The organism is Streptomyces sp. SDr-06 (assembly GCF_003324565.1).
Lineage (GTDB): Bacteria > Actinomycetota > Actinomycetes > Streptomycetales > Streptomycetaceae > Streptomyces.
This window is the reverse complement of sequence record NZ_QOLA01000003.1, coordinates 339,458-454,800: the sequence shown is the minus strand read 5'-3', so window position 1 is coordinate 454,800 and position 115,343 is coordinate 339,458. Positions and strand designations below refer to the sequence as shown.

The 115,343-nt window shown below is 71.7% G+C and carries 90 protein-coding genes (1 of these 90 cut by a window edge); 50 read left to right on the top strand and 40 right to left on the bottom strand.

The annotated features are described in order from the left end of the window. Positions 1–234: 234 nt before the first annotated feature. Both DT019_RS10410 and DT019_RS10405 read right to left on the bottom strand, forming a co-directional pair. Complete coding sequence (locus tag DT019_RS10410; RefSeq protein ID WP_114036421.1) at positions 235–2,367, bottom strand: tetratricopeptide repeat protein; 2,133 nt, start codon at positions 2,365–2,367, stop codon at positions 235–237. A 123-nt stretch (positions 2,368–2,490) separates the two neighbouring features. After that, positions 2,491–3,258, bottom strand: a complete 768-nt coding sequence (locus DT019_RS10405; protein ID WP_114036420.1) for a hypothetical protein — start codon at positions 3,256–3,258, stop codon at positions 2,491–2,493. Positions 3,259–3,521: 263 nt separating this feature from the next. On the opposite strand from DT019_RS10405, the gene DT019_RS10400 reads away from it, so the two are divergent. Continuing rightward, on the top strand, positions 3,522–4,187 hold the full coding sequence (locus tag DT019_RS10400) for a helix-turn-helix domain-containing protein (RefSeq protein WP_189389395.1): 666 nt from the start codon (positions 3,522–3,524) through the stop codon (positions 4,185–4,187). A 57-nt stretch (positions 4,188–4,244) separates the two neighbouring features. Here the strand turns inward: DT019_RS10400 and DT019_RS40720 are convergent, their stop codons facing one another. Next, positions 4,245–4,376, bottom strand: coding sequence for a hypothetical protein (locus tag DT019_RS40720; RefSeq protein ID WP_262985320.1), 132 nt, complete (start codon positions 4,374–4,376; stop codon positions 4,245–4,247). Between the two features lie 39 nt (positions 4,377–4,415). On the opposite strand from DT019_RS40720, the gene DT019_RS10395 reads away from it, so the two are divergent. The 6 genes from DT019_RS10395 to DT019_RS10370 all read left to right on the top strand — a co-directional run bounded on the left by DT019_RS10395 (position 4,416) and on the right by DT019_RS10370 (position 11,128). Continuing rightward, positions 4,416–4,946, top strand: a complete 531-nt coding sequence (locus DT019_RS10395; RefSeq protein WP_114036419.1) for a toxin-antitoxin system, toxin component — start codon at positions 4,416–4,418, stop codon at positions 4,944–4,946. A 3-nt stretch (positions 4,947–4,949) separates the two neighbouring features. Next, positions 4,950–6,137 carry an MAB_1171c family putative transporter gene (locus DT019_RS10390; protein WP_114036418.1) on the top strand — a complete coding sequence of 396 codons (1,188 nt, stop codon included), beginning with the start codon at positions 4,950–4,952 and terminating at the stop codon, positions 6,135–6,137. Then, the gene (locus DT019_RS10385) at positions 6,134–7,558 is read left to right on the top strand and encodes an FAD-dependent oxidoreductase (protein ID WP_223279389.1); all 1,425 of its coding nucleotides are present in this window, start codon (positions 6,134–6,136) and stop codon (positions 7,556–7,558) included. The genes DT019_RS10390 and DT019_RS10385 overlap by 4 nt, the downstream gene beginning before the upstream one ends. A gap of 94 nt (positions 7,559–7,652) precedes the next feature. Continuing rightward, a complete protein-coding gene (locus DT019_RS10380; protein WP_114036416.1) occupies positions 7,653–8,945 on the top strand; it encodes a VWA domain-containing protein in 1,293 nt (430 codons plus the stop codon). A gap of 35 nt (positions 8,946–8,980) precedes the next feature. Continuing rightward, positions 8,981–9,751 carry a hypothetical protein gene (locus DT019_RS10375; protein WP_114036415.1) on the top strand — a complete coding sequence of 257 codons (771 nt, stop codon included), beginning with the start codon at positions 8,981–8,983 and terminating at the stop codon, positions 9,749–9,751. Positions 9,752–10,246: 495 nt separating this feature from the next. After that, entirely contained in the window at positions 10,247–11,128 is an 882-nt protein-coding gene (locus DT019_RS10370) for an NAD(P)-dependent oxidoreductase (protein WP_223279388.1), read from the top strand. A gap of 19 nt (positions 11,129–11,147) precedes the next feature. Here the strand turns inward: DT019_RS10370 and DT019_RS10365 are convergent, their stop codons facing one another. Further along, the gene (locus tag DT019_RS10365; RefSeq protein ID WP_114036414.1) at positions 11,148–13,400 is read right to left on the bottom strand and encodes a WD40/YVTN/BNR-like repeat-containing protein; all 2,253 of its coding nucleotides are present in this window, start codon (positions 13,398–13,400) and stop codon (positions 11,148–11,150) included. A 525-nt stretch (positions 13,401–13,925) separates the two neighbouring features. On the opposite strand from DT019_RS10365, the gene DT019_RS10360 reads away from it, so the two are divergent. Then, positions 13,926–14,690 (top strand): VOC family protein, encoded by a 765-nt coding sequence (locus tag DT019_RS10360; RefSeq protein ID WP_114036413.1) that lies wholly within the window; start codon positions 13,926–13,928, stop codon positions 14,688–14,690. A gap of 281 nt (positions 14,691–14,971) precedes the next feature. Then, the gene (metG, locus tag DT019_RS10355) at positions 14,972–16,696 is read left to right on the top strand and encodes a methionine--tRNA ligase (RefSeq protein ID WP_114036412.1); all 1,725 of its coding nucleotides are present in this window, start codon (positions 14,972–14,974) and stop codon (positions 16,694–16,696) included. Between the two features lie 75 nt (positions 16,697–16,771). On the opposite strand, the gene DT019_RS10350 is transcribed toward metG, so the two are convergent. The 3 genes from DT019_RS10350 to DT019_RS10340 all read right to left on the bottom strand — a co-directional run bounded on the left by DT019_RS10350 (position 16,772) and on the right by DT019_RS10340 (position 21,558). Beyond that, on the bottom strand, positions 16,772–18,835 hold the full coding sequence (locus DT019_RS10350; RefSeq protein ID WP_114036411.1) for a phosphocholine-specific phospholipase C: 2,064 nt from the start codon (positions 18,833–18,835) through the stop codon (positions 16,772–16,774). Between the two features lie 175 nt (positions 18,836–19,010). Beyond that, positions 19,011–19,682, bottom strand: coding sequence for a DUF6445 family protein (locus DT019_RS10345; protein ID WP_223279387.1), 672 nt, complete (start codon positions 19,680–19,682; stop codon positions 19,011–19,013). A 232-nt stretch (positions 19,683–19,914) separates the two neighbouring features. Beyond that, positions 19,915–21,558: a cytochrome b gene (locus tag DT019_RS10340; protein WP_114036409.1), complete on the bottom strand. Its 1,644-nt coding sequence runs from the start codon at positions 21,556–21,558 to the stop codon at positions 19,915–19,917. Positions 21,559–21,835: 277 nt separating this feature from the next. Here DT019_RS10340 and DT019_RS10335 point away from each other — a divergent pair, with 277 nt between their 5' ends. The 6 genes from DT019_RS10335 to DT019_RS10310 all read left to right on the top strand — a co-directional run bounded on the left by DT019_RS10335 (position 21,836) and on the right by DT019_RS10310 (position 30,850). Continuing rightward, entirely contained in the window at positions 21,836–22,951 is a 1,116-nt protein-coding gene (locus DT019_RS10335) for a polyprenyl synthetase family protein (RefSeq protein WP_114036408.1), read from the top strand. Between the two features lie 199 nt (positions 22,952–23,150). Further along, positions 23,151–24,491 (top strand): sugar phosphate nucleotidyltransferase, encoded by a 1,341-nt coding sequence (locus DT019_RS10330; RefSeq protein WP_114036407.1) that lies wholly within the window; start codon positions 23,151–23,153, stop codon positions 24,489–24,491. A gap of 62 nt (positions 24,492–24,553) precedes the next feature. After that, positions 24,554–25,288: an SDR family oxidoreductase gene (locus DT019_RS10325; RefSeq protein WP_114036406.1), complete on the top strand. Its 735-nt coding sequence runs from the start codon at positions 24,554–24,556 to the stop codon at positions 25,286–25,288. 41 nt (positions 25,289–25,329) lie between these two features. Then, entirely contained in the window at positions 25,330–27,435 is a 2,106-nt protein-coding gene (gene glgX / locus DT019_RS10320; protein WP_114036405.1) for a glycogen debranching protein GlgX, read from the top strand. Beyond that, positions 27,432–29,591: an AGE family epimerase/isomerase gene (locus DT019_RS10315; protein ID WP_114036404.1), complete on the top strand. Its 2,160-nt coding sequence runs from the start codon at positions 27,432–27,434 to the stop codon at positions 29,589–29,591. Before glgX ends, DT019_RS10315 begins: the two co-directional genes overlap by 4 nt. 59 nt (positions 29,592–29,650) lie before the next feature. Then, positions 29,651–30,850, top strand: a complete 1,200-nt coding sequence (locus DT019_RS10310; RefSeq protein ID WP_223279386.1) for an IS701 family transposase — start codon at positions 29,651–29,653, stop codon at positions 30,848–30,850. A gap of 66 nt (positions 30,851–30,916) precedes the next feature. Here the strand turns inward: DT019_RS10310 and DT019_RS10305 are convergent, their stop codons facing one another. Continuing rightward, the gene (locus DT019_RS10305; protein WP_223279385.1) at positions 30,917–32,617 is read right to left on the bottom strand and encodes an ABC transporter family substrate-binding protein; all 1,701 of its coding nucleotides are present in this window, start codon (positions 32,615–32,617) and stop codon (positions 30,917–30,919) included. Between the two features lie 128 nt (positions 32,618–32,745). Here DT019_RS10305 and DT019_RS10300 point away from each other — a divergent pair, with 128 nt between their 5' ends. From DT019_RS10300 to DT019_RS10290, 3 genes are read left to right on the top strand one after another with little or no spacing between them, the layout of a single operon-like run. Further along, positions 32,746–33,726: an ABC transporter permease gene (locus tag DT019_RS10300; protein WP_114036550.1), complete on the top strand. Its 981-nt coding sequence runs from the start codon at positions 32,746–32,748 to the stop codon at positions 33,724–33,726. Further along, positions 33,726–34,607, top strand: coding sequence for an ABC transporter permease (locus DT019_RS10295; protein ID WP_114036402.1), 882 nt, complete (start codon positions 33,726–33,728; stop codon positions 34,605–34,607). The genes DT019_RS10300 and DT019_RS10295 overlap by 1 nt, the downstream gene beginning before the upstream one ends. After that, the gene (locus DT019_RS10290) at positions 34,604–36,703 is read left to right on the top strand and encodes an ABC transporter ATP-binding protein (RefSeq protein WP_114036401.1); all 2,100 of its coding nucleotides are present in this window, start codon (positions 34,604–34,606) and stop codon (positions 36,701–36,703) included. Before DT019_RS10295 ends, DT019_RS10290 begins: the two co-directional genes overlap by 4 nt. A 4-nt stretch (positions 36,704–36,707) precedes the next feature. On the opposite strand, the gene glgA is transcribed toward DT019_RS10290, so the two are convergent. Then, on the bottom strand, positions 36,708–37,904 hold the full coding sequence (glgA, locus tag DT019_RS10285; protein WP_114036400.1) for a glycogen synthase: 1,197 nt from the start codon (positions 37,902–37,904) through the stop codon (positions 36,708–36,710). A gap of 499 nt (positions 37,905–38,403) precedes the next feature. Here glgA and DT019_RS10280 point away from each other — a divergent pair, with 499 nt between their 5' ends. Continuing rightward, positions 38,404–39,759 (top strand): helix-turn-helix domain-containing protein, encoded by a 1,356-nt coding sequence (locus tag DT019_RS10280; RefSeq protein WP_114036399.1) that lies wholly within the window; start codon positions 38,404–38,406, stop codon positions 39,757–39,759. Here DT019_RS10280 and manB read toward each other — a convergent pair. From manB to DT019_RS10245, 7 genes are read right to left on the bottom strand one after another with little or no spacing between them, the layout of a single operon-like run. After that, positions 39,737–41,095: a phosphomannomutase/phosphoglucomutase gene (manB, locus tag DT019_RS10275; RefSeq protein WP_114036398.1), complete on the bottom strand. Its 1,359-nt coding sequence runs from the start codon at positions 41,093–41,095 to the stop codon at positions 39,737–39,739. The genes DT019_RS10280 and manB overlap by 23 nt on opposite strands. Further along, positions 41,088–43,319 (bottom strand): 1,4-alpha-glucan branching protein GlgB, encoded by a 2,232-nt coding sequence (gene glgB, locus DT019_RS10270; RefSeq protein ID WP_411292696.1) that lies wholly within the window; start codon positions 43,317–43,319, stop codon positions 41,088–41,090. Before glgB ends, manB begins: the two co-directional genes overlap by 8 nt. A 15-nt stretch (positions 43,320–43,334) precedes the next feature. After that, the gene (locus tag DT019_RS10265) at positions 43,335–44,771 is read right to left on the bottom strand and encodes a maltokinase N-terminal cap-like domain-containing protein (protein WP_114036396.1); all 1,437 of its coding nucleotides are present in this window, start codon (positions 44,769–44,771) and stop codon (positions 43,335–43,337) included. Next, complete coding sequence (locus DT019_RS10260; RefSeq protein ID WP_114036395.1) at positions 44,768–46,801, bottom strand: alpha-1,4-glucan--maltose-1-phosphate maltosyltransferase; 2,034 nt, start codon at positions 46,799–46,801, stop codon at positions 44,768–44,770. Before DT019_RS10260 ends, DT019_RS10265 begins: the two co-directional genes overlap by 4 nt. Further along, complete coding sequence (locus DT019_RS10255; protein WP_114036394.1) at positions 46,798–47,406, bottom strand: DJ-1/PfpI family protein; 609 nt, start codon at positions 47,404–47,406, stop codon at positions 46,798–46,800. The genes DT019_RS10260 and DT019_RS10255 overlap by 4 nt, the downstream gene beginning before the upstream one ends. 2 nt (positions 47,407–47,408) lie before the next feature. Beyond that, complete coding sequence (locus DT019_RS10250; RefSeq protein WP_114036393.1) at positions 47,409–49,085, bottom strand: thiamine pyrophosphate-binding protein; 1,677 nt, start codon at positions 49,083–49,085, stop codon at positions 47,409–47,411. Positions 49,086–49,132: 47 nt separating this feature from the next. Then, a complete protein-coding gene (locus DT019_RS10245) occupies positions 49,133–49,969 on the bottom strand; it encodes a type 1 glutamine amidotransferase domain-containing protein (RefSeq protein ID WP_114036392.1) in 837 nt (278 codons plus the stop codon). Between the two features lie 356 nt (positions 49,970–50,325). On the opposite strand from DT019_RS10245, the gene DT019_RS10240 reads away from it, so the two are divergent. The 6 genes from DT019_RS10240 (at position 50,326) to DT019_RS10215 (ending at position 54,966) form a co-directional block, all read left to right on the top strand. Beyond that, positions 50,326–50,739 carry a nuclear transport factor 2 family protein gene (locus DT019_RS10240; protein ID WP_114036391.1) on the top strand — a complete coding sequence of 138 codons (414 nt, stop codon included), beginning with the start codon at positions 50,326–50,328 and terminating at the stop codon, positions 50,737–50,739. Positions 50,740–50,768: 29 nt separating this feature from the next. After that, on the top strand, positions 50,769–52,397 hold the full coding sequence (locus tag DT019_RS10235; protein ID WP_114036390.1) for a GMC family oxidoreductase: 1,629 nt from the start codon (positions 50,769–50,771) through the stop codon (positions 52,395–52,397). Next, the gene (locus DT019_RS10230; RefSeq protein ID WP_114036389.1) at positions 52,384–53,184 is read left to right on the top strand and encodes an ester cyclase; all 801 of its coding nucleotides are present in this window, start codon (positions 52,384–52,386) and stop codon (positions 53,182–53,184) included. The genes DT019_RS10235 and DT019_RS10230 overlap by 14 nt, the downstream gene beginning before the upstream one ends. Before the next feature lie 28 nt (positions 53,185–53,212). Next, entirely contained in the window at positions 53,213–53,593 is a 381-nt protein-coding gene (locus tag DT019_RS10225; RefSeq protein ID WP_114036388.1) for a nuclear transport factor 2 family protein, read from the top strand. 5 nt (positions 53,594–53,598) lie between these two features. Continuing rightward, positions 53,599–54,048, top strand: coding sequence for a VOC family protein (locus DT019_RS10220; protein WP_114036387.1), 450 nt, complete (start codon positions 53,599–53,601; stop codon positions 54,046–54,048). An 87-nt stretch (positions 54,049–54,135) separates the two neighbouring features. Further along, entirely contained in the window at positions 54,136–54,966 is an 831-nt protein-coding gene (locus DT019_RS10215; RefSeq protein WP_114036386.1) for an SDR family NAD(P)-dependent oxidoreductase, read from the top strand. An 80-nt stretch (positions 54,967–55,046) separates the two neighbouring features. On the opposite strand, the gene DT019_RS10210 is transcribed toward DT019_RS10215, so the two are convergent. From DT019_RS10210 to DT019_RS10195, 4 genes are all read right to left on the bottom strand, one after another. Continuing rightward, complete coding sequence (locus tag DT019_RS10210) at positions 55,047–56,657, bottom strand: FAD-dependent oxidoreductase (RefSeq protein WP_114036385.1); 1,611 nt, start codon at positions 56,655–56,657, stop codon at positions 55,047–55,049. Between the two features lie 136 nt (positions 56,658–56,793). Continuing rightward, positions 56,794–57,168, bottom strand: coding sequence for a nuclear transport factor 2 family protein (locus DT019_RS10205; protein WP_114036384.1), 375 nt, complete (start codon positions 57,166–57,168; stop codon positions 56,794–56,796). Between the two features lie 51 nt (positions 57,169–57,219). Next, positions 57,220–58,407, bottom strand: coding sequence for an MFS transporter (locus tag DT019_RS10200; RefSeq protein ID WP_114036383.1), 1,188 nt, complete (start codon positions 58,405–58,407; stop codon positions 57,220–57,222). A gap of 120 nt (positions 58,408–58,527) precedes the next feature. Beyond that, complete coding sequence (locus tag DT019_RS10195; protein WP_114036382.1) at positions 58,528–59,691, bottom strand: low temperature requirement protein A; 1,164 nt, start codon at positions 59,689–59,691, stop codon at positions 58,528–58,530. Positions 59,692–60,014: 323 nt separating this feature from the next. On the opposite strand from DT019_RS10195, the gene DT019_RS10190 reads away from it, so the two are divergent. The 3 genes from DT019_RS10190 to DT019_RS10180 are packed head-to-tail and all read left to right on the top strand — an operon-like array spanning position 60,015 to position 60,921. Next, on the top strand, positions 60,015–60,209 hold the full coding sequence (locus DT019_RS10190; RefSeq protein WP_114036381.1) for a type II toxin-antitoxin system Phd/YefM family antitoxin: 195 nt from the start codon (positions 60,015–60,017) through the stop codon (positions 60,207–60,209). Positions 60,210–60,244: 35 nt separating this feature from the next. Further along, entirely contained in the window at positions 60,245–60,601 is a 357-nt protein-coding gene (locus DT019_RS10185; RefSeq protein WP_114036380.1) for a hypothetical protein, read from the top strand. After that, a complete protein-coding gene (locus tag DT019_RS10180) occupies positions 60,598–60,921 on the top strand; it encodes a hypothetical protein (protein WP_223279384.1) in 324 nt (107 codons plus the stop codon). The genes DT019_RS10185 and DT019_RS10180 overlap by 4 nt, the downstream gene beginning before the upstream one ends. Positions 60,922–60,991: 70 nt before the next feature. On the opposite strand, the gene DT019_RS10175 is transcribed toward DT019_RS10180, so the two are convergent. Genes DT019_RS10175 through DT019_RS10160 form a run of 4 tightly spaced genes read right to left on the bottom strand, consistent with a single transcriptional unit; the run spans position 60,992 to position 66,455 of the window. Continuing rightward, complete coding sequence (locus DT019_RS10175; protein WP_114036379.1) at positions 60,992–61,897, bottom strand: ribokinase; 906 nt, start codon at positions 61,895–61,897, stop codon at positions 60,992–60,994. Positions 61,898–61,946: 49 nt separating this feature from the next. Continuing rightward, positions 61,947–63,893, bottom strand: a complete 1,947-nt coding sequence (locus DT019_RS10170) for a substrate-binding domain-containing protein (RefSeq protein WP_114036378.1) — start codon at positions 63,891–63,893, stop codon at positions 61,947–61,949. Then, complete coding sequence (locus tag DT019_RS10165) at positions 63,883–65,442, bottom strand: sugar ABC transporter ATP-binding protein (protein WP_114036377.1); 1,560 nt, start codon at positions 65,440–65,442, stop codon at positions 63,883–63,885. The genes DT019_RS10170 and DT019_RS10165 overlap by 11 nt, the downstream gene beginning before the upstream one ends. After that, positions 65,439–66,455 carry a LacI family DNA-binding transcriptional regulator gene (locus DT019_RS10160; RefSeq protein ID WP_114036376.1) on the bottom strand — a complete coding sequence of 339 codons (1,017 nt, stop codon included), beginning with the start codon at positions 66,453–66,455 and terminating at the stop codon, positions 65,439–65,441. The genes DT019_RS10165 and DT019_RS10160 overlap by 4 nt, the downstream gene beginning before the upstream one ends. Before the next feature lie 229 nt (positions 66,456–66,684). On the opposite strand from DT019_RS10160, the gene argG reads away from it, so the two are divergent. Then, a complete protein-coding gene (gene argG / locus DT019_RS10155; RefSeq protein ID WP_114036375.1) occupies positions 66,685–68,133 on the top strand; it encodes an argininosuccinate synthase in 1,449 nt (482 codons plus the stop codon). A gap of 224 nt (positions 68,134–68,357) precedes the next feature. Here argG and DT019_RS10145 read toward each other — a convergent pair whose 3' ends face one another. Continuing rightward, on the bottom strand, positions 68,358–68,648 hold the full coding sequence (locus DT019_RS10145) for a winged helix-turn-helix transcriptional regulator (protein WP_114036548.1): 291 nt from the start codon (positions 68,646–68,648) through the stop codon (positions 68,358–68,360). A 139-nt stretch (positions 68,649–68,787) separates the two neighbouring features. Between DT019_RS10145 and DT019_RS10140 the strand changes: the two genes are divergently transcribed. Continuing rightward, complete coding sequence (locus tag DT019_RS10140) at positions 68,788–69,345, top strand: carboxymuconolactone decarboxylase family protein (protein WP_114036373.1); 558 nt, start codon at positions 68,788–68,790, stop codon at positions 69,343–69,345. Positions 69,346–69,595: 250 nt separating this feature from the next. Continuing rightward, a complete protein-coding gene (locus tag DT019_RS10135) occupies positions 69,596–70,816 on the top strand; it encodes a GNAT family N-acetyltransferase (protein ID WP_114036372.1) in 1,221 nt (406 codons plus the stop codon). Between the two features lie 12 nt (positions 70,817–70,828). On the opposite strand, the gene DT019_RS10130 is transcribed toward DT019_RS10135, so the two are convergent. Further along, entirely contained in the window at positions 70,829–72,094 is a 1,266-nt protein-coding gene (locus tag DT019_RS10130) for a serine hydrolase domain-containing protein (protein WP_114036371.1), read from the bottom strand. A 306-nt stretch (positions 72,095–72,400) separates the two neighbouring features. Between DT019_RS10130 and DT019_RS10125 the strand changes: the two genes are divergently transcribed. Beyond that, positions 72,401–72,829 (top strand): protein-tyrosine phosphatase family protein, encoded by a 429-nt coding sequence (locus DT019_RS10125; RefSeq protein ID WP_114036370.1) that lies wholly within the window; start codon positions 72,401–72,403, stop codon positions 72,827–72,829. 27 nt (positions 72,830–72,856) lie between these two features. Here the strand turns inward: DT019_RS10125 and uppS are convergent, their stop codons facing one another. Then, the gene (gene uppS / locus DT019_RS10120) at positions 72,857–73,633 is read right to left on the bottom strand and encodes a polyprenyl diphosphate synthase (protein WP_114036369.1); all 777 of its coding nucleotides are present in this window, start codon (positions 73,631–73,633) and stop codon (positions 72,857–72,859) included. A gap of 162 nt (positions 73,634–73,795) precedes the next feature. On the opposite strand from uppS, the gene DT019_RS10115 reads away from it, so the two are divergent. Then, positions 73,796–74,845, top strand: coding sequence for a methyltransferase domain-containing protein (locus DT019_RS10115; RefSeq protein ID WP_114036368.1), 1,050 nt, complete (start codon positions 73,796–73,798; stop codon positions 74,843–74,845). 61 nt (positions 74,846–74,906) lie between these two features. Here DT019_RS10115 and DT019_RS10110 read toward each other — a convergent pair whose 3' ends face one another. Together DT019_RS10110 and DT019_RS10105 are read right to left on the bottom strand one after the other, a co-directional pair. Then, positions 74,907–76,772: a gamma-glutamyltransferase family protein gene (locus tag DT019_RS10110; protein WP_114036547.1), complete on the bottom strand. Its 1,866-nt coding sequence runs from the start codon at positions 76,770–76,772 to the stop codon at positions 74,907–74,909. A gap of 134 nt (positions 76,773–76,906) precedes the next feature. Next, positions 76,907–78,535 carry a phospholipase D-like domain-containing protein gene (locus DT019_RS10105; protein ID WP_114036367.1) on the bottom strand — a complete coding sequence of 543 codons (1,629 nt, stop codon included), beginning with the start codon at positions 78,533–78,535 and terminating at the stop codon, positions 76,907–76,909. Positions 78,536–78,968: 433 nt separating this feature from the next. Between DT019_RS10105 and DT019_RS10100 the strand changes: the two genes are divergently transcribed. Further along, entirely contained in the window at positions 78,969–80,138 is a 1,170-nt protein-coding gene (locus DT019_RS10100) for a copper resistance D family protein (RefSeq protein WP_114036366.1), read from the top strand. A gap of 117 nt (positions 80,139–80,255) precedes the next feature. Here DT019_RS10100 and DT019_RS10095 read toward each other — a convergent pair whose 3' ends face one another. The 4 genes from DT019_RS10095 to DT019_RS10080 all read right to left on the bottom strand — a co-directional run bounded on the left by DT019_RS10095 (position 80,256) and on the right by DT019_RS10080 (position 83,593). Continuing rightward, positions 80,256–80,729 carry an RICIN domain-containing protein gene (locus DT019_RS10095; protein WP_114036365.1) on the bottom strand — a complete coding sequence of 158 codons (474 nt, stop codon included), beginning with the start codon at positions 80,727–80,729 and terminating at the stop codon, positions 80,256–80,258. Positions 80,730–80,977: 248 nt separating this feature from the next. After that, positions 80,978–81,748 (bottom strand): MBL fold metallo-hydrolase, encoded by a 771-nt coding sequence (locus DT019_RS10090; RefSeq protein ID WP_114036364.1) that lies wholly within the window; start codon positions 81,746–81,748, stop codon positions 80,978–80,980. A gap of 87 nt (positions 81,749–81,835) precedes the next feature. Further along, positions 81,836–82,540 (bottom strand): rhomboid family intramembrane serine protease, encoded by a 705-nt coding sequence (locus DT019_RS10085; RefSeq protein ID WP_114036363.1) that lies wholly within the window; start codon positions 82,538–82,540, stop codon positions 81,836–81,838. 213 nt (positions 82,541–82,753) lie between these two features. Beyond that, positions 82,754–83,593 carry a hypothetical protein gene (locus DT019_RS10080; RefSeq protein WP_114036362.1) on the bottom strand — a complete coding sequence of 280 codons (840 nt, stop codon included), beginning with the start codon at positions 83,591–83,593 and terminating at the stop codon, positions 82,754–82,756. Between the two features lie 111 nt (positions 83,594–83,704). Between DT019_RS10080 and DT019_RS10075 the strand changes: the two genes are divergently transcribed. Beyond that, on the top strand, positions 83,705–84,517 hold the full coding sequence (locus DT019_RS10075; RefSeq protein WP_114036361.1) for a MerR family transcriptional regulator: 813 nt from the start codon (positions 83,705–83,707) through the stop codon (positions 84,515–84,517). Between the two features lie 51 nt (positions 84,518–84,568). On the opposite strand, the gene DT019_RS10070 is transcribed toward DT019_RS10075, so the two are convergent. After that, positions 84,569–84,973 carry a VOC family protein gene (locus tag DT019_RS10070; RefSeq protein WP_114036360.1) on the bottom strand — a complete coding sequence of 135 codons (405 nt, stop codon included), beginning with the start codon at positions 84,971–84,973 and terminating at the stop codon, positions 84,569–84,571. Positions 84,974–85,089: 116 nt separating this feature from the next. On the opposite strand from DT019_RS10070, the gene DT019_RS10065 reads away from it, so the two are divergent. The 4 genes from DT019_RS10065 to DT019_RS10050 all read left to right on the top strand — a co-directional run bounded on the left by DT019_RS10065 (position 85,090) and on the right by DT019_RS10050 (position 88,066). Then, entirely contained in the window at positions 85,090–86,094 is a 1,005-nt protein-coding gene (locus DT019_RS10065; RefSeq protein ID WP_114036359.1) for a helix-turn-helix transcriptional regulator, read from the top strand. A gap of 154 nt (positions 86,095–86,248) precedes the next feature. Then, positions 86,249–86,605 carry a hypothetical protein gene (locus DT019_RS10060; protein ID WP_147267292.1) on the top strand — a complete coding sequence of 119 codons (357 nt, stop codon included), beginning with the start codon at positions 86,249–86,251 and terminating at the stop codon, positions 86,603–86,605. Positions 86,606–86,720: 115 nt separating this feature from the next. After that, a complete protein-coding gene (locus DT019_RS10055; RefSeq protein WP_114036357.1) occupies positions 86,721–87,245 on the top strand; it encodes a putative immunity protein in 525 nt (174 codons plus the stop codon). Positions 87,246–87,328: 83 nt separating this feature from the next. Next, positions 87,329–88,066 carry an SAM-dependent methyltransferase gene (locus DT019_RS10050; RefSeq protein WP_114036356.1) on the top strand — a complete coding sequence of 246 codons (738 nt, stop codon included), beginning with the start codon at positions 87,329–87,331 and terminating at the stop codon, positions 88,064–88,066. On the opposite strand, the gene DT019_RS10045 is transcribed toward DT019_RS10050, so the two are convergent. The 3 genes from DT019_RS10045 to DT019_RS10035 all read right to left on the bottom strand — a co-directional run bounded on the left by DT019_RS10045 (position 88,053) and on the right by DT019_RS10035 (position 91,564). Continuing rightward, positions 88,053–88,553: an NUDIX hydrolase gene (locus DT019_RS10045; RefSeq protein ID WP_189389393.1), complete on the bottom strand. Its 501-nt coding sequence runs from the start codon at positions 88,551–88,553 to the stop codon at positions 88,053–88,055. The two genes, DT019_RS10050 and DT019_RS10045, sit on opposite strands and share 14 nt — an antisense overlap. Positions 88,554–88,752: 199 nt before the next feature. After that, complete coding sequence (locus tag DT019_RS10040) at positions 88,753–90,267, bottom strand: alpha/beta hydrolase family esterase (RefSeq protein ID WP_114036355.1); 1,515 nt, start codon at positions 90,265–90,267, stop codon at positions 88,753–88,755. A gap of 352 nt (positions 90,268–90,619) precedes the next feature. Next, positions 90,620–91,564 carry a zinc-binding alcohol dehydrogenase family protein gene (locus DT019_RS10035; RefSeq protein WP_114036354.1) on the bottom strand — a complete coding sequence of 315 codons (945 nt, stop codon included), beginning with the start codon at positions 91,562–91,564 and terminating at the stop codon, positions 90,620–90,622. 230 nt (positions 91,565–91,794) lie between these two features. Here DT019_RS10035 and DT019_RS10030 point away from each other — a divergent pair, with 230 nt between their 5' ends. Further along, the gene (locus DT019_RS10030) at positions 91,795–92,421 is read left to right on the top strand and encodes a glyoxalase (RefSeq protein ID WP_114036545.1); all 627 of its coding nucleotides are present in this window, start codon (positions 91,795–91,797) and stop codon (positions 92,419–92,421) included. A gap of 923 nt (positions 92,422–93,344) precedes the next feature. Continuing rightward, positions 93,345–95,885 carry a collagenase gene (locus tag DT019_RS10025; RefSeq protein ID WP_223279382.1) on the top strand — a complete coding sequence of 847 codons (2,541 nt, stop codon included), beginning with the start codon at positions 93,345–93,347 and terminating at the stop codon, positions 95,883–95,885. Between the two features lie 89 nt (positions 95,886–95,974). Here the strand turns inward: DT019_RS10025 and phsA are convergent, their stop codons facing one another. Beyond that, positions 95,975–97,864 carry an O-aminophenol oxidase PhsA gene (gene phsA / locus DT019_RS10020; protein ID WP_114036352.1) on the bottom strand — a complete coding sequence of 630 codons (1,890 nt, stop codon included), beginning with the start codon at positions 97,862–97,864 and terminating at the stop codon, positions 95,975–95,977. A gap of 326 nt (positions 97,865–98,190) precedes the next feature. Between phsA and DT019_RS10015 the strand changes: the two genes are divergently transcribed. The 5 genes from DT019_RS10015 (at position 98,191) to DT019_RS09995 (ending at position 107,287) form a co-directional block, all read left to right on the top strand. Beyond that, entirely contained in the window at positions 98,191–98,673 is a 483-nt protein-coding gene (locus DT019_RS10015; protein WP_114036351.1) for a flavodoxin family protein, read from the top strand. Between the two features lie 146 nt (positions 98,674–98,819). Then, positions 98,820–100,367 (top strand): TIGR02677 family protein, encoded by a 1,548-nt coding sequence (locus DT019_RS10010; protein WP_114036350.1) that lies wholly within the window; start codon positions 98,820–98,822, stop codon positions 100,365–100,367. 94 nt (positions 100,368–100,461) lie between these two features. Then, entirely contained in the window at positions 100,462–101,760 is a 1,299-nt protein-coding gene (locus DT019_RS10005; RefSeq protein ID WP_114036349.1) for a TIGR02678 family protein, read from the top strand. Continuing rightward, the gene (locus DT019_RS10000; protein ID WP_114036348.1) at positions 101,757–105,863 is read left to right on the top strand and encodes a TIGR02680 family protein; all 4,107 of its coding nucleotides are present in this window, start codon (positions 101,757–101,759) and stop codon (positions 105,861–105,863) included. Before DT019_RS10005 ends, DT019_RS10000 begins: the two co-directional genes overlap by 4 nt. After that, a complete protein-coding gene (locus tag DT019_RS09995) occupies positions 105,860–107,287 on the top strand; it encodes a TIGR02679 family protein (RefSeq protein ID WP_223279381.1) in 1,428 nt (475 codons plus the stop codon). Before DT019_RS10000 ends, DT019_RS09995 begins: the two co-directional genes overlap by 4 nt. Before the next feature lie 18 nt (positions 107,288–107,305). Here DT019_RS09995 and DT019_RS09990 read toward each other — a convergent pair whose 3' ends face one another. Together DT019_RS09990 and DT019_RS09985 are read right to left on the bottom strand one after the other, a co-directional pair. After that, the gene (locus tag DT019_RS09990; RefSeq protein WP_114036347.1) at positions 107,306–108,985 is read right to left on the bottom strand and encodes an SWIM zinc finger domain-containing protein; all 1,680 of its coding nucleotides are present in this window, start codon (positions 108,983–108,985) and stop codon (positions 107,306–107,308) included. A gap of 85 nt (positions 108,986–109,070) precedes the next feature. Next, positions 109,071–110,783 carry an AAA family ATPase gene (locus tag DT019_RS09985; protein WP_223279380.1) on the bottom strand — a complete coding sequence of 571 codons (1,713 nt, stop codon included), beginning with the start codon at positions 110,781–110,783 and terminating at the stop codon, positions 109,071–109,073. A gap of 456 nt (positions 110,784–111,239) precedes the next feature. On the opposite strand from DT019_RS09985, the gene DT019_RS09980 reads away from it, so the two are divergent. The 4 genes from DT019_RS09980 to DT019_RS09965 form a co-directional block, all read left to right on the top strand. Beyond that, positions 111,240–111,908 carry a DUF6585 family protein gene (locus DT019_RS09980; RefSeq protein ID WP_114036346.1) on the top strand — a complete coding sequence of 223 codons (669 nt, stop codon included), beginning with the start codon at positions 111,240–111,242 and terminating at the stop codon, positions 111,906–111,908. A gap of 724 nt (positions 111,909–112,632) precedes the next feature. Next, positions 112,633–113,007 carry a VOC family protein gene (locus tag DT019_RS09975; RefSeq protein WP_114036542.1) on the top strand — a complete coding sequence of 125 codons (375 nt, stop codon included), beginning with the start codon at positions 112,633–112,635 and terminating at the stop codon, positions 113,005–113,007. 157 nt (positions 113,008–113,164) lie between these two features. Further along, on the top strand, positions 113,165–114,109 hold the full coding sequence (locus DT019_RS09970; protein WP_114036345.1) for an RNA polymerase sigma-70 factor: 945 nt from the start codon (positions 113,165–113,167) through the stop codon (positions 114,107–114,109). 113 nt (positions 114,110–114,222) lie between these two features. Beyond that, positions 114,223–115,343, top strand: partial view of an NAD(P)/FAD-dependent oxidoreductase gene (locus tag DT019_RS09965; RefSeq protein ID WP_114036344.1) — the 5' portion only. Its footprint extends 82 nt past the window's final position; the window shows 1,121 of its 1,203 coding nt (coding positions 1–1,121); it begins with the start codon at positions 114,223–114,225; its stop codon lies off the right edge, out of view.

Here is a 115,343-nt window from a genome sequence, read left to right as displayed (position 1 = left end):
GCAACCGCAGGCTCGGGACCGGGGCCAGCACCAGCACCGGCACCGGCACCGGCACCGGCACCAAGCTGAGGGGCCGCCTCAGCCGCCAGCACCGACCCCCCGCACCGGGACGGAAGGATCGCGGCAACCGCTGCCTTGGACCGGAGCTGGGCCCGCTTCACTCTGCGAACGATGCCGGAGTCGTACCCGCGTCCAGAGAGTTGAACGCGCTCTCCCGCCCGGCGCAGCCGGACCTCACTCGCCCGGGCCCTCCCCCGCGCATCGCTCACGGAGCGCTCTCAGGTGGATCAGGTGGTAATGGGCCTGCTCGTTCGCCAGCGCCGCTATCGCCTCGTCAATCAGGGGCAGCGCGTCCGAGACGCGGCCGCCGGCCTCGAAGGTCTCGGCGAGGTCCGTGAGCGCACGGGCCGTGTTGTACGGCTCGTGAGTGCCGCGGAAGAACGCGAGAGCGCTCTCAAGGCGGGCTTCGGCCTCCGCCCAGCGCCCGAGGCCACGCAGGGCCCGGCCGCGGTGACGCTCCAGGAGAGCGCGGGCGCGCGGCAGATCACCGGCGCCCTCCCCGTCCGCGGTCACGCCGTCGAGAATGCGGTCCGCCGCCTCGAAGCAGTCGTACGCCTCCTGGTGGCGCCACTCGCGCAGCCGCAGCAGACCGAGGGACTCGACGGCGGTGGCATGGCCCCGGGTATGACCGACGGCTTCTTCTATGCGGGCGGCCTCCGTGAAAGCGCTCTCAGCCTCGGCCCATTGGCGAAGCTCCGTGAGGTTGAGGCCGAGCAGCGTGTGCATGCGGGCGGCCTCGCGGGAGCCGGGGTTCTGGGCGAGTGTGGCCCGGACGCCCGCGCGCAGTGCGGGCAGGAGTTCGTCGTGGCAGCCCATCTTCAGCTGCACGGGCCACAGCGCCTGATTGAGCCGGAACACCGAGTCCGCGTCCCTCAACTCCTCGGCTGCGCCGATGGCTTGGAGGAGGTTGCCGAGTTCGTCGTGCAGCACGGTCAGCGCCTCGCCTGCGTCCGTGTAGCGCACGCCGGCCGACGTGGGCTGCTCCGGGTCGCCCAGGCGCCAGCCCTGGCGGAGGGCGGCCCTGCTCGCGGGTTCGGCGAAGGAGACACACCAGTTCACCGCGCGCCGCACGGCCTCCTCGGCCGCCGCGAGGCCGTCCTCGCGCAGTGCCTCCGTCACGGCGTACTCCCGGATCAGTGGTCTGATCCAGTACCTGCCGTTGGTCGCGCTCTCCATGAGGCGGCTCTCGGCGAGTTCGCCGAGGAGGCGTTCGGCGGCCGTCTCGTCGAGGCCGAGGGTGGCCGCCGCCATCGGTGCGCCGATGGCGGGCCAGTCGCGCTGGGCGAGCAGCCGCAGACCGCGCGCCGCCCCCGGTTCGAGGGCGCGCAGGCCGTCCGCGACCGCGGTGCGGGCCGCGTCGCCTCCCGCGCTTCCTTCATCGCGCCACTGGCGTGCGGCGAGGCGCGCGGCGGCGGCGCGCAGCGCGAAGGGGGAACCGGCGCAGCGGGCGAGGACGGCGGGCAGGGCGGCCCGGTCCAGCGCCACGTTCTGGGCCTTGGCGACGTCGGTGAGCAGGCGCCGCGCGTCCTTGTCGGAGAGCGGTCCCACCGGGATGCCGACCGCGTCGAGGCCCGGCAGGGGGTGACGGGCCGCCACGATCACGAACACGCCAGGCGCGGAGGTGAGGACGGGGAGGACCTGCGCGGCGGACCGGGCGTGATCGAGGACGATCAGCAGCCGCCGGTCCGCGGTGCAGGCGCGCAGCAGGGACTGGCGGTCGTCGGGGCCGGGCGGGATCTCCGCCGCCGGGATGCCGAACTGCCGTAGCAGCAGGCGCAGTACGGCCGACGGATCGGCCCCCGCGGCGGCACCGGTGCCGGTTCCGCGCAGGTCGGCGTACAGCTGTCCGTCGGGGAAGCGGCGCAGTTCGGTGCAGCCCCAGTGGAGGGCGAGCGCGCTGGTGCCGATGCCCTGCGGGCCGTGCAGGACGGCCACCCGGGGCCGGCCGTCCGCGGCGCGGGAGGCCTCGCGGGTCAGGGCTTTGCGCTCGCCGTCGCGGTCGGTGAAGAAGCGGGTGGAGGCGTGCAGGGCGGGCACCTGGTGGGGATGACCGGGGCGCGGTGCGCTGCGGGCGAACGCGGTCCAGGCGCGGGCGAGGGCGGGGTCCCCGCGTAAGGCGTCGTGCACCTGGCGGGCGACGCCGTCGAGTTCGTCGGCTCCTCGCGGGGCGCGGACCTCGCGGCCGACGATGCGGCGGACCAGGCCGCCGGCGCTCTCCCAGGCCGCCTTGCCCGCTTCGTTGGCGAGTCCCGAGCCGACCGCGCCGAGCACGGCGGCGACGGCTGCCGTCGATGTGGGATCCAGCATGTCCCGCCCCCGATTCCGCTACCCGCCCCGGCCTGCCGCGGCCACGCTAGCAACATCCTTTCCGGCAGGCCGACTTCGCCCGGGTTTGGCCGAAACCATGCGGTGCGCGGGGGCTCGGGGCGGCTAGCGGGTCGGCACCACGCTGAGGTGGGCGCGGCCTCGGCGCGGCGCGGTCGGCTCGGCCTCGCGCAGCACCAGGGTCAGCCTGCGCAGCCCGAACTCCCGCAGGGTGCGCGGGGATTCGCTGATCAGGCGGCAGCTGGTACGGCCGCGGGCCGGGTCGGGGTGGCGCACGTGGCGTTCCGCGCCGTCGTGGTGCACCGCCGCGTCGCCGACGGCTTCGACCCAGTGCGGCAGCCCCAGGCGGAACGCCGCGTCCATGATCGGGTCGTCGGCGATCTCACGGCGGATGTCCCACAGCCCGGGAGCGCTCTCATCGTCGGCGAACGCCTCGGCGAACTGGGCCAGCATCGGCAGGCACCAGGCCGTCTCGTGTTCGGCGAGCACGCTGGCCGCGTCCGGGTGGAACAGGACGAAGCGCAGGAAGTTGTGGCCGGGCATGGCGGTGGGGTGTGGTCCCACTCCGCCGAAGAGCGCGTCGTACGCCGCGTTGGCGTGTGCCACGCCCCAGCCCGGGTCGAGGACCACGGAGGGGAAGGGAAGCGCGTCCGTCATCGCGAAGTAGTCGTGGACGTAGGCCGCGAACTCGGGGTCGTCCGGGAGCCCGGTGGCGTCCGTTCTCCCGGACGCCGTGTCGTCGGCGGCACGCTCCCCCGCGGCCGCCTGCTGTCCGGGCCGCTCCTGGACCAGGGCGAACGGGCGCCCCACCACCGGGACGTGCGCCACCGGAACCTTGGTCACCGAATCCTTCGCCACCGATTCTTCCGCCATCGAGTACGCGACTCCTCTTGCTGGCCCGCGGGTGCGGCGGCCGGCCTTCGGGCCCGCCCGGGGCTCGGAGGGCGATCTTCACACCGCGTGGCGATCCTGATACCGCCAACACAATGATGTCAAGCATCGTGGCATTCCGGCCCCCCGAAGCGTTGATTGCGCCACAACTGTGGCAAGTTCTGGTTGTTGTTGCCGGGACCCGCTAACCTCCGGAGCATCCACTGTTGTGCCCACCAACCTCGCATGATCTAGGAGAACTACTGGTGACGGACGGCTTCTTGGTACCGGGACCGGCGGCCACGGGCCCCCTCGCGGCCGTCGTCGCCCGTGTGGCCGAGCTCGCCGACAAGCTCGGCATGAGCCAGGCGGACGTGTTCGACGTCCACCGGCTCTCCGAGGCATCGGGTGTTCCGGCCGACGTCGTGGGCGCGCTGCTCGACGGGCAGCCGGCCGGCGAACCCGATCTGCAGGCGCGCTTCCTGCAGCGGTTCAGCCTGCTGCGCAGAACCCGCCGCAAGCCCAACGGCCGCCCGCACACCCAGCAGGAGATCGCCGACGGCGCGGGCATGTCGCGCCAGCAGGCGGGCGCGCTGATCAACGGCGACCGGCGGCCGACGATGGAGCACTGTGACGCGATCCAGCGGTTCTTCGGCGTCCACGCGGGCTTCCTGACCGCCGACGACACCGACGCGCTGGGCGGCGCCCTGCTGCGCACCGAGCAGGAACTGCTCCAGCAACTGGCGGGCCGCGAGCGCGAGGTGACGCTCACCGGGGCGCCGGGCGGCGACGCCCTGGAACGCCTGCTCCAGGACCACGGGGTCCGCGGCATCGCCTGGCGGGCCGCCCAGCTCCCCACCGACAAGCACCGCGACAAGGTCACGGAGTGGCTCGACATGCTCCTGGAGAGCGTCAAGCGGTCGGAGTCCTGACATGACCCGCACCTCGCGGCGGCATGGCCCCGCCGCACCCACCAGCCTGCCCGGACGTCACCGTCCGTTCATTTCCGGCCGTCGAATGATGCCGAGTTCAACGAACTCCGGCTCAATGATGACTGGATCAATCGCGTACGGCTCGGCAGGCTGCACAGTGACGGGCTGCTCGACGAAGTGCTGCTCCATGAACGGCTGGCGGGGAGAACGGTGGGCATAGGCAAGGAGATGCGCCGGCTGTGCGGCGAGCTGGTCGCGGGTATCACGATCCCCGCCCCGGCGGAGCCGACCGCTCTGTACGCCGCCCTGTGCGAGGGCATGAGCAAGCGCCGGGGCCGCCCCGTCGAGTTCCGCATGGCGGCCTTCCCGCCCGGCACCGCGAGCGGACTCTGGCTCGACATGGCGGACCGCGATCTGGTGGTGGTGGAGGAGCGGACCGCGCCGGACCACCAACTGGTCATCCTGGGCCATGAGTTGTGGCACATGAACGCGGGACACGGGAGTCACCACGTCGAGGGCGCGGCCGTCGCGGCCCGGCTGCTCTCGCCCGACGCCGATGTAAGCGACACCGTACGCAAGGTGGCCGCCCGCACCCGCTCGCACCTCGCCGAGGAGACCGACGCCGAAAGCTTCGGCGTGCTGCTCGGCAGCAAATGCCGCCCCTGGCTCAGCGGCTCGGGCATGCGGGGACCGGTGCGTCGCGACATGCTGGCCGGCCGCATCGAGGCCTCGCTGGGGTACCGCGGGCCGCAGGGCTGAGGCGTGCAGGGTCCCTCCTACTACGTACCGGCCGCCGCGATGGCGGCCGCTCTCGCTTTCAAGGTGCCCTCACTGGTGCGTGCCTGGCGCGACCCGCTGATGCGCGCCGTGTGCGCCCTGCTCGCCATGGCCGGTCTGGTGTTCTTCTTCGCGGCCCCGCCCACCATCGCGAAGGTCAACGAGCTCACCGGCATCACCAACTTCTCCGCCCCGCTGGTGTACGCGCTGCTCAGCGGGTTCAGCGCGTCCTGTCTCGTACTGATCGTCAACTGGCGCGGCGGGCCCGCCGAGCAGACCCGGCGCGTCTCCCGCCGCTGGATCGCCGGGTACAGCGTGCACATGGTCCTGCTCGTGGCGCTCTTCCTGCTCGGAGATGCCCCGGTCGAACGGTTGCGGGACCTGGACACGTACTACGCCAAGACGCCGTACATCCGCGAGATGATCGTGCTCTACCTCATGGGTGTCACCGTCGCGGGTGTCACCATGAACTACCTGTGCTGGCGGTGGGCGCTCCAGGTCCATGGATGGCTGCGCATCGGGCTGCTGATCATCATGCTCGGCTACACGTTCAACACGCTCTACGCGGGGGCGAAGTTCGCAGCCGTCTTCGCCCGGTGGGCCGGCGGTGACTGGGACTGGCTGAGCACCGACCTCGCGCCGATCCTCGCTTCCGTGGGCGCCCAGGTCAGCGCGGTGGGGTTCTGTCTGCCCCTGGTCTGCCAGCGGCTCGCGGACAGCTGGCACAGCTGGGGCGTCTACCGCCAACTCGGCCCCCTGTGGCGCGAGCTGAACACGGTGGCCCCCGGTCACGCCCGTTCGGCCCGCCTCCTGTGGTGGTCCTCCGCCGAGCTCTCCCTGACCCGCCGGGAGTCCGACATCCACGACGGCCTGCTCGCCCTGCATCCGTATTTCGACCGTGCGGAGCATGCCCGTGCTCATGCCGCGGCCGTCGCGAAGGGCTCCGATCCGGAACGGGCCCAGGCCGTGGCGGACGCGGCGATGCTGACGGCGGCGGTCCGGGCCCGCATCGCCGACCCCGAAGGCAAGATCCTAGACTCGTTCGGGACCGCTGAACCCACCACCGCCGAAGGCCCTCGTGATCTGGTGCGGATCTCCGCCGTCCTGCGTGAGGCATCCGTCGCCGCAGCGGCCCCCGGGCACGCGGCCCTGCCAGAGAGCGAAGTCCATTGAGCGAGAGCGACCGTTCCTTCAGAGCCCCCACCCGCCGTCGCGCCCTCGTCATCGGCGGCGGAACGGCGGGCATGCTGGCCGCCGCAGCACTGCGCGAGCACGCCGACGAGATCACCGTGATCGAGCGCGACAGCCTGCCCTCGGGGCCGGTCCCGCGCAAGGGTCTGCCCCAGGCCGCCCATGCCCACTTGCTGTGGTCCGGCGGAGCGCGCGCCATGGAGCACCTGCTGCCCGGGCTCAACGACCGCTGGATCGCCGCCGGCGCCCGGCGCATCTCCCTGCCCACCGGACTGGTGTCCATGCAGTCCCAGGGCTGGCTGCGGCGCTGGCCCGAGATGCAGTTCGTGATCGCCTGCAGCCGGGACCTGCTGGACTGGGTGGTACGCGAGCAGGTCACCGCGGACCCGCGGATCGAAGTCCTCACCCGTACCGAACTCCTCGCCCTGGAGGGCAGCGCGGCCCGGGTGACCGGGATACGGGTGCGCACCCAGGACGGCGATGAGCGCGCTCTCCAGGCCGACCTGGTCGTGGATGCGTCGGGGCGCGGCTCACGGGCCCCGCACTGGCTCGGCGCGCTCGGCGTCGCTCGGCCCCGCCACGAGGAAGTCGACTCGGGCCTCGCCTACGCCAGCCGGATCTTCCGCGCCCCGGAGGGGACGGAGCGGTTCCCGCTGATCAATGTGCAGTCGGACGCGCGCCAACCGGTTCCCGGCCGCACCACGACCATCGTGCCCGTCGAGGGCGGGCGCTGGCTCGTGACGCTGTCGGGAACCCGCGGCGGCCAACCCACCGGTTCCGCCGACGAGTTCGAGGCGTTCGCCCGGTCGGTGCGGCATCCCGTGGTCGGTGAGTTCATCAGCCACCTGGAACCCCTGACGGACGTGGTGGTCACCCGCAGCACCGTCAACCGGCGGAACTACTTCGAGAAGGTGAAGAACTGGCCCGAGGGCTTCGTGGTCCTGGGTGACGCGGTCGCCACCTACAACCCGGTCTACGGGCACGGGCTCTCGGTGGCCGCGCAGGGCGCCGAGGCGCTGCGGGACCACCTGGCCGACCGCGGCCTCACCGCCCCGGGCCTGGCCGCGCGGGTCCAGCGCGCGGTGGCCCGCCCGGTCTCGCTCGCCTGGGAACTCGCCGTCGGGCAGGACATCCTCTACCCCGGCGCGATCGGCACCCAGCCCGGCCCGGGTTCCAAGCTGTTGCGCCGGTATGTCGACCGGCTGCTGCTCACCGCGACCGGCCATCCCGCCGTCACCAGGGCGCTCTTCGACGTGATGACACTGTCGGCGCCGCGCTCCGCCCTCGTCCGGCCGCGGATCGTGCTGGCCGTACTGCGCGGCCCCTCCCTGCCGAGGCTGACGGCCCCTCCGCTGACGGAGCGTGAGCTCACGGTGGCCCAGCGCCCGCAGACGACTCCGTAGCGGAGGCCATCAACCCGCCATCGGATCAGGGGATTTGAGCGCATCGGCCACAGCCGATTTGGGGTGCGTATCGATGCTTCCATAGGATCCGGCGATGATCACCAGAAAACGGCTGGCGGCCGGAGTGTGCGCGCTGGTCGCCACTTTCGCCACCGGCATCCTCCCGGCCGTGGACACGGCCGCCTCCGCGGCGCCCCGGCCCGACGGGCAGCCCGCCCAGCAGGGCGCGCCCAAGGTCGACCTGGTCCTCGACGTCTCCGGTTCCATGCGGACCACGGACATCGACGGCAAGTCCCGGATGTCCGCCGCCAAGCAGGCGTTCAACGAGGTCCTCGACTCGGTCCCGCAGGAGGTCCAGCTCGGGATACGCACCCTGGGGGCCAACTACCCCGGCGAGGACCGCAAGGTGGGCTGCAAGGACACCCGCGCGCTCTACCCGGTCGGCCCGCTGAACCGTACGGAGGCGAAGACCGCCGTCGCCACCCTCGCGCCCACCGGCTGGACGCCCATCGGTCCGGCTCTCCAGGGCGCGGCCGAGGACCTCAAGGGCGGTGACGCGACCCGCCGGATCGTGCTCATCACCGACGGCGAGGACACCTGCCAGCCCCTCGACCCGTGCGAGGTGGCCCGCGACATCGCCGCCCAGGGCATCCACCTCACCATCGACACGCTCGGCCTCATCCCGGACGCCAAGACCCGCGAGCAGCTCACCTGCATCGCGGAGGCCACCGGCGGCACCTACACCTCCGTGCAGCACACCGACCAGCTCTCCGGCAAGGTGAAGCAGTTGGTGGACCGCGCGGCCGACCCGGTCGCCGTGCCCGTCGCGACCAACGGCACCGCGAGCTGTGAGAGCGCTCCCCAGCTCAAGCCCGGCCTGTACACGGACCGCGAGAAGTTCGCCGAGCACCGCACGTACAAGGTCGACGTGCTGCCCGGCCAGGAGCTGCGCGCCTCGGCCAGCGTCGGCGTGGACCGGCAGACCAATCCGGACTACGGCGTCCTGCTGCGGGCGATGACCACGCACGGCCGCGAGATCGTGCGCGGCTCGGAGGCGGGCGACGGGCGTACGGACCTCATCTCGACCGGTCTGCGCTACCCGAAGGCGGCCGCCGACGACTCGGCCGACAAGTCGACCCCGGAGACCGTCTGCCTCCAGGTCTCCAACTCCTTCTCCGCGCCGCCCGGCGTCAAGACCGACCCGGGTCTGCCGGTCGAGCTCGCCATCGACGTGGTGGACGGCCCCCACCCCGCCTCCGACGTGGCCTCCTTCGGCCTCGGCCGGGGCTGGTGGCTGCTCGGCGCCCTCGCGCTGACCGGTCTGGTCGCCGGTCTGGTGTGGGGCTGGATCTCGCGCTGGCGCATCGCGGTCTGGCGGACCAACTGATGCCGAACTCCACATCTCACCCGGGGAGCCAACTCATGCGTACCGTACGGACGTTGGCGGCCGCCGCACTGACCGGAGCGGCCCTGCTCGGCGGGGCTGCGCCCGCGCTGGCGGACTCGCCCTCGCCCAGCCCCTCCGCCTCGAAGAGCGGCGCCGCGCCCACGGAGGCCGGTACCGCTTTCCGTACCGCGGTCGCCGTGCAGCAGGGACAGAAGGCCACCGCGTCGGCGTCGACCGGCGACTACCTGTACTGGATGTTCCCCGCCGACGCCGGGCAGCGCCCCACCGTCACCGCCAAGGTCACGCTCCCCGACGCCGCCGCGCGGCACGGCGCCTCGACCTGGCGCATCGACGTGTACGACGGGCTGCGGCGCCGCCAGCCCTGCATGTACGGCACGCAGTCCCGGTCCGCCGCACAGGACGCGGCCACGGTCGAACTGTCCTGCACCCTGCGACCGACCGTCGCCTGGGCCGACACGTGGTCCAACGACCCGCTGCCGGGCAGCTACTACATCCGTCTGACGGCGGTCTCGCTGCCCGACACCGACCGGGGCCTGCCGTTCAAAACGGAGGTCGAGCCGACCGTCCTGGACACGGGCGGCGCTCACGCCGTGGACGGCAAGCTGTCCACGCCGCTCGGCGCGAAGTCCTCGGTCGAGCCGGACGGCGGCTGGGCGTCCGGCTGGTGGACCGACCGCTGGCTGTGGACCGGCGTCGGCGGCCTGCTCGCCGCGCTCGCCGGCGTCGCCGGCTACACCCTGACCCGCGGCCGGGGCCGTCCCTCGCGGGTGCCGCGAGGGGTCTGAGAGCGGCCGGACCCGCGCGACGGGTCACCCCGGGTGCAGGTGTCCGTGCCCGCGGGAGCGCTCTCGCTCCCGCGGGCGCCCGCTCGACTCGTCGGAGTTCGTGCCTGTGAGAGCGCTCTCGCGCACGCGCGCATCCTCTCGGCCAGTTGGAGCATGGGGCCGTGAGAGCGCTTCCCGCTCCCGCGAGCGTCGTCCCGCCCCGTCGGAGGGCGCGTCAGCGAGAGCGCTCTCACTCTCACGGGCGCCGCCCCGCCCCGTCCGACCACGGACCCATGAGAGCGCTCTCGCCCCCTCGCCCCCCTCGCCCCCCGGCCGATTGATCGCCTCCCCGAGGCAGGCCGTTCGCGAGAGCGCTCCGTTCGCAAGGGGTGCCGTCCGCCCCCGGGCGAGGGCAGCCGCGTCCGTCGTGCGGCGGCGCCATGCGCCCCGAGTGGCCCCATCCGTATAACACTCGGGGGTACGCGACCGAGCACCACCACCGCGAAGGAGTTCATCGTGTCCGAAGCTTCGAGCACGCCCAGTGTCGCCGTACTCGGCACCGGCATCATGGGGGCCGGTATGGCCCGCAGTCTGTTGCGGGCCGGTCTGCCCGTACGGGTCTGGAACAGGACCCGCACCAAGGCCGAGGCACTCGTTGAGGACGGGGCCACGGTGTACGCGGGCGCCGACGAGGCGGTGCGCGGCGCCGATGTCGTCCTGACCGCGCTGAACGACGGGCCGTCTGTGTCGGCCACCCTCGACGCCGCCGCCCCGGGCCTGCGCCCCGGCCAGCTGTGGCTCCAGACCTCCACCGTGGGACCGGACGCGACGCTGGAACTGGCCGCGCGGGCGGCCGGGTTGGGGGTGGTGTACTGCGACTCCCCCGTGCTGGGCACCCGTAAGCCCGCCGAGGAGGGCAAGCTGACCGTCTTCGTCTCGGGGCCGCCTGCGGCGCGCGAGACGCTCGCGCCGGTCCTGGACGCGATCGGGCAGCGGACGGTCTGGGTGAGCCACGAGCCGGGCGGGGCCTCGCGGCTGAAGTTGGTCGCCAATACCTGGGTGATCAACCTGGTCGGCGCCGTCGCCGAGTGCCTCGGCCTGGCCGAAGGCCTCCAGGTGGACCCGCGGCTCTTCCTGGACGCGATCGCCGGCGGCCCGCTGGACACCGCGTACCTGCACACCAAGTCCGCCGCTCTGCTCACCGGCGACCTCACACCGAGTTTCGCCGTCTCGACCGCCCTCAAGGACACCCGCTTGATCCTGGGAGCGGCCGAACAGGCAGGCGTACGGCTCGACTTGACGCAGGCTTCGGCCGAGCGGTTCGCCCGGGCGGAGGCGGCCGGTCACGGCGCCGAGGACATGGTGGCGACCTACTTCGCGGGCCGCGCCAAGGAGTGACCGGCTGCCCCGGCCGGGGTCAGAGCGTGCGGAAGGTGTAGAAGCCGCGACCGAAGGTCGCCGCCACCAGACGGTGGTTGGCATGGTCGTAGGCGAGGTCGCTGACCGGGACCAGCGGCAGCCCGCCGCCGAGGCGGAGCCAGCGGGCCCGGCCGTCGGCTCCGCCCGCCCCGTACGCCGTGCCGATGAAGACGCCCTGGTCGGTGGCGACGTAGAGCGCTCCCCCGGCGCCGAGGACGACGTCGTTCACCGGTGCCTGCGGCAGGTTGCCCGACAGGTCGGTCCAGCTCGCGCCCGCGTTCGTGGTGCGCAGCAGGTGGGGCTGGGCGGAGCCCGCGCGATAGCCGGAGAGGGCGGCGTATGCCGTCGCCGGGTCGGCGGGGTCGACCGCGACACGGGTCACCCAGGGCTGGCCGGTGAGGACTTGGGTCCAGTGCGCGCCGAGGTCGCGTGTGGTCCATACCCGGCCGTCGTCGGTGCCGACCCACACGGTGTGGCCGTCGTGGGCGGCGGAGACGGTGGTGATGGTTCCGTACGGGTAGTCGTCGCGTCCCGGTCCGCCGGTGAGGTCGGGGCTGATGGGTGTCCAGGTGGCGCCGCCGTCGGTCGAGCGGTTGAGCCGGTTTCCGCCGTAGTAGAGGATGTCGGGGTTCACCGGGTCGAACTGGACGGGCGTCAGCCAGTTGCGGCGGTCGGCCGTGGTGGCGTCCGTGTACTCGGTCAGGGTGTTGCCGCCGTCGGTGGAGCGGAAGCAGTTGCCGTACTGGTAGCAGGCGTACGCCTTGTTCTTGTCGGTCGGGTCGATCAGGTTCTGGAGCCCGTCGCCGCCGAGGTACTCGTTGAACCGGGGGCCGCCCCAGGAGCGGATGGAGCCGTTGTCCTGGGCTCCGCCGGAGATGCGGCCGGTGTCCTGGGGGGTGGCGGCCACGGTGTAGAGCTGGGTCCACGGCTCGTACTCGGCTTTGGTCCAGCCTCCGTCGCCGCGCGCGTCGGAGCGGTAGACCCCGCCGTCGTTGCCGAGGTAGAGGCGGCCGGGGTGGCGGGGGTCCCAGATCATGGCGTGCTGGTCGGAGTGGACGGCGTTCTCCTCGGCCGTCCAGGTCGTGCCGCCGTCCTTGGTGGTCATCAGGGCGACTCCGGCCACGTGGACGTGGCGGGCGTCGGCGGGGTCGACCCAGACCTTTCCGAACCACCAGGAGTAGCTGGACTGCGAGTTGGCCAGGGCGGGGTTGTCGGGCAGCCGGGACCAGGTGTCGCCGCCGTCGGCGGAGGTGAGGAAGCCGCCGAAGGTGCCGTTGGTGGCGCCGACCATCGCGTAGAGGCGGCCGGGTTCGGAGCGGGCGATGCCGAGGCCGATCCGGCCGGAGTCTGCGGTGGGCAGGCCGCCGCCGAGGCGCCGCCAGTGGGCGCCGCCGTCGTCGGAGCGGTAGACGCCGGAGCCGGTTCCGCCGTACGTCCGCTTGTCCGGTTCGCGCCGGTGGTCCCACAGGACGGCGTAGACGCGCTCGGGGTTCGCGGGGTCGCGTTGCACGTCGACGGCGCCGGTGTACGCGTTGGGTACGTCGAGGACGCGGCGCCAGGAGGTGCCGGCGTCGTCCGAGAGGTAGACGCCCCGGTCGCCGCCCGCGGTGTAGAGGGAGCCGGTGGCGGCGACGAGGACGCGGCGGGGGTGGCGGGGGTCCACGTCGACGGCGCCGACCGCGCCGGAGTCGCGCAGCCCGGCGGGCTGCCAGTTCCGGCCGTGGTCGGTCGAGCGGTAGAGGCCGGTGCCTTCGTAGGTGACGCTGCCGCCGCCGGGGTTGGGCTCCCCGGTGCCCGCGTAGAGGGTGCCGTCCGGTGCGGCGGCGACCGCGCCCATGGCCTGGGTCTGCTGGGCGGGCCAGAGGGGTTCGAAGTTCTTTCCGGCGTCGGCCGAGCGCCACAGTCCGCCGCTGGCGGCCGCCGCGTACAGGGTGTCGGGGCGGGTGGGGTCGAGGGCGAGCGAGACGACGCGGCCACCGATGTTGGTGGGGCCCGCCGGCTGCCAGGTGCCGGGCGTGGCGTGCAGGGTGGCGGCCTGCGCGGCGGCCGTGTCGTAGGCGTGCCGGGGCAGCTGCTGCCCGGGGATCGCCTTCTGTACGTAGCTGTAGTCGGCGGGCGCCGCGGGCCCGCCGTCCTCGTCGTCCTCCTGGAGCCCGGCGCCGGCCGCGTGGGCCCCCGGGACGAGGAATGCGGCGATCGCGAGGGCGGCGAGGGCGGTGACCCGCGCCCGGCCCGGTCTCCCAGCACGCATGGGCTGCTCCTTCCGCGTCCGGCGGGGCCGGAGCGCGTCGAGTGGAAGAGCTTTCCGACGGCTTTCGATGGGCTGCCGCTCGCGGCCTGTTCGCCGCGCTGCGGGCGCACCGGCGAGAAAGTGTTCATCAACCGCCGCACGAGCACCAGTAGTTGGCGACCCTATGGTTGTGTTCACGCCAAGTCCGGGGCGGGGGTTCGGCCTGATCCCTGGTTCCACGCCGGGCTCCGGGCTCCTGGTCGGGCTCCGATCTCCTGGTCCGGATACGGGGTCCTGACCCGGCCCCGGCCCCCAGGCCCGGCTCCGGGCCTGACGCCGGGTTCCTGTCCTGATCCGGCTCCCGGAGCCACCGGTCAGGTCCGGGTCCCGGTCCCCTCCCCCGCCGCCGGAACCCACCGCCGGAACCCGCCCCGGGCCCGTCCCTGAGCTCGCCCCCGCGGGCTTCCCCGACATGCCGTCCGGCCCCGCCCGCTCTACCGTGCTCGGGAGACGGCCGTCCGTCGGGGGCGGTCCTAGGAGGCGGACATGAAGTTCTCCCGGCCGGTCGACGGCGGTCCCTGCTGGGTCGAGCTGTCCACCCCGGACGTGGCGGGTGCGGAGGCGTTCTACTCGGCGCTCTTCGGCTGGCGGACCGAGACCGACCCCCGTCCGGAGGCGGGCGGGTACACGGTCGCCCACCTCGGTGACGCCCCGGTGGCCGCGCTCACCCCGCCGTACCAGCCGGGGCAGCCGCCCGCCTGGACGGTCTCGTTCCTGACCCGGGACACCGACGCGACGGTGGCCGCGGCGGCGCGGGCGGGCGGCTCGCTGCTCGCCGGACCCCTCGACGTCTTCGACCAGGGCCGCTTCGCGGTGCTCGCCGACCCGTGCGGCGCGGTGTTCTCGCTCTGGCAGGCGAGGGCGTTCGGCGGGGCGCGGCTGCTCAACGAGCCGGGCGCGCTCGGCTGGGTGGAGCTGACGACCCGGGACCGGGCCGGGGCGCTCGACTTCTATCCGGCGGTGTTCGGCTGGACCGTCACCCCGTCCGGCCATTACCCGCAGTGGGGCATCGACGGTCAGGACTTCGGGGGCCTGATGGCCATGGACGACAAGTACCCGCCCGAGGTGCCGTCCCACTGGCTGCCGTACTTCGCGGTGCGTGACGCCGACCGGGCGGCGGCCGATGCGAGCGCCGCGGGCGGCCGGACGCTGATGCCGCCGACGCCGGTGGGCGACCGGCGCCGCATCGCGGTCCTGCGCGATCCGCAGGGCGCGACGTTCGGCGTCCACGGTCCGGGCGACGGGGCCTGAGCCCGGGGCGGTACGCGCGCCGGCGGGTCCGGTGCGGGCGGCCCGGCCCTCTCGTGCCGGGTGCCTGGGCGGCCGTGCGGAAGACCTGGGGGAAGAGCGGGGGCCGAGCGCCGTCGGGGGCCGTGAAACTCCGGCGAGAAGCGGCCGGGCGGTTCGATAGCATGGCTCTGCCCATCGGGCGGGGGTGTCACGTGGTGTGAGCCCCCGGGTGGGCCTCCCTACCTGGGTTCGCCGCGGCCTCGCCGCGGTGCCGCACGCACGAACATAAGGAGCATCCGAGGATGTCTCGACACCTGATCACCAGCGCGCTGCCGTACATCAACGGAATCAAGCACCTGGGCAACATGGTCGGGTCGATGCTCCCCGCGGACGTGTACTCCCGCTACCTGCGCCAGCGCGGCCACGACGTGCTGTACATCTGCGCGACCGACGAGCACGGCACCCCGGCCGAGCTGGCCGCCAAGGAGGCCGGGCTGTCGGTCGCCGAGTTCTGCGCGCAGTCGCACGACACCCAGAAGGCGATCTACGACGGCTTCCACCTGGCCTTCGACTACTTCGGCCGCAGCTCCTCGCAGCAGAACGTGGAGATCACGCAGCACTTCGCGCGGAAGCTGAAGGAGAACGGGTTCATCGAGGAGCGGGCGATCCGCCAGGTCTTCTCGATCGCCGACGACCGCTTCCTGCCGGACCGCTACATCGTCGGCACGTGCCCGCACTGCGGCTACGACAAGGCGCGCGGCGACCAGTGCGAGAACTGCACCCGCGTCCTGGACCCGACCGACCTGCTCGACGCCCGTTCCGCGATCAGCGGCAGCAGCGAGCTGGAGGTCCGCGAGACGCGGCACCTCTTCCTGCTCCAGTCCAAGCTGCAGGGCGAGGTCGAGGAGTGGATCGACCGGGTGGGCGGCGAGTGGCCGCAGCTGGCGTCGTCGATCGCCCGCAAGTGGCTGACCGAGGGGCTGCACGACCGCTCGATCACCCGTGACCTGGAGTGGGGCGTGCCGGTCCCGGCCGACACGTGGCCGGAGCTGGCCGCCGAGGGCAAGGTCTTCTACGTCTGGTTCGACGCTCCGATCGAGTACATCGGCGCGACGAAGGAGTGGGCCGACCTCGACCCGGCGAACCGTGACTGGAAGTCGTGGTGGTACGAGCCGGAGGGCGCGGCGGACGTGCGCTACACCGAGTTCATGGGCAAGGACAACGTCCCGTTCCACACGGTGATGTTCCCGGCGACGGAGCTGGGTGTGCGCGAGCCGTGGAAGAAGGTCGACTACGTCAAGGCCTTCAACTGGCTCAACTACTACGGCGGCAAGTTCTCCACCTCGCAGCGCCGTGGTGTCTTCACGCACGACGCGCTGGAGATCCTGCCCGCCGACTACTGGCGCTATTTCATGATGGCGAACGCCCCGGAGTCCGACGACACGTCGTTCACCTGGGAGCACTTCACCGCCACGGTCAACAAGGACCTCGCGGACACCCTGGGCAACTTCGTGAACCGCGTCCTGTCGTTCTCGCGCAAGCGGTTCGGTGACGACGTGCCGGCGGGTGCGGGGGCCGGGGCGGCGGAGGCGAAGCTGGGCGAGGAGATCGCCGGGCTGCTCGCGGAGTACGAGGGCCACATGGAGGCGCTCCAGTTCCGCAAGGCGGCCGCTTCGCTGCGGGCGCTGTGGTCGGCCGGAAACTCCTACCTGGAGGAGAAGGCGCCGTGGCTGGAGATCAAGACGGATCCTGAGGCCGCCGCGCTGACGCTGCGTACGGCGATGAACCTGATCCACCTCTACTCGGTGGTGTCCGAGCCGTTCATCCCCGCTTCGGCGAAGGCGATGCGTTCCGCGTTCGCGCTCGCCGGTGACACGGCCACCTGGGTCACCGCGGAGCAGGCGCGGGCGCTGGACGCCGTGCCCGCGGGTACGGCCTTCACGGTGCCGCCCGTCCTGTTCGCGAAGATCACGGACGAGGACCTGGAGTCCTACCGCGAGCGGTTCGGCGGCGCCGACGAGGCGTGATGCGAGCCTGAGGGCCCCTGCTCGATCGGTGATCGGGCAGGGGCCCTCGGTCGTGTCGCTCCCCCGCTGCCGGGGTCAGGCGGTGAGCAGTGCCGGGTCACTCACGCCCGTCGCGCCGGTCTCGACGTGTCCGGCGAAGCGGCGCAGGAACGTGGTGTCCGCGTCGGAGGTCACCGACACGTCGTACCAGCTCTTGCTGCCCCGCAGGTCGACGGTGAACCTGACGGTGGCGCCCGGCGCGACGGTGAAGGTGTGGGTGGCCCCTCCGTAGGCGCTGGCGTTGGCGGCCTTGAGGTGGACGGTGGTGCGGCCCGCGTTGGTCATGGTCAGATCGAGGTTGCCGGTGGACGCGTTGTGGCGGGCGGTGACCTCGGGGCCCGCGGTCTTGCCGGGGTTCTGGAAGGTGCGCAGGAAGCCGTTGGGCCCGAACACGCTGAGTTTGGTGACGCCGCTCGAATAGGTGGTGTTCCAGGTGTCGGTGAGGGTCTTGCCGGCCTCGGTGGTGTAGGTCCAGGGGCCGTCCGTGCGGTTCGCGGAGGTGACCAGGAACTGTGCGCCGGCCGAGGCGCCGCCGCCGAAGGTGAGGGCGAACTTGCCCGTGGTCGCGTTGGCGGCCCCGTCGACGAACGGCGCGTACCGCAGCGGGCGGGTGGGCCGGAAGCCCCTTTCCTGTTTGGGGAGGGTGCCGGTGGCGGGCGGGACCGGCACGTAGTCGGGGTGCCTGTTGTGGTCCGGCGGGATGTACGCCGTCGTCGAAGGCAGCGCGGGCGCCGAGGAGTTGGTGCGGCTGAAGTCGAACGCCGAGGTCAGGTCGCCGCAGATCGCGCGCCGCCAGGGCGAGATGTTCGGCTCGTGCACGCCGAAGCGGCGCTCCATGAACCGGATGATCGAGGTGTGGTCGAAGGTCTCGGAGCAGGTGTAGCCGCCGGTGCTCCAGGGGGAGACGACGAGCATCGGCACGCGCTGGCCGAGACCGTAGGGTCCGGCCGCGTAGCTGATGTTGCCCGGGAAGTAGTCGGGGCCGGTCGCCACGGTGGACAGGCCCTGGTTGGCTCCGGAGGGAACGAAGGGCGGCACCACGTGGTCGAAGAACCCGTCGTTCTCGTCGTACGTGATGAACAGCGCGGTCTTGGCCCACACCGCCGGGTTGGAGGTGAGCGCGTCCAGGACCTGCGAGATGTACCAGGCGCCGTAGTTCGCGGGCCAGTTGGGGTGCTCGGTGAAGGCCTCGGGGGCGGCGATCCAGGAGACCTTGGGCAGGGTGCCCGCCTTGACGTCGGCCTTGAGGATGTCGAAGAAGCCGTCGCCGTTCTTGGCGTTGGTGCCGGTGCGCGCCTTGTCGTACAGGGGGTCGCCGGGCTTGGCGTTGCGGTAGTTGTTGAAGTAGAGCAGCGAGTTGTCGCCGTAGTTGCCCCGGTAGGCGTCGCTGATCCAGCCCCAGCCGCCGGCCGCGTCCAGGCCGTCACCAATGTCCTGGTAGATCTTCCAGGAGATGCCCGCCTGCTCAAGACGCTCGGGGTAGGTGGTCCAGCCGTACCCCTTCTCGTCGTTGCCCAGGACGGGTCCGCCGCCGGTGTTGTCGTTGCCCGTGTAGCCGGTCCACATGTAGTAGCGGTTGGGGTCGGTGGAGCCGATGAACGAGCAGTGGTAGGCGTCGCAGATCGTGAACGTGTCGGCGAGCGCGTAGTGGAAGGGGATGTCCTCGCGGGTGAGGTAGGCCATCGTCGTGGACGTCTTGGCGGGGATCCACTGGTCGTACTTGCCGTTGTTGAACGCCTTGTGGCTGCCGGTCCAGTCGTGGTTGAGGTCCTGGATGAACTGGAGGCCGAGCTTGTCCGCCTGGGGCCGGAACGGCAGCACTTCCCTGCCGCCGCCGACCTGGTGGAACACCGACTTGCCGCTGGGGAGGGTGACGGGCCGCGGGTCGCCGAAACCGCGGACGCCCTTCAGGGAACCGAAGTAGTGGTCGAACGAACGGTTCTCCTGCATCAGGACGACTATGTGCTCGACGTCCTGGATGGTGCCGGTGCTGCCCGCGGCCGGGATGGCGGCGGCCCGCGCGATGCTCTGCGACAGCGCGGCGAAGGCGGCGGTGCCGCCCGCGAGCTGCATGAACCGGCGCCGGTTGAGTTCAGCCATGAGTGGAGGCCTCTGCATGCGTGAGGGGACAGGGGGGCGAGAGGGGTGTACCAAGAACACCCAGGGTCGCGGAAGCCCCCATGTCGTCACTGTGACGTTTCCGGGTACGGCGAACGAACAGAAACCCCCCGGGGCTGCCGGGCCCCCAGGGGTGTGGAGTTCTTGTGCGCGGCGCTTATGCCATCCAGAAGAAGACGGCGGTCATGCGTTTGTCGTCGATGGTGCTGCCGCAGTATCCGGTGGCGCTGTGCATGGTGTTGGCGGTGTAGAGCAGCAGCCGGTTGTAGCGGTGGGCTACGCGTACGTCCTCGGTGAAGGAGTCCGGCGGCACGAAGCGCGTGCCGAGTGCTTCCACGAGGTTGTTGTGCGGCGCGGTGACCATGTTGCCGCCCAGTACGCCGCCGGGCAGGCTCTGCCGGAAGAAGCTGGTTCCGCAGTCCTTGGGCGCCTTCGGGTTGAGGTAGAGCACCGCCGCGTAGCGGCACAGGGCCCGTGAATCGGTGTGCGGGCGCGGTTCGCTCTCACCGGCGCCGACGACCTGGATGCAGTTGTGGTTCAGGGTCGCCCCGCCGGGCGCGGTGGCCTGCCACAGTTCCTTGGCCCCGGTGTGCTGCTTGACCAGGCGCTCGACGCGGGCGAGTTCCGCGGGGGCGAGGCCCGGCATGGCGCGCAGGCCGGGCCAGGACTCGGGCTTGTGCGGGTAGCCCTCCACCCAGTCGTCCTTGGCCACGCAGCGGGCCCTCACCTCGTCGATGTTGGGCAGGACGTCGTCCAGCACCCAGTAGTCCCGGCCGGGTTTGGGCTTGCGATAGGGAAGGACCGGGAGCGCCGGACGGTTGGGGGGCATGCGGCCGACCATACTGGCGGGTCGCCGGGCCGCTCTCCATCGAACGGGTCAACCTTTCCTCAACACAGGGGAATTGGGGGCGCGCGGTGAATGCGGTACTGGCTGGCAAATGTCCGCCGACCGGTCGCGGCAGGGGAAAGGCCGGGGCAAGGAAGGGCCATGGGCCGGTCATGGATCGGCCCGCGTTGTGCCAGGGATCGCCGCCGCACCCTTGTGCGCGCGTACGGCCGCGTCAGTGGTGTCCGTCACCCCGGTGGAGTTCCAGGTACTCCTCGGCCGTCGGTTTGGGGATGTGACTGCCCGGGCCGTACATGGCCCTGGCCAGGCGGGCCCGCAGCCGGTCGGAGCGGCGGGGTCTGCGCGTGACGCCGTTGGCGTCGACGGTCGGGCCCAGTTCGTAGGGTGCGGGCTGTTCGTGGGCGGTGAGGGTGTACAACTCGCCCTGGGTGAGCGGTTCGTGGACCTCGACGTACTCGCCGTGCGGCAGCCGTTTGACGATGCCCGATTCGCGGCCGTGCAGGGCCTTGTCCCGGTCGCGGCGCTGGAGCCCCTGGCAGAAGCGGTGGGTGACGACGAAGGCGACGGCCGGGCCCACGAAGAACGCGACGCGCACGAACCAGGTGATGGCGTTGATGGACACATGGAAGTGGGTGGCCCACAGGTCGTTGCCGCCGCCGATGAGCAGCACCCCGTACAGCGTCAGCCAGGCGACGCCGAGGCCGGTGCGGACGGGGGCGTTGCGGGGCCGCTGGGCGATGTGGTGCTCCCGGCGGTCGCCGGTGATCCACGCCTCGATGAACGGGTAGACCGCGATCGCCGTCATGATCAGCGGGAAGAGCATGAAGGGGATGAACACGCCGAGTTGGAGGGTGTGGCCCCAGGCGTTGATCTCCCAGCCGGGCATCACCCGGATCAGCCCCTCGGAGAACCCGAGGTACCAGTCGGGCTGGGCGCCGGTGGACACCAGGTCGGGCCGGTAGGGGCCGATCGCCCACAGCGGGTTGATGGTGGCGACCGCGCCCATCACGGCGAGCACCCCGAACACCAGGAAGAAGAAGCCGCCCGCCTTGGCCAGGTAGACGGGCAGGAAGGGCGCTCCCACCACGTTCTTCTCGGTCCGGCCGGGCCCGGCGAACTGGGTGTGCTTGTGGTGGAAGACCAGGATCAGATGGGCCACGACCAGGCCGAGCATGATGCCGGGCAGCAGCAGGACGTGGACCGGGTAGAGCCGCGAGATGATGTCGTGCCCGGGGAACTCGCCGCCGAACAGGAAGAACGAGAGGTACGTTCCGATCACCGGGATGGACAGGATGGCGCCCTGGGCGAAGCGGATGCCGGTGCCGGAGAGCATGTCGTCGGGGAGCGAGTAGCCGGTGAGCCCGGTGACCAGGGCCAGCATGAGGATGGTCCAGCCGAACAGCCAGTTGGCCTCGCGGGGTTTGCGGAACGCGCCGGTGAAGAACACCCGCATCATGTGCACGAGGAGCCCGGCGACGAAGACGACCGCCGCCCAGTGGTGGATCTGCCGGATGAGCAGTCCGCCGCGCACGTCGAGGCTGATGTGCACGGCGGATTCGTAGGCGCGTGTCATGCGGACGCCGTTCAGGGGCACGTAGGAGCCGTGGTAGACGACCTCGACGCCGCTCGGTTCGAAGAACAGGGTCAGCCAGATGCCGGTCAGGATGAGGATGAGGAAGCTGTAGAGGCAGATCTCGCCGAACATGAACGACCAGTGGTCCGGGAAGATCTTGCGCATGTTGGCCCTGGCCAGCGCGTGGATGCCGAGTCGGCCGTCGGCCCAGTCGGCGAGCCGTTCGCCCTTGCCGCTCTCGGGCGGCCGTCCGCTGGGCCGGGTGCGCTCGATGCGTTCGCTCATGCGTCTCCCCCTCAGGCGGACACCAGGGTAGGCACGTGCGTCGGCCGGGGCCAACAGCGCCTGCGGTAAAGGAATGTGATCCTTCATCAGGTGATGGCGCGTTCGGGCGGTCTTCGGCACGTTCGCCGGGGGCGGTGCGTTCGGGTCGTGCGGCGGCGCCCCGCCCCCGGCCGCCGCGGGCGGTGACGGGCGGCCATGCGCGCTGATGTCGGTGGCCGCCGGCGACCGCCCCGTACCGCAGTCTTGAGGGGCTCGATCAACAGACGGGACTCGGCACATGACCGACATCGAGGCGCCCCGCACGGCGCCGGAAGCGTTCGCGGCGGGTTTCGGGCTGCGCGACCTGGTGGTCCGTGAGCTCGACGCACGCTGGCCGGACGGGACGGGTGGCCTCGACGAGGTGTGCCGGCACTCCCTGCTGCCCGCCGGGAAGCTGCTGCGGCCCTGTCTGCTCCTCGCGAGCGCGCAGGCGGTCGGCGGCGATCCGGAGAGCGTGCTTCCGGCGGCGGTTGCGGCGGAGTTCGGCCATGTCGGCAGCCTGATCCACGACGACATCATCGACGCGGACGCGGTGCGCCGGGGGCGCCCTGCGGCCCACCGCAAGTACGGGGCCAACGAGGCCATCGTCGCGGGCGACCTGCTGTTCTTCTCCCTCTTCGAGTGCCTCGCGGAGTGCCGTGACCGGGGTGTTCCGGCCGACCGGGTGGTGACCGCGGTCGCGGCGATCTCGCGGGCCGGAACCGATCTGTGCCGGGGCCAGAGCCTGGAGGCGCGGCTCACCGCGGGCCGGGTCTTCGAGGTGGGCCCGTATCTGGAGATGGTGCGCCTCAAGACGGCGGCGCTGTTCCGTGCGGCGTGCGAGGTCGGCGGGATCCTCGGCGGGGGCGGGCCCGGCGCGTTGGCCTCGCTCGTCTCGTACGCCGACGAGCTGGGCATCGCCTTCCAGGTCCACGACGATCTGCTGGCCTACACGAGCGATCCGGACAGCGCGGGCAAGACGCCGACGAGCGACATCAGGAACGGGCGGCCGGTGCTGCCGGTCGTCCTCGCGTACCGCGGCGCCGGCGCGGCCGCCCGGCGCGAGATCGAGACCTGCCTGTCGGGGCGTACGGATCCGGCCGAGGCGCTCGCCGCGCTCGCCGCGATCCTGCGCGCCTCGGGGGCCGTCGAGGAGTCGCTCGCGTGGGCGGGGCGGCACGCGCGGGCGGCCCTGCGCGCGCTGGACGCGCTGGAGCCGGGCGAAGGGCGTGATCTTCTGGCCGAGTTCGGTGCCCGGGCGCTCGCCGCGCTGCCGGGCGCGGAGGGCGGCCCGGAGCGGGACGCCGGGACGGGCGTCCCGAGCGGTGCCCAGGCGCCCGCGGCGGCGAGCACCGCCGGGAACCGGCCCGGCTGAGCCATCGGGGCCGAATCCGTTCGAGGGCTGTGACCACTGGTCACAGCCCTCACTCGTGTCCCCTCAGCCACAGTCTCCGGGGTCGGTAAGAGGCCGTCACACCGCCCCCAACCAGCCAGATTTACTTGTTACTTGACTCAAGATGACTGCCTATGTTGAATTTGTTGGGTCGCAGAGTCAGCCGAGGAGGCAGGACACGATGGGGGACGACAGCACCGCCGGAATCATCCTGGCGGGCGGCCGGGGGGAACGGGCGAAGCCCATCACCCTGCAGTCCGCCGACTACATCCGCAGCAAGGCGCTCATACCGTTCGCCGGCCGGCCGCTCATCGAGTGGATCGTCGAGGCCTGCCGCGAACAGGGCATCCGCCGCTTCTACGTGGTGGCCCAGGGCATGGAGAACCGGAGCCAGATCAAACTCGTTCTCGGTCACGGCGAGCGGTACGGCGTCGAGATCAACTACTCGCGGTCGCGGTTCGACCAGTACAACGTCGGTTCGGGCGCGGCCACCTTGCACAACCTGGAGCAGTGGGACCTGACCGGACCCGCGCTCGTCATGCCGGTCGACTCGCTGTTCGACTTCTCGCTCGACCGGCTGCTCGCCACCCACACCGCGACCGACGCGGTGGTCACGGTCGCGGCCGTCACCCGCACCCCGCAGGAGACCGCCAACAAGTACGGCGTCATGCGCACCACCGGGCAGGGCCTGGTCTCGGGCTTCGTCGAGAAGCCCCGGCTCCAGCTCATCGAGCAGCTCTTCCCCGAGGCGCTCGCCACCCCCGACGCCCGCACCATCGCCACCAGCGCGGGCATGTACCTGATCGACTGCGGCAGGCTCCGGCTGGCCGCCCGCAACCCGGAGCTGATCCGGCTCGCCCAGCAACGCCTGGACTGGGGAGGCGACCTGCTGCCGTGGCTGGTCGGCCACGACCTGCCGGTCGCGGTCGAGCCCATCGACCGGCTCGGCGACCTCGGCAGCATCGGGGACTACCTCGCCACCCTGGGCGAGGTGCTGACCGGCCAGTACCCGCAGATGAACCGGGCGATGGAGCGTCCGCTCAGCGTGGAGCCGCGGTACTGGATCCACGAGTCCAGCCTGCGCACCAAGGACAACGTCACCGGCACCACCCTGGCCCAGAAGATCGCCGACGGCAGTGTCGTCATCGGGCCGGGGGTGCGCATCGGCCGCCACGCCGAGATCGGCGCGGGCGTCCACCTGCGGTACACCGACATCGGCGACGGGGTCGACGTGCACGAGGGCGTCCACCTCAACCGCTCCGCGCTGGGCGACGCCGCGGTGGTCGGGGCGTACGCGCACATCAGCGACTCCTACATCGGGCCGATGGCCCAGGTGCACTCCGAGCGGCGCAGCCCGGTCCGCCTCGACGACCACTCCGCCCTCGGCGACGGCGCTCACCTGTGGCCCGGCACCCGGCTGTCGGGGGTCATGGTCTATCCGCGGCTGCGGGTCCCCGCGGTCTCGGGGCTGCCCGCCGGGACGCAGCTCACCAGCTCGGACGACATCCTGCAATGGGTCTGACCGGCACCGGCACCCAACCACCTGACCGATCAACGGATCTGACGCTCTTTCAGGAGATTTCCGTGAACAGTCCGATCGCAGTGATAGGCGGTACCGGCCGGGTCGGCCGGCTCGTGACGCAACGGCTCCTCGACCGCGGCGAGGCGGTGCGGGTCGTCGGCCGCAGCACCCAGCGCGGCCGGGAACTGCCCGAGCGGGCCCAGTTCTTCCTCGGGGACGTGCGGGAACCGGAGACCCTGCGCATTCCGCTGCGCGGCTGCTCCGCGATCGTCTACACCGTGGAGCCCGGCACCGACCCGGCCGGACCCGACAGCCCCGAGTCGACCCTGCACACCGGCGTCCGCAACGCGTTGGCCGCGGCCGGCGGCGGCGCCGTGCTCCCGCAGTTCGTGCTGGTCAGCCAGCGCTACGTGACCCACAGGGACCACCCGATGAACGCGTACGGCCGGATGCTCGACTGGCGGCTCGCCGGGGAGGACGCGGTCCGCAGATCGGGCCTGCCGTACACGGTGGTGCGGCCGAGCTGGCTGACCGACCTGGGGGGCGACTCCCGCATCACCCTGGAGCAGGGCGACCGCAGGGACGGCTACGTCTCGCGCCAGGACGTCGCCGAGGCCTGCGTCCAGGCGCTGTACTGCCCCTCCGCGCGCGGCGTCACCTTCGAGATGCGCAGCGAGCCGGGCAGCGGCCCCACCGACTGGGAGCCGCTCTTCGCCCGGCTGCGCTCGGACGAGCCGGTCCGGGAGGCCGACGCCCGCCAGTTACCCGCTCCGGTCGCCGACCGGGCCATTGCTTGACCATCCGCTTGACGTCGAGTCATCAGACCAGGGAGGCACCCGTGACCGAGGCGCCGCAGATCACCGCAGGACGGCCGCAGCCGCTGGGGACCACTGTCGACGCCGACGGGGTGAACTTCTCCGTCTACTCCGAGCACGCCACGCGCGTGGATCTTCTGTTGTTCGACCGCTGCGACGACCCGGAGCCCTCCCGGACCATCCAGCTCCACCCCGACCGCCACCGCAGCTTCCACTTCTGGCACTGCCATGTGCGGGGGCTCGGCGCCGGGCAGGTCTACGCGTACCGGATGGACGGGCCGCACGACACCAGCAGGTCGGGCGCCCGGTTCGACCACCGCAAGGTGCTCCTCGACCCGTACGCCCGCGCCAACATCAACAGCCGCTGGCAGCGCACCCGCGCCATCGGCCTGGACGACAACGTCGCGGAGTCCATGCGCAGCCTGGTCGTCGACCTCGACGACTACGACTGGGAGGGCGACGAGCCGCTGCGCACCCCCATGTCGGAGACGATCATCTACGAGCTGCATGTGCGGGGTGCGACCGCCTCACCGACCTCGCACGCCGCCAGCCCCGGCACGTTCTCGGCGCTCACCGAGAAGATCCCGCACCTGAAGGAGCTGGGGATCACGGCGGTGGAGCTGCTGCCCGTCTTCGACTTCGACGAGACGCAGGTGCTGCGGATCGGCCCCGACGGCAGTGAACTGCGCAACTACTGGGGCTACGACCCGTACGGCTTCTTCGCCCCGCACACCGGCTACTGTTCCGAGCCCCATCTCGCGGGCCACATCGCCGAGTTCCGCGACATGGTCAAGGCGTTCCACAGGGCGGGCATCGAGGTCATCCTCGACGTCGTCTTCAACCACACCAGCGAGGGCAACGAGTACGGCCCGACGATCAGTTTCCGCGGGCAGGCCAACGAGGCGTACTACCACCTGTGGCCGCAGGACCGCAGCCACTACATGGACTTCACGGGCTGCGGGAACGCGGTCAACGCCAACCATCCGATGGTCACCAAATTCATCCTGGAGTCCCTGGAGTACTGGGTCCGCGAGCACCACGTGGACGGCTTCCGCTTCGACCTCGCCTCCGAGCTGTCGCGTGGCGCGCTCGGGTACGAGATGGCGGTGCCGCCGGTGCTGTGGGCGATCGAGCTGTCCCAGGTGCTCGCCGAGACGAAGATCATCGCGGAGCCGTGGGACGGCGGCGGCCTCTACCAGGTGGGCCGGTTCCCCGGAAAGCGCTGGGCCCAGTGGAACGGCCCCTTCCGTGATGACGTACGCCGCTTCGTGCGCGGGGACGCCGGGCTCGTGGGGGACATCGCCGCACGGCTCAGCGGCTCCGAGGACCTGTTCGGACCGCAGCAGGAACTGCCCACCAACAGCATCAACTTCATCACCTGCCACGACGGCTTCACCCTCAACGACCTGGTCAGCTACAACGAGAAGCACAACTACGCCAACGGCGAGGCCGGGGCCGACGGCGCCGGCGAGAACTTCAGCTGGAACTGCGGCGTCGAGGGCCCCACCGACGACCCCGAGGTCGAGCGGCTGCGGGTGCGCCAGATGAAGAACCTGCTCTCCGTGCTCATGCTCAGCCGGGGCGTGCCGATGCTGCTGGCCGGTGACGAGTTCCGCAACAGCCAGGGAGGCAACAACAACGCCTACTGCCAGGACAACCCGACCTCATGGCTCGACTGGGACCAGGCCGAGAAGGAGCAGGAGACCTGGAACTTCACCCGACGGCTGATCGAACTGCGCAGGCGCTACCGCACCTTCCGTGAACCGCGCTTCTACAACGGACACCTCAACTCCCGTCTGCTGTCCGATGTCACCTGGCACGGCACCAAACTGGAGCAGCCCGGCTGGGAGGACACCCACGCACGGGTCCTGGCCTGCACGCTCGGCGGCTTCAACCAGGACCCCGACCTGCATCTGATCCTCAACATGTACCACCTGGGCCTGGACTTCGAGCTGCCCCGGATCCGCGGCCGTCGCTGGCACCGCGTTCTCGACACCGCGCGCCCCGGCCCGTACGACATCCTCCCCGCCGGACAAGAGGAGCTGATCGACGACCACACCTTCCACGCCCACGGCCGCAGCGTCGTGTTGCTGGCGGCCCTGCCTGACGAGAAGGGCACCTCTCGATGAGTGGATCTGCCGAACGCCGCACGTTCTCCGACACCCTGGCGGGCTACGTCACCTACTACAGCCCCACCCAGCACCGTTTCGGTCTGCGCACCTCGGACGACCGGGAATTCACCGTCCATCTGCCCCGCAATGTCTCCTCGCGCATCGTGCGCAACCTCGGCGACGACTACCGCGACACCACCGCCTGCACCCAGGACATGCTCGCCGAGGGCCGGTATCTGTTCGCGTACGGGATCACCTACCAGTGGAAGGGCGGTGAGCGGTTCGAGGCGAAGGAGATCACCTTCCCCGAGGAGAGCCGCGGATCCTACGTCTTCGAGCACCCGGCGTGGTGGGTCCAGCAGGCCGCCGCCGTCGCCGACTTCTACCTGCGCGGGCACTTCCCCGACGGCACGTACGACTGGCGCAACTTCCGCACCAACCTCACGCTCAGCGGCACCCACCTGCCCGACTTCGACGGCGCGGACGTGCGCCAGGAGACGGACACCATCTCGCGGCTGGTGTACGGCCTGTCCACCGCGTATCTGCTGACCGGTGAGGACCGCTTCCTGGAGGCGGCCGAGAGCGGTACGGAGTACCTGCGCGAGCACATGCGGGTCACCGACGAGCAGGACGGCATCATCTACTGGTACCACGGCATCGACGTGACGCGGACCGGGCAGCGCAAGGTGTTCGCCTCGGAGTTCGGCGACGACTTCGACGCCATTCCGATGTACGAGCAGATCTACGCGCTCGCCGGGCCCACCCAGACCTACCGCGTCACCGGCGACCCGCGGATCCTGAAGGACATCGACGGCACGGTGGCCCTGTTCGAGCGCTACTTCAGGGACCGCGACCTCGGCGGGTTCTTCTCGCACCTGGACCCGATCACGCTCGACCCCAACGCCGACTCGCTGGGCCGCAACCGGTCGCGCAAGAACTGGAACTCGGTCGGCGACCACGCCCCCGCCTATCTGATCAACGCCTACCTCGCCACCGGCCGCGAGGACTTCGCGGCGCTGCTGGAGGAGACCGCCGACACCATCGTCGAGCGCTTCCCCGACGAGGCCACCAGCCCGTTCGTCCAGGAGCGCTTCCACGCCGACTGGAGCCCCGACCGCACCTGGGGCTGGCAGCAGGACCGGGCCGTGGTCGGCCACAACCTCAAGATCGCCTGGAACCTGACGCGCATCAAGGCGCTGCACGACAAGGCGGAGTACGGCGTCACCGCCGACCGGATCGGCGAGATCATGCCGGCCGTCGGCAGCGACCAGCTGCGCGGCGGCTGGTACGACGTGGTGGAGCGCCGCCCCGACCCGGACAGCGGCATCCACCGCATGGTGTGGCACGACCGCAAGGCGTGGTGGCAGCAGGAGCAGGCGATCCTGGCCTATCTGATCCTGGCCGGCACCTCGGGCGACCCCGAGCAGCTGCGCCTGGCGCGCGAGGCCGCCTCGTTCTACAACGCCTTCTTCCTCGACTACGAGGACGGCGGGGTGTACTTCAACGTGCTGGCCAACGGCATCCCCTATCTGCTCGGCACCGAGCGGCTCAAGGGCAGCCACGCCATGGCCGGCTACCACGCGCTCGAACTCTGCTACTTGGCGGCCGTCTACACCGGCCTGCTGATCAGCAACGACCCGCTCACGCTGCACTTCCGGCCGCGCCCGTGCGACCTGCCGGAGCGCACCCTGCGCGTCGCGCCCGATCTGCTGCCGACCGGTTCGGTGGAGCTGACCCGGGTGTGGGTGGACGGGCAGCCGTACCACCGCTTCGACAACAAGGAACTCACCGTCCAACTGCCCGACGGGGACGCCCCGGTGCGGGTGCGCGTCGAGCTGGAGCCGGCGCAGATGCGGCTGCGGATGCGCACCGAGTTCGACGGCGACACCGCGCACATCCGCTGCGACGGGATCATCGACGCGGCGGAGCTGGAGAAGTTCCGCCGGATCCTGGGCGAGGTGATGGCGGCCGAGCCGCAGCGGGTGGAGTTCCACCTGTGCCAGGTCACCGAGATGTGCCGGCCCGCCATCAACGAGCTGCTCTTCCAGCGCACCAAGGCCGGCCTGGACGCCGACTTCGTGATCGTGGGCTGCACGCTGCCCGATGTCGCGGACGCGCTGCTGGCCACCGACGCCTTCCTCCTCGAGGGCGGTGACGAGTGCGCCCATGAATGACCTCTCTCGTCCGCTGGGCTCCAGCGCCACCGATCGATTCGGACACTCCCGGGGGCACCTTGTCTTCCATCCTCCAACTCTCCGAGGCCCGCAAGGCTCCTGCGACGGCGGACTTCTCCGCCTACTGCCAGGACCTGTTCGTCGCGTTGACGCGCTCCGACCAGCGGCGCTGGGGCGAGGTGTATCTGCGTGGGCTGCTCGACGTACCGGGCCGCAAGACGCCCACCAGGATCTCCGAGCACGTCCTGGGGCACCGGGCCGTGCAGCAGCTCCAGCAGTTCGTCCACCAGAGCCCGTGGGACTCGGGGCCGGTCCGCCGGCGGATCGCCGAGCGGACGGGCGCGGTGTTCCGCACCGAGGCCTGGGCCGTCGACGAGGTGGTCTTCGCCAAGAACGGTGACCGCTCGGTCGGCGTGGCCCGCCAGTACGCCCCGTCGCAGCAGCGCACCGTCAACTGCCAGCTGGCGTACGCCACTTCGCTGGTCGGCACGGGCGGCGGGCTCCCGGTGAACTGGCGGCTGCTGCTCCCCCAGCGGTGGGACCAGGACGAGCGGCTGCGCGGCCAGGCCCATCTGCCCGACGCGGAGCACTGCCGGCCGCGCTGGAGCTATGTCCTGGAGGCCCTCGACGAGATGACCGAGGAGTGGTTCCTGGAGCCGCAGCCGGTGCTCGCCGACTGGCGCTCGGAGAGCGATGTGGAACCGCTGCTGCGGGGTCTGGAGGCGCGCGGCCACGGCTACCTGATCGAGGTGTCGCCCAGCACCGGGGTCACCCTGCCGCGCCCGCACGCCGCGTCTCCCGCGACCCGGGGCACGGTGACCGAGCTCGCCGAGCACGTGGCGCGGCGCGACGAGCGCACCCCGATCGCGTGGCACGACCGGACCACGGAGCGGATGCGGCGCTCGCAGTTCCTGTCCGCTCCGGCCCTGCTGTGCTCGGACGGCCCGCAGCACGCGGTGCACCGGCAGCGGCCCCGGCACCTGGTGACGGACTGGCCCTACGGCCGGCCCGCGCCGCGTGCCTACTGGCTGACCAATCTGCCGGCCCGCCGCCTCGCCGAGGCGATTCCGCTGGCGCAGTTGCGCAGCCTGTCCGCCGACGGGCTGCGCAGGCTCCAGGAGGACTTCGGGCTCGGGGACTTCGAGGGCCGCTCGTTCCGCGGCTGGCACCACCACGTCACCCTCGCGTCGGCGGCGCTCGCCTTCGACGCGCTCAGCAGACACACCGAGGAGGAGTGGCTGAGCGGGCAGGGCGCCTGAGGACCTGAGAGCGCTTCCATCCGGCCGTCCGCCGGGCCCGCCCCGGGCCCGGCGGACGGCCGCGGGCTAGGGGGTCCAGCCCACCGCGGCGAAGTCGATGTCGCCGAGGCCCGGGATCCCGTAGTTGGCCAGCCCCTTGCGGACCGCCATCATCTGGGGCCGCTGATAGAGCTCGACGTCGTGGCCGAGCTTCCAGATCTCGGCGTCGGCCTGGTTGTACAGCTGGGCCGCGCGCTGCGGGTCGAGGGTGCCGGAGGCCTGCTTGAGGAGGCTGTCGAGCGTGGCGTCGGAGATCCGGCCGTAGTTCTGGAAGCTCTGGGCGCCGCGCGGCAGCCGGTAGACGGCCTGTGTCTGGCTGGGGTAGATGAGATCGGTGAAGCGGAAGATGGCCAGGTCGAAGTTGCCGACGTCCAGGTACTTCGGCCCGTAGTCGTCGGCCGGCACCTTCTGGATCTCCACCCCGATCCCCACCTGGCCGAGCATCTGCTGCAGCAGCTGGGCGAGGTCGAGACCGAGCCGGTTGGTGGACTCCGCGATCACGAACCGCAGCTTCAGGGCCCGGCCGTCCTTGACCCGTGGCCTGCCCGCGCCCGGTGACTTCCACCCGGCCCGGTCGAGGAGCTGCTCGGCGGCCTTGGGGTCGAACGTGCCCAGCTCGCCGGAGTTGTCGGCGTACCCGGGCTGGTTGGTCATGAAGATGTGGTTGCCGAGCAGCGGCACCCCGACGGGCAGCCCCTCGGCCGCGACGTTCGCCAACGCCTGCCGGTCGACGGCCCGTTGGACGGCGTGCCGTACGTCGATGTCCTGGAGCGGGCCGCCCGCGCCGTTGAGGCTGACGTGGACCTCGTCCCACGCGGAGCCCGTGCGGACCGTGCTGTCGGGCGCCGACTTGAGCTGCTGGTAGGCCTCGGCGGTGGCCGCGTTCACCGCGTCGATCTCGCCGTTGAGGAAGGCCTGGAGGGCCGCGGCCGGCAGCAGCGCGCGGAAGACCACCTTGTCGAGGCGAGGCTTCGCGCCCCACCAGGCGGGGTCGGGGACCGCGGTGACGGACTGGGTGGTGCGGTCCATCGAGGCGATCTTGAAGGGGCCCGCGGTGACCGGGATCCGCCCGGCCCAGCCGTTGTTGAACTGCTCGGGTGTGCCGGTCGCGGAGGCCGGGAAGAGCGGGTCGAACAGGCGCTGCCAGTCGGCGTAGGGGCTGCGGAAGACGACCTGCACCTCGCTCGGGTCGCTGCCCTGGCGCACCGCGGAGATCTGGTCGTAGCCGGAGGTGTCGGCCACCAGGTACCGCTCGTCGCCCTGGCCCAGCGCCTTCCACTGCGCCGCGAAGTCGGCCGCGCCGAGCGGCTTCCCGTCGGACCAGCGGGCGCGCGGGTTGAGCCGGTAGGTGACCGTCTGCGGTGCGGTCGCGGTGACGGAGGCGGAGCGCAGGTAGTCGGGGTCGGGGTGCGGGACGCCCTTCGCGTCGCGGCGGAACAGCTGCGGCTCGACCAGGCTGTCGATCTCCGCGGCCTCGCCGATCGTCCCGGCGGCCTGGTTCACGTTGTACTGCGTGACCCACTGGGAGGTGGCGAGGGTGAGGGTGCCGCCCTGGCGCAGGTTGCGCGCGGGCTGCCGGCCGATGTCCTCGGTCCCGTAGGCGGGGGCCCGCATCGCGCGTGGGGACGCGCTCTGGTGCGGCACCGCCGCGGAGGTGCATCCGGCGAGCGTCAGCGCCGCCGCCGTGCCCAGTACCGCCCATCTTCGCGCACCACGTAACCGAGCCACCCCAGCCTCCGCCCTGACAACGCGTCAAATAGCCGAACTGATCTGCGATTTATCGCTGGGACCTTAGCATTGCGGCATGTCAGGCCGATGAACCGCTCATGCCGTCCCGCCCCATCGAGGAGACACTCTTGGTCGGCCTCTTGTCCAAGCGCCTCGCCCACGGCGCGCTGCTGCTGCTCTTCTCGGTCTTCCTGTCGTACGTCATCTCCTCGGCCGCGCTCAGCCCGCGCGCCTACTTCGAGGACCGCGAGCCGCGTCCGGCGGCCGCGACGGTCGACCACGAGCTCGCGCTGCTCGGCACCGACGACCGGACGCCGGTGCTTGAACGGTTCGCGCACTGGTCGTGGCGGGCATCCCACGGCGACCTCGGGCGCACCGTCGACGGGGGCTCGGTGGGCGCGGAGTTCGGCCGCAGGATCGGGGTGTCCACGCGGCTGCTGCTCGTCGGCACGCTGGTCGGCACGGGCCTGGGGGTGCTGGCCGGGCTGTGGGCGGCGGTGCGCCGCCGCCGCCTGCCCGACCGGGCGCTGACGGTCCTCTCCTTCCTGGTCCTCTCGGTGCCCACGTTCGTGCTCGCCCTGCTCTTCAAGGAGGGCGCGCTCTGGTTCAACCAGAGCGCGGGGCACACGGTGATCCGCTACACCGGCGAGCGCACCCCCGGCCTCACCGGCTCCACCGCCACCCACCTCAGGGACCGGGCGGTCCATCTGGCGCTGCCCGCCGCGACCGTGGCACTGGGGGCGATCGCCTCGTACAGCCGCTACCAGCGCGCCGCCACCCTGGACGTGCTCGGCGCCGACCACCTGCGCACCGCCCAGGCCAAGGGGCTCACTCCGGGCCGGGCGCTGCTGCGGCACGGCCTGCGCACCTCGCTGATCCCGCTGACCACCTTCTTCTCGTTCGGCTTTCTGACCCTGTTCACCGGGGCCGTGTTCACCGAGCAGATCTTCGGCTGGCCCGGCATGGGCAGCTGGTTCATGGAGTCGGCGCAGAAGGGCGACATCAACTCGGTGGTCGCGGTCAACCTGTTCGCGGCGGTGACCGTGCTGCTCGCGGGCTTCGTCGCGGACGTGCTGCACGCGCTGCTCGACCCGAGGGTGCGCCGGTGATGGGCGGGGAGGCCGTCGCCCCGCGCGGGCGCGCCGCCACGGCGGTGCGGGCCCTGCTGCGCTCCCCCCGGGCACTGAGCGGACTCGCGCTGATCGCGGGCCTGTTCGTGCTCGCGTACGCCGGGCCGTACGTGACCGGGTGGAGCTACACCGACATCGACTACACGGCGCTGCGCGGCGCCCCGAGCGCCGCGCACTGGATGGGCACCAGCCGCATCGGCCAGGACGTGTTCGCGCAGACGGTCCGCGGGTTGCAGAAGTCGCTGCTGATCGGGGCGCTGGTCGCGCTGGTGAGTACGGCGCTCGGGGCGGCGTTCGGCGCCTGCGCCGGGTACTTCGGGGGGTGGGTGGACCGGGCGCTGATGTTCGTGGTCGACCTGATGCTGGTGATCCCGGGCTTCCTGCTCCTGGTGCTGCTCGCGCCGCGGCTGCGCGGGCTCGGCTGGCCCGCGTTCGCCGGGCTCCTCGCCGCGCTCGGCTGGATGATCACGGCACGGGCGGTGCGGATCATGACGCTCTCGCTGCGCGAGCGGCCGTTCGTGACGGCCGCGCACCACATGGGCGTGGGACCGTTCCGGATCATCGTGCGGCACATCGTGCCGCATCTGGCCTCGTTCCTGATCACCGACGCGACGGTGGCGGTGGCCGCCGCCGTGATCAGCGAGACCGGCCTGTCCTACTTCGGGTTCGGGGTGCAGCCCCCGGACGTGTCCCTGGGCACGCTCATCGCCTCCGGCACCGACGTGGCCCTCACCTGCCCGTGGATGTTCTTCTTCCCGGCCGGGCTGCTGCTGGTCTTCGTCCTGGCCGTGCACCTGGTGGGCGACGCGCTGCGGGACGTGCTCGACCTCGGGTCCGACCGGGCAGAGGCGCTGCGGTGACGGCCCCCGCGGTGCTGGAGGTCGAGGACCTGCGCGTGTCCTACCCGGGCGCGGCGCGCGGGCCGCTGCCGGTCGTGCGCGGGGTCGGATTCGCGCTGCGGCGCGGCGAAGTGCTCGGCCTGGTCGGCGAGTCCGGGGCCGGCAAGACCGCGACCGCGCTCGCCCTGCTCGGGCTGCTGCCGCCGGGCGCGCGGGTGACCGGCTCGGTACGGCTGCTCGGCCAGGAGCTGGTGGGCCTGCCGTCGGGCGAGCTCGCCCGGCTGCGCGGGCGGCGCATCGCGATGGTGTTCCAGGACCCGCTCGCCGCCTTCAACCCGGTCCAGCGCCTGGGCGACCAGATCGGCGAGGCCCTGCGCATCCACCAACGGCCGCGCCCCACCAGGGAGTCGGCGCGCGCCCGCGCGTGCGAGCTCCTGGAGGGTGCGGGTGTGCCGGACCCGGACCGCGTCGCGCACTCCTACCCCCATGAGCTCTCCGGCGGCCTGCGCCAGCGCGCCATGATCGCCATGGCGATCGCCAACGACCCCGACGTGATCGTGGCCGACGAGCCCACCAGCGCCCTGGACGCCACCGTCCAGGCGCAGGTCCTCGACGCCCTGGAGAGCGCCCGCCGGGCGACCGGCGCGGCCCTGCTCCTGGTCAGTCACGATCTGGGCGTGATCGCGGGCGCCGCCGACCGGGTGGCCGTGATGTACGCGGGGCGGGTCGTCGAGACGGCTCCGGTGCACGCCCTGTTCGCCCGGCCCCGCATGCCGTACACGCTGGGCCTGCTCGGCTCGGTGCCTCGCCTCGACGCCGCCGTGCCGCTCACCCCGATACCCGGCGTCCCACCCGCGCCGGGCGGCACGGGCCCCGGCTGCTCGTTCGCCCCGCGCTGCCCGGTCGCGGCGCGGGAGTGCCGCACCGGCGAGCCCGAACTGGCGGGCGCGGGCGGCCACTTGGCGGCCTGTGTACGGCCGGGGGCTCTGGCCGGGCGGACGGCGCCGGACCTCTTCCCCGCCTCGGCCCCGCCGCACCGCACTCCCCCGGACGGCGCCCCGCTGCTGCGGGTTGAGGGCCTCGCCACGTCGTATCCCCTGCCCGGCCGTTCGGGGCCGCGGCTGCGTGGGCGTCCCCGTGCGGTGCGCAGGGTGCTGGAGCGGGTGGACCTGGAGGTGCGCCGGGGTGAGACGGTGGCCCTGGTCGGCGAGTCGGGCTCAGGCAAGACCAGCACCCTGCGGGAGATCGTCGCGCTCGCCGCCCCCGAGTCCGGGACGATCGAACTCGCCGGACACGACACTCGCGCGTTGAGCCGCGCCGATGTCCGCCGGCTGCGCGGCTCGGTGCAGATCCTGGTGCAGGATCCGATGGCCAGCCTGGACCCGAGGATGCGGGTGGCCGACATCGTCGCCGAGCCGTTGCGCGCCCAGCGCGCCCCGCGGCAGACCATCGCCGCGCGGGTGCCCGACCTCCTGCGGCGGGTCGGTCTCGACGCCTCGGACGCACAACGCCGCCCGCACGAGTTCTCCGGCGGCCAGCGCCAGCGCATCGCGCTCGCCCGGGCGCTCGCCGTGCGGCCCGACCTGCTGCTCCTGGACGAGCCGGTCTCCGCGCTCGACGTGTCCGTGCAGGCGGGCATCCTCGATCTGCTGCGGCGGCTGCGCGCGGAGCTGGGCCCGGCCTGCCTGTTCGTCACGCACGACCTGGCCGTGGTGCGGCAGATCGCCGACCGGGTGGTGGTGATGTACGCGGGCCGGACCGTGGAGAGCGGTCCGGTCGCCGAGGTGTACGCCTCCCCGCGGCACCCCTATACGCGCGCCCTGCTGTCCGCCGTCGCGCTGCCCGATCCGGTGGCCGAGCGGGCCCGCGCGAGGGTCGTGCTGCCGGGTGAACCCCCGGCGGCCGGGGAGCGGTCGGCGGGCTGCCGCTTCCGCGGCCGCTGCGCGGTGTACGCCGCGCTGGGCCCGGAGCGACGGGTGTGCGAGCGGGAGACTCCGACGCCCGGTGAAGTGGGCCCGGCGGTACGGCACACCGCGGCCTGCCACTTCCCGTACGACGCGAAGGGGGTGCCCCCCCGGCTCCGTGCGGAGCCGGGGGAACACCCCCCGGTGCGCTGAGAGTTCACCCCCGATGCGCCGCCACCGCGTCGCGGTAGACGCCCAGGGTCCGCTCGGCCACCCTGTCCCACGAGAAGTGCTCCACCGCCCGGGCCCGGCCCGCGCTGCCGAGCGCGGCGGCCCGCACCGGGTCCTCGACGAGGTCGTTGACGGCGTCGGCGAGGCCCGCGGCGAACTTGTCGGGGTCGACCGGCTCGCCCGTGGCGTCGGCCAGGGCCTCGAACGCGACGAGCCGTCCGGTCACCCCGTCGTCGACGACCTCGGGGATGCCGCCGACCGCGGAGGCCACGACCGGGGTCCCGCAGGCCATGGCCTCCAGGTTCACGATGCCCATCGGCTCGTACACCGACGGGCACACGAACACCGTTGCGTGAGTGAGGAGTTGACGTACGGAGGTCTGGTCCAGCATCCCGTCGATGCGGAAGACCCCCTGGCGTACGGCGCGCAGTTCCTCGACGAGTTCCGCCACCTCGGCGGCGATCTCGGGGGTGTCGGGCTGTCCGCAGCACAGCACCAGCTGGGCGTCGGAGCGCAGTCCGAACGCCGCCCGCAGCAGGTGCGGCAGCCCCTTCTGGCGGGTGACCCGGCCCACGAACAGCACGATGGGCAGCTCCGGGTCGATGCCGAACCGCTCCAGCGCGTCGCGGCGCGGATCGGGCCGGTAGGCCTCCGGGTCGATGCCGTTGTGGATGACGCGCACCCGTTCGGGCGGCACGTCGGGGTAGACGCGCAGGATGTCGTCGCGCATCGCGGCCGACACGGCGATCAGGGCCGACGCGGACTCAACGGCGGTGCGTTCCATCCAGCACGACAGGGCGTAGCCGCCGCCCAGTTGCTCGGCCTTCCAGGGCCGCAGCGGCTCCAGACTGTGCAGGGTCATGATGTGCGGCACGTCATGCAGCAGGGCCGCGAGGTTCCCGGCCATGTTCGCGTACCAGGTGTGGCTGTGCACGACGTCCGCTCCGGCGCAGTCGGCGGCCATCGCCGCGTCCGCCCCGAGGAATCCCAGTGCGGCGTCCGCCCCGGCGAGCCGCGCCGGTGGCTCGTATGCGTCGACGCCTGGTTCCGTTCTGGCCGCCCCCGAGCAGCGCACACGGACTTCGGCGAGCCGGCGCAGCCCCCGGGTCAGCTCGGCCACGTGAACGCCGGCGCCCCCGTACACCTCCGGCGGATATTCACGGGTGAGCAGGTCGATGCGCATTCCCTCTCCTACCGTTGTCGGCCACGAGGCGGTTCAGCAGCACGTTCCGCCGTTCGCGGGCACCGCTTCTATGCGGGAGTGGTCGCTGCCCGGCGATATCGACGTGGGTCCCGCTTCGAATATGAGGATCCCGCTGAGGAATACACCCACCGAGAATGCCGCGATGATGATCAGCCAAATCTGCTTCGATCCCATTGAAATAGCCCCTCCCCGGACGACTCAATTTGACTCGATGAGTCAACCAGGCGTGACCATTCGAGTCAAGTATTGGTTGTGCAATGCGCGATCATGGTCGTTACGGAGGCAGGAATTCCGAATCGCGCGGTGCGAGAGGGGTCGAAAGGAGCCAACGCGCCCACAGTTCTGCCCAGAGTTCAGGGGCTAAGCGCTTGCGGGCACCTGACATGCGAGTAGCATCGGTTGTAATGATCTGAGTCAAGCTCACCCCGCTCAACTCACTGCTCAACCTGTTGCTCAACCTGTTGCTCAAGGAGTCGCCGTGGATCACTCTGAGCCCCACTCGTCCGTCGGCCTGGGACAGCGCATCCGGGAGCTGCGGGTCCGGCGGGGACTGAAGCAGCAGGACCTCGCGTCGGAGGAGATCTCGACCAGCTACGTGTCGCTGATCGAGGCCGGCAAGCGGGCGCCGTCCGACGCGGTCCTCGGATCGCTCGCCACCAAGCTGGACTGCTCCACCGAGTACCTGCGCACCGGGCGCGACCAGCACGAGATGGAGGAGGCCCGGCTCAAGCTGGCCTTCGGCGACATGGCGCTGCGCAACGGAGCCGACGGCGAGGCACTGCAGACCTTCAGCGAACTCCTGGGCGGCACGCTGCCGTTGGACGACGCCATGAAGCGGCGGGCCCGCATGGGCCAGGCCGCGGCCCTGGAGAAGCTCGGCCGGCTGGAGGCCGCCATCCCGCTGCTCGAGGAGCTCTTCGCCGACCCCGCCCTGGCGGCGGGCTCGGACGAGTGGTCCCGCACGGCCGTGGCGCTGTCGCGCTGCTACCGCAACATGGGGGACATCACCGTCAGCATCGAGATCGGCGAGCGGGCCATGAGCAGGCTCGACGCGCTGGGACTCGATGTGACGGTGGATCACATCCAGCTCGGCTCGACCCTCATGGGCTCCTACCGGCTGCGCGGCGACCACGCCCGGGCCCATCTGCTGGCCCAGCGCCTCATCCCCATCGCCGAGAAGCAGGGCGCCCGGGCCTCGCGGGGCGCGGTGTACTGGAACGCGGGTCTGGTCGCCCAGTCGCGCGGGCAGCTGGCCGAGGCGCTGGCCCTGACCGAGCGGGCGCTGGCGATGATGGCCGAGGACGACAACGTGCGCCATGTCGCGATGCTCAAGATGAACTACGGCTGGCTGCTGCTCCAGACCGAGACGGGCGACGCCGCCCGGGCCAAGGACCTCCTGGAGGAGGCCCAGCAGTCGCTGGCGGAGTCCGGCAACGCCGACGAGCTCGCCCGCTGCGAGCTCAACCTCGCCAAGGCCGACACCATGCTCGGCAACTGGGACGAGGCGTCCGCCCACGCCGAGCGCGCCCTCGGCCTGCTCGGGACCGAACCCCGGGTGCTCGCGGTCTCCGCCCGTGCCGCGCTCGCCCAACTGCACTTCCTGCGCCAGGAGACCGACCTCGGCAAGCAGGTGCTGGACGCCGCCACCCGCCAGCTGCGGCACTTCCCGCCGTCCTACGAGACGGCCGCGTACTGGCGGGTCATCGGCGACCTCTGGAAGGGCGAGGGCTACACCAAGCAGGCCCTGGTCGCCTACGACGCCGCGCTGTCCGCGACCGGTCTCCAGCCCACGCCCAACCCCCGCGACGCGCTCAGCGAGCAGAACGCGCGCTAGCCGCCGAAGCCGTCACCACCCCGAGGACCCGGTCGCGCAGCACCTCCATCGCGGCCGGGTCCTCGGCCTCCACATGGATGCGTACCAGCGGGGCGGTACGCGCCGCCCGCACGTTGAACCAGGAGCCGTCGCCGAACTCCCCCGTGACGCCGTCGAGATGATCGAGCGCGGCGGTGGCCGCGAAGTGCGCGGTGACGCGGTGCAGCGCCGCCACGGGGTCCTCGACGCGGACGCCGATCTCGCCGGAGCGGGGGTAGCGGTCGTGTCCGGCCGCCAGCTGCGACAGCGTGCGTCCCGACTGTCCGAGCTCCGCCACCAGGTGCAGGGCGGCGAGCATGGCGGAGTCGGCGCACCAGAAGTCGCGGAAGTAGTAGCGGCCCGCGTGGCCGCCGCCGAAGGCCGCGTCCTGTTCGGCCATCAGGGAACGGATGGCCGAGCGGCCGACCCGGCAGCGCAGCGGGATGCCGCCGGCCGCCTCGACCGCCTCCACGGCGGAGCGCGAGGTGATGAGGTCGTGGACCACCGCGGCACCCGGGCGCCGGGCGAGTTCCCGGGCCGCGACCAGGGCGATGACGGCGGCGGACGGGACGGGCGCGCCGTGCTCGTCCACGGCGCGGCAGCGGTCCGCGCCCGCGTCGAAGGCGAGCCCCAGGTCCGCGCCGGCGCGGCGCACCCACTGCGCGAGGTCCCCCGTCGTCTGTCCGCCGCGCGCGCCGGGCCGCTCGAAACGCACGGGCACGAGCTCGACGGCATGGTGGTGCAGCACCCGGGGCGCGGTGAGCGCGGCCATGCCGTGGCCCGCGTCGACCACCACCTTCAGGCGGCGGATGCCGGACAGATCGACCAGGGACCGCAGATGGCAGGCGTAGTCGTCGAGCACCGGAGCGGGGACCACGGAGCCCGGCAGCTCGGCCATCGGCGGTCGCGGGCCGGCCAGCCGCGCCCGGATCGCCTCCAGCCCGCTGCCCTCGGCGACCGGCACGGCGCCGGGGCCGCACAGCCGGATGCCGTGGGGCGCCCCGGGCCCCTGCCCGGCCGTGACCAGGGCGCCCGGCACCTCCAGGTACCCGCAGAGATAGGTCAGGCAGTCGGCGGGGCCGGGACCGGCGTCCAAGACGTCGGCGCCCTGGTCGAGGACGCCCTGGGCGAAGGCGTCCGCGAGGGCCGGTGAACAGCCCCGCGCGTCGTGTGCCACCGCGATCACCGGCACCCCGGTGAGCAGCGCGAACGCGGCGCCCGCCCGGTAGGAGCCGCCCTGGTCGAGTTCGTCGGGCACCCGGCCGCGGATGCCGTGCGCCCCCACGATCCGCTCGGCCGTGCCGCGTGTCTCACTCATCGTCGCCCTCCGCAACGTCGGGGACCGGCCGCAGCCAGAAGGTGCCCAGCGGCGGCAGGGTCAGGGCAGCGCTCCGCGCGCGGCCGTGCCAGGAGACCGGCTCGGGCACGATGACCCCGGGGTTCAGCACCCCGCTGCCGCCATAACGCTCCGCGTCGCTGTTGAGGACCTCCGTCCAGGCGGCGGCCTCCGGGAGCCCGATGCGGTAGCCGGTGCGGACCACCGGGGAGAAGTTGCAGACGACCACCAGGGGTCGCCCCTCGGCGTCGTACCGCACGAACGACAGCACGTTGTCCTCGGCGCGCGATCCGTCGATCCACGAGAAGCCCGCGGGGTCGCTGTCGAGCTGCCACAGGGCGGGGGTGACGCTGTAGACCTGGTTCAGATCGCTGATCAGGGAGCGGATGCCGCGGTGGTCGCGGTGGGCCGGCCACTTCTCGTCCAGGACCCACCACTGCGGGCCCCGGTCGTGGTCGAATTCCTCGCCCTGCCCGAACTCCTGTCCCATAAAGAGGAGTTGCTTTCCCGGGTGGGCCCACATGTACCCCAGGCAGGAGCGCAGATTCGCGCGCTGCTGCCACCAGTCCCCCGGCATCTTGGCGACCAGTGAGCGCTTGCCGTGGACGACCTCGTCGTGCGAGAGCGGCAGCAGATAGGCCTCGCTGTATGCGTACACCATCGAGAAGGTCAACTCGTCGTGGTGATAGGCGCGGTGGACCGGGTCGCGCGCGACATAGCCGAGCGAGTCGTGCATCCAGCCCATGTTCCACTTGAGGTCGAAGCCGAGCCCGCCGAATCCGTCCGCGCCGACTTCGTAGGTGGGCCGCGTCACACCGGGCCAGGACGTCGACTCCTCGGCGATGGTGAGGGCGCCCGGGGCCCGGCGGCGCACAGTATCGGTCATTTCCTGCAGGAAGGCGACGGCCGCCAGGTTTTCCCGTCCGCCGAGCTCATTGGGGCTCCAGCCGCCCTCCTGCCGGGAATAGTCGAGGTAGAGCATCGAGGCGACGGCGTCCACGCGCAGCGCGTCCACATGGAATTCGGTGCACCAGTAGACGGCGTTGGCGACCAGGAAGTTGCGTATCTCGCGGCGGCCGTAGTCGAATTCCAGGGTGCCCCAGTCCGGATGGTGGGCGCGCCGGGGGTCGGCGGGCTCGTAAAGGGGTTCGCCGTCGAATCGGGAAAGGGCGAACTCGTCCTTCGGGAAGTGCGCCGGCACCCAGTCCGCGATGACCCCGATCCCGGCGCCGTGCAGCGCGTCCACGAGGTAGCGGAAGTCGTCGGGGGTGCCCAGGCGCGCGGTGGGAGCGTAGTAGCCGGTCACCTGGTAGCCCCAGGAGCCGCCGAAGGGATGTTCCATCACCGGCATGAATTCCACATGTGTGAACCCGAGGTCGGCGACGTATTTCGGCAACTCCTCGGCGAGTTCGCGGTAGCCGAGGCCGGGCCGCCATGACGGGATGTGGACCTCGTAGACCGACATCGGACGCTGCCGGCAGTCCTCCCCGCCACGCCGCGCCATCCACTCGGCGTCGCCCCACACGTACGAGGACTCGTACACGACGGAGGCGGTCGCGGGCGGGCACTCGGTGGCGCGGGCCAGCGGGTCGGCCTTCTGGAGCATGCGGCCGTCACGCGTGTGGATCTCGTACTTGTAGACGGTGCCGGGTCCGGCGCCGGGCACGAACAGCTCCCACACGCCGCTGGAGCCGAGCGAGCGCATGGGGTGCGCGGTGCCGTTCCAGCCGTTGAAGTCGCCGATGACACGCACCCCCTGGGCGTTGGGGGCCCACACGGCGAAGCCGGTGCCCTGGACGCCGTCGAGGGTGCGGGGGCGGGCCCCGAGGGCCTGCCACAGCTCCCAGTGCCGGCCCTCGGAGATGAGGTGCAGATCGAGGTCGCCCAGGGTGGGCAGGAAGCGGTAGCCGTCCTCGTGGCTCTCCTCCCGCTCGCCGTAGGCGACGTGCAGTCGGTAGGCGGGCACCTCGGCCCCCGGCAGCAGCCCGGTGAACAGCCCGTCGCGCTGGTGGGCCAGCTCGATGCGGGCGCCGTCCGCGGTGACCGCCGCGACGGACCGGGCGAGCGGGCGGAGCACCCTGACCGCGACCCCGTCCGCCACCGGGTGTGCGCCGAGCACGGCGTGCGGGTCGTGGTGCGCACCCGCCAGCAGCCGGTCGAGTTCGGCCTCGGCCATACGGGTCGTCAAGTGCCGCGTCTGGAGCACGGGTTGGGGTTCCTCTCAGGGTCGGCGGGAGCCCGCAAGCCGGTGGACGGCGGCCAGCGGGACGGGCAGCAGGGCCGGGCGGTGCCGCGCCTCGTACACGGCCTCGTACACCGCCTTGTCGGCCTCGAAGGCGCGCAGCGGAACGGGCCGGCAGGAGGGGTCGGCGCCGCCCGCCGCCCGGTAGCCGTCGCAGAACGCGCGCCGGTTGCGGACGGCCCAGGCGTGGGCCCGGCGGGTGCGCCGCAGCCGCGGCCCCGGCCCCCCGTCGGGGGACCGCTCCTGCACGTCGGCGAGTGCGGTGCGGGCGGCGTAGTCGAAGGAGCGCAGCAGGGAGGCGACGTCGCGCAGCGCCGGCCGCGGCCGGGTCCGCTCGGCGGCCGGGGTGGCGGGCTGGCCCTCGAAGTCGATGATCCGCCAGCCGTCCGCGGTCCGCAGCGCCTGCCCCAGGTGCAGGTCGCCGTGGACGCGTTGGGCGGTCATGGGGCAGCCGCGGGCGGCGAGGGCCGCGTAGTCCTCGTACAGGGCGCACAGGGCGGTGCGGTAGCGGGCCAGCGCGGGCACCTCGGTGATCGCGTCGCTCAGTCGGCGCACCATGTCGGCCGCGTCGTCGGCCACCTCGCCCGGCCCGAGCAGGGTGCGCGGGAAGGCCTCGGCGAGCGCGGTGTGCACCTCGGCGACGGCCTGGCCGAGGGTGCGGGCGTGCGCGGTGAAGCCGCCGGTGGCCGGGACGGTGCGGCAGCTCCCCTCGATGCAGTCGGCGGCGTGCCGCACCGCGCTCTCCCACCCGTCGGCCTCGGCGGGCAGGAAGTCCTCCACGAGCCCGAGCACCAGGCCCTCGCCGCCCGGCGCGTCCGTGTGCAGCGCGCCGTGCGGGCGGGGGGTGCGGGCGCACCGCCGGTCGGCGAGTGCGCGCAGGGCCTCGATCTCGGCGTGCGGGCCCGGTTCCGGCCGGCGGTAGAGCTTGAGCAGCAGCCGGTCGCCGTACGCCACCGTGCTGTTGCTCTGCTCGGCGGTCAGCGCGCGCGGCACGAGACCGACGGGCAGCGGCAGCCCCGAGGTGCGCTCCAGGCGCAGCCCGCCGGTCCGGTCGCGCACCGCCAGGGTGCGCAGGAGCACGCCGAGCAGCGCCGGATCCTCGACGGCCTCGTACAGCGTCCAACCCCGCCACGGCCCGTCCGGCACCCCGCCGATGGCGGACGGCGCGAGGCGGGCGGGCAGCTCCGGGCGCACTCCGAGCAGCAGCTGGTAGAGCCGCTCGGTGCCGTCGGCGTGGCGGGCCCGCAGCACGGCGTGGACCAGGGCCGGGGACTGCTCCCGTACGACGGTGACGGCCACCGGGTCCAGGGCGGTGAGCGGGCCGCCGCCGCCCGCGAACCAGCGCCGGGTGGTGAGCCACGGTGCGAGCGCGGGCAGCAGCGGGGCGAGGACCGGCTCGGTGGCGGTGACGCTCACGGCGTGCGCCCCTCGGTGAGCGGGGTCAGCAGATGGGCGGGCGAGCGTCCCGGCTCCAGGCGTACGTAGGTGTGCGGGTGCCAGGTGTGGAGGTCGCCGGTGAGCTCGTCGCGCACCGTCAGGGTGCCGTCTCCGGGCAGCCCGAGCGAGGCGAGGTCGAAGGACACGGTGCCCTCGCTCGCGTGGTGCGGGTCCAGGTTGACGACCGCGAGGACGGTGTCGGTGCCGCCGTCCGCCCGCCCCACCTGCTTGGAGTAGGCGAGGAGTTGGTCGTGGTCGGTGGGGTGGAAGCGGAGGTTGCGCAGTTCCTGGAGGGCGGGGTGGGCGCGGCGCAGCTCGTTGAGGCGGGTGATCAGCGGGGCGATGGTGGCGCCCTCGGCCTCGGCGGCGGCCCAGTCGCGGGGGCGCAGTTCGTACTTCTCCGAGCGGGCGTAGTCCTCGGTGCCCGCCTCCAGCGCCTCGCCCTCGCACAGCTCGTAGCCCGCGTACACGCCCCACGTCGGGGCGAGCGTGGCGGCGAGCACCGCGCGGGTCTCGAAGGCGGGCCTGCCGCCGTCCTGGAGGTAGGCGTGCAGGATGTCGGGGGTGTTCACGAACAGGTTGGGGCGCAGGAAGCCGGAGCTGTCGCGGCTGAGTTCGGTGCCGTACTCGGTCAGCTCCTCCTTGGTGTTCTTCCAGGTGAAGTACGTGTACGACTGCTGGAAGCCGGCCTGCGCGAGGGCGTGCACCATGGCGCGCCGGGTGAACGCCTCGGCGAGGAAGACCACGTCGGGGTCGGTGGCGGTGACCGCGGCGATGACCCGCTCCCAGAAGGCGACCGGCTTGGTGTGCGGGTTGTCGACGCGGAAGATGCGCACGCCCTGGGCGATCCAGTGGCGCAGGATCCGCACGGTCTCGGCGACGAGCCCCTCGAAGTCCGTGTCGAAGTCGAGGGGGTGGATGTCCTCGTACTTCTTCGGCGGGTTCTCGGCGGAGGCGATGGTGCCGTCCGCGCGGTGGGTGAACCACTCGGGGTGCTGGGTCAGCCAGGGGTGGTCGGGTGAGCACTGGAGCGCGAAGTCCAGGGCCACCTCCATTCCCAACTCCCCGGCCTTCCTGACGAATTGGCGGAAGTCGTCGAGGGTGCCGAGCGCGGGGTGGACGGCGTCGTGCCCGCCGTCGGCCGAGCCGATCGCCCAGGGCGAGCCCACGTCGTCGGGACCCGCGGTGAGCGCGTTGTCCGGGCCCTTGCGGTGGCTGCGCCCGATGGGGTGGATCGGCGGCAGATACACCACGTCGAACCCCATCGCGGCGACCGCGGGCAGGCGCAGGGCCGCGGTCTTGAACGTGCCGCTGACGGGCGCCTGTCCCGGGGTGAGCACCGCCCCCTCGGAGCGCGGGAACAGCTCGTACCAGGAACCCACGAGTGCGCGCCGGCGCTCGACGAGCAGGGGCAGCGGCCGGGAGACGGTGACCAGTTCGCGCAGCGGACGGGCGTCCAGCGCGGCGATCACCTTCGGGTCGGTGGTCGCGGCGAGCCGACGGGGGGTGGGGCTCGCTTCGTCGCGGAGCGCCCCTGCCGCCGCTGTCACCGCCTCCCGGCGGTCCTTGTCCGGGATCGCGAGGGCGGCCCGCTCGTGCAGCAGGGCCCCTTCGGCGAGGGTGAGCTCCACATCGACCCCGGCGGAGATCTTCAGCTGTGCGTCGCGGCGCCAGGTGCCGACGGGGTCGGCCCAGGCCTCCACGGTGTAGGTCCAGAGCCCGGTGGTGTCCGGGACGACGGTGGCCTCCCAGCGGTCGGCGTCGGCGTCGACCAGCACCATCGGGATCCACGGGCCCGGCCGTCCCGCCGGGTCGCGCAGCACCACGTTGGCGGCCACCAGACCGCTGCCCTCGCGGAAGACGGTGGCCCCGATGGTCACGCTCTCACCGGTCACGGCCTTGGCGGGGGCCGTGCCGCCGCGCACCTGCGGGGTGACGTCGAGGACCGGGATCCGGGCGGGGCGGGGCGCGAGCGGGGTGGCGGCGCGCGCGGAGGTCATGGAGGTCATCGGGCGCTCCTCACGGCAGCCCCGCGGGCCGGGCCGCGCCGGTCCGCGAGGAGGTCGATGATGGTGCGGGCGAACAGATGGCAGTGGGCGCCGGTCCGCGCGGTCACCAGGTCGTCGTGGACCACCACGTCCTGGTCGACGTACTCGCCGCCCATGTTGCGCAGGTCGCCCAGGAGGTTGTTGTGGACGACCGCCTTGCGCCCGCGGATCAGTGAGGGGACCGGGGCGGCCAGCCACATGCCGTGGCAGATGATGCCCTTGACGATCGCCGGGTCGTTGAACGCCCGGCGCAGGAAGGTGGCGGCGGGCGGCAGCCGGTCCGGGTCCTCGGTGTAGCGCAGCCGGTCGGAGACCATCCCGGAGGGGACGATCACCGCGGAGAACTCCTTGAGCGCGAACTCGTCGATGTCCTCGAAGGAGCGGGTCACCTCGAACGGCATCCGGTGCTCGTGCCCGGTGAACGTCATCCGGTCCTGGCCCCACAGCCGGGTCAGGAAGTGCACCTCGGCGCCTTCCTCGGGAAAGCGGTGCTGGTAGTAGAGGATCTCCGGTTCGTAGAAGTCGCTCTCCATCAGGACGGCGATCCTGTGGCCGGTGAGTCGCACGGCTACTCCCTCCCCCGGCCGGTCACCAGGTCGATGAGAAACGGTCCCGGGGTCTGTAGCGCCTCGGCGACGGCCGCCCCGGCCTGGCCGGGCTTGTCGACGCGCACGGCCGGTACGCCCAGGGCCTTGGCGAGGCCGGTGAAGTCGATGGCGGGCCGGCTCAGGTCGAAGATCTCGGGGTGGTCGTGGGCGGGGACGTCCACCGAGCGCCAGTACTGCTCGATGTTGTCCTCGAGGAGCTTGTAGCTGCTGTTGTTGCAGATGACGAACTTGGCGCCGATCCCGTAGCGGGCCGCCGTCCACAGCGCCTGGACGGTGTACATCGAGCCGCCGTCGCCGGTGAAGGCGACGACCGCCTTGTCCTGGTGGGCGAGCTGGGCGCCGATCGCGCCCGGGATGCCGACGCCGAGGGAGCCGCCGCGGGTCTGGAACCAGTGCCCGGGCCGGGTGGGCGGCAGGTGGCGGAAGAGGTCGGGCGAGGCGGTGAGCGCCTCGTCGAACAGGATCGCGTCCTCGGGGAGCTGGCGGGCCAGCTCCTGCGCGAAGGCGGTGGTGGGCAGGGCCAGCGGGTCGAGCGCCGCCTCGTTCTTCTGCTGGTTCGCGGCGAGTTCGTAGGACCGCTCGGCGGCCCGGCGCCGCAGCCACTCCTCGGCCCGCCGACGGCTCTCGGGGCTCATCCGGGCCTCCAGGGCCTCGGCGAGGGCGGCCAGGGTGTGCTTCGGGTCGGCGACGAGTCCGAGGCTCACGGGGAAGTTCTTGGCGATGGCGTCGGTGTCCAGGTCGATGTGGACGACCGGGGCGCCCGGCGCGAAGACCCCGTCCAGGGCCGGGTACACCTCGGGCAGGGCGTAGGTGCCCACGATGAGGACGGCGTCGGCGGCCGCGGTGACCCGGCGGCTGTTCTCGCCGAACATGTGGCCCAACTGCCCCGCGTACGCCGGATGTTCGACCGACAGGTTGACCTCGGACCAGTCGGCGCCCCACACCTCGGCGCCCCAGGTCTGGGCGAGGCGGGCGAGCTCCTGCTGGGCGCCGGAGAAGTGCACCCCGTCCCCGGCGATGACGATCGGGCGCTCGGCGCCGGCGAGCAGCGCGGCCACCCGGCCCAGCGCCTGGGGGCCGGGGGTGCTCGCGGTGTCGAGGTGGGTGACCGGCACGGCCTCCTCGGTGGTGGGCCGGTCCATCACGTCGGCGGGCAGCACCACGAGCACCGGGCCGTAGGGGGGTGTGCCGGCCACCTTGAAGGCGCGGCGCAGGGTCCGCAGCGTGGACTCGGGGTCCACGACACGGGTGGCCCACTTGGTGACCGGCTCGGCCATGGCCACCAGATCGGCGGCCATCTGCGCTTCCATGTTGTCGTAGCGCAGACCGGCCTCGCCGGCGATCACCACGAGCGGGGCGTGTCCCCGTTTGGCCTGGTAGAGCATGCCGATGCCGTTGCCGAGGCCCACTCCGGTGTGGAGCTGGACCACGGTGGGGCGCCGGGTGGCCCGCGCGTATCCGTCCGCCATGCCGACGGCGACGGCCTCCTGCAGCGCGAGAACGTACTCGATGGAGGGGAAGTGGCGCAGTTCGTCGAGGAATCCCTGCTCGACCGTGCCGGGGTTGCCGAACATGTACCGGACCCCGTCGGCCTGCAGCTGTTCGAGCATCGCGACCCGCGCGGGCCTGCTGACCATGGTGTGCTCACCTCTCGTGCGGAACGGGAACTGCCGTGCGCCTTCGGTCAGTTGGTGAGGTAACCCCACTGCCGCAGGCCGTTCTCCAGAACCTCGACGACCTTCTGGCCGGTGAGGTAGGAGTCGGGGGTGGACCGCCCGGTGATGAACGGGTAGTCGACGATGACCGAGGTCTCCTTGCCGAAGTTGCCGTGGTAGGCACCGCCCGGCGCGGTGGCGTCGCGCAGGATGTACTCCAGCGGGTACGGCGGCGGGCCGATGACGAAGTCGGTGCCCATGAAGCCGGTGCCGTCCTTGTAGTCGTACTCGATGCAGTGCCCGGTGACGTGCTTGCCTCGGATGATGCTGGTGCGGTCCTCCTGGTCGCGGGCGAAGGCGAGGGCGGCGACGCCGTAGCACTCGGCCGCGATCGGCCGGTCGAGGGCGTGGAAGGCGAGGATCAGGTCGTGCACCCGCCAGTTGTTGGCGAGGTCGACGATGGGGCCGCTGCCGCCGACGATGAGCAGCGCGTCGTAGCGCCCCGCGATCTGCTCGCGGACCTGCTCCAGGCGGGTGTTGTAGGCCTCCCAGTCGCGCAGGAAGTACGGCTTGCTGCGGTAGGGGCGGTCGGGCAGCCAGGACGACAGGTCCAGCGGGTCGTCGAGCCGGTCCGAGCTGTCGATGGCGCGGACCTTGGCGGCCATGTCGGGCGTGGTGACCGAGCGGCCGAGCGGCGGGTCGATGTAGTCGGGGTCCATGCTCGGCGGCAGGGCCGGGGCCCGCTTGCCGGTCGGCGTCGCGAAGCTGACGTGATAGCCGGCCTTGTCGAACGTCTCCAGGGGGCCGATCAACTCCTCGCCCCAGTAACCGTATTCGGACAGGACGACGAGGATGCGCTTGCTCACGGGAGTTCCTCTCCTTGGGGGGTTCCACGTGGTGCCGGGGTCCTGTCTAGATCCGCGCGCCCGGCCGGGACCAGCCCTTGACGGCCCGGCGCACGGACATCCACAAGTGGGCGGACGGACTACGGCATGTCGCGCTCAGGCCCAGGCCACAGGGGGTGTGACGACCCAACACCCCTTCCAGGAAGCCGAGTTGCCGCAGCCCGTACGACGACTTCACGCAGTGCGTGCCGGCCGGACGGCGGGCCGTGCGCGGCCGGGACCCGCCGTGCCGGAATCGGGGTGCGGCACCCCGCCCCGGGCGCCGCGCCGAGTCGTGCCGCGGGCCCCGGGCCCACGGCACCGGAAGGGAGTCAGCCATGACGGCCGAAAAGACCGCGCCCGGCACGGGCATCGCCGCGTTCGTCCAGCACTGGTTCGACATTCTCAGCAGCCACGAGCCCGTCGAGGAGCTCCTCGCCCATGTCGTCGACGACGGCCTGGAGATGGTCTTCCCCGAACGCACCCTGCGCAGCCACGCCGACTTCCGCGACTGGTACGAGGTGGTCGGCGAGACCTTCACCGACCAGAGCCACGTGGTCGAGCGCCTGGAGGCCACCGAGGACGGCACCGGCGTCGACATCTCGCTGACCGTCGTGTGGACGGCCAAGCTGACCTCCGACGGCTCGGTCAGCTCGTTCCGCATCGGACAGACCTGGCGCCTGACGCGCGAGGCCGGCACCGGACGGCCGCTCATCACCGGCTACCGCGTCGGCGACCTCGACCCGGCCTGAGCCCCGATCCCGCCGACCAAGGAGAGACCATGTCGCCCCGTTCCCCGGGCAATTCAGCGGCCCGCGCCTTCGACTACATCGTGGTCGGCGCCGGGTCGGCCGGCTGCGCCGTGGCGAGCCGGCTCAGCGAGGACGAGAACCTGACCGTGCTCGTCCTGGAGGCGGGCGGCTGGGACGAGCGCCCCGAGATCCACCGCACGGACGCGGCCGCGGTCCTCGCGCTGCTCACCTCCGAGTGGAGCCCCGAGATCGACTGGGGGTACGCCACCGAGCCCGAACCCGCCCTGGACGGGCGCCGGATCCCGGTCGCCCGGGGCAAGGTGGCGGGCGGCTGCAGCTCCGTGAACGCGCTGATGTGGGTGCGCGGCAGCCGGTACGACTACGACCGCTGGGCGGCGCTGGGCAACCCCGGCTGGTCCTACGAGGACGTGCTGCCCTACTTCCGGCGCTCCGAGGACTACACGGGCCGGGCCGCGGCCTCGCGCGGCAGCGGCGGTCCGGTCCGGGTGCGCGACCTCGACGACCCGACCCCGCTCGCCGAGGCGTTCGTCGCCGGAGCCGCCGAACTCGGCTACACCGCGCCGGAGCAGGACTACAACGGCGAGCGCCAGGACGGCTTCGGCTTCCTCTACCAGACGACCCGGGACGACGCCGGCGCGCGTTCCTCCGCCGCGGACGGCTATCTGCGCCCGGCGCTGAAGCGCCCCAACCTGACCGTTCAGGTGCGGGCCCGCGCCACCCGGCTGATCCTGGACGGCACCCGGGTCACGGGCGTCGAGTACGAACGGGACGGACAGCTGCACCGGGCCGTCGCCGAGCAGGAGGTCGTGGTCTCGGCGGGCGCCTTCGAGTCGCCGAAGCTCCTCATGCTGTCGGGGATCGGACCGGCCGCGCATCTGCGCTCGCACGGCATCGACTGCGTACAGAACCTGCCGGGCGTCGGCGGCAACCTCCAGGACCACCTGTTCGTGCCGGTGTGCTACCAGTCGCTCCAGGAGCACCCCGAGGGCGCGCTGCTCTCCGAGGCGGGCCTGTTCACCCACACCAAGGACGCGGGGCCGGGTGATCCGCCCGACCTCCAGTTCACGTTCGGGCCGATCAAGTTCCTCGCGCCCGACGCCCCGGCCGCGCACCAGCAGGGCCCCGGCTTCACGTTCGCGCCGATCTCGCTGCTTCCGCAGAGCCGCGGCCGGCTGCGGCTGCGCAGCGCCGACCCGTCGGCCAACGCCGTCGTACGCGCCAACTACCTGGCTTCCTCGGCCGATACGGATGTGCTGGTGCACGGCATCCTGCTGGCCAGGGAGCTCGCGCACACCTCCGCGTTCGGTCCGTTCCGCGGCGCGGAGCTCGGCCCGGGCGAGCGGGTGACCGACCCGCGCGAGCTGCGCGGCTACGTCGCCGCGCACGCGACCACCCTGTGGCACCCGGTCGGCACCTGCCGCATGGGCAGCGGGCCCGACGCGGTCACCGACGCCGAGCTGCGGGTGCACGGCGTCGAGGGGCTGCGGGTCGCCGACGCCTCCGTCATGCCGACGATCGTCGCCGGGAACACCAACGCACCGAGCGTGATGATCGGCGAGAAGGCGGCCGGTCTCATCCAGAAGTCCTTCCTGCAACCGTCACTCCGGACCGAGGGGAATCACCATGCCCACGTCTGACAACCTCCGGCTGTACGAGCGGTTCCTCGCCGCGCTCAACACCGCGGACTACGACGAGATCGCCCGCGTCATCGACGCCGACTTCGAGGACCACCACCCCGGCTTCGGGATCAAGGGCCTGGAGTCCTACCTCGAGGCGCTGCGCGGCGCGCACCGCACGCTCGACATCAAGGGCGAGCTCCTGGAGTCCATCGAGGCCGGGAACAAGCTGATCACCCGGGTGCGGCTGACCGGCACCCACCAGGACACCGTCCTGGACCTGCCGGCCACCGGCCGCAAGCTGGAGTGGACCACCACCGAGATCTGGCGCATCGAGGGCGGGCGCCTGGTGGAGCGCTGGGCGGAGGACGATCTCCTCGGCCTGCGCGGCCAGTTGTCGCCCGACGAGGAGAACGTCGCGGTCGTGCAGAAGGTCAGCGACGCCGTCAACGAGCGGCGCTACGACGACCTCGACGAGCTGTTCGGGCCCACCTTCCGGGACAACAACCCGGCCTGGGACGTGCGGAGCCTGGAGGAGCTCAAGGGCATCATCAAGGGCGCCCACGACGCGCTCGACTTCAAGGTCACCCTGGACGCCCTGTACGCCGCGGCGCCCGACAAGGTGATCATGCACATCACCTTCCACGGCAAGCACATCGGGCCGTTCTTCGGCATGGAGGCCAGCGGCAAGGAGGTGTCGTGGACCAGCCTGGAGGTGTACCGCCTGGAGAACTTCAAGGTGGTGGAGCGCTGGGTGCAGGCCGACACCGCGGGCCTGATGCGCCAGCTCGACGTTCCCCTGCCGTAAGTACGCGCCGACCGAGGAGGGATCCCCCATGAGCACGCAGAACACGCGAGAGATCGTCGACACGTACTACCGGCTCGCCAACTCCGGTGAGTGGGACGCCTGGTGCGACCTGTTCGCCGTCGACCAGACCATGGACGAGCAGCTGGCCGGGCACGTCGAGGGCCGGGAGACGCTGCGGGAGATGATGAAGGGCTTCCCCGAGATGTACGCGTCGTTCTCCAACACCCCGGTGCACATCGTGGTGGACGGCGAGCAGGCCGCGGTGGTCTCGCACATCTCGGCCGTCACCACGAGCGGCGCGAGCGTGGAGGCGGAGGTCTGCAACTACTTCCGCGTCTCCTCCGGCCTGATCCAGTACATGTCCAACTTCCACGACAGCGTGCCGTTCGCGGCCGTCACGGGAGCGTGAGGCCCGTGTCCGCGCCCGTCGACGTACAGGTCCGCTGGTCCCACGTGGGACTCAACTGCCGTGACCAGAAGGCCACCGAGGAGTTCTACACCCGCTGGTTCGGCTTCAGCCGGGCCCGCGTCGTCGAGGCGGACGGCAGCCGCGTGGTGTTCCTGCGCAGCGGGCCGGTCTACCTGGAGCTCTTCCCCACCGACGCGGCGCCCGCCTTCAAGACCGCGAAGGACGGGCCCGACCACCCGGGGGCGGCCCGGCACCTGGCCTTCCAGGTCGACGACGTCGACGCGTTCCTGGCGGCGGCGGACGGCGAACTGGAGATCACCCTGGGACCCCTCTCCTTCGACGAGTTCATCCCCGGCTGGCGCACCGTGTGGGTCGCCGACCCCGACGGGATGGTCATCGAGGTGAGCCAGGGCTACACCGACCAGTCACCACAAGAGCTGCGGACGTACGCGTGAATCCGCACGATCGCACGGGGCACGGCCGGTCGCTCGACCGGCCGTGCCCCCATTGGCACCATCACACATCCCACGGAGTGAAACCGCATGACCGCTGTCACCGAGCAGACCGTCCTCATCACCGGTGCGACCGACGGCCTCGGCCGGGCTCTCGCCCATGAACTGGCCGCGCAGGGCTACTCGCTGATCCTGCACGGCCGCAGCGCCCGCAAGGGGCAGGAGCTCCTGGCGGAGCTGCGCGAGAAGACGGGCAACGACCGGATCTCCTACGAGCTCGCCGACTTCGCCTCGCTCAAGGAGATCGGCGCCCTCGCCGACCGCGTCCTCGCCCAGCACGACCGTCTCGACGTCCTGGTGAACAACGCCGGCATCGGCGTGGAGCTGGCCCGCCAGGAGAGCCGCGACGGTCTGGAACTGACCTTCCAGGTCGACTACCTGGCGGCGTACATCCTCAGCTGCCGGCTGACCCCGCTGCTCGTGAGCTCCGCTCCGGCCCGCGTCATCAACGTCAGCTCGGCCGGGCAGGCCCCGATCGACTTCGGCGATGTGATGCTGGAGCGCCGCTGGGACGGGGTGCAGGCCTACTGCCAGGCGAAGCTGGCGCAGATCAGCCTGACCGTGGACCTCGCCGAGCAGCTCGCCGGCACGGGCGTCACGGTCAACGCGCTGCACCCGGCCTCGTACATGCCGACCAAGATGGTGGTGCACCTGTTCACGCCGCAGAGCACCGTCGCCGAGGGCATGCGCAATGTGGCACGGCTCGTCACCGACCCCGCGCTCGCCGAGGTCAGCGGCGAGTACTTCGACCGTGACCGCCGCTCGCGGGCGGGTGCCCAGGCCTACGACCCGGCGGCCCGCGCCCGGCTGCGGGAGCTGAGCGAGTCCCTGACCGGGGTCGCACTGCCCGCCCTCACCTGATTCTCCGCACTACGCACCAGTGCCCCGCCCCCGAGGACCTCACGTCCCGGGGGCGGGGCACTTTCGCGTGCGTACGCCGGTCAGACCGTGACCGACAGGGGGTGGTGGAAGACGTTGCGCGGGTCCCACGTCTGCTTGGCCCGCTGCAGGCGGGGGTAGTTGCCCTTCCAGTACAGCGCCTGCCAGGGCACGCCCGAGGTGTTCCACGCCGGGTCGGCGAGGTCGACGTCGGGGTAGTTGATGTAACTGCCGTCGGCGGCCCCGTCGGGCAGCGGGACCCCGCCCGTGTCGGCGTACATGTCGCGGTACAGGTTGCGCATCCAGGCGATGTGCCGGTCGTCCTGGCTGGGGTCGCTCCAGTAGGTGGTGAAGTTGGCCTTCAGCATCGAGTCGCGCTGCGGCATCGCGGTGGCGTCGGGGGCCACGGCGTTCACCTGGCCGCCGTAGGTGTAGAGCAGGATGCCCGCGTGGCCGTCGTAGCTCCGGTCGGAGAGGTTGCGCCAGAGCACCGCGAGCTGGGCGTCGGACCAGCTCTCGCGCAGATAGGCGCCCTTGAACTTGCCGCGGTTGAACACGCCCGTGTCGTACGGGTCCTTGAGCGTGGCCTTCAGCCAGGGCCAGCTGGAGGTGGCGGTGGTGTGCGGCGCGGCCACCCCGTCGGCCACGGCCGCGATGTAACCGCTCATCAGGTCGGCCGCGTTGGCGAGCGACCCGTCGATCTGCGCGCTGAGCACGAGGGCGCCCTGCACGTAGTTGTTCAGGATGAACACGCTGTTGAGGGTGTCGTACGGGGTGCCGACGGTGTTGTTCGCGTGGTGCCAGCCGTTGTGGTTGCGCACCAGGCGGTCGAAGTCGGCCTCCGTGAGGTCGGCCCACTTCCAGCTCGCCGTGGCCTTCAGCAGGGTGGCCGGGGGCTTGGGGAGCAGGTTTCCGGGCGTGGTGCCGGTGGCGTTCGGGGAGCGGAACCAGTACCGCGTCACGATGCCGAAGGTCCCGCCGCCGCCTCCGGTGTGCGCCCACCACAGTTCGCGGTTGGGGTCGCCGGCGTCCCGGGTGGCGACCACGCAGCGGGCGATGCCCAGGGCGTCGACGTACACCACCTCGACCGCGTACAGGTGGTCCACGACCGCGCCGTGCTTCCGGCACAGTGCCCCGTATCCGCCGCCGGTGACATGGCCGCCGACGCCGACGGTGGGGCAGGTGCCGCCGGGTATGGTGACGCCCCACTCCAGGTACAGGGTGCGGTAGACGTGGCCGAGCAGGGCGCCGGCCTCCACGGCGAAGGCGCGGCGGCCCGCGTCGTAGGTGATGGCGCTCATCTCGGACATGTCGACGAGGATGCGGACGTCGGGGTCGTCCACGAGGCCGTCGAGGCAGTGTCCGCCGCCGCGGACGGTGATTCTCCGGCCGCTGCTGACCGCCTCCTGCACGACCTGCACCACCTGGTCGGTGGAGTGGACAAGGCGTACGGAATCGGGTCTGGCGGCGAATCTGGCGTTGTAGCCGCGGGACATGAGGTCCAGATAGCGGGGGTCGCCGGGCGTGACGCTCAGGGCGGCGATCGTCGTGTCCGCCGTGCCGGTGGTGCTCGCGGCGGCGCGGGCGGGCCCGGCCGCGGTGATGCCGAGCACGGCGGCGCCACCGACTCCGGAGGCGGTGCCGAGGAATCCCCGGCGGGTCACTCCAGCCATGGTTGTCTCCTTCGTATACGTGCTTTCAGCGGGTGCTCGTCAGCTGACGTGCCGTCGAGGGGCGGGGTGAAAAGGGAGCTGCCGCTCCCCGAAGCAGGGGCCTCGGGGAGCGGCAGCGGGGGGAGCGGGGTGTGGCTCAGTAGACGTCGTGGCCACTGACCGTGGTCTCCGGCACGTCCTCGCGGACGTCCCAGTGCTCCACGATGCGGCCGTCGTCGATGCGGAACACGTCCACCACGACCATGCCGCGGTGGCCCGGCTGCGGCCGGAAGTGCGAGTGGGTGAAGACCAGGCCGTCGTCGCCGGCGATGCGGCGGATCTCGAACCGGGCCTCGGGAAGCTGCTTGCGGAAGCCCTCGATGAACTCCACGAGCGGCTTGCGGCCGTCGGGGAGGTTCGGGTTGTGCTGGATCAGCCGGTCGGCCAGGTACTCGTCGGCCCGGTCGGTCTGCCCCTCGTTCCAGATGTTCTCGATGTAGTCGCGCACGAGCTGCACGTGGTGGTTGGACACGGTGTCTCCTTGTTGTTTCTGCCTGGTGCGGGATGTGGTTCGGGGGGCCCGTTACGAGCTGGGGACCGGTTGCGCGGGGCGCTCGGCGACGGTGACCTTGCGCGCCGACGAGGCGTGCGCGAGGGCGGCGACGGCGAGGATGACGAGGGCGACGGCCGGGATGGGGCCCGCGCCCATGCCGGGCAGCAGGGCGCTGCCGATGAAGCTGCCCAGGCTCATGCCGAGGTAGAGGGCGGCTGCGTTCATCGCCAGGATGAGTCCGGGCTGGGCGGGCAGCAGGTCCACGAGGCGGGCCTGCTGGGGAGCCTGGTACATCTGGCTGAAGAACGCCCAGATCGCGAAGAGCACGAGGCCGGGCTCGGAGTGCGGCGCCACCAGGAGCAGGGCGAACCCGGCGGCGAGGCCGGCGACCGCGATGGTGATGGTGCGCGAGCCGCCGAGCTTCTCGGCGATCCTGGGCGACGAGGCGTTGCCGAGGACTCCGATGACGCCGAACGCGAGCAGGGTGACCGAGATCAGCCCGGACGAGGCGCCGAAGCGGTCCTTGAGGTAGGCGCCCGCGATGCCGTAGACCGTGAACTGGGCCGCCATGAACAGCAGCGTCGTCGAGACGGTCGAGAGCGCGGCGGGGGTGCGCAGGGTGTCGCGGTAGGCCTTGATCGTGGGCGGCTCGCCGGAGGGGATCTCCGGCACGTACACCGCGACGAGCAGACACCCGAGTGCCGACAGCGCGGCCACTCCGAGCATCGCCGGTCGCCAGCCGAGGCTGCCGCCGAGGAACGAGGCGAGCGGCACGCCGAGCACCGCGGCCGCCGTCATCCCGGCGAACACGGTGGCGAGGGCGCGCTGCCTGCGCTCCGGCGGGACGATCAGCGAGCCCGCCGCGGAGGCGCCGGGTCCGAAGACGGCCGCGCCCATCGCGCCGATGACCCGGGTCACGGCGAGGAAGCCGTAGTTCGGGGCGAGGGCGCCCAGGGCCGCGCCCACGGTGAGCAGGCCGATGCCGAGCAGGAGCACCCGCTTGCGGTTCCAGCGGCGCAGCAGGATCGGGGCGGCCGGGGCGAACAGTGCGAACGTGAGCGCGAAGACGGTGACCAGGAAGCCCACGCGAGCCGGCGCGACGTGCAGGTCGTCTCCGATGGGACCGTTGAGGCCGACCACTGCAAGTGAGATCGTCCCCAGACTGAAATAGCCCAGCGACAACGCGAGCAGGGCCGGTGTCGAACTGCGGGACGGCATCACGCCACCTCCTTTTCCATGCCGGAAAACTTGAGTACGCAGGAACGCTAGGGGCCGAAGGCCCTCTGTTTCGCGCTGGGCGGGCACCGGGTGGAGCACTCTGCGAGGTCCCCCCACGTACTACGTCAACTGGGCCTGTGACGAGCCCTGTTGGGCCCGCCGGAAGATCAGCGGGACCTGCCGCCCGGAGCTGATCAGCCAGTGTTCGAGCCCGTTCACGGCGACGAGGAGGGCGGCCGCGGAGCCGAGCGTGACGAGGCCGGGGAGCCAGGGGGCGGCGCCGCCGAGCGCGAGCAGGGCGAGGCCCCCGGCGAACCGGGTCAGCGAGGCGGCGCCGAACATCCGCCGCCGGGTGTAGCAGAAGGTGAGGGTGAAGAGCGCGGCGCCGACCGGCAGGAGCGCGGCGGCGTACCGGTGGGGCACGTGGGCGGGTTCGACGACGATCCGGTCGGCGCCGACCGAGACGAGCAACAGGCCGAGCACCAGCACCAGATGGCCGTAGCTGAGCACGTCCCGTACGACGACGGACGGCGTGGGGTGGGTGCGCAGGGCGTGCGCGATGGCGGACGCCACCAGGTGGAAGTAGAGCCACCACAGGGCGCAGCCGGTGAGGAAGGCGAGGGAGACGGCGAGCAGTTCGAGCGCCCCGAGCCGCCGTCCGGCGACCCAGGCGCCCACGGACACCACGTTCTCGCCGAGCGCGATGATGATGAACAACCCGAACCGCTCGGGCAGATGGTTGACCCCGAACGCCAGCTGACGCAGATGCCCGCTGAGGACCAGGGGGGCGAGGATCTCCGCGACCACGGCGACGGCCCAGCCGGCGGTGCGCAGCCCCGGCGGCAGCACCGCGGTCGCGAACAGCACCAGGGCGAAGGCGAGACCCGCGCGATAGGGGTGGATGGTGTAGACGGCGCACTCGCGCCGGATGGCCTCCCCGATGAGCAGCCGCAGCGCGAGGTAGCACCCGGCGTACAGCAGCGCCTCGGCGCGGGTCTCCAGGGCGTGCGGCGCGGCCACGCTCATGCCGTACGTGGCGAGCCCGGCGAGCAGCAGGAACACCCGCTGCATGGTGGTCTCGTGCACGGCGTTCATCGCCATCACCACGTCGACCCAGGCCCACCAGAGCGGCACGAGGATCAGCAGACACGTGCCCAGCGTCGCCCAGTCGGGCCGCTGCGCCAGGACGTGCGCGATCTGGCTCACCCCGAAGGCGAGCACCAGGTCGTAGAAGAGCTCCGTCCACGTGGCCCGGTCCCGCACATCGACCAACCCGGGCTCCACGGACCGTACTTGACCAGCGAGATGGACCACCGCTGCACCTACTCCCCTCCAACGACGGGAATGCCGGTTGCAGCGCCCAATATGTCCACCCCCCGCCCCGCCCCCTCGCCCCGCGGCCCGCCAAGGGAGCACATTGCGGTAAGTCGCGAAGGAAGCTGTCCCAACTCGGGACACCTGAACCCGCGAGGCCGGGACCGCGACCGGGAGGGAGCGGCGGAGGGGATCGGCGCCGGGTCTCCCCGCGTGCGCCGCGTTGCCACAGAGTGAGCCGGGCCTCCCGATGCGCAGGCGACAACTATGATAGTTGTTATAGATTGCGTGCCATGGAAACGAAGACGTACACCACCATCGACCTCCGCAGGAGCATGGGCGAGATCCTGGACCGCACCCGCATCGCCGGGGAGGCCGCCGCGATCACGCGTAAGGGCAAGACGCTCGCCTACCTCGTCCCCGCTGACTGGTTCGAGCAGGTGAACGCCCTGCCGGTGGAGGGCGACGACCGGTCTCACGCCGCCTGAACCGACTACGCCGCAGCCCCCAGGAGAAGCGCGCCATGACCGCCGAGCCCCTCCCCTTCGAGGGTGGCCCCCGCCGCCTGCCCCCCATGCCCGAGCGCACTCCTCAGGCCCTCAGGCTCGCCATTCAGGAACACGCGCCGCATCTTCTGCCGGACTTCGAGGCCCACTGGCGCCGCGACATCGCCGACGCCTTCAATGTGACGCCCGTCCCCGCCTTCATGCGTCTGTGGTGGACGCAGTACGCCATCGCGAGGGACCCAGCGCTGGAGGAGCACCTGCGCGACCTCGAGGCGCGCGCTGCGAAGTCCGAGGAACCTCAGGAGAGCGCGCGGCTGCTCGCGGAGTACAGCCGTCTACGGCACGAAGCCGCGGCCACGGAGCCGGGCCAGTGACCGACCCCCTGCCCGGGCCACCCTGGCAGATGGACTGGACGAAGGAGGCCGGGGAGGCCTTCTCCCACATGCCGGCGGAGGGACGGCAACTGGTCATGGCCGCCCGAGCCGAGTTGATCACCGTCGACGACCCGTACTTCCGGGGGATTGACGCCGACACGTCCCTGCCCCACTGGATCGCGGTACGACCGCTTGCTTCGACCAGCCCCGGAGGCCCCCACATCGCCGATCTCGCCGGGGGCCGAGGCTGGCTCATCTTCACTTTCCTCCGTCGCCACGCCGAACCCCAGATCATCGTCACCGACGTCTTTTGGACCTGAGCCGAATCCGGCGCCGCCGGTTGTGTGTCCCGCCGAACGCCGTGGCCGGGCCTCCGGTATCTCCCTCTCCTTACAGCCCTCCGGCGCACAGCTCATCCGCGGTCGGGTACGACTCCTGTGCGCCCTTCCTCGTGACGGCGAACGCGCCGACCCTCGTCGCGAACGTGGCGGCCTGTTTCAGGGGCTCGCCCAGGCCCAGGCGCCAGGCCAGTGCCGCGGTGAAGGCGTCGCCCGCGCCTGTCGTGTCGATCGCTTCCACCCGCGGGCTCGGCACCCGTACGCAGCCGTCCGCGTCGGCCGCCAGGGCTCCTTCCGCGCCGAGCGTGACGACCGCGGAGCGGGGGCCGAGCGCCAGCAGGGCCCGCGCCCAGTCCTCGGGGCTCTCCCCCGCCGAGCCGCCCAGCATGAAGCGCGCCTCGTGCTCGTTGACGATCAACGGGTCGCAGGCCGCGAGGACTTCGGGCGGCAGCGGGGCGGGTGGCGAGGGGTTCAGAACGAGGCGGGCGCCGGGGGCCAGGCACCGCGCCACTTCCGCCACCGTCTCCAGGGGGATCTCCAGCTGCACCGAGACGACCGGGGCCAGCGCGAACAGGCTGCGGGCGGCGCGGACGTCGTCGGGGGTCAGGCGGGCGTTGGCACCCGGTGACACGACGATGCTGTTGTCGCCCGAGGGGTCCACGGTGATCAGGGCGACCCCGGTGGGCGTCTTGTCGACCAGCACGCCGACGGTGCCGACCCCGGCCGCGCGCAGCGAGGTGAGCAGCAGCCGCCCGTGGTCGTCGTCGCCGACCTTGGCGAGCAGGACCGTGCGGGCGCCGAGCCGCGCGGCGGCGACCGCCTGGTTCGCGCCCTTGCCGCCGGGGTGGACGGCGAGGTCCGTGCCGAGCACCGTCTCGCCGGGAGCGGGCCTGCGGTCCACGCCGATGACCAGATCGGCGTTGGCCGAGCCCACGACCAGCAGGCCGTAGGTGTGCATGGGAGCGCCTTTCGTCGAGCATTGATGGGGCGTCAGGAGTGCGCTGCGTTCAGGAGAAGTCGGCCGCGTTCTTCTTCGTGACCACCCTCACGGGCACCTTCACCGTGCTGTCCGGCTTCTTGCCCCGGGCCGCCGCGACGGCGTTCCGCACCGCCATCCGGCCGAGTTCCGCGGGCTGCTGGGCCACCGAGGCGTACAGCGTGCCCGCCCCAACCGCCTTGACGGCATCGGGAGTTCCGTCGAAGCCGACGACCGCGACCGAGCCGCCCGCCCTGCCGCCCAGCGCCTTGACCGCGCCGAGCGCCATCTCGTCGTTCTCACAGAAGACGCCGGTGATGTCGGGGTGGGACTGGAGGAGGTTGGTCATGACGTCCAGGCCCTTGGTGCGGTCGAAGTCGGCGGGCTGGCGGGCCACGACCTCGATCCCCGGGTAGGCCTTGAGGCCTTCGGCGAAGCCCGCCCCGCGTTCGCGGCTGGCGGAGGTGCCCGCGGTGCCCTGGAGGACGACGATCTTCCCCGTGCCGCCGAGCCTTTCAGCCAGGGTCCGGGCGGCGAGGCGACCGCCGGCCACGTTGTCGGAGGCGACCAGCGTGGCGGTCCGCGCCTTGTTGACCCCGCGGTCGGCGGCGACGACCGGGATGTCCGCCTCGTTGGCGCCGTGCACGGAGGGGCCCACCGCGTCCGAGTCCACCGGGTTCACGATGATCGACTTCATGCCGGAGCTCGTGAAGTTCTGGATCTGGTTGGCCTGTTGGGAGGCGTCGTTCTGGGCGTCGGTGACGGTGAGGTCGACGCCCTCGGCCCTGGCCTCGGCCTGCGCACCCTGCTTCATCTGCACGAAGAAGGGGTTGTTGAGGGTGGACAGCGACATCCCCAGCTTGGTGCCGGTGCCCCCGGAGGAGCCGGGGTTCAGCAGATAGCCGGCGCCGACAACCGCCGCCAGGCACACCGCGGCGACGGCGAGTCTCACCGCGCCGGGCCCCTTGCGCCCCGGCCCCGCCGGGCCGGACAGCGCCCCGGGCGTGGCCCCCGCCCGGCGGCGCAGAGTGTCGAGGAGGACCGCGAGCGCGATGACGACGCCGATGACGACCTGCTGCCAGAACGCCGACACGGAAAGGAGGTTGAGCCCGTTGCGCAGCACCGCGAGGATCAGCGCGCCGATCAGGGTGCCCGACGCCTTGCCGACGCCGCCCGACAGGCTCGCCCCGCCGATGACGACCGCGGCGATGGCGTCGAGCTCGTACCCCTGCGCGGCCTGGGGCTGCGCGGAGGCCAGGCGGGAGGCGAGGACGATGCCCGCGACGGCAGCGAACAGGCCGGACAGCGCGTAGACGACGAGTTTCTGCCGCTTCACCCGCAGCCCCGAGAGCCGGGCCGCCTCCTCGTTGCCGCCGATCGCGTACATCGAGCGGCCGATGTAGGTGCGGGACAGGACGAACGCCGTGAGGAGCCCGGCCCCGATCATCACCAGGACCGGCACCGGCAGCCAGCCGCCGAGCGTGTCACCGAGCACGGACACCGAGTCGGGGAAGGCGATGGGGCTGCCCTGGGAGACCACCAGGGAGAGACCGCGGCCGACCGACAGCATCGCCAACGTCGCGATGAACGGCGGGAGTTTGCCGTACGAGACCAGCACCCCGTTGACGAGCCCGCAGGCGATGCCGGTGGCGACGGCCAGCACGACGGCGAGCCAGACGGGCACGCCCCCGGACGTCGCCGACCAGGCGAGGACGGTCGAGGAGAGCGCGGCCACCGAGCCGACCGACAGGTCGATGCCCGCCGACACGATGACGAAGGTGACGCCGAACGCGAGGATCGCGGTCACCGCGGCCTGCACGCCCACGTTCAGCAGGTTCTGCGTGGTGAGGAAGTCGCCGGAGAGCAGCGCCAGCGCCGCGACGAGCACCACCAGGGCGCTGAGCGCGCCGTTGTCGAGCAGCAGGCGGCGTGCGAGGGCGGCCCCGCCGGCGCGGTGGTCGAGCGTGTCAGTGGCCACGGGAGCCCTCCATGTCTTCCTGGTCTTCCTGGTCTTCCGGTGCGGCCACGGCCAGCGCCATGACGGCGTCCTGGGTCGCCGCGTGCGCGGGGAGTTCGCCGGCGATGCGGCCCTGGGCCATCACCAGGACCCGGTCGCTCATGCCGAGCACTTCGGGCAGATCGCTGGAGATCATCAGGACGGCGTGGCCGGAGGCCGTCAGCTCGTTGATGAGCTGGTAGATCTCGACCTTGGCGCCCACGTCGATGCCGCGCGTGGGCTCGTCGAGGATCAGCACCCGGGTGTCCGCGAGCAGCCACTTGCCGATGACGACCTTCTGCTGGTTGCCGCCGGACAGGGTGCGCACCCGCTGGTCGAGTCCGGCCATGCGCACCCCGAGCCGCCCGGCGACGCGGGCCGCGGCGGTGCGCTGCCCCTTGAGGTCGACGAGTCCGGCGCGGCTGGCCGAGCGCAGCGTGACCAGGCCGAGGTTCTCTTGCACGGAGGCGTCGAGCACCAGGCCCTGCCCCTTGCGGTCCTCGGGCACGAGCCCGACCCCGGCGCCCATCGCGGCGTTCACGTCGCCCCGGGCGAGCCGTTCGCCCCGTACCTCGACGGTGCCCGCGTCGTAGGGGTCGGCGCCGAACACCGCGCGGGCCACCTCGGTGCGTCCCGCGCCGACGAGTCCGGCGAGCCCGACGACCTCCCCGGCCCGTACCTCGAAGCTCACGTCGTGGAAGACGCCGTGCCGGGTGAGCCCGTCCACCCGCAGCAACGGCCCACCCGGCTCGGCCCGTTCGCGCGGGTACTGCTGCTCGATGCCGCGGCCCACCATCAGCCGTACGAGCTCGTCCTCGGGCGTCGTGGCGGGCACCTGGTCGACGCTGCGGCCGTCGCGCAGCACGGTGACGCGATCGCCGAGCGAGGCGATCTCGTCGAGGTGGTGGGTGATGAAGACGATGCCGACCCCCTCGTCGCGCAGGGTGCGCACGATGCGGAAGAGCTTGTCCACCTCCTCGGAGGTGAGCACGGCGGTCGGCTCGTCCATGATCAGTACGCGCGCGTCCAGGCTGAGCGCCTTGGCTATCTCCACCATCTGGAGCCGGGCGATGCCCAGGTCACGCACGCGGGTACGGGGCGAGACGTCCACCCCGACCCGGTCGAGCAGCTTCCCGGCCGCCGCCTCCATCGTCCGGCGGTCGATCATGCCGAGGCGCCGGGGCTGGCGGCCGAGGAAGATGTTCTCGGCGACGCTCAGCTCGGGCACCAGGTTGAACTCCTGGTGGATCGTGGCGATCTTGAGCCGCTCGGCGTCCTGCGCGCTGCGGATGTTCACCTCGCGCCCTTCGGCGAGGATGCGACCCGCGTCGGGCCGGTGGGCTCCGGACAGCGTCTTGATGAGGGTGCTCTTGCCCGCGCCGTTCTCGCCGAGCAGGACGTGCACCTCACCGCAGCGCAGGTCGAAGTCCACTCCGTCGAGGGCGACGACACCCGGGAAGGACTTGCGGATGCCTTCCAGGCGCAGCAACTCGCCCGGCGCGGAGGCCGGTTGATTCTCCTGGTGGCTCACTTCCCCCTCCTCGGCCCCGGGGCGCCCTCGCCGCAGGACCGGCGGACGACGAGGGAGGCGGGGAGGGTGACGGACCGCGGGGTCCGGCCCTCGATGAGATCGGCGAGCGCGCGGACGGCGGCCCGGCCGAGCTCGCCGGTGGGCTGGGCGATCGCGGTGACGGGCGGGTCGGTGTGGACGAACCAGGGGATGTCGTCGAAGGCGGCGAGCGCGATGTCCTCGCCGATGCGCAGCCCCCGGGCGCGCAGGGCGTCGAGGGCGCCGAGCGTCATCAGGTTGTCGGCCGCGAAGACGGCGTCGGGCGGCTCGGGCAGGGCGAGGAACCGCTCGGTGGCCCGGCGCCCGCTGGCCGCCTGGAAGTCGCCCTGGCCGACGTAGTCGTCGGGGAGCGAGATGCCGTGCTCGCCGAGCGCCGAGCGGAACGCCTCCACGCGCTCGCTGCCGGTGGTGGTGGCGGCCGGGCCCGCGATGATGGCGAGCCTGCGGCGGCCGAGCCGGTGCAGATGGGCGACGAGGTCGCGGATGGCGGCGCGGCCGTCGGCGCGCACCACGGGGACGTCGATGCCGGGGATCCACCGGTCGACGAAGACCATCGGGGTGCCGCCGTGCGCGGCCTCCAGCATGAGCGGGGAGCCGCCGTCGGTGGGCGAGACGAGCAGCCCGTCGATCCTGCGGTCCAGGAGCGTGCGGACATGGTGGTCCTGGAGCTCGGGCCGCTCGTCCGCGTTCCCGATGATCACGCTGTAGCCGAGCGCCCGGGCCGCCTCTTCCACGGACCGCGCGAGTTCGGTGAAGTACGGGTTGAGGACGTCGCTGATGACCAGGCCGAGCGTGCGCGTCTGGTCGGTGCGCAGCGAGCGGGCCACCGCGTTGGGCCGGTACCCGAGCGTCTCGACCGCCGCGAGCACCCGGGCGCGCGCCGCCGGGCTGACGGACGGATGACTGTTGAGCACCCGCGACACCGTGGCGACGGACACCCCCGCCTCGGCCGCGACATCCTTGATGCCCGCCATCGCCGGACCACCTCCTCGTGGAACCTCGACCGTCGACTCCCACCGCCGGAGCGCGGCATGGAATCGATTACACGCACGCATTGGAATCGATTACACGGCGCCCGGACAAGCCCCTCGACGCAGAGCGAGACCTGATCGTGACCGAAGCCGGACCGCTCCAGAGGGCCGGATTTCCGGGAATCCCTCCCACTCGCTTGCATAAACATTCGGAATAATGAATACTCTTCCTATGTCCAAGGTTCTCACCTCCCTGCCCGCCGGCGAGCGCGTCGGCATCGCCTTCTCCGGCGGACTCGACACCTCCGTCGCGGTCGCGTGGATGCGCGACAAGGGCGCCGTCCCGTGCACCTACACCGCCGACATCGGCCAGTACGACGAGCCCGACATCGCGTCGGTGCCCGGCCGCGCGAAGGCCTACGGTGCCGAGATCGCGCGCCTGGTCGACTGCCGGGCGGCGCTGGTCGAGGAGGGCCTGGCCGCGCTCGCCTGCGGCGCGTTCCACATCCGCTCCGGCGGCCGCGCCTACTTCAACACCACGCCGCTGGGCCGCGCCGTCACCGGCACCCTGCTGGTCCGCGCGATGCTGGAGGACAACGTCCAGATCTGGGGCGACGGCTCGACCTTCAAGGGCAACGACATCGAGCGGTTCTACCGGTACGGCCTGCTCGCCAACCCCCACCTGCGGATCTACAAGCCCTGGCTGGACGCGGACTTCGTGACCGAGCTCGGCGGCCGCAAGGAGATGTCGGAGTGGCTGCTCGCCCACGAGCTGCCCTACCGGGACAGCACGGAGAAGGCGTACTCCACCGACGCCAACATCTGGGGCGCCACCCACGAGGCCAAGACCCTTGAGCACCTGGACACCGGTGTCGAGACGGTCGAGCCGATCATGGGCGTGCGGTTCTGGGACCCGTCGGTCGAGATCGACACCGAGGACGTGACGATCGGCTTCACCCAGGGCCGCCCGGTGACGATCAACGGCAAGGAGTTCGCCTCCCCGGTCGACCTGGTCATGGAGGCGAACGCGATCGGCGGCCGCCACGGCATGGGCATGTCCGACCAGATCGAGAACCGGATCATCGAGGCGAAGAGCCGGGGCATCTACGAGGCCCCCGGCATGGCCCTGCTGCACGCGGCGTACGAGCGCCTCGTCAACGCGATCCACAACGAGGACACCCTCGCGCAGTACTACAACGAGGGCCGCCGCCTCGGCCGGCTGATGTACGAGGGCCGCTGGCTGGACCCGCAGGCGCTCATGGTCCGCGAGTCGCTCCAGCGCTGGGTCGGCTCCGCCGTCACCGGCGAGGTGACCCTGCGGCTGCGGCGCGGCGAGGACTACTCGATCCTCAACACCACCGGCCCCGCCTTCAGTTACCACCCGGACAAGCTGTCGATGGAGCGTACCGAGGACTCGGCGTTCGGCCCGGTGGACCGGATCGGCCAGCTCACCATGCGCAACCTCGACATCGCCGACTCGCGCGCCCGCCTGGAGCAGTACGCGGGTCTCGGCATCGTCGGCACCGCGCACCCGGAGCTGATCGGCGCGGCGCAGGCGGCGGCGACCGGCCTCATCGGCGCCATGCCGGAGGGCGGCGCCGAGGTCATCGCCTCCCGCGGCGAGGTCTCCAACGCCGACGAGCTCCTGGACCGCGCGGCGATGGAGTCCGGCACGGACTGATCGCCCGCACCTGCCCGCCCCTCACCGGGCGCGCCCGAGCCCCGCCGATCCGTCCCCCACTGGGGCGGGTCGGCGGGGCTCGTCGTCGTGCGGCCGGACGGGGGTCCCGAACGGACCGACCGTCGTCGTGCGGTCCATGGGGGCCTGGACGGCCGGCCGCCGTACGGGGACCGCCTCCCTGGCCTCCCCGGTCTCACTGACCTCTCCGGTCTCCGACGCCACTCCTAGTCCCCCGGCGTGCCGCCCGCGTCCATCTCCCTCGCCCAGCGCCGGCTCCAGGCACTCAGGGGGCTCAGCGCCTCGACGAGGTCACGGCCGAGCGGGGTGAGACGGTAGTCGGCGCCGTCGAGGGCGAGCAGTCCGGCGCCGGTCAGCTCGTTGATCCGGGTGCTGAGCACACTGGAGGACATGCGCTCGCAGCGGCGCTGCAACTCCCGGAAGCCCGCCGGGGTTTGACTCAGTTCCCACAGCACCCGCATCGTCCAGCGCCGCCCGAGCAGATCCAGTACGGCCATGACCGGGCGGCCCGAGTCGGAGCCCCGCACCGGCACACCCGGCCGGGGCGTGCTCGAATCCCCGCGCTCCATACGTCCTCCTTGTGCTTCGCCTTTCGAAGCAGCATAGTGATGCGAAAATCGAAGCAGGAGGTACGGCATGCCGCGCATCGCACCGCTCCACCCGCCCTACTCCGCCGAAGTCGACCAAGCCCTCCGCCGGTGGATGCCGCCCGGAGTGCCGCACGAACCACTCACGCTGTTCCGCGTCCTGCACCGCCATCCGGAACTGGCCTCCCGGATGTTCGTCCTCGGCTCCGGACTGCTGGGCCACGGGCTCCTCCCCGCCGCCGACCGCGAGCTCGTCATCGCCCGGACCACCGCCCGCGCGGGCTGCGCCTACGAGTGGGGCGTGCACGCCGCTCACCTGGCCGGGCGGGCCGGGCTCACCCCACGACACCTCCGGGCGACCACCGCCCCCGCATCCGCCTTCGACGCCGCGTGGCCGCCCCACCATGCGGCGCTGCTCGACGCGGTCGACGAACTGCACGAGACGGCCCACCTCTCCGAGCCCGCCTGGGACGCCCTGCACACCCACTACGACGACGCCCAGATCCTCGAAATCCTCGTATTGACGGGCTGGTACCGGACCATCAGCTACGTGGCGAACGGGCTGAGGCTGGAGGAGGAAGACTGGGGCATTCCCTTCCCGGGGTAGAACCGACGACGAACTCTGCACGCCGCCATGGAAGATGGTGGCGCTCTGACCGTGTCACCCAGCCCCGGCGACCGGTCGGGTCGCGATGCAGCAGCGAGCCCGAACGCGACTGACAGCGGCGGGAGTTGGCGGGGCACCGGTGACCGGACGGGCGGCGTGCCCTAATTCGCTTGACCTGGTCACCGGTCGGAGCTGCACTGTGGCGGGGCGCCGGGACGCGGTGCCGATATCCCGGGAGGCTGCGCCAGCGATGGAGATACGTACCACGACCGACGAGGACCGCGACGTCTTCATCGACACCCTTTTCACCGCCTTCGGACGCTTCCCGGAGACCCCGAAGGATGACGGCACCGGAGTCTGGTGGTCGGCTCTCGAAATGGACCGCAACCTGCTCGCCGTGACGGCCGACGGGCGCCCCGTCGGCACCGCCGGTGCGTACTCCTTCGAGCTCACCCTGCCCGGCGGGGCCCTGGCCCCGGCCGCCGGGGTGACCGCCGTCGGCGTCCTGCCCTCGCACCGGCGCCAGGGCGTGCTCAGCGCGATGATGCGGCATCAGCTCGCCGAGCTGAGGGCGCGGGGCGAGTTCCTCTCCGTACTGCTGGCCTCCGAGGCCGTGATCTACCGTCGGTTCGGCTACGGACCGGCGACGTACACGCAGCGTCTGACTGTGCCGCGCCACAGGACCGACTTCGCCGTGCCCCGAGCGGGCGCGGTGGCCGACGGCTCGTCGGACGGCTCGGTCGAGGTGCTGCGCCGTGCCGAGTGCGGCGAGATCCTGGAAGAGGTGTACGACCGGTACCGGCGCGCCCAGCCCGGCGCGCTGTCCCGGCCGCACCGCTGGTGGGCGTCGGGCGCCGGGCACCCCCCGATCGCCCTGGCCCCGCGCTACATCGCCCTCCACCGGGACGCCGACGGCATCCCCGACGGTTACGCGAGTTACTCGCTGGGCGAGTCCAACTTGACGGTCGACGAGATCATCGCCACCGACGACGCGGTCTTCACGGCGCTGGCCCGGTGCGTCCTGGGACACGACCTGATCACCGAGGTCGTGTTCAAGCACGTCCCGCCCGGCCACCCGTTGCGCTGGCAGCTGGCGGACTTCCGCGCGGGCGAGGCGGGCAACGACACCGACTGGCTGTGGGCGCGGCTGCTGGACGTTCCGCGCGCGCTGACCGCGCGCGGCTGGGCCACGGACGGCGAGCTCGTCCTGGACGTCGACGATCCGTTCCTCGGCGAGCGCGGCCGTCATCTGCTGACGGTCCGGGACGGCAAGGCGGAGTGCGTCCCCACGGAACGGGAGCCCGACCTGTCCCTGGACGTGAGCGACCTGGGCTCCGTCTACCTCGGTGGCACCGCACCCAGCACGCTCGTGCGCGCCGGCCACATCCGGGCCCACCACCCGGACGCGGCCCCCCTCGCCGACGCCCTCTTCCGCGCCGAGCGCTCTCCGCACTGCCTGCACTGGTTCTGAGGCCCGCCGCCGTCAGCCGGACGAGGGCGATGACGAAGGCGACGAGGACGACGAGGACGACGAATGCGGCTCCTGGACGGTCAGGCCGTACACGTGCTTCGGCGAGACGATCTTGGTGATCGCCTGGCCGAAGAGGGTGCTCGGCTCACTCTTGTCGTGCAGCACGTCGGTGTTGAGGACCATGGCCATCGTGGCCTTGGCCTCGGGCAGGTACACCGTCACGCACTCGTACCCCGGCAGCGAGCCGTTGTGCCCGATCCAGCCCTGGATGTTGACGATGCCCAGGCCGTAACCGGCGCCCGGAATGCCGGTCGGGATGGTCTTGAGGCGCTCGGCCTGCGCCTTGGGCGAGAGCAGGGTGCCGGTGGCGAGGGTGGTGGCCCAGCTCTTCAGGTCGGAGAGCGTGGAGATCATCGCCCCGGCCGCCCAGCCCCAGGAGGGGTTCCAGTCGGTCGAGTCCTCGACCTTTCCGGACAGGGTCTGGTTGGTGTACCCGTGCGCGTGGGGGTCGGGGAACGCCGCGTCGGTCGGGAAGCTGGTGTGGGTCAGACCCGCCGGCTTCACGACCTTCTGCGCGATGTACTCGTTCAGCGGCATGCCGCCGGCCTTCTCCACCACGAGACCGAGCAGGATCAGGTTGGTGTTGGAGTACTGGTAGTCCTTCCCCGGCTGGAACACCACCGGATGCTTGAAGGAGTAGTCCAGCAACTGCTGCGGTGTGAACGGCGCAGTCGGTTTGGTGAGCAGCGCCTTCACGAAGCCGTCGTCGGCGCTGTAGCTGAACAACCCGCTGCGCATCTCGGCCAGTTGCCGCAACGTGATCTTGTCTCCGTTGGGAACTCCCGAGACGTACTTGCCGATCGGATCGTCCAGGCCCACCTTGCCCTGGTCGAACAGCTGGAGCAGGGCGGTCACGGTGAACGTCTTGGTCACGCTGCCGATCCGCATGTACAGGTCCGGCCGCATGGGGGCGCCGCTGGACTTGTCGGCGACGCCGAAGCTCTTGACGTAGCTCCCCTTGCCGGGCGCCGAGACACTCACCGCGACACCGGGGACGTTCGCCTCCCGCATGACCTGCCGGATGGCGGTGTCCAGACGCGCGGCGACGGCCGGGCTGAGGTTGGCGAACTCTCCCTCGCTCGATGCCGAGGCGGACGGGGAGGGGGACGGGGAGGGCGTGACACCGTACGCGCTTCCCGTGACGGCCGGGACGGTCAGCAGCGCGGCCGCCGCGACTCCCACGCAGGCCCTGCGCCATTGGATCCGTGAACACCTCATGGGCAGGCCTCCTGCCGGGCGAGGGGCGTCCGGAGACAGACGTCCGGACGAGGACATCACTCGCCTCCCACGCTAGGCCCGCCGCGCCGCCCCCGCATGGCGGCCCCCGAGTTGCGAACCGGGCAAGTCCGTGCATAGCACCTGGTCAGGCGGGTGCAGCGGGGCGGGACCACCTGGACCCGGCACGAGGCCGCACGGCCCCCCGACGCGATACCGCACCGCCAGCCCGCAGGAGGCCGCGTGCTCCCAACGCCACAACCACGGCTTGCAGTTGGGGCTTCCCCCGCCGAGAGCTAGGCTCACGCGATGAACACGACCTGGGACCCCACGGCGCACGGCGTCCTGCGGCTGCCATCGGGGCGCCTCGTGCGCGGCCGAGGTCTGAGGAGCCCCCTCCCGCCGGGGCCGAAACCCGACTTCGCCCTTTACCTGCGCGGCCGCCGACCGGCCCCGGTCGCGTGGGAGCACCAGTGGATCCGCTGGCCGGATTTCTGGCTCCCGACCGACCGACAGGCCTTCACGAACGCGCTGCACACACTGCTGGCGCGGGCCGGGAACGAGCGCGTGGAAGTGGCGTGCGGAGGAGGCCTCGGCCGCACCGGCACGGCCCTGGCCTGCCTGGCCGCCCTGGACGGTGTCCCCCGCGCGGAAGCCGTCACCTACGTACGGGAACACTATGCGCACCGCGCGGTGGAAACCCCCTGGCAACGACGGTTCGTGACCCGCTTCGAGTGAGCGGGGCCGAGCGGGGCCGGGGCGGGGTCAGGAGCCGTAGCGCCGTTGGCGAGCGGCGAAGCTGCGGAGGGCACGCAGAAAGTCGATCTCCCTGAAGGCGGGCCAGTACGTGTCGCAGAAGTAGAGCTCCGAGTACGCACTCTGCCACAGAAGGAAGTTGGACATCCGCTGCTCGCCGCTGGTGCGGATGACGAGGTCCGGGTCGGGTTGGCCGGCGGTGTACAGATGGCGTGTGAGATCGTCTGCGCTCAGAGTGGCGGCGATCTCGTCGAGACTGCGGCCGGCGGCGGCCTGTTCGTACAGCAAGTCCTTCACGGCATCGATGACTTCCTGTCGGCCGCCGTACCCGATGGCCAGGGTCAGATGCGCGCCGGTCTCGCACTCCCGGGTGGCTTCCACCGCATGCTTGAGCGCCTGCGCGGTGGAGTCCGGCAGCAGATCGAGGGATCCGGCGATGTGCAGTTGCCAGCGGGCGTCGGGACGGGCCAGGTGCTCGGCCGCCACGCTCTCGATGACATCCATGAGGAAGGCGATCTCGGCCTCGCCGCGTCCCGTGAGGTTCTCGGTCGAGCAGACGAACACCGTGACGTGCCGGATGGCGAGGAGTTCGCACCAGGACAGGACGTCCTCGACGTGGTCGGCTCCGTGTTGATGGCCCAGCCCCGGGTGGGCCAGGCCCATCTGACGGGCCCAGCGCCGGTTTCCGTCCATGATCAGTCCGACGTGCCGGGGCACTGGCCCGGCCGCCACCTGTTTGCGCAGCTTCTTCGCGTAGAGGGAGTAGAGCGGCCCCGTGATGTCCATGACGTCCTTTCGCGTGACCAGCGAGCGGGTCGGAGAGCGGGACCGCCGTCGCGGCGCAAACCTGGCAGGCTCAACCGCCGTCCAGCCCCTCGGGCATACTACGAGGCGACTGACACGCGGCGCGTGTCATTGCGGCAATCGACCCGAGGGAAGTCACCGGAGATGCAGACGACCGACGCACAGTTGCTGATCCTCTGCGCCCTCGCTCCAGGCCCATTGCACGGGTACGCCATCAACACCGCGGTCGAGGAACTGACCGGCCGGCGGCTGGGTCGCGGCAGCCTCTCCAGCGCCCTGAGCCGACTGGAGGGCAAGCAGTTGATCGAGGCCCTCCCCGCCCAGGGCAGACAGCGTCCTCTGCGCCTCACCCCCGCAGGCCGTCAACTCCTCGAGCGGGAAGTGGATTCCGCGGCCCGCCTCACGCGACGCTTGTTCGAGACCGCGGTGCCCGACAAGGCCGACTACCAGCAAGGGTTGGCAACGACCGAGTCCTCGCGTGCCTACAAAAGCGTCATGCTCCAGGCGCTGGCCGCCGGCCCCGGACACACTGCTCTGGATCTCGGCTGTGGCCCTGGAAGTGACCTGGCCGCCCTCGCGGAGGCGGTGGGTCCCTCGGGCCTCGTCCTTGGCGTCGACCACGACCCGCACATGGTGAACCGGGCCGGCGGCGGGCTGGAAGGGCGCCCAACAGCATCCGTTCTCCTGGCTGACCTGCACGCGCTGCCCGTAGCAGGATCGACGGCCGACCGCGCGTGGATCGACCGAACGCTTCAACACGCCGCCGACCCCGACCGGGTGCTGGCCGAAGCACACCGTGTGCTCCGTCCCGGAGGGCGCCTGGTGATGGCCGAGCCCGACTGGGAATCCCTGGTCTTCGACCACCCGGATCCCGGAGCATCGCGCGCCTACACCCGGCACATCGTGGACCGGATCGTCCCCAACGCCCTGATCGGACGCCAGCTGGTGCGGCGCGCGGCACAAGCCGGGTTCGATGTCCGCGACGTCATCCCCGTCACTTCAGTGCTGAGGGATCCCCGCCAGGCGGATCGGATCTTGGGGCTGCGGCGCAACGCCGAACGAGCCGCGGAAGCGGGCTACCTCACCACCGCGTCGGCGCAGGAGTGGCTGGACGCACTGGCCGGCGAGCCGTTCTTCGCCACGGTCACCCTCTATGTGGTGGTTGCCGATCGGCCCGCAGGGGGCCAGGCGTGAAGACCATGGGGGCGTCGCGCCACACCCCCTCCAGAAGCGGCCGGGTCCACCAGCCGCCCGCTCACCGCCCCACCGCATACCCCTGCATCCCCCGCGGGTTCGCCGCCGCCGAGAGGATCTGGGTGCGGGGGTCGCGGGCCACCGCGCACAGTCTGCCTTCGGACCAGGGGGCGCCCGCCACGACGTCATGGCCGCGTCGGCGCAGTTCGGCGAGGACCTCCGCGTCCATCCGGGATTCGACGGTCACCCGGCCGGGGCGCATGCCGCGTGGGTAGAAGGAGCTGGGGAAGCTGTCGTTGTGCCAGTTCGGGGCGTCGATGGCGCCCTGGAGGTCGAGGGCGCCGCGCACCGGCGCACGCAGCGCCACCGCGAGGAAGAAGTGCAGCTGCCACTGGTCCTGCTGATCACCCCCGGGCGTGCCGAAGGCCAGCGTGGGGACGCCGTGGCGCAGGGCGAGCGACGGGCTGAGCGTCGTGCGCGGACGGCGGCCCGGCGTGAGGGAGTTCGGCAGGCCCTCGTCCAGCCAGGCCATCTGAAGACGCGTGCCGAGGGGAAAGCCCAGTTCGGGCACGACCGGGTTGGACTGGAGCCAGCCCCCGCTGGGCGTGGCCGCGATCATGTTGCCCCAGCGGTCCACGATGTCGAGGTGGCAGGTGTCGCCCCGCGTGCCGCCGTCCGCGGCGGTGTCCGGATCGCCAGGCACCCGGGCCCGGTCGGTCGGACCGTCCGACGGGGAGTCCGTGCGCCGATGCGGGCTCCTGGCGGTAGTGGGTTCGCCCGCTCCCGGCACGCCCGGCCCCGGCACATCCGTGATCACCGTGTGCGCGTACCGGCTCATCCGGGGCGCGCGCCCGCCCGGGCTGCCGGGGCGGAGCTCGTACGAGGCCTCATGGCCGATCAGCTCGCGGCGCTCCGTGTTGTACGACTCCGACAGCAGTTCGTCCATCGGTGTCCGGGCGGCGTCGCCGTACCAGGCCTCGCGGTCGGCCATGGCCAGCTTGCAGCCCTCGGTCAGCAGGTGGACGTAGTCGGCGGAGGCGTAGGGCGGCAAGTCATCGGGAAGCAGCGCGAGTTGCTGGAGCAGGGAGGGGCCCTGGCTCCAGGGGCCCGCCTTGCACACGGTCCACTCCCGCCAGTCGTACGTCGCCGGAGCCTCGTACGTCGCGGACCAGGAGGCGAGGTCGGCGGCGGTCAGCGTGCCGGTGTGGCGCACTCCGCTCGTGTCCATCGTGGGCCGTCGGGACTGGCGGACGAGGGCTCGCGCGATGAAGCCCGAGCGCCACACCTCCCGCGCCTTCTCGATCTGGGCGACCCTACCCCCGGCGACCGAGGCATCGGCGATCAGGCGCCGCCAGGTCGCGGCGAGCGCCGGGTTGCGCCACCGTTCGCCCGGCCGCGGCGGGCGCCCCTCCGGCAGGTACACCTCGGCCGACGTGTGCCATTCGGTCTCGAAGAGGGTGCGTACGGTCTCCACCGTCTCCCCCACGCGCTCCACCGGAGCGTGACCGTCCTCCGCGTACGCGATCGCGTAACTCAGCACGTTTGCGAGGGATTTGGTGCCGTGGTCGCGCAGGAGGACCATCCACGCGTCGAACGCGCCGGGCACGGCCGCCGCGAGCGGGCCGGTGCCGGGGACGAGCTCCAGGCCGAGCCCGCGGTAGTGCCCGATCGTGGCGCCGGCCGGAGCCACGCCCTGCCCGCACAGCACCCGCACCTCGCCGCCCGCCGGAGCGAGGAGGATCGGCACCTCGCCCGCCGGCCCGTTGAGGTGCGGCTCGACGACGTGCAGGACGAAGCCCGCGGCGACGGCGGCGTCGAAGGCGTTGCCCCCGTCCTCCAGGACGGCCATCGCCGACTGCGAGGCGAGCCAGTGCGTGGAGGACACCATGCCGAAGGTGCCCTGAAGGGTGGGTCGGGTCGTGAACACGTTCGCTGCCACCTCGCCGTCCGGAGCGCTCAACCTGACGTCCGACTATGGCATTCGCGGGCGGGGACGGGGCTCGCGGGCCCCTTCCCCCTCACCCCCGCACCGCCCGGGACGTCGCGGCGCCGGTCCCGCGGTCAGCCCTGGCAGATACCGCGCTCGAAGTCGACCGTCGCGGACGCCTGCGAGAACTGCCACTGTGGGGACAGGAGTTGGGCGTCCAGCTCCTTGGCCGCGGCAGGGCTCTCCACCACGTAGCCGAAGTCCTGGAGCCATGACGGGTAGAGGTTCTTCGACCCGATGTAGAACGCGGAGTCGTCGACCGAGATCAGCTTGTGGTGCTGCGCGTAGGGGTGGCCGTCCGCCCACTTCGGGTTGGCCGAACCGCGGAAGGTGGCCAGTTGGAGGTTGGAGCACATCGCCGTGCGTGCCGCGGCCCGGTCACCGGTGAGCAGTGCGAGCCGCTCGCGCAGGGTGTCGCTGATCTCGGAGAGCGACTTGATCTGCGAGTAGCCGCCGCTGCCCACGGCGCCGCGGTTGGCGGGGTCGCTCACGACGATGCGGACCTTGACCCCGGCGGCCAGCTTCGCGGCGAGGGCATCGTACGTCCGGATGTCGTAGCGGGGCAGCGGAGGGCAGGTGGCGTTGAGGTCCTGCTGCGAGATCTCGACGTGCTGCCTAGCGCTGGCGATGAGCGCGCGCAGGGCGCTCTCCTCCGGGTTGACCGTGTCGTAGTCACGGTCGGCGTTGGTGTTGTCGTGCAGCCCGACGACGCACCTGGTGTCGGGCGCGGTGGGCAGGGTGGGACGGAACGCGGAGGCCGGATCGTCGCGCTGGATGCCGACGCCGAGCCCGCCGACGGCGATCACCGGCACACCGCCCGGTGACGTGGCGGGGGCCGGGTCCCGCGGCAGCGACGGCATGCATCCGGCACCGTTGGACGACGCGAACCACACACTGGCGATGTTGCTCTTGTTGCGGCAGGTCCAGGACCACAGCTCGTCCAGGTACTTGCTCGCGGACGCGGCGGCGGGTCCGGCAAGCGCCAGGTCGACGTCGGAGACCGGGTGGGCGGTCTCCAGGTAGTCGTCCTTCCAGCTGTTGATGCCTCCGGTGACCACCGACCGGCCGTCGACCACGAGGAGCTTGGCGTGGTTCCAGGAGAACGCGGTCTTCGACGTCGTCATGGACGCGACGTTCAGGTTGATGTCCTTCGCGGCCGCGCCGAGCCGGTCGACGAGCGTGTCGCGGTACTTCGACGGCACGACGTTCAGGTGGTAGACCGGAGCCGCACCCACCAGGATGCGCACGTTGAGCTTGTGCCCGGCCGCGGCCGACGCCTTGAGTCCGGCCACGACGGCGTCCTGGAACGCCCCATTGGGAAAGGGCGCCAGGGTCGATATGTCGACGGTGCCCGTCGCGCCCGCGATGTTCTCGGTGATTTTGGCGAGCAGCCGCCGGGTACCGGGGCGATCGGCGCACTTGTCGTCGCCCCAGCAGCCGGGGGTCTGCAACAGCCAGTCGCCGCCGCCCGGCGTCGACGCGTCGAGGGAGTTGCCCTCGGTACGTTCCCAGACCCGCCCTTCGAGCCCCGGGGAGACCTGCCGGAGCGTCCGCTCGACCGCGTCCAGGTGCGGGGTGGCGCCCGCGGGCCCTGGGTCCGCGACGGCGGGGACCGCGGGCAACAAGGCGGCCAGCAGGGCGGGGACGGCGGCGCGTGCGGCGACGACGGAGACGGACGGACGCTTGCGCGGATGACGAGCCAATTCGCGTTCCTTGCTCAAGGGGAGTACTGCCGCCGCGAAGAGCGACAGCAAGATCAACTCGCGGAAAGCTATCAGCCCGTCCGCCGGGTCGAATGTCCGTGGATGCGAGATCTGGCCGGGAACAGACGGTGGGCCGAACAGCTCGTCAGGGTCGCGGTCCGCCACGGGCCCTTGTTCATCTTCATCCTGGCCGGAGGGTTGGCCTCAGCGCCGACGAGCCGCCGCCCGCCTCACCGGCATACCGGGATGTTCCGGAGCGTGCCCGGCCCAACCGCCCACCAGAGAGCGGCGGTTGACGCAGCCACTCGCGCAGCTGGTGCGCCGAGCCTCCCAGGGTTCACGGGAGGCACGGCCCGGAAGCCTTGACCGATGGCTCACGGAATCCGGAATCAGCGCCCCCCGCACAGCAATACTTAGGTTAGCCTTACCTCTCATGAACCTCGTTCACCTGGCCGCCTCGGCCGGATACACCACGCCCCCGCTCTGGCGAATCCTCACGAAATCGGGCTATTTCGCCGGACTGTCCGCGGCCATTGGCGCGACGGTGACATACGCGACGACCGTGCGCCCGGCGCTGCGCGCACCGGGGAACGCGCGGGGCGACATCGACGTACTGCGTCGCCGGACGGCCGCGTATCTGGCGTGGGCGGGGGTCGTCCTGTTGGTGTCGGGCTACTTCCAGCTCGCCGGGCGCGTGGCCCGGGCCGGGCAGGGCATGCCGTTCGGCGAGGCGCTCACGCCGGGGAACATCTGGGACTTCCTTCGCGCACCTGGGGCCAAGGGCGCATGGGTGGCCCAGGGCACGATCTACATCGCGCAGAACGCCGTCCTGCTCCTGGCGTCGGCCGCACTGGTCGCACTCTTCCTCCCCCGGGTGCGAAGACACCTCGACGTCGTGGCCCTCACTGCCCTGCCTCTGACGATCGCGGTGTCCCTCGTCGCCGCGATACCGGCCACCGCGCCGAAGAACGCGGAGAAGGTGGTCGACCTCGTCTGCGACCAGATCCACATCGTGAGCGGCACGGTGTGGATCGGCGGCCTGGCCGTCCTCGCCGCCCTCGCCACCAGCCGCGGCCGGCTGAGCGAGAACGCGGGGGCGCTGTGGGCGGACCTCTGGCGCCGCTTCAGCCTCGTCGCGCTGGTCTGCGTCGGCGCCGTACTCACCTCCGGTCTGTGGATGACCTGGAAGCACGTCGGCGCCATCGGGCAGCTGTGGAGCACGAGTTACGGGCTCTTCCTGCTCATCAAGGTGGCGCTCGTCCTGGGCATGGTCACGGCCGGGGGCGTCAACCAGTTCTGGCTGATGCCCCGCATCGCCCGGGCCCGCCGCGCCGACGCCACGAGCTCGCTCCTGCACCTGACGCTGCGGCACTTCCCGAGGGTCGTGTGGGCCGAAGTCGCCCTGGGAGTGGCCGTGTTGGCCGTCGTCCCCTTCCTCACCGGCTCGGCCCGCTCCGAGGCGGGCAGCCCGCCGCCCGTCACGAGCGGCAGCATCATCGCGACGGGAGCCGCCCTGGTCCTCACCCTCGCTGCGTCCCTCTGGATCACGGCGAGGACGTCCGACGCGCTGGCCCGGCGCGGGGGCCCGGCCGTCGCCGCCTGACTCGTACGGGACTTCACCGCGGTGGCCCGCACGGACACGGCCTTCGGGAGCGAGGGCCGGTCCGCGTCCCTACGGGTTCACCGCGGCGGAGGGTGTGTCACCTCAGCTCGGTGGGGCTCACAGCCACAGCTGGTAGTCGCCACCGTTGCAGGCCAGCATGTAGACCCGGTCGCCGTTGCTGTCGAGGCACTCGTGGGTGGCCTTGTTCTTCAGGTTCCAGCCGTGCCCGGTGTTGATCTCCTCCCAGCGCTGGTAGTCGTTGCCGTTGCAGGGCTCCATGTAGGCGTCGTGGTCGGTGTAGGCGACCAGGCAGTAGCCGGGGTCGTACTTGCTCCGCTCCAGCCACGTCCCGTCGCCGTTGTTCACGTCGTGCCAGTCGGTGTCGCGGTCCGAACAGCCGGTCCGGAGCGTGACGTCGGTCGGGTGGCCGTTGTTGTCGTAGACCGGGTACAGGCAGTGGTCGCTCTTCTTGTGCACCCAGTGCGTGTCCGAGTCCGCGTGCGCCGCGGACGTCATGGCCACCACCAGCGCGGGTGCCAGCAGTGCCGTACCGACAGCCTGAGCGACGCGCTTTCCGCGCAGTCCGAGCATGGTCAATCCCCTGTTTTCTGTCGTGTTCCGTGGTCGACGGAGCGCCCGCACCACCCTCCCGGGGTCCCTGGGCGCTCCTCGCCGGCTCCCCACCGGCGTTGCGGCCCACTCTTGTTCAGCCGGGGACCGGGCGACAGCCGCCCTGAACCTCCCGGGAGGCGTCCCATCCGTCTCACCCCTGTGAGCAGGCACTTGGGACACCACCCACCGGCAACCGGGGACGTCCCGCACCGTCGGCGGGCCCCGGTCTAACCGATCGAGAAGGTCAACCCGGGTGCGGCGTGCTCGACGGGACCGTCATAAACGGCCGAGGCGCGAGCCACCGCCTGCCGCGGGGTGAGCGCGCGGCCCACGTGCGTCACGACCAACCGGCCCACCCGCGCCGCGCGGGCCGTGCCACCGGCGTCTTCGGGCGTGTGGTGCACCCGCTCCTCTCCCTCCTGCGCGTGCGCGCTCTCGGCCTCGCACAGCAGCACATCGCACCCCTCGGCCAGCCGGGTCAGGTTCGTGCAGGGCGCCGTGTCCCCGGAGTAGACCAGCGACCGGCCTCCGGCCTCGACGCGTACGGCGAAGGCGGGCATGCCGTGGCGCACGGTCCGGCTGGTCAACGCAAGTTCCCCGACGCGCACTTGATGCCCGTCGTGCAGCTCGTGGACGGCGAAGGCGGACTCGACCGGGCTGCGCCGGGGGCCGTTGGTGAGGAAGTGCGCCAGCCGGTCGGCGGTGCCCGGCGGGCCGTACAGCGGGATGGGCGCGGTGAGCCGCAGGTCGGCGTAGAGCGCCGCGTAGTAGGCGGTGAGCAGGTCCGCGCTGTGATCGGCGTGCAGATGGGAGAGCCAGATCGCGGCCACCTCGTCGAGCCGGACGTGCCGCTGGAGCTGTGCCAGCGTCCCGCTGCCCGCGTCCATCCAGATCCGGGTGCGGCCGCTGGACACGAGGTAGCCGGAGCAGGGGTTGTCGACGCTCGCGTACGGAGTCGCGCTTCCCAGGACGGTGAGACGAAGGGGATCACTGGCCATCCGGGGAGTCTAGGGAAGGGCCCGCGTCGGCTCCGTGCCGGTCCCCCGGACGAGGGGCGACTCGGGGTCGTTCAGACTCGGGGTCGTTCAGAGGAGACCCAGGTCGCCGAGTTCCTTGTGGAGGTCCGCGCGGCCGGGATCGAGCGCGGCGCCGGAGCTTGCGTCCCCGGAGACGGCCGCGGGACGGTGGCGGTCCCGCAGGAGGTAGGCGCCCACCATCCCGCCGACCAGGCCGCCGAGATGCGCCAGCCAGCTGACGCCCGGGGTGCCGGGGACGGCGACCGTCACCAGATAGGCGAACGAGGCCGCCATGACCACGCCGATCAGGGTGTCGATCAGCCGCCGGTCGAACAGGCCGCGCAGGACCACGTATCCGAAGTAGCCGAAGACGAGGCCGCTGGCGCCGACGCCGAGGGTGTGGGAGCCCTGGAACACCCAGACGGCGAGCCCGCTGGTCACGGCGACGAGCAGGGTGAGCCACAGGAAGCGGACCACGCCGCGGTACGCGGCCAGGAACCCGAAGACGAACAGCGGGCCGGAGTTGGCCTCGATGTGGCTCCAGCCGAAGTGCAGGAACGGAGCGACCAGGATGGCCCCCAGTCGGCCCGGATCCTGCGGGATGACACCGAAGTCCGTGTCGAGCCGGTAGCCAGACAGCCAGTTGACGATCTGCAGGGCCCAGACGACCACCATGAACCCGAACATGACGAAGAAGGCCTTGCGTGCCTCCGCGATCATCTCCTCGGCGCTCTGCTGCCCCGCCCGGTCCCACCCCTCCAGCAGCCTGCCCATCGATTGCCCCCTGTAGCCATCACCCCGAAAACCCTGGAAATCCATTCTAAAGCCGCGAGAAGGCCCGACGCGGGCCGACGGATCGGGCCCGTCGGCGGTCCCGGTCGAGGACGCGTCGCACGAAGCGGGTGATGCCACCGGGCCATGTGACGAACGGGGACGCGGAGGCGGCGTTGACGGGCTCGTCCCAGGCGGTGGCGGCGCCCTGGGTCCTCAGCCGATGGGCTTGCGGATCTCGTCGCGTACCTTGGCGGTCAGCCCGGCCGCCTCGGCGATGTCGATGTCGGCGGCCTTCTGTCCGGCCGACGCGGGGCTGACGACCGCCACGCTTCCCACCGTATTGCCGTCGCCCCAGGCGCACATCGGAAAGGTGACGCTGAGAGCACCTTGCGACTTGGTCAGCACCTGGCAGTGGATCCGGACCTCCGACCCGGCAGGCGTGGCGTCCTTCGCCGGGACCGCGACCGTGGCGCCGTCGGCTTCCCTGGCGCCTCGCAGCATGCTGTCGCGCTCCCGCTCCGGGGACTTCACCCTGCCGTAAATGCCGGACAGCACCATCGACGTACCGTCGCCCTTGGCTCCCGCGTACTGGCCCACCGCCGCCCGCGGATCACGGATGTCCGCCTGGGAGCTCCCCTTGAGGCCCTCCCTGCCCTTCTCGGACAGGTCCTGGGCGAGTGTGTACTGGCCGTTCATCAGCGTGGGCGGCACGGTGAGCCGGTACTTCGCCTCGGGAAAGCCACCGGCCGCGCCGAGAAGCCGGTTCACGGAGAAGCCCAGGCCGCCGAGCACCACCAGCACGACGGCGATGATGCCGACCACCAGACCGGCCCGGCTCCTGCGCGGCGGAGGCGGCCCCATCGGAGGCACGCCCCAGCCCTGCTGCGGGAACTGCGGTTGCTGGAAACCCTGTTGGGCGTACGGCTGCTGCGGCCAGGGCTGCTGCGCTCCGTAGGGACCGGGCGCGGGAGGCCCCGGCGGCGGGGCTCCGTAGGGGCCCTGGGGCTGGGGGTGGTAGGGGCCCTGCGACGGGGGCGGAGGCGGCATGCTCATGCCGCTGAACGCTACTTGACCTCGACAAAGGGACGGCCGCCGGGCCAGCAGATCGCCGAACGGTACGTTCTTGACCCTCACACCGTGTCAGGCGCTCAACTCGGAGACATCATGTTCACCATCGGAGACTTCGCCCGGCACGGCCGCGTCTCGGTCCGGATGCTGCGTCACTACGACGCGACCGGACTGCTGCACCCGGCCCACGTCGATCCCGCCACCGGCTACCGGCACTACACGGCCGCCCAACTGGCCCGCCTCAACCGCATCATCGCGCTCAAGGACCTCGGGTTCACCCTCCAGCAGGTCCAAGAGATCCTCGACGAGAAGGTCACCACCGAGGAACTGCGCGGCATGCTCCGGCTGCGGCGGGCCGAACTGGAGGCCGCGAGGGAAGCCGCGGTCACCCGGCTGGTCCAGGTCGAGGCGAGGCTCCGGTCCATCGAGAGCGAGGGGCACATGCCCGGCAACGACGTCGTCATCAAGAGCCTGCCGTCCGTCCGCGTGGCCGAACTGACCGGTGTGGCACCGGACTTCGACACCATCGGCCCGGTCATCCAGCCGCTGTACGAGGAATTGTTCCGCCGCCTCGACGCGGCGGGTGTCACGCCGAGCGGTCCCGGCGTCGCGTATTACGAGGACACCGCGGACGGCGGCATCCTGGTCCACGCCGGCGTGGAGGTCACCGCGCCGCCCGGGGAGAACGCCGGGCTGCGGATCGTGGATCTGCCGCCGGTCGACCAGGTGGCGACCATCGTCCACCACGGCTCGATGGAGGCGATCCTGCCGACCGTCCAGACCCTGGGCCGCTGGATCGACGCCCACGGCTACCGCTCGACGGGCTACCCCCGGGAGATCAACCTGGAGTGCCCGGCGAACCGGGACGAGTGGGTGACCGAGCTCCAGGAGCCGGTGGCCAAGGTCTGACACGGGCCGGGCGCGGAGACCACTCGCACGGACACACGCGCCCCGCCCCCCTCAACGGGCGACCCGCTCCCGGGCGGCGGGGGTGACGGGTGTGAAGAAGTTCACCAGGTTGCCGTCGGGGTCGCGGACGAGCAGCGAGCGGTTGCCCCAGGGCATCGTGGTGGGCCGCTGGACGAGGTCCTCGCCCCTGCCTGAACCGGTCAGGGTCCGGTGGACCTCGTCCACGTCCTCGACGAGGAACTCCAGGATGACGCTGCGGTTGTCCGCCGGGCGCGCCGCACCGGGCGCGAACATCGGGACCGTGCGCGTGCTGCCGATCGCGAGCGTGGCGGCGGCGGTCCTGAGCTCGGCGAAGTCCTCGGTGGACCAGTCCGCCCGCACTCCGGTGGCGTGCTCGTAGAAGGCGACGAGGCGGGTGATGTCGCCGGTGATGATGCGGACCGAGACGAAGTTCATGGGTTCTCTCCGTGAGCGAAAGGGGTGGGGGTGGGGAGGGCCGTTCGGGGCTCTGACCACACGCTATGACCAATACCGGACAGAATCCGCCCGGTATGTGAGAGAGACTTCCGGGTATGGCCCGACCCACCGCGCGCGTGCTCACCCTGCTGGAACTTCTGCAGTCCGGCGGCACCCGGACCGTCGCCGAACTCGCCGGACAGCTCGGCGTGGACGAGCGCACGGTGCGCCGGTACGTCCAGCACCTCGTCGACCTCGACGTGCCCGTCGAGTCGGTCCGCGGCCGCTATGGCGGCTACCGCCTCGTCTCCGGCTACCGCATGCCGCCGCTCATGCTGAGCGACGACGAGGCGCTGGCGGTGCTCCTCGGCCTGGTCGCGGGTCGGCGGGCCGGTCTCACGACGAGTTCGGGCGCGGCCGGCGAGACGGCGGCGGCCAAGGTCCGGCGGGTGCTGCCCGAGCGGCTCGGCCATCGGCTGGACGCCGTGCTCGCCACCCTGGCGTTCACGACCCCGCCGAACACACCGGCCGCTCCGCGGAGCGCGGTGCTGCTCCCCCTCGCCGACGCGGTGCGCCACCACCGCCCCGTCTCGATCCGGTACACCACCGCCGACGGCCGACGCGGCGAACGCACCCTGCACCCGTACGGGCTCGTCAGCCACGCGGGCAGGTGGTACGTGACGGGCACGGACCCCGCGATCGGCGAGGACCGGACGTTCCGGCTGGACCGCATCGCCGATGCGCGGGCCCTGGCCGGCTCATTCGTGCCGCCCGCCGGGATCGACCCGGCCGAGCGCGTCCTGGCGGGGCTCGCCACGGCCCCGTACCGACACGAGGTGACCCTGCGGGTCCAGGGGACGGCCGAGCAGATCCGTGCCCGCCTCCCCGCCGGTCTCGCCACCCTGACGGAGTTGCCGCCCGAGAGCGGCGGGGAGGAGGCGAGCTGGTTCCGCGTCGAGCTGCGGGTGGAGCGCCTCGACTGGCTGCCTGCCGTACTCGCCTCGCTGGACGGCCCGTTCGTCATCGAGCGCCCGGCCGAACTCCGCACCCTCGTCACGGCCCTGGCCGACCGCCTGACCGCCGCGGCCCGGCCCCCTCGAAACGGCGGGGCGCGCCCGTGAAGCACTCGATACCCTGGGCGATCCCGCACCAGCGGGCCATCGCAGGCGCTCGTACAAGATCGGGGATGACCGGGGAATGTGGGTCCGGATCGAGAGGCTGCCGCAGCGCTCTATCGCGACGGCCGGAGCCTCCCGGTCACCGCTGAAGGTCCGCGTGCACTCGGACGTCGGCACCACCGTGGCGGTGTGGTGCGGTGCTCCGGAGGAGGCGGACGGCGGGCATCACATCGAGTGGAGCGTGGACGAGAACCTCCTCTGGGGCCACAACACGCAGCTGGCCGCCGTCGCCGAGCCCGGCGTCCGGCAGGAGCGCGAACAGGTGGTCCTACGCGGTCGGCTCGCCCTCACCTCGGACGGCCTGGCGACCCTCGACGTGGGAGGCGCGCACATCCTCTTCGACCACCTGACCCGTCCGCCCGGCGTGGCCCCGCCACCACAGGGCGGCGACGGCACCTGGGTGGAGATCCGTGTCGCGGCGGACAGCGTCGGCGCCTGGCCTTTCCAGCTCTGACCAGGAAGCGCATCACCCTCAACCCGCTTGAAGGAACGGTGAGTTCACGCCAGCACGTTCGGACCTCAGGGCCCCTCCCGCTCAGCCCCGGCACCACGACCGGCAGGATGTACGCGTGAACCAGGTGACCATCAGCGAAGAAGACCGCCGGGAACTCGCACTCTGGGCCGCCGACCACGTCGAGCCGGTGTTGCCGCTCTTCGAGGCACGCGCCCCCTCCGACTCCCGCCCGCGCGAGGCCATCGAGGGCATCCGCGCCTTCGCACGCGAAGGAAAGCGGCGCGGGCAGCTGCGTACCGTGGCGTGGGCCGCGCTCGCGGCCGCTCGCGACCTCACCGACCCGGCCGCCACGGCCGCCGCCCGGGCCGCGGGCTACGCGGCGGCGACTCCGTACATCCACCCCCTGGCCACCCCGCACCAGTCGAAGCACGCGCTGGCGCCGGTGGTGTACGAGGCGCGGGCCAGAGAACTGGCGGCGGGCGGGGACGCGGGGGTCGGTGACGAGGAGATCCGGCGAGCGATCGGGAGCGCACCGGCCCGGGTACGCGGCCTCGTCAGCAGAATGCCGCCCCGCAGCCCCGGTCGCAGCCGCCTGGACACGTTGTACTACGTACTCGACGCGGCTCTTCGCGAGGAGTAACCGCCGACCCGTGACGCGGTGTTGAGCCGGGGCCGCCGGGGAAATGGCGTGCGCGGGCCCACCGCCCCTGTCAGGCTCCCCCGATGAACCAGGAACAGATCTCAAGGCTCGCCCACGCGGACCATCCGATCGCGGCCCCGCTCGACGACGGCTCGGTGCGCCACCTGCTCGACAGCGCTGTCCCGCACGGCCACGCGCGGGTGCTCGACCTCGGTTGCGGCGGAGGCGAGTGGCTGCTGCGCGCCCTCGCCCTGCATCCCGGCCTGCGGGCCGAAGGCGTGGACATCGCGGCGGGCTCGCTGGCCCACGCACGTACGGCGGCGCAGGCGCGCGGCGTGCAGGACCGGCTGGTCCTCCACGAAGAGGACGCCGCCGCCTTCACCGCGCCGCACGCCTTCGACCTGGTGCTCGGTGTCGGCGCCACGCACGCCTGCGGAGGCCTGCTTGCCACCCTCGCGGCGGCACGCGAGCATCTGGCGCCCGGCGGACGCGTGCTGATCGGCGACGGATTCTGGATGAACGAACCGTCCGCCGAAGCCATCGACATGCTGGGTGACTTCAGTGACCTGCCGACCACTCTGGACCAGGTGGTCGCCGACGGCTGGACCCCGGTCCAGGGCCACATCAGCACCCGCCAGGAGCTGGACGCCTACGAATGGGCGTGGACGGACTCGCTGACCACATGGGCCCTGGACCACCCCGACGACCCGGACAGCCCCCACGCCCTGGCGGCAGCCAACACCCACCGGGACGAATGGCTGCGTGTGTATCGGGAGGCGTTCGGTTTCGTGTGCCTCGTCCTGCGGTCTACGTCCGGCTGACGCCCCGAAGCGCCGCGGCGATCAGGTCGTGGATGAGGAACTCTCCCGCGGGCCGGTTCTCCTTGAGCCGGGGAAGGTCCTGGAGTCCGAACCAGCCGTACGCGGTGTGCCGGGACCACTCCAGGCAGGGCCGGTCCAAGTCCCCGTCGACCTCCACCAGATAGTCGGCCTCGTGGCGCACCCCGCCGTCGTCATCGCCGGTCCACGCGGTGACACCGAGCAGCCTCCGCACCCGGCGCAGACGCCAGCCGGTCTCCTCCTCGACTTCACGCGCGAGGGCGGCCAGCAGGGACTCGCCGGGCTCGACGTGGCCGCCGACGATGTCCCAGCAGTCGGGGAAGAGGGCGCGGTCGGGCCCGCGTCGCTGGGCGAAGGCCTTGCCCTCCTGGTTGAGGATGACCGCGCCGGCCGTCCAGATTTCACCGGCGCCGGGCACCGGCACCGCGACGCCGTCGTCCACGACCACGTCATGCTCCTCTTCCGGCATCCCCCCATGCTAGAACCGCCCCGTCGCCCAGCCCAGCCCACCTGTGTACGGCGCGGGCAACTTGGCTTTATCCCAAGTCAGTTGGCGCGGTCGTCGTTTGGACGATGTGATGCCCGAGCACCCGGGGCATGGTCGGGGAGAGCCGGCCCCAGGGCGTCAGCGCCGAAGTCGATGCTCTGGCCGAGCACCCGGGGGAGGCTCAAGGGCAGTGGGTGTCGGACAGGGCGAAGTAACCGGCCGGGGACTCTTTCAGGGTGTGGGTGACGAAGGTGTTGTACAGGCCCATGCTCTGGCCCGACCCCTTGGCGTAGGTGTTGCCGCCGCTGACCGTGGCCCGCCCGGCCTGCACCTGGTGGTAGTTGTCCGCCGTCCAGCACGCGGCGGTGGCGCCCGTGGTGGAGACCGTGACCGCGGCGGACCGGGCGCCCTCCTGGCCGGAGGCGTCCCGGGCGGCGACGGTGTAGGTGTGGCGGCTGCCCGGGGCGAGTCCGGTGTCCGTCACCGAGAGCGCGGCGAGCGTGGTGATCCGCGTGCCGTCCCGGTACACCGCGTAGTCGGCGGCGCCCTGGACCGCACTCCACGACAAGGAGACGCTGCTGTCGGTGACACCGGTCACGGTCAGGCCGGTCGGCGCGGGCAGGCCCGCCGGGGGCGGGGCGTCGTCGAGGTGGAAGAACTGGCCGATCCAGTAACTGGAGCAGATCGACGCGATGAAGTTGGCCGTGCCCGTGTTCCCGCACTGCTGCGCTCCGCTGCCCGGGTCGACCGGGGTGCCGTGGCCGATGTCCGGCACGCGGTCCACCTCGACGGCGGTCGAGCCGTCCGGCGCGGCGTACCGCTCCTGCCGTGTGGCGTCGGGGCCGATCGTGCGGGTCGTGGTCGGAGTCTGCGCGATGCCGTGCACGGCCGTCCACTGGTCGCGCAGCGCGTCGGCGTTCGCCGGAGCGACGGTCGGGTCCTTGTCGCCCTGCCACACGGCGACCCGCGGCCACGGCCCCCGCCACGACGGGAAGGCGTCGCGGACCCGCTGGGCCCAGACCTCAGGGGTATGGGAGACGCCGGGGTTCATGCAGACGAACGGCCCGTTGTCCTGCGTGCAGTCGTAGGGGATGCCCGCGATCACCGCGCCCGCCGAGAAGAGGTCGGGATAGTCGGCGAGCATGACCGCGGTCATCGCCCCGCCCGCGGAGAGCCCGGTGACGAAGGTGCGGGCCGGGTCGGCCCCGTACGCCGACTGGGCGTGCAGGGCCATCTCCTGGATGGACGCGGCCTCGCCCTGACCGCGCTGGTTGTCTCCGGGCTGGAACCAGTTGAAGCAGGAGCTCGCGTTGTTCGCGGACGTCGTCTCGGCGAAGACGAGCAACGCCCCTGATGTGTCGGCGAGTTGGGGCAGCCCGGAGTTGTCCGCGTACAGCTGCGCACTCTGGTGGCAGCCGTGCAGCGCCACGATGACCGCGGGGTGGGCCGGGAGGGAGCTCGGCCGGTACACGTACATGGCGAGGTTGCCGGGGTTGCCGCCGAAGCCGGTCACCGCTTCCAGGGGCACGGTGGCCGGAGCGGCGGTCGCCGGGCCCGCCCCGGGTCCGGCGGCGAACGCGGCGGCCGCGAGGAGACCCGCGAGCAGCGCGGCCGCACGACGTACGGGGCGCCGCGCGGGTGACCCGGACGGTGGCGGATCTGTCCGAGCGCTGCACCGAAGGGACAGAGACAGCATGGCGGCTCCCAGGTCGTCGGGCGGAGGGACTCCGGGCGCGTCCCGGACGGGCGGGCCCGGACGTCGTCACGCTAGGAGCGGCCACCGGCACGCGGCATGGGTCCGTTCGCCACAATCCGCTCAGGGGTGAGCTGGCGGCGGCCGATTGTGCGGGTGTCTCGAGTCTGGTAGGTGGCCCAGGGCTGGTTCGAGGTGACGGGCGAGGGCGCGCGTCGGCCGCGGCCGCGCCGAACCGGCGCCCGTCGCCCTGATGTGAGGGCTCTAGCCAAAGCCCTCCTCCGATACGGCTCCTGGGCCTCCCCGGATCGCCCGATGGCGGACGGCCTCCAGGCGGTCCGGGTCCGCGAACGGGCTACGAGAAGTCGAGGACCACCCGGCCGCGCAGCCCACCGGCCTCCAGGAGGCGGTGCGCCTTGGCCGCCTCCTCGGCGGGCAGCACGTCGGCGACATGCAGCGACAGGATGCCCGCCTCGGCCTGGCGGCACAGGGTGTCCAGCCGCTCGGTGTCGGTGAGGCCGTCGGTGACCACCACCGGGCACACACGGATGCCGCGCTCGGCCGGGCCGGACCAGCCGCGCAACTCGACCAGGGTCCCGCCGTCCGCGAGGGCGGGTACGACGTCGGTGGTCTGCGTGGAGCCGTCCACGAGGCCGGGAACGCCTTGGGGCGACAACTCCCGGACGCGGGCGGCGACATCGGGGCCGCGTTCCACGACGTGGTCGGCGCCGAATTCCCGTACGCGACGCGTGTCGTGCGGGGCGGCGTCCGCGATGACGGTCAGCCCGTCGGCCTTGGCCAGCTCGATCGTGTACCCGCCGACGGCTCCGGCCGCACCGGTCACGGCGATGGTCCCGCCCGGGGGCACGGCCAGTGCGTCCAGGGCCAGGCGCGCGGTCATGGCGTTCATGAGCAGGGTGGACGCGGCGGCGTGATCCACCCCCTCGGGCGCCGGCACCACCGAAGCGGCGGGCACCACGACATGCTCGGCGTACGCCCCGCCCCGCTCACTGGCGAACAGCACGATGGCGACCACCCGTTGACCCACGGCGAGTCGGCCGTCGGTTCCGGGGCCGAGCTGGTCGATCACACCGGCGGCGTCCATGCCGGGCACGAAAGGGGGCCGCAGGCCGGGCATGCGCACGGCGTGACCACCGCGCCGCAGCACGACGTCGGTCGGGTTCACCGCGGCCGCGTGCACCCGGATACGAACCTCACCGGGACCGGCCTGTGGTTCGGGTAACTCCACGACACGCAGGACCTCCGGACCACCGAACTCGTCAATACCTATGCCTTTCATGCCTGGTGCAACGGGCTCCCCCCGCACGGTGTTCCCGTCCCCACCAGGCCATACGTGGGTGCTCTGCGCGGGTTCAGCTGGATGCGACGCCCCTCGGAGGAGCCTTCTGACGGTGCCGCCGCAGTCCCGGGACCGGTCCCCCGGGCGCGCTACGAGAGGGCAGATCCGGTGCCCGTGACCGGGCAGGAATGGAGAAGCAGGGTCCGCGGGCCGCGCCTAGCGTGATGAGCATGACTTCCATTGAAAGCGTCACCCTCGACGTCGCCGACCGTACGGCCGCCGACCGCTTCTACGCCGCCGCCTTCGGCCTGGACGGGCAGGTACGCCTGCGCGCCGCCCCGGCCCCCAGCACCGGTTTCCGCGGGTTCACGCTCGCACTCACCGTGTCCCAGCCGGCCGACGTCCGCCTGCACATCGACGCGGCGCTCGCCGCCGGAGCCACCGCACTCAAGCCCGTCACGAAGTCCCTCTGGGGCTACGGCGGTGTCGTGCAGGCGCCGGACGGCGCGATCTGGAAGGTCGCGACCTCGGCGAAGAAGGACACCGGCCCGGCCACCCGCGAGATCGACGACTTCGTGCTCCTGCTGGGGGTGACGGACATGGCCGCGAGCAAGAAGTTCTACGTCGAGCAGGGCCTCGCCGTGGCGAAGAGCTTCGGCAGCAAGTACGTGGAGTTCGCGGCCGGAACCGGCGCCGTCAAGCTGGCGCTGTACAAGCGCCGCGCCCTGGCCAAGGACGCCGGCGTCTCCCCCGAAGGCACCGGAGCCCACCGCCTCACGATCGCAGGCGCCCCCACCGCCTTCACCGATCCGGACGGCTTCGCCTGGGAGACCTCCTCCGTGGCGGCCATGGGGTGAGGGGCGTGCGCTCCGATCACCAAGGGAGCGGAGCGGCTCGAACCCCGGGGGCCGTAACTGGCCGGCTGTCCCCTGAGGGCCCCGCATTCCGGGGTTGTGCGGGCCCTCAGCGTGAGGTGATCACCGCCTGAAGCAGCTGGCACCTGTCGGCGCGACAGTCACCTCGCATGGCGCAGCCCCGGTCCCGCCTCGTGGCGCAGCCCCGATTCTGCTTCGACCGGGCATCACGATTCGGCGTGGGCCGCCCGCCCCTCCTCCCGTGACCGCAGCCGCGCCAGGATCTGCCGGGTTTCGTCACGGACGCCCTCCGGCCGCGGCGCGAACGGGCCACTCCGGTGAGTCGGCGTTCCGTATCGCCGCGCCCAGTGCTTGATCATCGGGGGGCGTCATGCCCCCGGCGTGCCAGGGAACGTGTCGGGTTACGGCACCTCGTCCTGACGGACCGGCCCTCAACGCGGCCGCACCGCCCCTGACGCCCCAGCACGCCGCCGTAGATGCGCGGAGAGACTCCAACTGGCGCCGCAATCAGCCCAGTTGAACGAACCTGCCGGGGTACGGCACCGGCATGGCTTCAGGCCCCACACCTACAGCCGGACCTCACAAGAAGCGGCCCGCCCGCGATCAGGCATCAGGAGCCCAGAGCCCAACCCCCGCCCCGCGCGCGGCCCATGGCACCAAGACCCCCACCCCAGGAATTGCCTCCGGTTTACCCGCGCGCCCTTCCCAAGCCATGTGACATATGCAATTTTACAGACCGCACCAAGGACGCAAGCCGCGTTCATGTCAAAGAATCAGCTCGACCCGCGGGCCGCCCGGGTCCGTCCGTCGTGCCCCGGTCACGGGCGGTCGGACGGGACGCGGAGCTCGCGGTACCCCCACCGCCGCGCCTCGGGCGCGGCCGCCACACCGCTGGGAGGCGGCACGTGAACACCCGACCGGAAAGACAAGCAAGACGAAGTCTCACCGGCTTCCTGATACTCGCCCTCACGCTCTGTCTGGGCATCGCCCTGCTCGCCCAACCGGGCCGCGCCACCGCCGCGGACCGTTCCCCGAAGGCGACCACTCCCCCGGCCAAGGCCACGGGCCGCGCCGTACCGCCGCCGGTCGGCTCGACGGCCGATCTGTCCGACCGTTCCGACGCCCGGCGCAACCCGCTCGACGCCGCCCACCTGCCTCCTCCGAGGCCGATGACCTCACCGGCCAAGCCGAAGGAGAAGGCGAAGCCCAGGGCGGCGAAGGGCGCCGCCGCGTCGTGCACCCCGGGCGACTTCGGCAGCCGTACCGGAGCCGACCTGGTCGCGTTCGTCCAGGCGTCGACCACGAACTGCGTCAACACGCTGTTCAGCCTCACCGGCACCAACGCCTCCAACGTGTTCCGCGAGGCCCAGATGGTCACGGTCGCCAACGCCCTGGAGAACACCGCGCGCACCTACCCCGGTGACAACTCCACCAACGTGTGGCAGCTCGTCCTGTTCCTGCGCGCCGGCTACTACGTGCAGTCCAACAACGCCACCGACGTGGGTCCTTACGGTGCGACCCTGGCCACCGCCAGTGAGGCCGCGCTGGACACGTTCACCACGTCCTCGCACTTCATGGACGTCAGCGCCGCCAACGGCGACATCATGGGCGAGGTCCTGATCCTCACCGACAGCGCCAACGAGCAGGCCCGTTACCTCGGTACGTACATCAAGGTGCTCAACGCCTACAACAGCTCCTACGACGCGTACTGGAGCATGGACACCGCCGTCAACGACGTGTTCACCCCGCTCTTCCGCGGCCACTGGAACCCCGCCTACATCTCGGCCGTGACCGCCGACCCGAGCATTGTCGACACCCTCAGCACCTTCACGCTCAACCACCTCTCGAAGCTCAACGACACGTGGTTCTACCTCGCTTCCAACGCGGGCACGGAGACGGCGCGCTTCCTCGACACGCCCGCCCTCCAGGCCAAGGTCCGCCCGCTGGCCAAGGGCCTGCTGGACGCCTCCTCCATCACCGGCCCGTCGGCGCCCCTGTGGGTCGGGGTCGCCGCGATGACCGACGCCAACGACAAGACGCAGTGCTCGTACTACGGCACCTGCGACTTCGTCGGGCAGCTCACCGCCGCCGCCCTGCCCATCACCTACCACTGCGACGCCGGCCACACCTTCCGCGCGCAGTCCCTGACGGACGCGGCGCTCACGGCGGCCTGCACCAGCCTCCAGGGCCAGGACGCCTACTTCCACGGCATCGTCAAGGACAACGGCCCCGTCGCCGACGACCACAACAGCAACATCCAGATCGTGACGTTCGCCAGCCCCAAGGACTACCAGACGTACTCCGGCTGGATCTTCGGCAACAGCACCAACAACGGCGGCGAGTACCTGGAGGGCAACCCCTCCGACCCGAACAACCAGGCCCGCTTCCTCTCGTACGTGAAGAGCGTCAACGACGGCTTCCCGGGCGATATCTGGAACCTCAACCACGAGTACACGCACTACCTCGACGGCCGTTACGACATGGCCGGTGACTTCGAGGCCGGGCAGGCGGTGCCGGACATCTGGTGGATCGAGGGCTTCGCCGAGTACGTCTCGTACAGCTACCGGGGCATCCCCGACACCGAGGCGATCGCCGACGCCGGGCAGCACACCTACGCGCTGAGCACGCTCTGGCAGAGCACGTACGCCAACTCCGACCTGACCCGCACCTACCCGTGGGGCTACCTGGCCACCCGCTACATGATCGAGAAGCACCCCGACGACGTGCAGAACATGCTGGCCAAGTTCCGCACCGGTGACTACGCCGGCGGGTACGCGGTGTACAGCACGGGCATCGGCACCCGCTACGACGCCGACTTCACCACCTGGCTCGACGCGTGCGCCGCCGGTGCCTGCGGTGCCACGAGCGGCGGTCCGGCCGCGGCCTTCGACGCCACCGTCAACGGCATGACCGTGCAGCTCACCGACAAGTCCACCGATGCCGGAAGCACCATCACCGCACACGCGTGGAACTTCGGCGACGGCACCAGCTCCACCGCCGCCAACCCGGCGAAGACCTACACGTCGCCCGGCACGTACACGGTCACGCTGACGGTCACCGACGCCAAGGGCAAGACCGCCACCACCAGCAAGCCGGTCACCGTGACCGGCGCCCTGCCCGCCTGCACGAACGCCGACCCCCGGGTCATGGGCCAGAACTGCTCCCGCTCCGGCCGCGCGGCCACCACGGGCAACCTGGACTACATGTTCCTGTACCTCCCCGCCGGGACGGTGACCCTGCACATCACCACCACCGGTGGCACCGGCAACGCCGACCTCTACTACAACCCGAAGGGCTGGGCCACCCCCACGTCCTACACGGCCCGCTCGACGAAGGCCGGTAACACCGAGAGCATCACCGTCACCAACAAGACCGCCGGATACCGGTACATCAGCCTGTACGCGAAGACCGCGTTCAGCGGGGTCACCATCACGACGACCTACTGATCCCGACCTGTTGAACCCGTTCGGTGCCGGTCCGAGGAATCGGACCGGCACCGACGCATGGGCCCTTCAGAGCCTCCCCGGCCGCGCGCTCAGCCGCCGTGCCCCTCGTGTCCCCCGTGACCGGCCCCGTGCTCGAAGGCCATCGCTTCCTTCGGCATGACGACGAAGGGACGCATCATCCCCATGTCCTCGTGCTCCAGCAGATGACAGTGGTACATGAACCGTCCGTACGCCCCCTCGAACCGGCCCATCACCCGCAGCACCTGACCACCCGGGACCCGGAACACGTCCTTGTACCCGTGCTCGTTCGGCGCGAGGGAGATCTGGCGCTTCGGGTCGAACGCCACGGGTGTGCGGGTGCCGCCCGCCGCCCGGTCGAACCCCGACACGTCGTACGGGTCGCGGCCGAGGATCTGGAAGTCGGCCAGGTGGATGTGCATCGGGTGCGTGACGGGCGGGTTCACCGCGAGGTTGAGGAAGCTCCACTGCTCGTAGGTGCCTTCGGCGATCGTGAAGCCCAGGCCGTCGTTGAAGGTGCGTGCGATGCGGCGGTACGTCTTCGTCGTACCGTCCGCGCCGCGCACCTGGATGACGCCGTCGGCGGGAAGCCGCAGGTCTCCGGTGTCCTTGACCTCGGTCATCTCCCAGATCTCCGGGTGTCCGCCGCCGCCCCTGGTGCCGGGCGGGGTGAGCACGACGAGGCGGTGGCCGTGCTCGACGTCGTGCGTGATCCTGCGGAACGAACCGGACAGGACGTCCGGCAGCTCGAAGCCGTCTCCCGGTTCGCCGGGGTCCTCGCACGTGCCGACGCGGAACTCCGTGACCTGCGGATAGCGCACGTCCCCCGCCACGTCCGGCACGCCCGGCGCCGCGTTCGGCCCCTTGTTGACGAAGCGGACGGTCCGGCCCGCGAGCGCCCGGAAGTCGATGAGGAGGTCCATCCGCTCGGCCGGGGCGACCGTGAGCGTGGGCAGGTCGTCGTCGAAGTCCACGGGCACGGGGCTCGGCAGGAACCCGCCGTCGCTGCCGATCTGGTGGAGGACTCCCGGCACCGGCCGGTCGTGCTCGTCGACGAGCACGAGGTCGTAGATGCGGGCGTTGGACGCGTTGACCAGGCGGAAGCGGTACCAGGCGGGGTCCACCTCGGCGTACGGCCAGATGCGGCCGTTGACCGTGGTGTACGGGCCGGTGAAGGGGAGCGACACCGGCCTGCCCGTCTCGGCGTTCTTCGGGTCGACGATGACGGTCTTGTGCAGCAGGCGGCCGTTGAGCCGCCCGTCGGCGTCCGTGTCCAGGTTGCGGTCGGCCAGCAGGAGCGGTATCTCCCGTTCACCACAAGGGAGTTGGAGCGCGTCCTCCTCGTCGTCCCGCACCAGGTAGGTGCCGTACAGACCCGTGTGGACGTTCCACCGGGTGATGTTCATGGCGTGGTCGTGGTACCACCACTGCACCGCCCGGTGGTCGTTCGGGTACTCCGAGAGCTGGGCGTCGCCGTACCCCACGGCGTTGTCGGCCCAGCCGTCGTTGCCGCCCCCGGTACGGGCGCCGTGCAGGTGGGTCACCGTCCAGGCGGGCAGCGCCGCGACGTCCTTGCCGGGCTCCACTCCGCCGCGCCCCGGTTCGGTGGACGGTGACGGCGTGGCGAGCGGAACCTCTACGGAGGTGACGGGATACTCGCTGCCCTTCGGGACGCGGTTGGTCCACGCGATGCGCACCCGCTGGCCGCGCCGCACCTCGATGGTGGGTCCTGGCACGATCCCCGCGTAGCCCCACATCAGGGTGGGCGGCAGCTGGGGGTGCAGGCGCACCCACGTAGGCCGTACGGCGATCTCGGTCTCCTCGCGTACGTCGCCCGAGGCGGGACGCAGCACCGGCGGGACGGGCAACGGCGCGACGTAGGGCGCCAGTTCACCGTCCTTCGGGGCCGGTGAAGCCTCGCCGGTCGGGCGGTCCGCGATGCGTTCGATGATGTCGGTCAAGGTAGAACACCCCCGTGTTCTCGTCTGTGCGCACCGCCGCGCGGGTCAGCGCGTGCGGTGGCCCCCGTCGGGCAGCCCGGTCAACGGCCACCCACATCAGTGGACGCCGGGCACCCCAGGAAAGTTCACCGCGTTCCCCTTTTCGGCCGCGTCCCGTGGCCTGCCCGTCCGGCGCGGGTGCTGCGGGGCACCCGCACCGATACGGCACCCAGAAGGTGACGCGAGTCACAGTCGAGAGGTGTCACGCTCCCGGGGTCGGGCGGTGTCCTATGCGCGTCCGCAAGGTTCCACCGCACTGACAGCGCGGAAGTGAGAGGAGCATCGCCATGAAGGCCATGATCGTGAGTGTCTCCGTGTCGCACGGCAACACGAAGAGGGTCGCCGACGTGATGGGCCAGGTCCTGGAGGCCACCGTCGTCACCCCCGAGGAGGTCGATCCGGCGGAACTGGCCTCCTGCGACCTCGTGGGGTTCGGCTCGGGGATCTTCCTGATGGCGTTCCACCCGCGCCTGGTCGAGTTCATCCGGTCGCTCCCGCGGGAGCAGCGCGGCAAGGCGTTCGTCTTCTCCACGAGCGGGCTCCCCGAGACGCCGCTCCGCCCCTTCACCCGTCCCCTGCTCCAGCTCCTGGAGCAGAAGGGTTTCGAGGCGGTCGACGCCTTCTCGTGCCGCGCCCTGGACACATGGTTTCCGTTCAAGCCCATCGGCGGCATCCGCAAGAACCGTCCCAACGCCGATGACCTGATGGCGGCTCGGACCTTCGCCGAAGGCCTGCGAGCCCGCGTCGAGGCCACGCCCCGGCGCGCCTGAGGGGGCGCACCACACGGTCTCGGCTGGGGCGCACGTCGGCGGCCTCGCATGCCGCAGGCAGGTCGGCGGCTTTCGGCCAATTACCCTCTGTGCATCCTTGGCCTGGATTATTGAGGGCGGCTGCTCGTCCGACAGAATGGTCGGCGATGACCGTCACACCGTCCGGGCCGGATGCCGCCGGTTACAGCCCTTTCGCCCACCTCACCGCGCCCAACGCCCCTCTCTACCGGCAGGTGATGCGGGCCTTTCTCGCTGCCAAGGAGCGGTTCGCGGTCCATCTGCGTCCCGATGACGTACTGGCCGCGCTGCCCGCAGGGGACCGTCCGGTCGAGCTGGACTCCGTGGTCAAGGCGCTCGACAGCCTGGTGGAGTGGGGCAACCTGCGGGCCGACCCGGACACCGCGCGGGTCACCGCCGTCGAGGACTTCTACCGCAAGCGGTTCATCTATCAGCTCACCCAGGCCGGGGAGGCGGCCGAGGAGGCGCTGTCCGCGTACGACGAGGCGCTGGGCCGGCGCGGTGCGCTGCAGGCCGTCGCCCTGCACGACATCGTCACCCAGCTGCGTGCCTTGCTGGTCCTGGCCGCCGAGCAGGCGCCTGATCCGGCCAAAACACATCTCGCACTCGACGCGCTGGCCAGCCGGTTCTCGGCCCTCGCCGACAATGCGCGGGCCTTCATGGGTTCCCTCCAACGCACCATCGATCTCCACGGCGTCGAGGAGGAGGCCTTCCTGGCGTACAAGGACCAACTGATCCAGTACCTGGAACGGTTCATCCAGGATCTGATCACCCTCGGCGGGCGCATCGCCCAGCTGATCCTCGAACTCGACGACCACATCAGCCCCTTGCTGCGTACCGCTGCGGCACGCGAGGCCACCGACGCCTCGCCCGAGCAGGAGGCGCACGCCGAGCAGGAGGCCTACGAGCGCTGGGCGGGGCGCTGGGCGGGGCTTGCCGGCTGGTTCGTGAGCCGGGACGGGCGCGAGTCGCAGGCGCGACTGCTGCGCGGCCGCGCCCTCGGCGCCGTACCCCAACTGCTTGCCGTGGTGCGGGCGTTGAACGAGCGTCGTGCGGGGCGTTCGGACCGTTCCGCCGACTTCCGCACCCTGGCCCGCTGGTTCGCCGAGGCCCCCGACGACGCCGACCGGCACCGGCTGTGGCGTACGGCGTTCGGGCTCTACCCGGCCCGCCACCTCAGCGTCGACGCCGAAACGCTGGCCGAGCGCACCGCCCACCCCGTGCCCGCCGCCACCCCGTGGGGCGCGGCCGATCCCCTGCGCATCAGCCCTCAACTGCGCCGCACCGGCAGCTACGAGCGGCGCGGCAGGTCCCGAAAGGTCGAGGACCGCTCGGCCGCCCGGCGCCACCTCGCCGAGCTCGCCGCCAAGCAGGCCGCCGAGACAGTGGCCGCCCGCGCCCGCCTCGCCACCCGCGGCGCGACCCGTCTGTCCGAGCTGGGCGAGCTCGACCCACTCGCCTTCGGGCTCTTCCTCCAGCTGCTCGGCGACGCGCTCGCCACCTGGCGCCCGGGCATGACTCGCACCAGCGCGAGCAGCGGCGACGGCTCCATGGAGATCCGGCTCACCGCCCTCGCGGACGGACGGATTGCCGAAGTCCGCACTCCCGGCGGCACCTTCCGCGGCCCCGACCACGCCATCGAGATCACCGACCTCACTGTGAGGGAAGAGCGATGAACCCCAGCAGCGACCCACCGTCGGGCACCGAGGCGGTGCGCCCCGCCATAGGCCCGGCGCCGGGCCGATACATCCCGTGGGCGGGAGGGGCCCGATGAGCACGCCCCTCGCCCAGGTCTTGGAGGGCCAGCATGCCGCCGATGTGCGCAAGGCCGCCCGGGCGCTGCTCGCCGAGCCCCTGCTGCTCGCGCGCGGCCCTCATGCGGACGCGTTCCGACTGGTGCGCCGACACGCGACGGAGCTGCGCGAGTGGTTCGACCGCAACACCGGCTGGTCGCTCCAGGTGGACGCCGAGACCGCACGGCTGCGCAAGACTCCGGGCACCCTCACCGACCCCACCCACCCCGCGCGGGAGACCAATCGGAGTGCCGCCCCGTTCACCCGGCGCCGCTACGTCCTGCTCTGTCTCTCTCTGGCCGCTCTGGAGCGCGGCGAGGCACAGATCGCGCTCGGCCGCCTGGCCGATCAGGTCGTCATCGATGCCGCGGATCCCCAACTGGCGGCCACTGGCATTGAGTTCACTCTGGACCGCCGCGACGAGCGCCTCGACCTGGCCGCCGTCGTACGGCTCCTGCTGAGCCTCGGGGTGCTCCGGCGCGTGGCCGGGGACGAGGAGGCGTACGTCAGCGGTGCGGGAGACGTGCTGTACGACGTCGAGCGACGGGTGCTCGCCGGACTGCTCGCCGCCCGCCGCGGCCCCTCCCTCATCCAGGCGGTCACGTTCGAGGAGAGGCTGTCCGAGCTCGTCGCCGAGACTGCCCTGGACAGCGACGATCTGCGGTTCCGGGCGATGCGCCGTTCCCTGACCCGCCGGCTCCTCGACGACCCGGTGCTCTACTACGACGACCTCACCGATGCGGAACTGGCCTATCTCACCCGCCAGCGCGGATTCCTCACCGCCCGCATCGGCGAACTGACCGGCCTGGTCGCCGAGGTGCGCGCCGAGGGCATCGCCATGGTCGACCCCGACGACAGCCTCACCGACGTACGCATGCCCGAGCAGGGCACCCACGGGCACATCACGTTGCTCCTCGCCGAGCACCTGGCCGCCTGCGCCGGCCCCGTCGCCACGGAAGAACTGGAGCGGCGGGTGCGGGAGCTCGCGGCTGAGCACGGCGGGTTCTGGGCCAAGTCCGCGCGCGAACCCGGCGCCGAGGCCGAACTGGTCGAGCAGGCCATCTCGCGACTCGCGGCTCTCGCACTCGTGATCCGTACAGGGGATGCCGTCGTGCCCCGCCCGGCGCTGGCCCGGTACGCCGTCGGGGAGGCAGTCGTCCTCGAACCGGGACAGCCCGCACCAGCAAGGCCATCCCGAAAGTCCGCGGCGCGAAAGCCTGCCTCGGGCCGGCCCGCCCCGGAACTGCCCGCCCAGCGAAGGACCACTGATCGATGACCGTCCTGCCCGCTCCATGCCGAACCCGCTGGCAGCCGCTGCGCATCGGGCTCGTCGACCTCTTCCACTACGACGTGGAGGAGTTCCACTTCCGCGACGGGCGCCTGCTGCTGCGCGGCAACAACGGCACCGGCAAGTCCAAGGTCCTCGCCCTCACCCTGCCCTTCCTCCTCGACGGCGACCTCACCCCGCGCCGGGTGGAACCGGACGGCGACCCGGGCAAGCGCATGGAGTGGAACCTGCTGCTCGGTGGCGAGCATCCGCACCCGGAGCGTCTGGGCTACACCTGGATCGAGTTCGGCCGCCGGGACGAGAACAGCGGCGAGGAACACTTCCGCACGCTCGCCTGCGGGCTCAAGGCCGTTGCCGGAAGGGGCATCGCCCGCCACTGGTACGCCGTCACCGACCAACGCGTCGGGGCGGGCTTCAGTCTCCTCGACGCGACCGGTACCGCCCTGTCCCGCGACCGCCTCGCCGAGGCGATGGCAGGACGCGGGATGGTGTACGACCAGGCCAAGACCTACCGGCGGGCCGTCGACGAAGCACTGTTCGGGCTTGGCGAGCAGCGCTACGGCGCCCTGGTCGATCTGCTCATCCAGCTCCGCCAGCCCCAGCTGTCCAAGCGCCCCAACGAGAGCGCTCTCTCCCGCGCCCTGACCGAGGCACTGCCGCCGATGGATCAGGCCGTCATCGCCGATGTCGCCGAGGCGTTCCGCTCGCTGGACGAGGAGAAGGACGAGCTGCGGGCGGCGACCGAGGCCGAGCGCGCCGCCTCCGCCTTCCTCGACCACTACCGGCGCTACGCGCGCATCGCCGCCCGCCGTCGGGCCCGCCTGCCGCGCACCGAGCACTCCCGCTACGAGCACCTGCAGCGCGATCTGACCGAGGCGCAGTCGCTCAAGGAGGCCGCCGAGCGGGATCGGGCGGAGGCAGCAACGCGCATCACCACCCTGGAGGAGAGCGAGGCGCGGCTCAAGGCGCACGACGCCGCGCTGCGCGAAGGCCCCGAGATGCGCAGCGCGCGCGAGCTGGAGCAGGCCGCCGCTCACGCCGAACGAACCGCACAGGCCCAGTCCCGTGCGGAGGCCGACCGCGCGCAGGCCGCCGTGCTCCACACCCGGGCCCTCGGCCGCCTCGCCGCCGCAGGGAACAGGCTGGCCTCCGCGCAACAGCAAGCCGAGAGCCTTCTCGTACGCGCCCGGGAGACCGCCGCACAGGCACGTGTCGACCTCGGCGAGGAGCCGAACCAGCAGACCGCCGAGAACGCCCTGGACCGCAGGCGCCGCACCCTCACCCATGTCGAGAACCTCCTGGACAGGGCGGATGAGGCCGCCCGCGAGCGTCTCGCCTCCTCTCGGCGCCTCGACGAGGCGGAGGCCGATCTCGCACACGGCACGGAGGCACACGCCCAGGCCGAAGCATCGGCTTCGCAGACGGGCCGGGCTCTGTTGGATTCCGTACGCGAACACAGCACCCGGTGCCGCGAGCTGACGTACGAGGACCCGGTGGGTCTGCTGGACGAGCTCCAGGACTGGGTCGGCCACTTGGACGGACCGTACCCGGCGCGGGTGCACGCCGGGCATGCCCATCGCGCCCGCTCCACCGAACTTGCCGATAAGGCAGCAGAGTTGAGCAGCCGACGCAAGGAGCTGGCCGAGCGCGCCGCACAAGCCAGCACCGAACTTGCCGCTTTGGAGGCCGGCGGCCAGCGCGGCCCCGACGCCCCGCACACCCGGACTCCCGGAGTGCGCGAACAGCTCCTGGGCGCGCCTTTGTGGCGGCTCGTCGACTTCCACGACACCGTCGCCCCCGGCGAACGCGCGCACCTCGAAGCGGCCCTTGAGGCATCCGGGCTCCTCGACGCCTGGGTGCAACCCGACGGCAGCGCCCTTGCCGACGACGGCCACGACGTCCTGCTCGCCCCGCACGCCGGGCCCGTCACCGGGGCCTCCCTGGCCGATGTATTGCGTCCGGCCGTGGACCACGGCGATGCGCGGGCAGCGGCCGTCGGCGAGGAAGCGGTAGGACGGCTCCTGACTTCGATCGGCCTCGCACCCCTCCCCGCGTCTCACGAAGCCGCTGCTCCCCCCGGGCCCTCCTGCGACACCTGGGTCGCCGCTGACGGCCGCTTCCGCCTCGGAGCGCTCACCGGGAGTTGGACCAAACCCGCCCCCGAGTACGTCGGCGAAGGCGCGCGCGAGGAAGCCCGGCGCGCCCGCATCGACGCGCTGGGCGCTCAACTGGCGGCGCTTCAGGCCGAGTCGGAGCGTGCCGCGACCGAGGCACAGACCGTATCCGAACGCCGCCGCACCCTCGATTCCGAGCTCGCCTCCGTACCCGACGACGCCCCGCTGCGACAGGCGCACTCCCATGTAAGCGCCGCCGCCGACACGGCCCGCCGGGCCCGCGCGCGCCGAGAGGAGCGTGCCACCGACCTCACCGAAGCCGCTGAACGAGCCGAGCGCGCGGCATCCGAACTGAGCTCCACGGCAGCAGACTTGGACGTGCCGGCCGACCGGAACGGCTTGGCGGCCGTCCGCCAGTCCCTCGCCGACCTCGCCACCGTGCTGGCCGCCCTGTGGCCCGCGCTGAGCCAGCGCGGCGAGGCCGACCGTACGGTCACCGAGGAACGCGCCGAGGTCGAGCAGGCCGGTCAGCGCACCGCCGAACTCGCCCTGCGGGCCGAGGACGCGGCCCGCGAGGCCGCCGCGGCCGACGAACGCCACCGCACCCTGCGCTCCACGGTCGGCGCGGCCGTCGCCGAACTCGAACGCCGCCTCACCGACGCCGCCGAAGCGCTCCGGAGCTGCGCCGTCGATCAGCGGCACGCCCGCGAGCAGCACGGCGAGGCCGACCGGCGCGCCAGCCGCGCCGAGGGCCGCATCGAGCAGCTGGAGAAGGACGTCACCGATGCGGCCGCCAGCCGCGCGGACGCCATCACCGCGCTCCAGCGCTTCGCCACCACCGGCCTGATCCGCGTCGCCCTGCCCGACCTCGACATCCCGACCCCGGACGAAGGGCCCTGGGCGGCCACTCCCGCCGTCGCCCTGGCCCGTGCCATCGAGGCCGCCCTGGCCCAGACCGATGACTCCGACAGCGCCTGGGAGCGCATCCAGCGCCGCCTCAGCGAAGAACTCACGATCCTGCAGAACGCCTTGTCTCGGCACGGCCACACCGCCTCCGCCCGCATGGTCGAGGACGGCATGGTCATCGACATCGTCTACCAGGGCCGCCGACGCTCCGTGCCCGACCTCGCCGCCGCCCTCACCGTCGAGGTCGGCGAACTCACCCGCATCCTGTCCGCGCACGAACGCGAGGTGCTGCAAACCCACTTGATCACCGAAGTCGCCGGAACCCTCCAAGAACTCATCGGTGCCGCCGAACGCCAAGTGCAGTCCATGAACCGCGAGTTGGAGGACCGCCCCACCTCCACCGGAATGCGCCTTCGCCTGGTGTGGCGCCCCTCCCGCAAGGCCCCCGCCGGACTGCCCCAGGCCCGCGAACGACTGCGCCAGTCCGCCGACGCCTGGACCGCCGAGGACCGTATCGCGGTCGGTGAGTTCCTCCAGGCGCAGATCGCCCAGCAACAGAGCGACGACACCTCGGGCACCTGGCTGGAACATCTCACCGCTGCCCTCGACTACCGTTCCTGGCACGAGTTCGGGATCGAACGCCAGCAGAGCGGCCGCTGGGTCCCGGCCACCGGACCCGCCTCCGGCGGTGAACGGGCCCTGGCCGTGTCCATCCCGCTGTTCGCCGCCGCGTCCTCCCACTACGCCAGCGCGGGAAACCCGCACGCACCGCGTCTGGTCACCCTCGACGAGGCATTCGCGGGTGTCGACGACGACTCCCGCGCCAAATGCCTGGGCCTGCTCCACGCCTTCGACCTCGACGTGGTGATGACCAGCGAACGCGAATGGGCCTGCTACCCGCAGGTCCCGGGAATCGCGATCGCCCAACTCTCCCGCATCGACGAGGTGGCCGCGGTCCTGGTCACCCGCTGGGAGTGGGACGGCGCCGCCCGCGTCCCCGGCGAGGATCCCGGGCACAGGGCGGCGGCGGACACCGCCGACGCGAGCGCCCAGGAATCGCTGTGGACGTGAACACCGAACGAGTCGATGGCGCCCGGCTGCCAGCCCAGAGTGAGCCGCACGTCGACGACGAACGCGAACGGACCGACCACGCCAGCATGGCTGCCCAGGATGAGCCGAACGTCGACGACAACGGCGACGGGACCGACCGCACCAGCGTGCCCCCACCCGCCACCGCGGACCTCGCCGCCCCCGACAACCGGCCCGCCCCCGACGCGCAGGTCGACACCGCACGCCTGCGCCGACTGCTCGGTACTCCCGACCTCGCATGGCTCGTGGAGCGCGTGCACCGCCGTCTGGAACGCGGACAGCCGCTGTCCGGCCCCATCTCGCTGGCCGCGCCGACCGACGCCCAGCGTGCGGCGGCCGAACGCCTCCTGGGCCGGCCCCCTCGCGAAGGCCGGTCCCTGACCGTGCGCCTGGAGGCCGTGGACGCCGTCCTGCGCCGCTCCGGCATCAGCCCCGACGGCCTCGCGGCTGCGCACACCGCGCTCTCCGGACCCGTCATCCCGCTCAACCAAGCCCGCGACGACGAGGCCCGGGCCTGGCACCGGGCGTACGACCCCCTGCTCACGCTCACCCACAACCGCCCCGAACTCGCCGACTGGGCAATCCGGATACGCGACGACGGCCTCGTGCGACGTCTCGCGCGCACCCCCGACGCCGCCCGCACCCTGCTCACCGACCTGGCGACAGCCCTGCACGAGCTCCCCGTCGACCCGCCCGTCTCCCTGCCCGCCTTCGCCGCCCGCCTCCTCGGCAGCGCTCATGCCCTGGACGACGCGACGCCCCTCGCCACCCTGACGCTCTCCGGCATCCGGGCCCTCACCGCCTTCCCCAGCGGCAGCGGCGCCGAGTGGCGACGCGAGGCCTGGGCTTCGGCAGGGCTGCTGCGCGACGCCCTCTCCTCCACCGTCCTCACCCTCAACCTCCACGGCACCGCCGCCCTCGACGCACTGGCCGCATCGGGCGAGCCCGCCGTTCTGACGCTCCGTCAACTAGCCCGCCAGGCGCCCGAGATGAGGGCCGCCACAATCCACGTCTGCGAGAACCCGGCCGTGCTGGCAGCGGCTGCCGACACGTACGGCTCCGGCTGTCCGCCCCTCATCTGCCTCCAGGGCCAGCCCTCGGCCGCCGCCCTCACCCTGCTGCGCCACCTCCACACCCGCGGCGCGGCCCTCCGGTACCACGGCGACTTCGACTGGGGCGGCCTGCGCATCGCCGCCACCCTGCTGCGCCACGTGCCTTGGCAACCCTGGCGCTACACGGCCGCCGACTACCGGGAGGCAGCAGCCAGCGCCACAACACCCGTTCCCCTGTCCGGCACCCCTACTGACTCCCCCTGGGACCCCGGCCTCGCCCGCGCGCTCAGCGACATCGGCCACCGCGTCGAGGAGGAGGCGGTTCTGGACACGCTCCTCGGCGACCTGACGTGACGCACCTGGGCTCAGCGCTCAGAGACCCTGCTCGTCCAGCGTCTTGATCAGGTTGCGCTTGCGTTTCTGGTCGGCGCGCAGGGTGGCGAGGTAGGCATCGAACTGCGCCTGCGTGCCCAGGAGTTGGTGGCACTCCCGGGCGGCGAGCAACAGCCGGGCCACCTGCTGATAGGTGCGGTCCCCCGTTCTCTGCCTGAGCGGTTCGATCAGGCGCAGGTAGACCGCGAGCGCATCGGCCGGCCGCGTGTCCTTCGAGCGGTCCGCGAGGGTGAGCCACTGCCGGTCGTCGGCACGCCCCTGGGCCGCCTGCCAGGCGGCGTCCAGGTCTCCGTCGTCGAGCAGGGCGTCGACCAGTACAGGGCCGCCGTACCCGCCACGACGCGGCTCCCCCGCTTCGGCACGCAGCACCTCCAGCGCGGCCTCGCGTTCCGCCTTCCAGCAGCCCGCGGCCTCGGCGGCGGTGCGCAGCACCTGGTAGGCGGCAACGGAGCGGCGAGCCTGAAAGCGCTCTCGGCGGACCGCTACCACGTCGGCCGTACGGCCCGTCTGCGCGTAGCGGGCACAGACATAGTCGGCGAGCCGGTCGTCGACGTTCTCGGACTTCCTGCTCTCCCGCAGTCCGCGCTCGGCCCAGTCGAGAGCCTCGGCCTCGCGCCCGGCCGCGTCCAGCTCCATCGCGATCCTGAGGTGGGTGGTGCCGGTGGGGGAAAGGTGGGCGGCGTACACGGCGATCAATGCGTCCACGTTTCCCTCCGCCTTGACCAGCCGCTCCATCAGGTACTTCTCCGCCCACCCGTTGGGGGCTCGGCGCAGGGCGGCGGCTGCCAGCTCCCGCGCCCGGGCCAGGCCCGCCGGGCCGAGGACCTTGCGGTAGTCGACCAGGTCGATGTCCGTGACGTCGTTGAGATCGCTGAGCAGGTGCCGGACCAGCCATTCAGCCGTCTCCACCGGGTCCGGCCTAGCCGCGTTGCAGGCCTGAAGGTGAACGTCGGCGAGGTCCCGCCCGACGTCGCCGACCGCTCCGCTGGAGTCGTCGATCTCCCCGTAGGTCTGGCTGAGCGTCCGGATCGCCTCGCGCGCCAGGACCACCGCCTCGTCGGCTCGGCCGCCAGAGGCGAGCGCGCGCAGCGCGTCCACCGCCTCGGCTGCCTGTTCCGCGTAAGCGCCCGCGTCCTCGTACTCGACGTATCCGTAACGGGCGAAGGGGCGCACATCGAGGAAGGCCATGACGCGCTCGCGGACCACGTCCATGTCCGAGCGGGCACTCGCGGCCCGCAGCTCCAGGCGACGGCGCAGCCTCCGGTCGTGGGCGATCTGCTCGCGCAGCAGGGCGACGAGCTCATCGTGCGACAGCGACGTGAGCCAGGTGTCGAGGCCCTTGGTCCGTTTCGCGGCGGCGGCCCGCTGGCGTGGGATCGCACTCGCCTGCCGCAGGACGGTCAACCCCACGGCCACGCAGTGCTTGCAGAAGTGGCCCTCCTGCCCGTACGGGCAGTTGCACTCGCCGAGGACCCCGCGTTCCCGGTCCTCGGTGAGCTCGACCTCGTAGGCGTCGGTGCCCTGTACGGTGGCCGTGAACCAGCCGTCACCGACCTCCAGGCCGGACACCGCGTCAAGGTATCCACGTCCCCGCTCGAAGGACCGCTCGCCGGCCCGCGCCAGCAGATCGTCCTCGGCGAAACCCAGCTTGCTTGCCATATTCCCTATTCAACCGGAACGTTCACACCGACGGACTCGGGTTGCCCGCATGAGCGATGGCCCTGATGGCTACGACGACGTCCGGTCAGCGGGCGGTCAGTTCGGCGTAGGCGACGTCCACGTCCGCGAAGAGCAGTGTGGTGATCTCCTCGCGGGTGGGCGCACCCCCGTCGTGGGATTCCGTGAGGCGCAGGTCGCGCAGGGCGGCCGCCTTGAAGCAGAGTTCTCGTACGAAGCGGGCGTTGCCGAGTTCGTCGATCCTGCCTTCTTTGACGGCCCCGTCGAGACGCTCCGCCAGCAGCGACTCGGCATCCGGAGCGAGGACATCGCCGCCGGCATCGAGCAATGCCCCTGCGATTTGCATGAGTTCGGCGCCGGAGTACGACGGGAACTCCACGCGGGTGGTGAAGCGTGAGGACAGGCCGGGGTTCGTGGCCAGCAGCTGTGCGATCTCCGCCGGATAGCCGACGAGGATCACCACGAGTCTGTCGCGATCGTCCTCCGCGCGTTTCAGCAGCACTTGGAGCGCTTCCGCGCCGAACGCGTCGCCGCCCGAATATCCGCTGTTGGAGAGCGAATAGGCCTCGTCGATGAACAGCACTCCGTCCAGGGCCTTGTCCACGATGTTGGAAGTCTTGATCGCGGACGAGCCGAGGTGCTCGCCCACCAGGTCCACGCGCTGGGCTTCGACGACGTGCCCGCTCTTGAGCAGGCCGAGCCCCTTGAACACCTCGCCGATGACCCGGGCCACAGTCGTCTTGCCGGTGCCGGGCGGCCCGGCGAAGACGAAGTGGCTCGGCCGGGTCGCGGAGGGCAGGCCCTGCTCCTCACGGATCGCCGCCATCCGCAGTTGCGCGACGAGCGTTCGGATCTGCCGTTTGACGGGTTCGAGCCCGGTCATCGCGTCCAGGGTGGCCAGGGCGTCGCGCAGCACGGACTCGCGCTGCTCTTCCGTCAGTTCGTCCTCCCGCGCCGGCGCGGCTCCCGCGTGTCCGGCGGGGGCCGCCGTCTCGGGCGCCGCAGCCGGACCCGGACCGGAGACGACCGGCACCGGCTGGACCTTGGCACGCTGGGCCACGTCGCGGTAGTCGGGACACAGCCGGAAGGAGTGCTGGTAGTGGCGCAGGGCCTCGTCGGCGGCGTCCAGCCCGTCGCACGCCCGCCCCCGCATGTACGCGACCTCGGCCTCGAACCGGCCGCCTCCCTCGATCCGCCCCGGCAGCTGCGCCAGGACCTGCAACGCCTCGTGGAAGACCTGGTGCTCGATGAGAGCGATGCCGACGTACAGCTGGGACTCGTCGTACATGAACGGATCTTGAATGCCGCGGGCGAACCGCAGGACCGAGTTCCAGTCCCGCTTGAGGAACGCGTACCGCGTGAAGAGGAACCGCGTCTCGTCGCAGTCCGGCACCGCCGTGGACAGCTGGCTCCCGGCCTCGTCGACCCGGCCTTCGCCCAGCAGGCCGGCCACCGTCGCCAGCCACAGGTCCCTGGCCGTCTCCAGCCTGAAGGTGACGTAGTGGCCCAGATCGAAACGGGAATGGAGCCGCACGGAGTACTTCGTGCGCAGTTGGCCGAAAGTGGCGTTGTTCCAGTACATGGCTGAGAGCGCTTCCACCTCACGCCGGCCCGTCGCGTGAAGGCCCAGCCACGCGTCCGCCGTCGACGGATCGTGGCGCACCGCTCCCTCGAACCATTCACCCGCCGCATCCTGGTGGCCCTGCTGCCAGAGCCCCACCGCCTGAAGCCAGGCCTGCTCCGCCTTCTTCACCGCTCCGCGCGGCACCCCAGCACCCACCCCGGCTCCTCCCCGTGGCCGACGGACTGCGCCACCGGTGCGGCGGCACCTCTCCCCCGGTACGCGATCACAAGCCACGCATGCTAGCGAGCACCCCGACGGGTGCCGTCATCGACCTGTGCTGTCATGAGGAATCAAGCCGAAGTCGCACCGCGTTCGGTGCGACCGGCTCTTGCCTCAACGGGGCTTGGATGAGGCCCAGTTGGTCGCCGCTTAAAGCGACGTGAGGAAGTCCGCCGACGCCGTCAGCGCTGTGTCCGTTGCGGTGGATGTGACGCCGGACCTCGTGACGGCCGCCTGCCGTCCCGGCACCGAGTCGCCTGAGGCCGGAGTACACCAACGCGTCGCCCGCCCGCAGCTGAGGTTCCCCGACATGCCGTCCCTTGGCATGATCGGTTCCGTGGGACGGCTCATCCGTCCCACGGAACCGATGTCTCACACGGGGGAAGTTCAGCCATGGACGAATGGATACCCTCACCCGACGACCGGGTGAGTGCGCTGGCCGAGTACAAACAGCTGGGCCGCTGGCGGACCGGGGCGGCGAACATCGAGGGCCGCTTCCGCAAGCAGTGGGGTGAGGCACGGCTGCATCTGTACGAGAAGGGGCTGGTCGTCACCGCCCCGGGCTCCGAGTGGGTCTACCACTGGGAGTCGACGTCGGTCCTCCAGCACCTGTCCACGCTCAACGGCAGGATGAGGGACGCCACGTACACGCTGATCGGCGCGGACGGCGCCGCGCTGACGGTCGGGCGCGGGCTTCCGGCGATGCTGCCCCGACAACTGGTCGAGTACGGCGGCACGTCCCACACCCGTGGTCCGGCGGTCGTGTACGAGGCCGCGTGGGGTCCCGAGATCCAGAAAGGCGTGGCAAACGCCCAGTGGCCGTTGATGACCGCTCGGCTCCGCCGGAACGAGACGCTGACGTTCGGACGGGTGGCCCTCGACCGTGACGGCGTGACGGACGGGCGCGAGACCGTGAGCTGGTCGGCGATCGGCAAGGTCCGCACCTCGGACGGCAGGGTGCACTTCGACGACGCCCGCGGGCGCGGCCTACTCCTGATCAGTGCCTCCCATATCCTCAACCTGCACTTGTTCCTCGCCCTCGTGGACTGGTTGCGGGCCTGAATTCCTGTGTGTGTCGCGCTCTTTGCTCCCTCCGGTGTGCGCCAGATTCTGTGTACGCTCCAGTCCCTCGCGGCTGCGGACATCCGTACAGAAAGGCCAGGCCTCGACGCCCTGGGATCCGCCTGTCTCAGGATCGCGGGGCGGACACAGGGCGGCCCGGCCCCTGCATCAGCCCTTCGTGCAGGAGCCGACCCGGAGCGCTCGGCCCGCCACCGCCTCCCGCCCTGTCGCAGCGGGTCCAGGTTCAGGGCGTTCAGGGGCATCGACGTGGGGCCCTCCCCTGGTGCCACATGCCACTGGCGCAAGGGCCCAGACAGAATCCCCTTTCACACCAACCAGGATCCTTCGGGCAGCAAGGGCACGTCGGCGCCAGGTCGGCCGAGGCGAGCGGCCCGGATGAAGGCCGAATCGGCCCGGATCGTTGGAGGCCGGAGCCCGATCCTCACAGCCGGGCCCGCATCGCCCCGCATCGCGCACACCTGCCGGATCGCGCAGTCCCGCGACAGAGCAGTCGGCTCTTGATCACGTGGCCACCCGACCCTAGTAGAGTCCCCGACGTGAACACCGGACCGGCATCGCGCCACACACGGATTGGCCACCCGGTGGACGACTGATCGCAGAGCGGGTGCGCACATGGCACCCCATCGGTTCGGCACGCGGACCTCCCAGGGCTCCTGCCCTACGAGTCCATCAGTTCGTGCCGAACGACAGCGAGGTCGACCCCATGCCAGCCACCTTCAACCACACCATCATCGCTGCCAAGGACCGCGGCGAGTCGGCTCAGTTCTACCGTGAGCTCCTGGAGCTTTCCCAGGCTCCGTCCTGGGGCCCGTTCACCAATCTCCAGTTCACCGACGGCGTGCTTCTTCAGTTCGCCGAGCCGCCGGTGGAGATCCAGATGCAGCACTACGCGTTCCTCCTCGACGACGAACTCTTCGACCGGGCGTACCAGCGTCTGCGCGAGCGCGGCATCGAGCACTGGGCCGACCCGCAGATGCGGCGCTCGGGCGAGATCAACACCGAGCACGGCGGTCGGGGGGTGTACTTCAAGGACCCCGCCGGTCACGCGCTCGAGCTGATCACCCGCCCGTATCTGTAACCGAGGGGCGCCTGGTCGGGCAGCCAACCCATGGCGCCCGGCCAGGCGGCCGATCGACGAACTCGCCGATCTGCGGGACCGGTCCGGGCACCCGCCGCTCGCTGGGACGCGGCACCTCTCCTACCGCACCAGCCGGGCGGCGCCTAGGATCGCGGGCATGGCGCTGATCATGAGTGACGTGGACCGGTTCGAGGCCGCCAGGCCCCGGCTGGAGGCCATCGCCTACCGGCTGCTCGGTTCGGCGAGCGAGGCGGAGGATGCCGTCCAGGAGACGTTCCTGCGCTGGCAGGCGGCTGACGTCGAGCGCATCGAGGTGCCCGAGGCCTGGCTCACCAAGGTCCTCACCAACTACTGCCTCAACCAGCTGAGTTCGGCACGGGCCCGGCGCGAGACGTACGTGGGACGCTGGCTGCCCGAGCCGCTGCTCGCCGGGGACCCGATGCTGGGCCCGGCCGACACCGTCGAGCAGCGCGAGTCGGTGTCGTACGCCGTCCTCGTCCTCCTGGAGCGCCTGTCGCCCAACGAGCGGGCGGTGTACGTGCTGCGGGAGGCATTCGACTACCCGCACCGGGAGATCGCCGCGATCCTGGACATCACCGAGGCGGCCAGCCAGCAGATCTACCACCGGGCCAAGAAGCACGTGGCGGACGGCAAGGCCCGCACCGACATCGACGAGGGTGCCGCCCGGCGCATCGTCGAGGAATTCCTGACGGCGGCGACCAGCGGGCGCACCGAGCCGCTCGTACGCCTGCTCACCGAGGATGCCTTCGCGGTCGGCGACGGTGGCGGCAAGGTCCCGGCCCGCGCGAAGGCGTTCGAGGGGGCGCGCGCGGTCGCGACGTTCCTGCGCGGCATGTTCAAGCCCGGCGACGCGAAGCGGGCCCACATCGGCGGCGTGCCCGACATCTACGCCACGACGGCCAACGGCGAGCCCGCCATCGTCGCGACCGTCGACGGCAGGGTGGTCGGGGTCATCTGCCTGGAGGTCACCACGGAGGGCATCGTGGCGGTGCGCAGCCAGGTCAACCCGGACAAGCTCGTCCGCGCGAACGAGCAGTGGGCCGCCGGGAGCCACGGGGAGGCCCCGCTCTACACCCTCTGAGGCATGGTGACTCAGGTCACATCCTGATCCTGTCAGGAAACGAGGGGCTGTCCGGTTCAAGGGGCGACACCACGCCGGACAGCGGCGGAACCCGTCCAGACAGGAGTACGGACATGCAGCACCGCATCGTCGTCCTCGGAGCCGGCTACACCGGCGCCGTCGCCGCAGGCCGCCTCGCCAAGCGGCTGCACCGCGAGGACGTTGCCATCACCCTCGTCAACCCCGAGCCCGACTTCGTGGAGCGCGTCCGGCTGCACCAGCTCGCGGCCGGTCAGGACCTCAAGGCGCGGCCGTTCAGTGAGATGTTCGCGGGCACGGGCGTGAAGCTGAAGCTCGCGAAGGTCACCGGCGTGGACGTGGACCGCGGGACGGTGACGGTCGCCTCCGCGGACGCCCTCGGGCCCGAGGAGCTGGCCTACGACACCCTGGTCTACGCCCTCGGCAGCGGCTGGAACGAAGGCGGCGTCCCCGGCGCCGCCGAGCACGCTCACGAAATCTCCAGCCGTCCGGGCGCCCTGCGTCTGCGCGAGCGCCTCGCCACCCTGGAGTCCGGTCGTCCGGTGCTCGTGGTCGGCGGCGGGCTGACCGGCCTGGAGGCGGCGACGGAGATCGCCGAGGCCCGCCCGGATCTCGACGTCTCGCTGGCCGCTCGCGGCGTACTGGGCGACTGGCTCTCGGAGAAGGGCCGCGCCCATGTTCGCAAGGTGGTGGCCAGGCTCGGCATCACGGTCCACGAGCACGCGGCGGTCGACGACGTGAGGGCGGACCGCGTCACGACCGCCGACGGCCGAACGATCCCGGCCGAGGTGACCGTCTGGACGACCGGATTCGCCGTCCACCCGATCGCCGGTGCCACCACCCTGGAGGTCACCGACCGCGGCCAGATCGTGGTCGACGCGACGATGCGCTCGGTCTCCCACCCGGATGTGTACGCCGTGGGCGACTCGGCGATGGCGATGGGCCCCGAGGACAAGCCGCTGCGGATGTCATGCGCCTCGGGCGTCCCCATGGCGTGGCAGGCCGCCGACGCCATCGCGGCCCGCCTCACCCGCGCCAAGGTCCCCGACGTCTCCATCCGCTACTTCCAGCAGTGTGTCTCGCTCGGCCGCAAGGAGGGCCTGATCCAGTTCGTCACCGCCGACGACCGAGCGGTCGACCGCGCCCTGACGGGCCGCGTGGCGGCCCTCTACAAGGAGCTGATCTGCAAGGGCGTGGCCTGGGGCGTCGCCAACCC

Excerpts from the sequence above, each read along its gene's own strand:
- DT019_RS10090 (WP_114036364.1), bottom strand. The coding sequence starts at position 81,748 with ATGGCCAGTGATCCCCTTCGTCTCACCGTCCTGGGAAGCGCGACTCCG.
- DT019_RS10135 (WP_114036372.1), top strand. The coding sequence starts at position 69,596 with ATGGAGATACGTACCACGACCGACGAGGACCGCGACGTCTTCATCGAC.
- DT019_RS10125 (WP_114036370.1), top strand. The coding sequence starts at position 72,401 with ATGAACACGACCTGGGACCCCACGGCGCACGGCGTCCTGCGGCTGCCA.
- DT019_RS10100 (WP_114036366.1), top strand. The coding sequence starts at position 78,969 with ATGAACCTCGTTCACCTGGCCGCCTCGGCCGGATACACCACGCCCCCG.
- DT019_RS10000 (WP_114036348.1), top strand. The coding sequence starts at position 101,757 with ATGACCGTCCTGCCCGCTCCATGCCGAACCCGCTGGCAGCCGCTGCGC.
- DT019_RS10230 (WP_114036389.1), top strand. The coding sequence starts at position 52,384 with ATGCCCACGTCTGACAACCTCCGGCTGTACGAGCGGTTCCTCGCCGCG.
- DT019_RS09975 (WP_114036542.1), top strand. The coding sequence starts at position 112,633 with ATGCCAGCCACCTTCAACCACACCATCATCGCTGCCAAGGACCGCGGC.
- DT019_RS10405 (WP_114036420.1), bottom strand. The coding sequence starts at position 3,258 with ATGGCGGAAGAATCGGTGGCGAAGGATTCGGTGACCAAGGTTCCGGTG.
- DT019_RS10330 (WP_114036407.1), top strand. The coding sequence starts at position 23,151 with ATGGGGGACGACAGCACCGCCGGAATCATCCTGGCGGGCGGCCGGGGG.
- DT019_RS10040 (WP_114036355.1), bottom strand. The coding sequence starts at position 90,267 with ATGCTGTCTCTGTCCCTTCGGTGCAGCGCTCGGACAGATCCGCCACCG.
- argG (WP_114036375.1), top strand. The coding sequence starts at position 66,685 with ATGTCCAAGGTTCTCACCTCCCTGCCCGCCGGCGAGCGCGTCGGCATC.
- DT019_RS10145 (WP_114036548.1), bottom strand. The coding sequence starts at position 68,648 with ATGGCCGTACTGGATCTGCTCGGGCGGCGCTGGACGATGCGGGTGCTG.
- DT019_RS10080 (WP_114036362.1), bottom strand. The coding sequence starts at position 83,593 with ATGAGCATGCCGCCTCCGCCCCCGTCGCAGGGCCCCTACCACCCCCAG.
- DT019_RS10185 (WP_114036380.1), top strand. The coding sequence starts at position 60,245 with ATGACCGCCGAGCCCCTCCCCTTCGAGGGTGGCCCCCGCCGCCTGCCC.
- DT019_RS10070 (WP_114036360.1), bottom strand. The coding sequence starts at position 84,973 with ATGAACTTCGTCTCGGTCCGCATCATCACCGGCGACATCACCCGCCTC.
- DT019_RS10065 (WP_114036359.1), top strand. The coding sequence starts at position 85,090 with ATGGCCCGACCCACCGCGCGCGTGCTCACCCTGCTGGAACTTCTGCAG.
- DT019_RS10095 (WP_114036365.1), bottom strand. The coding sequence starts at position 80,729 with ATGCTCGGACTGCGCGGAAAGCGCGTCGCTCAGGCTGTCGGTACGGCA.
- DT019_RS10375 (WP_114036415.1), top strand. The coding sequence starts at position 8,981 with ATGCGTACCGTACGGACGTTGGCGGCCGCCGCACTGACCGGAGCGGCC.
- manB (WP_114036398.1), bottom strand. The coding sequence starts at position 41,095 with ATGAGTGAGACACGCGGCACGGCCGAGCGGATCGTGGGGGCGCACGGC.
- DT019_RS10030 (WP_114036545.1), top strand. The coding sequence starts at position 91,795 with ATGACTTCCATTGAAAGCGTCACCCTCGACGTCGCCGACCGTACGGCC.
- DT019_RS10160 (WP_114036376.1), bottom strand. The coding sequence starts at position 66,455 with ATGGCGGGCATCAAGGATGTCGCGGCCGAGGCGGGGGTGTCCGTCGCC.
- DT019_RS10395 (WP_114036419.1), top strand. The coding sequence starts at position 4,416 with ATGCGCCGGCTGTGCGGCGAGCTGGTCGCGGGTATCACGATCCCCGCC.
- DT019_RS10235 (WP_114036390.1), top strand. The coding sequence starts at position 50,769 with ATGTCGCCCCGTTCCCCGGGCAATTCAGCGGCCCGCGCCTTCGACTAC.
- DT019_RS10215 (WP_114036386.1), top strand. The coding sequence starts at position 54,136 with ATGACCGCTGTCACCGAGCAGACCGTCCTCATCACCGGTGCGACCGAC.
- DT019_RS10250 (WP_114036393.1), bottom strand. The coding sequence starts at position 49,085 with ATGGTCAGCAGGCCCGCGCGGGTCGCGATGCTCGAACAGCTGCAGGCC.
- DT019_RS10035 (WP_114036354.1), bottom strand. The coding sequence starts at position 91,564 with ATGAAAGGCATAGGTATTGACGAGTTCGGTGGTCCGGAGGTCCTGCGT.
- DT019_RS10410 (WP_114036421.1), bottom strand. The coding sequence starts at position 2,367 with ATGCTGGATCCCACATCGACGGCAGCCGTCGCCGCCGTGCTCGGCGCG.
- DT019_RS10085 (WP_114036363.1), bottom strand. The coding sequence starts at position 82,540 with ATGGGCAGGCTGCTGGAGGGGTGGGACCGGGCGGGGCAGCAGAGCGCC.
- uppS (WP_114036369.1), bottom strand. The coding sequence starts at position 73,633 with ATGGACATCACGGGGCCGCTCTACTCCCTCTACGCGAAGAAGCTGCGC.
- DT019_RS10380 (WP_114036416.1), top strand. The coding sequence starts at position 7,653 with ATGATCACCAGAAAACGGCTGGCGGCCGGAGTGTGCGCGCTGGTCGCC.
- glgA (WP_114036400.1), bottom strand. The coding sequence starts at position 37,904 with ATGCGCATCGACCTGCTCACCCGTGAATATCCGCCGGAGGTGTACGGG.
- DT019_RS10260 (WP_114036395.1), bottom strand. The coding sequence starts at position 46,801 with ATGACCTCCATGACCTCCGCGCGCGCCGCCACCCCGCTCGCGCCCCGC.
- DT019_RS10210 (WP_114036385.1), bottom strand. The coding sequence starts at position 56,657 with ATGGCTGGAGTGACCCGCCGGGGATTCCTCGGCACCGCCTCCGGAGTC.
- DT019_RS10345 (WP_223279387.1), bottom strand. The coding sequence starts at position 19,682 with ATGCCCCCCAACCGTCCGGCGCTCCCGGTCCTTCCCTATCGCAAGCCC.
- DT019_RS10075 (WP_114036361.1), top strand. The coding sequence starts at position 83,705 with ATGTTCACCATCGGAGACTTCGCCCGGCACGGCCGCGTCTCGGTCCGG.
- DT019_RS10190 (WP_114036381.1), top strand. The coding sequence starts at position 60,015 with ATGGAAACGAAGACGTACACCACCATCGACCTCCGCAGGAGCATGGGC.
- DT019_RS10140 (WP_114036373.1), top strand. The coding sequence starts at position 68,788 with ATGCCGCGCATCGCACCGCTCCACCCGCCCTACTCCGCCGAAGTCGAC.
- DT019_RS40720 (WP_262985320.1), bottom strand. The coding sequence starts at position 4,376 with ATGGAGCAGCACTTCGTCGAGCAGCCCGTCACTGTGCAGCCTGCCGAG.
- DT019_RS09990 (WP_114036347.1), bottom strand. The coding sequence starts at position 108,985 with ATGGCAAGCAAGCTGGGTTTCGCCGAGGACGATCTGCTGGCGCGGGCC.
- DT019_RS10360 (WP_114036413.1), top strand. The coding sequence starts at position 13,926 with ATGAAGTTCTCCCGGCCGGTCGACGGCGGTCCCTGCTGGGTCGAGCTG.
- DT019_RS10005 (WP_114036349.1), top strand. The coding sequence starts at position 100,462 with ATGAGCACGCCCCTCGCCCAGGTCTTGGAGGGCCAGCATGCCGCCGAT.
- DT019_RS10340 (WP_114036409.1), bottom strand. The coding sequence starts at position 21,558 with ATGAGCGAACGCATCGAGCGCACCCGGCCCAGCGGACGGCCGCCCGAG.
- DT019_RS10050 (WP_114036356.1), top strand. The coding sequence starts at position 87,329 with ATGAACCAGGAACAGATCTCAAGGCTCGCCCACGCGGACCATCCGATC.
- DT019_RS10335 (WP_114036408.1), top strand. The coding sequence starts at position 21,836 with ATGACCGACATCGAGGCGCCCCGCACGGCGCCGGAAGCGTTCGCGGCG.
- metG (WP_114036412.1), top strand. The coding sequence starts at position 14,972 with ATGTCTCGACACCTGATCACCAGCGCGCTGCCGTACATCAACGGAATC.
- DT019_RS10225 (WP_114036388.1), top strand. The coding sequence starts at position 53,213 with ATGAGCACGCAGAACACGCGAGAGATCGTCGACACGTACTACCGGCTC.
- DT019_RS10315 (WP_114036404.1), top strand. The coding sequence starts at position 27,432 with ATGAGTGGATCTGCCGAACGCCGCACGTTCTCCGACACCCTGGCGGGC.
- DT019_RS10010 (WP_114036350.1), top strand. The coding sequence starts at position 98,820 with ATGACCGTCACACCGTCCGGGCCGGATGCCGCCGGTTACAGCCCTTTC.
- DT019_RS09980 (WP_114036346.1), top strand. The coding sequence starts at position 111,240 with ATGGACGAATGGATACCCTCACCCGACGACCGGGTGAGTGCGCTGGCC.
- DT019_RS09970 (WP_114036345.1), top strand. The coding sequence starts at position 113,165 with ATGGCGCTGATCATGAGTGACGTGGACCGGTTCGAGGCCGCCAGGCCC.
- DT019_RS10175 (WP_114036379.1), bottom strand. The coding sequence starts at position 61,897 with ATGCACACCTACGGCCTGCTGGTCGTGGGCTCGGCCAACGCCGATCTG.
- DT019_RS10295 (WP_114036402.1), top strand. The coding sequence starts at position 33,726 with ATGGGCGGGGAGGCCGTCGCCCCGCGCGGGCGCGCCGCCACGGCGGTG.
- DT019_RS10240 (WP_114036391.1), top strand. The coding sequence starts at position 50,326 with ATGACGGCCGAAAAGACCGCGCCCGGCACGGGCATCGCCGCGTTCGTC.
- DT019_RS10015 (WP_114036351.1), top strand. The coding sequence starts at position 98,191 with ATGAAGGCCATGATCGTGAGTGTCTCCGTGTCGCACGGCAACACGAAG.
- DT019_RS10115 (WP_114036368.1), top strand. The coding sequence starts at position 73,796 with ATGCAGACGACCGACGCACAGTTGCTGATCCTCTGCGCCCTCGCTCCA.
- DT019_RS10200 (WP_114036383.1), bottom strand. The coding sequence starts at position 58,407 with ATGCCGTCCCGCAGTTCGACACCGGCCCTGCTCGCGTTGTCGCTGGGC.
- DT019_RS10365 (WP_114036414.1), bottom strand. The coding sequence starts at position 13,400 with ATGCGTGCTGGGAGACCGGGCCGGGCGCGGGTCACCGCCCTCGCCGCC.
- DT019_RS10130 (WP_114036371.1), bottom strand. The coding sequence starts at position 72,094 with ATGAGGTGTTCACGGATCCAATGGCGCAGGGCCTGCGTGGGAGTCGCG.
- DT019_RS10045 (WP_189389393.1), bottom strand. The coding sequence starts at position 88,553 with ATGCCGGAAGAGGAGCATGACGTGGTCGTGGACGACGGCGTCGCGGTG.
- DT019_RS10350 (WP_114036411.1), bottom strand. The coding sequence starts at position 18,835 with ATGGCTGAACTCAACCGGCGCCGGTTCATGCAGCTCGCGGGCGGCACC.